Raw genomic sequence first — 115,343 nt, forward strand, 5'->3', positions numbered from 1 at the left:
TTGATTACCACTGGCTACCAGTTATCTTGTTCCTTCTAGCTGGCATTATGGCTTTCTCAACAGGTACATCTTGGGGTACGTTCGGTATCATGCTACCTATCGCGGGCGACATGGCTGCGGCATCTGACATCGCGCTAATTCTGCCGATGCTAAGTGCGGTTCTAGCAGGTGCTGTATTTGGTGACCACTGTTCTCCAATCTCAGACACAACGATTCTGTCTTCTACTGGTGCTCGTTGTAACCACATTGACCACGTATCGACTCAGCTTCCATACGCGCTGTCTGTAGCGTTCGTATCGTGCATTGGTTTCATTACTCTAGGTATGACATCTTCAATTGGCATCGCATTTGGCGCAGCGTCTCTAACGTTTGTTGCTGTATGTTTTGCATTGGCTTACTTCTCTCGCTGCAAAATGGCGACGTGCAAAAGCTAAAACTGAAAGCTAATCAGTAAACTATCAGGGAGGCATTGGCCTCCCTTTTTTGTGCTTGTTAATTTAATTTTAAGTTTCGTGAAAAAAGTTCGAATAAATGGTTGAAAAAGGATCTCAGCTTAGTTAGTGTGGAGATAAGAAAGCAAACAACTGAAGAGCTTATAAGTATGCGTAAATTAGTAATGAACATTCATCACCATCATCACCCTATCTAGTCTTTCGGGGAGATTTACGTATACCCGGGAGCAAGAATTCTCCCGGAGGTTAAGTCAAAGAATTTAGATTTAAACCCTCGGGATGACAAAGTCTTCCGAGGGTTTTTTAGTTTTAGCGCTTTTAAATAATCAATAAATTCAAATATTTGCACAGGGATACAGCAATGCAGACACAACGCCTAAGAATCGCAATTCAAAAGAAAGGTCGCTTAAGTAAAGAGTGCCAAGACCTACTTAAAAAATGTGGTGTTAAATTTAACATCATGGGTGAGCGCCTAGTTGTTCATTCACTAAATATGCCAATCGACTTGTTATTAGTTCGTGATGATGACATCCCAGGTCTTATCATGGATGGTGTGGTTGACCTTGGTTTTATCGGTGAAAATGAACTAGAAGAAGTTCGCCTAGACCGTGTTGCTCTAAAAGAGCCATCAGAGTTTCGCACACTACGTCGTTTAGACTTCGGTGGTTGCCGCCTTTCTATCGCAATCAACAAAGACGAAGAATACAACGGCCCACAAGATCTTGCGGGCAAACGTATTGCGACAACCTACCCACAACTACTGAAAGCCTACATGGACGAGCAGGGTGTTGAATTCAGCACTTGTATGCTAACAGGCTCGGTTGAAGTTGCTCCTCGCGCAGGACTAGCAGACGCTATCGCAGATTTAGTTTCTACAGGCGCAACGCTAGAAGCAAACGGCCTAAAAGAAGCAGAAGCTATCTTCCAATCTAAAGCAACACTGATTCAACGTGTTGGTGAGTTCGATGCAGACAAAACGGCATTGATTGAAAAACTACTGACTCGTATGCAGGGTGTTCAACAAGCGAAAGAGTCGAAGTACATCATGCTTCACGCGCCAACATCTCAACTAGAGCAAATCAAAGCACTACTGCCTGGTGCTGAAGATCCAACGGTTCTTCCACTATCAACGGACAAAGACAAAGTTGCCGTTCACTTAGTAAGTACAGAGAACTTGTTCTGGGAAACAATGGAACAGCTGAAAGAATTGGGTGCAAGCTCGATTCTAGTATTACCAATCGAAAAAATGATGGGGTAGTGACGATGAGAACCGTTGTTTGGCAATCTTTAAGTGAATCACAGCAAGACTCGGTATTAGAGCGTCCAGCTATTACTGAAGGTGCAAACATCACAGCGACTGTTTCTGATGTTATTGCAAAAGTACGAAATGAAGGCGATGCCGCGCTTAGAGAGCTGACCGCAAAGTTTGATGGTGTGACTCCAGAATCTATCCGAGTCAGTTCGGGTGAGATCGAAGAGGCGTGTGCTCGTCTAACACCAGAGATGAAGCAAGCGTTAGAGCAAGCTTATAGCAACATTGCAAAGTTTCACGAAGCTCAAAAGCCACAGCCAATTAAGGTTGAGACACAGCCTGGTGTTGTGTGTGAGCAAGTGACGCGCGCGATTAATACTGTTGGCCTTTATATTCCAGGTGGCAGTGCGCCACTTCCGTCAACGGTTCTTATGTTAGGTGTTCCCGCTCAAATTGCAGGTTGTCGCAAGGTTGTGCTTTGTTCACCTCCGCCAATCGCTGATGAAATCTTGTATGTCGCTAAGCTTTGTAAGATCGACGAGGTTTACAACGTTGGTGGTGGTCAAGCGGTGGCTGCAATGGCTTACGGTACCGAGAGTGTGGCTAAGGTCGATAAGATCTTTGGTCCGGGTAACGCATACGTTACGGAAGCGAAACGCCAAGTAAGCAATGACTTCCGCGGCGCGGCGATTGATATGCCAGCTGGCCCATCTGAAGTATTAGTGATTGCCGATGAAACTGCCGATGCAGACTTTATTGCAGCGGATTTGTTGAGCCAAGCGGAGCACGGTCCAGATTCTCAGGTTGTATTGGTAACACCATCTCCAGTGGTTGCAGACCAAGTAACAGAAGCGGTTCAGAAGCAACTGAAAGAGTTGTCTCGTGCGAACATCGCTCAGCAAGCATTGGCTTCAAGTTTAATCATCATTGCTGAATCGCTCACTCAAGCGATTGCGATTTCGAACTTCTACGGTCCTGAGCACTTGATCGTTCAAACCAAGAATCCACGTGAATTGCTGCCATTGTTAGACAATGCAGGTTCAATTTTCCTTGGTGACTGGTCTCCAGAATCTGCAGGTGACTACGCATCAGGTACAAACCACGTTCTTCCGACTTACGGTTATACCAAGACGTATTCAAGCCTAGGTTTGGCTGATTTCTCTAAGCGAATGACGGTGCAAGAGCTAACAGCTGACGGCTTGAAAGGTCTAGCGCCAACAGTAGTAACAATGGCGGAAGCCGAAGGCTTGGATGCACACAAACGCGCTGTGACCATCCGAGTTGAAAAGTTAAATAAAGCGAAATAAGGGTAGGGCATGGAAAAGTTAGCAAGAAAACAAGTTCAGGCTCTAACACCTTACTTGTCTGCAAGACGCATAGGCGGTACTGGTGATGTGTGGCTAAACGCCAACGAATCTCCGTTTGATAACGAGTACAACCTGAACTTGTCTCGTCTTAACCGTTACAGCGAATGTCAGCCAAAAGAGCTGATTGACGCATACGCTCAATACGCAGGCGTGAAATCAGAGCAAACACTGACAACGCGTGGTGCTGACGAAGGTATTGAATTACTGATTCGTGCTTTCTGTGAGCCGAACGAAGACGCTATTCTTTACTGCCCACCCACTTACGGTATGTACGCAATCAGTGCAGAGACGATTGGTGTTGAGCGTAAGGTTGTGCCTCTGACTTCTGAGTGGCAATTGGATCTTCCAGCTATCGAAGCTCAACTCGACAACGTAAAAGTGGTGTTTGTTTGTAGCCCAAATAACCCAACCGGTAATTTGGTTGATCGCAAAGACATCATCAAGCTGCTTGAAATGACACAAGACAAAGCGATTGTGGTGATGGACGAAGCGTATATCGATTTCTGTCCAGAAGCGTCAACCGTTGATTTGCTTGAGCAATATCCAAACCTAGCGATTCTGCGTACCTTGTCGAAGGCCTTTGCTTTAGCGGGTTTACGTTGTGGCTTCACGCTAGCCAACAAAGAGCTTATCGATGTACTGTTAAAAGTGATTGCTCCTTATCCAGTGCCAATCCCTGTTGCTGACATTGCCGTTCAAGCACTCTCAGAGCAAGGACTAGCGCGAGCTAAGTTCCAAGTTCTGGATTTAAGTGCTAACCGAGCGTATTTGCAGGCGGGTCTATTAGGCATGCCTCAAGTGACGGTATTTGATGGTTGGGGTAACTACCTTCTGGTTAAATTCCCGAACGGTGATGAGTTATTTAAAGCGGCTTGGGATACGGGCATTATTTTGCGTAATTCACCTATTGAAGACTGTGTTCGTATTAGTATTGGTAACCGCGAAGAGTGCGAAAAGACACTTGGATTCATTCGTAACTTTTATCAGTAACGAAAGGCTTACCAGTAATAACATTTGCCAGTTTGATTTGATTAATTGGGCTGGTACGTGAAACCAATATTTTGGGTTAGCGTTTGATTTTAGCTAGGCCACCAGATTTAAAATTAAAAGGAAGTTCAAGTGAGTAAACAACAGAAAATACTTTTTATAGACCGTGACGGCACCTTAATTGTTGAGCCGCCAGTTGATTTTCAAGTAGACCGTTTAGACAAGCTAAAATTCGAACCGCTAGTGATTCCTAGCCTGCTTGCTTTGCAAGATGCTGGTTATCGCTTAGTGATGGTCACTAACCAAGATGGCCTAGGTACCGATAGCTACCCACAAGAAGATTTCGATGCACCACACAATATGATGATGGAGTTCTTCGAATCTCAAGGCGTTAAGTTTGACGACGTGCTTATTTGCCCTCACTTTGACGAAGACAACTGCTCTTGCCGTAAGCCTAAACTGGGTATGGTTAAAGAGTATTTACAAGGCGGTAAAGTCGATTTCCAACACTCTGTTGTGATTGGCGATCGAATGACGGATCTTCAACTGGCAGAGAACATGGCTATCCGCGGTATTCAATATGGCCCGGATGCGGAAACTGAAGGCACGCTTAACTGGCCACAAATCGTTAAAGATCTGACGGTTAATGCGCGTATTGCTGAAGTAGTTCGTACCACTAAAGAAACCGATATCAAGGTGGCAGTAAACCTTGATGAAACCGGTGGCAACAAGATCGATACCGGCATGGGTTTCTTCGACCACATGCTTGATCAAATCGCGACACACGGTGGTTTCCAAATGAACCTGACTGTGAAGGGCGATCTGCACATTGATGATCACCACACAGTCGAAGATACTGCACTGGCTTTAGGTCAAGCATTGAAAGATGCACTAGGCGACAAGCGTGGTATTGGCCGCTTTGGTTTCAGTCTACCAATGGACGAGTGTTTGGCTCAGTGTGCGCTAGACCTTTCTGGTCGTCCATACCTGAAGTTCGATGCTAAATTCAGCCGCGAGCAAGTGGGTGATCTTTCAACAGAGATGGTGGTTCACTTCTTCCGCTCTCTAACCGATACATTGGCTTGTACGCTACACCTTTCTTCTGATGGTAATAATGATCACCACATCATTGAGAGCCTCTTCAAAGCGTTTGGCCGAACTCTTCGCCAAGCAATCAAAGTTGAAGGTAACGAGTTGCCAAGCAGCAAAGGCGTTCTGTAAGGGATCGGTATGAAAGAGCAAAAAGTCGTTATTATTGATACTGGTTGTGCCAACGTTTCATCGGTGAAGTTTGCGATTGAACGTCTGGGCTACGCAGTTGAAATTTCAAAAGAACCAGAAGTTGTTCTTACTGCCGACAAGCTATTCCTACCCGGAGTAGGTACAGCAAGTGAGGCAATGAAGAACCTGCAAGAGCGTGACCTTGTTACCCTTGTGAAGCAAGTAGAGAAGCCTCTGCTAGGTATCTGCTTGGGTATGCAGCTGTTAGGTAAACTGTCTCAAGAGAAAGGCCAAAAGGCTGACGAGTTAGTTGAATGTCTAGGTTTGTGTGATGGTGAAGTTCGTTTACTTCAAACGGGCGACTTGCCATTACCACACATGGGTTGGAACACCGTCACCGCAACACCTAATCACCCTCTATTTAAAGACATTGAAGAAGGCGAATACTTCTACTTTGTTCATAGCTTCGCAATGCCAGTGGGCGACTACACAATCGCACAATGTGATTACGGTAATCCGTTCACTGCGGCGGTTCAAAGTGGTAATTATTATGGTGTTCAGTTCCACCCAGAGCGATCTTCGAAAGCTGGCTCTAAGCTGATTCAGAACTTCTTGGAATTGTAATAAGGATTAGGCAACGGCTAAGGTTGCCATATAAGGAATGTAAATGATTATTCCCGCGTTAGATTTAATTGAAGGCCAAGTAGTTCGCTTATTCCAAGGAGACTACGGGCAAGTAACAGAATACAAAGTAGACCCAGCAGAGCAGTTTAATCTGTACCACCAAGCTGGCGCTGGCTGGCTGCACCTTGTTGACTTAACGGGCGCAAAAGACACAACGGCTCGTCAGTTAGACTTGATTGCTAAGCTCCTTGCTAGCACGCCTGCGAACATCCAGATTGGTGGTGGCGTGCGTAACGAACAAGATGTCGTTGATCTGCTAGAAGCTGGCGCACAGCGCGTTGTGGTTGGTTCTACAGCCGTTAAGCAACCTGAGTTGGTGAAAGGTTGGATGGATAAGTATGGCGCGGAAAAAATCGTGCTGGCTCTAGACATCAACATTGACGAAAGCGGCACACGTAAAGTCGCGATTTCAGGTTGGCAGGAAGATTCAGGCGTAACCATTGAAGCGCTAATTGAAGACTACCTCACGGTTGGCCTTAAACACGTTCTGTGTACTGATATTTCACGTGATGGCACGCTAGAAGGGTCAAACGTAGAGCTCTATGTTGATCTTTGTAAGCAGTACCCACAAGTGCAATTCCAATCATCGGGCGGCATTGGCAGCCTAGCTGATATCGAAGCGCTTAAAGGCAGCGGTGTTGCGGGTGTGATTGTGGGGCGTGCGCTACTTGATGGCAAGTTTACCGCAGAGGAGGCATTTGCATGTTGGCAAAGCGAATAATCCCTTGTTTGGATGTCCGTGACGGACAAGTGGTTAAGGGAGTTCAGTTCCGTAACCACGAAATTATTGGCGACATCGTTCCGCTAGCACAACGCTATGCAGAAGAGGGCGCTGATGAATTGGTATTTTATGACATCACCGCATCAAGTGATGGCCGTGTCGTCGATAAAAGCTGGGTGAAACGCGTAGCTGAAGTGATCGATATTCCTTTCTGTGTGGCTGGTGGTATTAAATCAGCAGAAGATGCAGCGCGCATTCTTGAGTTTGGTGCAGATAAAGTATCAATCAACTCACCGGCATTGGCTAACCCACAGCTGATTACTGACCTTGCTGATAAGTTTGGCGTGCAGTGTATCGTTGTCGGTATCGATTCATACTTCGACAAAGAAACCGGTAAATATCAGGTTTACCAATTTACAGGCGATGAAGCGCGTACGAAAGCAACCAAATGGGAAACCAAAGATTGGGTGCAGGAAGTACAGAAGCGTGGCGCAGGTGAGATTGTGTTAAACATGATGAACCAAGATGGCGTTCGCAACGGCTATGACATCGATCAGTTAAACATGGTGCGTGAAGTGTGTAATGTGCCATTGATTGCCTCTGGTGGCGCTGGTGCAATGGAGCACTTTGCTGAAGCCTATAAGAAAACAAACGTGGACGGTGCGTTAGCAGCTTCGGTATTCCACAAACAAGTCATCAATATTGGTGAACTTAAACAGTATTTAAAACAACAAGATGTAGAGGTGCGACTATGAGTTTTGAAACCGCAAGCTTATCAAAAACAGAAGTAGGCGCATTGTCAGAGCGTATTAACTGGGAAAAAGTCGATGGCTTAGTGCCAGCTATTGTTCAAGATTACCAATCGAGCCAAGTGCTAATGATGGGATACATGAACCCTGCAGCACTTGAGAAAACGGGTGAAACTGGCAATGTGACGTTTTTCTCTCGCACCAAAGAGCGTCTTTGGACGAAAGGTGAAACGTCGGGCAACGTATTACAACTGCAAAACATCGCCTTGGACTGTGACAGCGACACCTTACTGGTTAAAGTTAATCCCATTGGCCCAACGTGCCACACAGGTACAACAACGTGTTGGGATGGAGACAAACAAGAAGAGTCTCAGATGGTGTGGCTTCATCAGCTTGAGCAGCTACTGGCTGCCCGCAAGGACGCAGACCCTGAGTCTTCTTATACTGCCAGTCTATATGCCCGTGGCACCAAGCGTATTTCGCAAAAAGTGGGCGAAGAAGGCGTTGAAGTCGCGCTTGCGGCGACGTCGGGCGATAAGGCGGAATTAGTGTGTGAATCAGCAGATTTGATTTACCACTTGATGGTTCTTCTTCAAGACCAAGGCTTGTCGATGAACGATGTGGTCAACAAGCTAAAAGAACGTCACAAGTAAGCTCTGTTTAGATTAATCGAACCACGTAGCAGATAGATAAAAGCCCCGTAAACAATTATATTTACGGGGCTTTTTAGCTTTTTAATTTTCAAGATTTCAAGATTTCAAGATTTCAAGATTTCAAGATTTCAAGATTTCAAGCTTTCTAAGCCCTGCGTCACTTTGCTAAACTCTGACTTTACGTCATTCCGAGGAGCCTAAGCGACATCAGGAATCTCTTTACTTAATCAAACATTTTAATTTTCTTACTTACCCGCAGCACTTTTTATATTTCTTCCCACTACCACAAATGCATGGGTCGTTGCGGCCGATCTTGAAGCTTTCAACCGTTTGGTTTAAACGAGGATCGATTTCTGGTTCTGGTTGGTTTTGCTCTGGGAACTCACCGTCGATATAGAACCATAAGCCGTTTTCACGAACGAAACGAGAGCGCTCTTGCATGCAGTATTGTGCGCCGTCTTCATTGAAGTAAGCTTTAAATTCAACAAAGCCTTCGTCTTGGTGTGAACCTGCCGCAGTATCGATGACCTCTAACCCTGACCAATCACTGTCGATAGATTCGGCGATGCCTTCTCTTTGTGCTTCTGCATTGCAGCTAGGGTGGTAAGTCGCAACAACATAGTCAACCAAACCCAACACGTGCGCGGAATAACGAGAGCGCATCAATTGCTCAGGTGTTTCAACGGCACTGTGGTTAAGGTGCGCTGATTCACAGCAATGTTGGTAAGTATTATTGCTACCGCATGGGCATAAAGACATAGTCAGATCCTGTAAAAATGGCCTCTATTAAGAGGCCATAAATGAATGCGTGGGAGTTTACCAAGAAACGATCGCTCACCAAAGTTTAGTTTCTATCGAAACTATCAAAGTGTTAGCGCGAAGTTTACTATTTTAAGGCTGGAGACAATAACTCTTGAGCCCAAGTTGTCGCTTCGTCATAAGCTTGACCAAGTTGAGCTTCACTCAGTTTGAGAAGCTGGCGGATACGAGTCGCTTCATCCCAACGAGCTTGCTCATACGCAACCACCATCGCCAATACTGCGCCTAACACGCCTTTACGTTGAATCAAGGCTTGTTTGATCTCGATGTCTATTGGCACTGAATCGAGTACTTGTTTCAATGGTTGGTCAAAGAGTGAGTCCAACAGAGAGAACATACCGGTCAAAAAGGCTTGTCCTGGCTCAACCTTAACATTCATCTTCTCAACCAAGAGTTCACACTGACGTGCACGTATTACCGCTAAGCCATAAAGTGAGTCCGGCTTATCTTCTTTCGCGGAGGCGATAGCCACAAGTGAAACGAACTTACGCAGCTTCTGTTCACCTAGGTAAATAAGCGCTTGGCGAAATGAACGAATCGTTGTTGGTGAACCGCCAGCGGAGTTGACGTAGGTAAGTAGCTTATACGACATGGTCACATCGAGCGTAATCAAACGCTCGACTTCACCAAAGTCGATAGGGTCGTGCGCAATCTCTTTTAATAGCTGAACGGTTGTCAGGAATGCTGGGTTTAGCGCACGCGTTTGGATCATTTCAGGCTTGCTAAAGAAGTAACCTTGAAAGTAGGTGAAGCCTGCTTTTTTCGCTTCTTGGTATTCTTCGTACGTTTCTACTTTTTCAGCAAGGAACTTGATATCTAGCCCTTTGAGAGAGTTCATAAACATCGCGGCTTTGGCAATTGGCGTCAAACGGATATCGAACTTGATAATTGAAACGTAGGGTAAGAAGCGCTTCCAAGCTTTACTTGGCACAAAGTCGTCTAGCGCAATGGTATAACCCGCGTCAAAGATGGTTTTGATTGCTTCAAGTAACTCGTCTGTCGGTTCGCAGTCTTCAAGAACCTCAACAACGAGGCTTTCTTTGGGGAACAGAGTAGGGACTAAGTTGATTAGGCTTGCGTATGGGAAGTTCACGAAACCAAGCTTATCACCCAACGTATTATAGTGGGTCGATAAGAAGTGATCGGAAAGCAAACGGCTAGTAGCGAGCTCCGGCTCTACTTCAGGGAAAGTGTTCTTAGGACCATCCCTGAATAGCAACTCGTAACCTATGGTTTTCTTGCCTGTGTCGAGTATTGGTTGACGCGCTACGTATGAATATTTCAACTTGGTACTGTGTTCGGTTTATTTCTGATAGAGAGATAATAGCTAATTCACTAGAAATTACCATACACTTTCTAAGAAAGTCTGACCGATAATAATAATCAAAGTGAAAGTTTAATAGTGATGTTAAAAGCTATTGCTAAACGCTCGATTCTGTAGTTCAAAACTTTGCGGCGTGAACACCAGCACTGAGCCTTGCGTATACCAATCGCCAAGTACAATACGGGTTTTAGTGCAATTATTAGCATTGAATGTATGGATGTCTGGGCGATGAGTATGGCCGTGGATCATCAAATCGACATTGTTTCGTTCCATCACATCTTCGACTTCTTGCTGTGTCACATCCATGATGTCGAGAGACTTGGTCTGCTTGTCATCTTTGATATCTGATTGAACCTTCGAAACAATTTTCTTCTTGATGAAAAATGGGATTCGGTTGAAGACCCATTGTAACCATGGCTGATGCACTTTTTCACGAAAGGCGAGGTACTTTACGTCTTCAGTACATAATGTATCACCATGCAACACTACCGCTTTTTGCCCGTAGATATCGATCGTAGAAACTTCATCGAGAAGTTGAACGCCCGTTTGCTTAGCAAATTTTTTGCCGACTAAGAAGTCGCGGTTCCCTTGAGTGAAGTAACAAGGCACGCCTGTTTTTACTAAGTCGATAAACGCTTGGCGGATAGAAGTCGCGAACTCACTCTTATCGTCGTCACCAATCCAGAATTCGAAAAGGTCGCCTAGCACGTAAAGTGCATCCGCTTCTATGGCTTCCTTCTTCATAAAGGTTAAGAAGCAGTCTGTGATGTCTTGTCGTGACGGAGAAAGGTGCAGATCTGATATAAAATATGTTTTCATAGGTCTAAAAAAAGGGAGCGATTCGCTCCCTATATCCTGATTTTATCGGCTCATCAATTATTAATACTAATCGAAAGCAAGTAATTAAGCTTCGATTGTAGTACCAGTGATGATCACTTCTTCTAGAGGTACGTCTTGGTGCATACCCATAGAACCAGTGCTTACACCTTTAATCTTGTTTACGATGTCCATGCCTTCAACAACTTCTGCGAATACACAGTAGCCCCAACCGTCTAGGCTTTCGCTACGGAAGTTTAGGAAAGAGTTGTCGTTAACGTTGATGAAGAACTGAGAGCTCGCTGAATGCGGTTCCATAGTACGAGCCATTGCTAGCGTACCAACTTTGTTCGCTAGACCGTTGTTTGCTTCGTTCTTGATCGTTGCACGAGTTGCCTTTTCTTTAAGGCCAGAAGTCATGCCGCCGCCTTGAATCATGAAACCATCGATAACACGGTGGAATAGTGTGTTGTCGTAGAAACCGTCACGGCAATACTGTAGAAAGTTTGCGCTTGTTTCTGGTGCTTTTTCTTCGTTAAGTTGAACTTTGATGTCACCAAAATTTGTGTGAAGGATGATCATGATTGTTACCTTACTGTCTTTTTAATATGAAGTTCGAATTCTAGCGCATGTTGGCAGACTTTCAAATCACCAAATCATTAACTTAACTCGGATGTTTGAGGTAATTCCTGCTTTGGGGGATTACCTATTAAGGTATGACTTGTTATACTGCGAGCTTATTTTGATTAATCCATAAAATAGATAGAGATCATGCTGAAGATATATAACACGCTCACAAGACAGAAAGAGGAATTCAAACCAATTACAGCTGGCAAAGTCGGCATGTATGTCTGTGGGGTAACCATATACGATCTCTGTCATATTGGTCATGGTCGTACGTTCGTTTCTTTCGACGTAGTAACTCGTTACCTTCGTTACCTTGGTTACGATTTGAACTTCGTTCGTAACATCACAGATATCGATGACAAAATCATCAAGCGCGCTAACGAAAACGGTGAGTCTTGTGACTCTCTGACTGAGCGTTTAATCGGTGAGATGCACGCTGACTTTGATGCATTAAACATGAAACGTCCAGATGTTGAACCACGTGCGACAGAATACATCACTGAAATCATCGAGCTTGTTGAAAAGCTGATTGAACGTGGTTTCGCATACGTTGCAAGCAACGGCGACGTGATGTTTGAAGTAAAGAAATTCGACGAATACGGCAAGCTTTCTAAGCAAGACCTTGATCAGCTTCAAGCGGGTGCTCGCGTTGATGTTGAATCTGCAAAACGTAGCCCATTAGACTTCGTTCTTTGGAAGATGTCTAAACCAGGTGAACCTACATGGGAATCGCCATGGGGCCCGGGTCGTCCAGGTTGGCACATCGAATGTTCAGCAATGAACTCGTCTATTCTTGGTAACCACTTCGATATCCACGGTGGTGGTTCAGATCTGCAGTTCCCTCACCACGAAAACGAAATCGCACAGTCTTGCTGCGCGCACGGCACTCAGTATGTAAATACTTGGATGCACAGTGGTATGGTGATGGTAGACAAAGAAAAGATGTCTAAGTCACTAGGTAACTTCTTCACTATCCGTGACGTTCTAGCACATTACGATGCTGAAACGGTACGTTACTTCCTAATGTCTGGTCACTACCGTAGCCAGCTAAACTACAGCGAAGATAACCTAAACCAAGCTCGCGCATCACTAGAGCGTCTATACACGTCACTTCGTGGCCTAGACCTTACAGCAGCTCCTGCTGGTGGCGAAGAGTACGTGACTCGATTCTCTACAGCGATGAACGATGATTTCAACACACCTGAAGCTTATTCAGTACTGTTTGAAATGGCTCGTGAAATCAACCGTATCAAGCCTGAAAGCATTGAAAGAGCAAGCGGACTTGGTGCACTGATGCGTGAACTAGCAGACATCATCGGTATTCTTCACCAAGAGCCAGAAGCCTTCCTACAAGGCGATGCGGCAGGTAACGACGACGAAGTGGCTGAAATCGAAGCGTTGATCAAACTGCGTAACGATTCTCGTGCTTCAAAGGATTGGGCAAACGCCGATCTTGCACGTGATAAGCTAAACGAGTTGGGTATTGTTCTGGAAGATGGCCCAGAAGGTACGACTTGGCGTCGTAAGTAAATCTTATAAAAAGGGCTGATTTTCAGCCCTTTTTTCTAGCACTAATTCTCTATTTTCACCTTTTCTATCTTCAACTTTTAATTAACAGGAATATTTCTGTGGCTCAGATGTATTTTTATTACTCGGCAATGAATGCGGGTAAATCAACAACGCTTCTTCAATCTTCATTCAACTACCAAGAACGTGGCATGACGCCAGTGATCTTTACGGCAGCGTTGGACGATCGCTATGGTATAGGTAAAGTGAGCTCACGAATTGGTCTGCAATCTGAAGCTCAGCTGTTTAAAAATGACACCAACATGTTTGATGCGATCAAAAAGCTTAATGAGGAAGAAAAGCGTCATTGTGTTTTGATCGATGAGTGTCAGTTTTTATCGAAGGAGCAGGTGTACCAATTAACAGAAGTGGTTGATAAGCTGCACATCCCAGTACTTTGTTACGGCCTACGTACCGATTTCCTAGGTGAACTGTTTGAAGGTAGCCGTTACTTATTGTCTTGGGCAGATAAACTTGTTGAGCTTAAAACAATTTGTCACTGTGGCCGTAAAGCGAACATGGTAATTCGTACCGACGAGCACGGTGTGGCTATTGCTGAAGGCGACCAAGTGGCCATTGGCGGTAACGACAAATACGTTTCTGTTTGCCGTCTGCACTACAAAGAAGCGTTAGGTAAATAAGCCGATCTATTGGCTGACGCGAAAGAACGAAAAACGGTGACCAAGTGTCACCGTTTTTGTTTATTGAGCCTGTGTTTTGCTTTCTTCCAAGCCGAGCTTTTGTTTATTTCTTGCCGAGCTTTTACTTTGTTCAAAGTCTAACTTTTGCTTATTCGAAACCGAGCTTCTTCAATGCTTGATAGGCGTGGTCAACGTCGTCGGGGATCGGCATTTCAATCTGAAAGCCTTTCTCTGGGTAGGATTTGATTCGCTCGTAATCAGCAATTAATGCGCCTAACACCATATCTAATGGCAACTCTTCGTTAAAGTAATCATCCCAAGTTTGCCATGGCGACGTCACGATTATCTCCGAAGTTTCGTCAGGCCACTGTTTACTGAAGGTGGCGTAGGTACGTTTCTCCATAAAGGGCTTCTGAACTAAGGTTAGCCTCTTCGGCGATAACCCTTTTTCTGTCAGCAACTCATGAGTGAATCGTACATTTTCCCCAGTATTTGTCGCGTGTTTCTCTATGATAATGTCAGAGTCAGGCACGCCACAATCTCGTGCGATAGAAGCGAATGTTTCTGCTTCTGAGCGCTCAAAGCTTCCTTCGGTAAAGCGTCCCACACCACCAGAAAAAACGATGTAAGGCGCGATCTTTTGGTGATAAAGCTCGGCTGCATATTCCGCGACGCGAGTATCGTTGCTACACAATACAAAGATACAGTCTGAAGGCGTAACCTTGTGACCCATCGACATAAAGTTCCAAAGGGTGTCGACTGAGCGATGCAGTTTTATGTTGGGATCTTTGTTAGCTATAGATTGTTCAGTCATGAAGTGCGTCCAGTGTGGATTCGAATTTAAATGAATAACCTAAGTCGAGAATCTTCTTCGAAGAGATTAACTTGTCTGGGGTATCAACAACAGCGGGCAGAGGCTCACTACTGTTGGCGCTTTTCAGTGCCGCGGCATAAAACTCCGCCTTACTGACCGTATTTGGCGTGGTCACGTTAACTACTTCGTTGTGCAGTTGACTGATAGCGAAATCGACAGCACCAATCGCGTCATCAAGGTGCAGCATGTTGGCTGGAGCTTGTGTGCTGACTTGTTTTAATTTGCTTGCGAAGCGTGATGGGTGACGGCTTGGGCCTATTAGGCCACTAAAGCGAAGAATGGTGTAGTCGATACCGGAATCAATCACTGACTGTTCAGCTTGCAGCATGATTCGTGCGTTATCGGAAAATAAAGACGCGTGCTCGTTATCTGATGTCGAAAGAGGGAGTGATGCATCCAGCTCGTTCAACACACCCGGCTTGGTTGGGTATACCGTAGTTGAACTAACCATAATGAGCTTTTTAATGTTGGACTTTTGACAGGCATTGGTGAGTTGCTGCCAGTAGTCGGCATACTCTTGTCCTGCTCCTTTTCTAAAGCCAGGAGGGAAGCTGCCAATCACAATTTCAGTGTTGTTTTCGAGTAACAATGAATAGAGTCGCCCGATAGTCTGTTGTGGTTCGGATGAATCAAAGCTAAACACTTCACATGGAATTCGTTCGCTACCAATGGCGTCTGCTCCCGCTTGGGTCGTTTTCGTGACCACCACTCGGTTACCATGTTTTTCTAAATGTTCAGATAAAGGTGCACCTACCCATCCTGCACCGACAATAAATATAGAAGCCATGTGTTCCTCACAACTGCAAATGACGAATTTACAATAAGCCTAACAAAGCTTTGCCCAAAAATGAAAAAACTCCACGGCCGAAGCAAGTGGAGTTTTTACTAGAACAATGGAGCTTTAGTTTAGTACGCGAAGAAGCTTGTCTGCGCGCTCTGCCATCTCGATACCTTCATCTGTTAGGTAACCGCCGTCTGGCTGAGTACAAAGGTTTTTTTCGAATAGGCGCTTAACAGCGTCTTGAGTTTCTTGAGCAGCCTCTTGATGAACTTTAATTCCAGTAGCAGCACTACTTACATCAAATTGAAGAAGGAGGTTTAAATCAGCAATATGTTCAGCGTTGTACTTCATAATTAACCTATATATTCATAACGTTCTCTACCTTCACCTTAGTGCGCATTCTCGGCTCAGGCAATAGCAAATAAAGAGAATTGATAAGTGATACCAAATTGATTGATTAATCATCGAGTGATGAGTTTATTTTGGTTATATTGGGTGATTTGCACCCACTTAAATCATCAATGATGTTTATTGCTAAGTGGTTGTAATATATTGTGACTAGAAATAATTTGCATTGAGCGAATATTGTATAAAAAGGATATGCATAAGTGAGAGCGAACAAAGTAGCATTAACGATCAGTATGCTATTTGCTATCTCAGGTTGTCAAAGCACACCCTCAGAGCAGACAGACGCGAACCAAACCACAAACAACAATAATGAATCTACAATAGAGGTCCGTTCATTTCAGTCTGTCCAAAGCGTTTACTCCGAATGGGAAGTTAAGCTTGAAGACCATGCTCAATTGTCTCTCTATGCACCAGAGAATTACAATGAACTATTAGACGCATGGGATGATGCTGAAAGCATTTATGCGGACTTACTGAAAGACGAAACTCGGATAACCAAGAGTTACTCCATTTTCTCGAGCCTAACTTACGCTGAAGCCTTCGATGAAAAAATCGCGTTGATCAAATCAAACTATGACTCGATCTTAGTGTTAAAGAAGAAGGCAGACCGAGTACTCGCTGATTCGATTGTCCAAATGGATTACCTGAAGTTCTTGGGCGCAGATACCATGTTTACCTCGAGCTACAAACGCTTGTATTCAGAATACAGCGAGTTGTTCGAGTATGTGCTGGTCGATGAGCTTGAAGACGCTCAAGAAGCTCAGGTGGAATTTCTTAACAATGCTCGCTTACTAGAAGTTAAAGTGGCGCATAAGAAATACATCGAACCTTTGAAGAACGAATTAGAGTTCTTGGAAGATGAAGATTTTGATGACGTTGCTCCGCTTACCTTTGCTAAGGCAGCATCTCAAATTGCGTTGGCCGAAAGCCAAGTGAAAGCTAGCCCTCGTGAAAAGTCGATCATTGAAGACGCGGTTCACGCTGCAGAGTTTGAATTGAACCACGTGCGCAGTGTTGCTCATGAAGTCAAAGTGCTGGCGAGCGTAAAAGGCGACCAGTTCGAACAGTCGGTTTTGAATGCAGAGAACCAGCTACTGAGCATTTCACAAATCGTTAATGATGAAGATTACCGTGATGTTGGCTTACGTCAGCAATCACAGAAGATAGTAGCGAGTGTTAAGGCGTTAAAAAGCTCTGATATGACAGGGCTTTTAAAGTCAGAGATTGAAACTTTGACTGAGCAATTGGCTAAGCTGGAGTCTGAAAACCAGAAGCAAGCGCAGCAACTGTCTGAAGCAACCAAGCACAGTGAGTTGCTCGGTGAGCAGATTACCAAGAGTGATGCTCACATAAAAAGCTTAGAAGAGTTAGTGGATAGTTTGAAAAGCTTAGGTGGCAAAGTTGCCAACGAAAGTGATTCTGGTGAGATGTCCCCGGCTGTTGAATCTAATCTAGAGGATTCAACCCTAGAACATTCATCAGAAGAAGTGATTGAACCTTCGGTTTAGCATCACTAATTTCTTTATTTGTGATTGAGTTAAAAGCGCCTTAGGGCGCTTTTTTACGTTCTGTTGATCTATGTCAAAATCTAGAAATAAAAGCGCTCTGTGAGCCATTTTAGTGTACGTTATTCTTTGGGTTTTAACCTAACTTGTTGATATTTATAGGTGTGTCAATTTCTATGCTGATAACTAATCATTCAGCAGAGTTTTCTTTTTACTACTAAAGTCGTATGAATTTGGAATAACTCGGACTATTTGCTTTCAACAAGGCTGTGAGAGGCATTTTGAGCTTAAAATAGCTCTTGAATTCAGAAATGAAAGAGAGGATTATCGCGCTCCCGACGACATGTTTCAAAATGTAAATCATCATGAATCTAAACCAATTTGACTCATTATTACCGCCACAAATGGCTGAGCGCGCTGCAGATATTGGCGTAGGTAAAGCAACCAAAGATCCAATCAAATCTTTTCTCCTAGCGATTTCCGCTGGCATCCATATCGGTATTGCGTTTGTGTTTTACACCATCGTAACGACTGGTGCTGGTGATTTGCCGTGGGGTATTACTCGCCTATTAGGTGGCCTTGCATTTAGCTTGGGCTTAATTCTCGTTGTTGTTACCGGTGGTGAGCTATTTACCAGTTCGGTGCTGACTCTGGTTGCTCGTGCAAGTGGCAAGATTACTTGGCGCACGCTCGTCAAGAACTGGGCTACGGTTTATGTAGGTAACTTGATTGGCGCATTGCTGCTGGTGGCTTGTATGTTACTGACCAAACAGTACATGTTCGACCACGGTCAAGTGGGTTTGAATGCAATGGCGATCTCCCAACATAAGATGCACCACGATTTTATCCAAGCTATCGCGCTCGGCATCATGTGTAATGTATTGGTTTGTATCGCGGTATGGATGACGTTTAGTGGACGCACACTGACTGACAAAATTGCGGTAATGATTTTACCTGTAGCGATGTTCGTATCGGCTGGTTTTGAGCACTGTATTGCGAACATGTTCCAAGTGCCTTTAGCTATTGGCATCAAAACATTTGCTCCAGCTGAATTTTGGACAATGACAGGCGCTAACCCAGCGGACTATGTTGATCTGAACATGATGGACTTTTTAATGAACAACTTGCTGCCCGTTACCATCGGTAACATCATTGGCGGCGGTATCTTTGTTGGCATGTGGTACTGGTTGATCTACCTACGTGACTAATAAAGGTGGCGCTATCGACAAAGATGGCGTGACTAGCTCAGTTGACGAGATGAGTTAAAGCGCAGTGAAAACACTGAACTGACTTATGACATTTACAAGACGGTCTGCATTGCAGGCCGTTTTTTATTTGTGGAAAACCTACTTCTTCATCTCTCTAATGATCACCTGAGTACGCAACAGCGCTGATCACCATGTGTGTATATGTCTTTGAAATCACCCAAAGATCAAAGGCGATGATCTTTCCTTGGGTCGAAATGGACAAAAAAGGATCTATATTGATTTGGTTATCCACAGTTTCTGTGGATAACCTGTCTCAAATTCAGTGAGTAACCAGATCTAAGTGGAGTAGGGAGGCTATTTCGAAGGCTGTATTTGAGCGAGAACTCGCCCTTCTTTGGTCAGAGATGTCTTCAATGAGAGGTGAAGCGAAAGTGCTAAAGAACAGCTCATCATCACGAAAATCGCCAGCATGATCATCAGTTGATACTTAATCGCGATCATCGGTGAAGCACCACCTAAGATCTGCCCCGTCATCATTCCCGGCAGCGTTACTAGGCCTGTGGTTGCCATAGAGGCCATGATAGGGGACATCGCTTTCTGTATCGCATTACGTACAAAAGGCGCAGCAGCATAAGTAGGAGACGCGCCTAACGCGATTGCTGCTTCATATTCTGATTTCTGTGTTTCAAAGGCACTAAACAGGTTCTGCAATGCCACGATATTACTGCTTAAGCTATTACCCAATAACATCCCTGCGATTGGGATAAGGTACTGCGCGTTAAAAACCGGTGTCGGCTTAATGATGAAAAAGCAGATGAACAAGACAATAGGTACACAAGTTACCGCAAGGCTAACGGCGACAGGAGCCAAAAGTAGGTTTCTTGGCAGTCTAGATTTTTCAACAATCGAGCTTGCACCGACGATAATCATCGTAAATAACCACAGCAAATTGACCCACAAACTATTCAAAGTGAACAAGTATTCTAGGTAAAGTCCCACCAGAAATAGCTGAATAACCATACGAATGATGCTGATAGAAGCCTCTTTGCCAAGGCCGAGTTTTAACTTGTGGTTGATGGTAATGGGTAGCAAGAGAAGTGAGCTGAAGAACAATAACTGCCACCAAGATATATCAATAACGTCTTGCATAATGTTTCCTTTTAAGTAGGTCCCCATCATATCTGAAAGTGCCAAATGATGCATTTCAGCTTCTCAGCCGTTGCTTTAAAAAATACTCAATAATTTAACAATCAAACCACAAAATATTGGTTGTTTGAGGCATTTTTGGCTACTACTTAGTAGGTAAAACGTTAAAATTGGTTACAATATGGTTGCGCAGGTGTTGGAATTTAACATTTGTGAAATATACTTAATTCTTCACATTTGTTAATACTTTTTAATAACTTTGTTTAACTAAAAACAACTTTGGATGAGCTCAAAAAAGTATTGATTAGCAAGGGTTATAACGGGAGATTTGATTGAACCCTACTTTGAGTATGGTCTAAAATTTGTCGTTAGATACTTAAGAACTTTAGCCCCATAGAATGGGTTACTCGAAATTACTAAATACAAAATAGGCAAAATGTATGAGTGATGTTAATAAAATTGAAACTGGCGAAAAACGCTCGTTGGAGTGGAAGTCTTTCCTCTTCATCGCGGTGGTTCTCTTTCCAATATTAAGTGTGGCTTTTGTAGGTGGTTACGGCTTCCTAGTTTGGGCACTGCAAGTGTTTGTATTCGGACCTCCTGGTGCTCACGGCGGCATGTAATGCCCTCTAGTAACAACATTTTTTAAAATCAATATTTAAGAGAGCTAAACATGAAATCATTTTTAGTTAAATTATGGCGCACAATGACTCGCCCCGCGGTACACATCAGTCTTGGTGTACTAACTATGGGTGGCTTTATCGCCGGTGTTATTTTCTGGGGCGGTTTTAACACAGCTCTAGAGCACACAAATACAGAAGAATTCTGTGTAAGCTGTCACACCATGCGTGACAACGTATACGTAGAACTACAAGAAACGGTTCACTGGAAAAACACTTCTGGTGTACGTGCTACTTGTCCTGACTGTCACGTTCCACATGAATGGACAGCAAAAATTGCTCGTAAGATGCAAGCATCTAAAGAAGTATTCGCTCAAGTGTTTGGTGACTTAGATACACCTGAGAAATTCGAAGCTCGTCGTATCGAACTGGCTAAACACGAATGGGATCGTTTCTCTTCGAACAAATCTCTAGAGTGTAAAAACTGCCACAACTACGATTCAATGGATTTCGAAAACATGCGCCCAACAGCGCGTATCCAGATGAAGAACGCGGCAGAGCGTGATCAAAGCTGTGTTGACTGTCACAAAGGTATTGCTCACAACCTTCCATTAGATATGGCATCAGCGAGCGGTATTGTTGGCGAGCTAGAAAACGTAGCAAGCAGCACATCTTACGCAAATGGTTCAGACGTGATCTCTATTCGTCACCTACCAATGTACACAGATGAAACAGCTGAAGTTGAAGCGGGTCTATTAAGCCCTGCAAGTAAAGTTGCTGTGATCGACGAAAAAGGCGACATGATCAAGATTCAAATCGACGGTTGGCGTAAAGCGAAAGGCTTCGGACGTGTAATCCAAGAAGACTTCGGTATGAACATCTCGACTGCAATCTTGACGAAAGAAGTATCTCAAAGTGACGTAATCACTGTTGGTGAGAAGAAAGAAGATGAGCTAACTGGCCTTCCTTGGGAAGAAGTTAACCTAGCACTTTGGATGAAGAAAGAGTCTATGGTTGATAACTTCGATCCAATCTGGAACGCAGCTGGTCAAGCGTACCAATCTAACTGTTCAACGTGTCACTCACAGCCAGATGAAGCTCACTTCAGCGCTAACGGTTGGGTAGGCATGCTAGATGGTATGATTGCATTCGTTAACTTCGATACAGATACAGAAGCACTTGTTCTTAAGTATCTACAGAAGCACTCATCAGATTTTTCTGAAGGCCATCACTAATAAGACGTCAATTGGAGTAACACAATGGCAATTACAAGAAGAAGTTTTCTGAAAGGTGTCGCGACGACAAGTGCGGCATCGGTTATCGGTCCAAGCTTATTGGCGTCGGCTTCAGCATCAGCTGCAGAAACAGACGGCGTGTGGAAAGTCTCTGGTTCTCACTGGGGTGCATTCCGAGCTCGCGTTTACGCGGGTAAAGTACAAGAAATTAAACCTCTAGAAATCGATCAGCACCCAACAGAGATGCTGAAAGGTATTAAAGGTATTATCTACAGCCCATCACGTGTGCGTTACCCAATGGTTCGCCTAGATTGGTTGAAGAAGCATAAGTACAGCGCAGACACGCGTGGTAACAACCGCTTTATTCGTGTGACTTGGGATGAGGCACTAGACCTTGTTTACCGCGAGCTAGAGCGCGTACAGAAAGATTACGGCCCATGGGCGCTTCACACAGGTCAAACTGGTTGGAGACAAACAGGTCAGTTCCACAGCTGTACGAACCACATGCAACGTGCAATGGCACTTCACGGTTACTCTGTGAAGAAAATCGGTGACTACTCAACAGGTGCTGGTCAAACGATCATGCCTTACGTGCTAGGTTCTACTGAAGTTTACGCACAAGGTACATCTTGGGAACTTATTCTAGAAAACAGTGACAACATTGTTCTTTGGGGTAACGATCCAGTTAAAAACCTTCAAGTAGGTTGGACATGTGAGACTCACGAGTCGTTCGCATACCTAGAACAGCTGAAAGAAAAAGTTGCTAAGAAAGAGATCAACGTTGTTTCTGTTGACCCTGTTAAAAACAAAACAGGTCGTTACCTAGAAAACGAGCAAATGTACATCAACCCACAAACTGATGTGGCGTTCATGCTTGGTGTTGCTCACGTTCTTTACAACGAAGGCCTATACGACAAGAAGTTCATCGAAACTTACTGTCTAGGTTTTGAAGATTTCATCAAGTACGTTCAAGGTGAAACGAAAGACAAAGTTGAGAAGACTCCTGAGTGGGCTTCAGCTATCTGTGGCGCAAGCGCGGACTCTATCCGTGACTTCGCTAAGATGCTGGTTAACGGTCGTACACAGATTCTTGTTGGTTGGAGTATCCAACGTCAAGAGCACGGTGAACAGCCTTACTGGATGTGTGCAGTTATCGCAGCAATGGTTGGCCAAATTGGTCTACCTGGCGGTGGTATCTCTTACGGTCACCACTACTCTGGTATCGGTGTATCTTCAACTGGCTTCGGTGCTCCGGGTTCATTCCCGTTGAACATCGACCAAGGTCAAACGCCTAAGCACACCAACACAGATTACAACGGTTACAGCCGCGTAATCCCTGTTGCTCGCTGGGTAGATAGCCTGCTAGAGCCAGGTAAGAAGATCAAAGCAAACGGCGCGACAGTGACACTGCCTGACATCAAGATGATGGTATTCAGTGGTAACAACCCGTGGCACCACCACCAAGATCGCAATAAGATGCGTAAAGCATTCAAGAGCCTACAAACTGTAGTGGCTGTTGATTTCGCTTGGACTGCAACTTGTCGTCACTCTGACATCGTGCTTCCAGCATGTACTCAGTGGGAACGCAACGATATTGATGGTTACGGTGCATACTCTGGCCGTGGTTTGATCGCAATGCACAAGCTAGTGGATCCTCTGTTCCAGTCTAAGACTGACTTCGAGATCATGTCTAACTTGACTAAGCGTTGGGGTCGCTACGACGATTACACCCGTGGTATGGACGAAATGCAGTGGGTTAAATCTCTGTACGACGAATGTCGCGCGGAAAACCAAGGCAAGTTCGAAATGCCTGAGTTTGCTGAGTTCTGGGAGAAAGGTTTCCTAGACTTCGGTAAAGGTAAGCCATGGACTCGTCACGCTTCATTCCGTGAAGACCCAGAGATCAACGCACTAGGTACTCCTTCTGGTTTCATCGAAATCACAAGCCGTACTGTAGGCAACATGGGTTACGAGCACTGTCAAGAACACCCAATGTGGTTCGAGAAATCTGAACGTTCACACGGTGGTCCAGGCTCTGACAAACACCCGTACTGGCTACAATCTTGTCACCCAGACAAGCGTCTTCACTCTCAGATGTGTGAATCTGAAGAGTGGCGTGCGACTTACGCGGTACAAGGCCGTGAGCCAATCTACATCAACCCAGTAGATGCTAAGAAGAAAGGCATCAAAGATGGTGACGTAGTACGTGTGTTTAACGATCGTGGTCAACTACTAGCGGGTGCTGTTCTAATGGATAGCTACGCTCCTGGTGTTGTTCGTATCGAAGAAGGTGCTTGGTACGGTCCGATCAACGAGAAAGTGGGCGCGCTAGATACATACGGCGATCCAAACACACTGACTCAAGATATCGGTACGTCTGAACTTGCTCAAGCAACGTCAGCAAACACATGTTTGGTAGACTTCGAGAAGTTCCAAGGCAAACTGCCTCCAGTAACTTCATTCGGTGGTCCAATCGAAGTTTCTTAAGTCTTGTACTTAAGAACCAAGATTAAAGCTTGAATTAAAGCCCCTGTAAGCACTCTTACAGGGGCTTTTTGTATTTTAGATGTATGTGTTGGTGTTTCTAAATAAGCATTGTAACAGGGCTAATAGAGGGCGTTTTGAGACAGGCTGTAACGCGCTGTTTGAGATAGGTGATAGAAGCAGTGAAGCAGGAAGGGAATGTAAAAAGAACCTGTGGAAAGACTTAAGCAGACGGAAACAAAAAGGCCGATACAAAGTACCGACCTTACAGAAGCCTATGGAGTTAACTCTGATCAAGTTAGATCTCAAACATAAACCAATAGCCATAAGCACAGATTAAAGCAGGCACACTTGAATACAAGGTTGCGACCAGCGCTGCTTTCGGTGCCATCGCAATCGCAGGAAATAGTGCATCACCATCATTTGAAATTGCGTTACCTACCTGAGCTGAAAGTGGTAGTGCACCTGAAAGGTATAAGCTAGTGACCAATAATTGTGGTCCACAGCCCGGTAGTAAACCCATCAACACGCCAGCCAGGGGGAGCATGATACCCCAGCTTGAGAATAGCGTCGCAAAATCGACATTTGCTATCACAGAGCCAAATTCAAAGAAAAGAAAGGCAACCACCACCCAAGCGGTAACAAAGTTTGTATCTTGAGCGGTCTTTTGCAGTGGATGAGAGCCTACACATTTTTCGTCCTCACTCACGGCTGATTTGTAATCCTCAATTTCACGGGTCAGCCCCCACAGAAACATCGAGCTGATTAGCAAAATTGTCCCCGCCCATTCCATCGACATTTCAGGCAAAGTGAGCAGCTCGTTCACATCGACTTGAAAAGAGCCAAGTAGGGCAACGGCAGCACCCGGAATAATCAGTACAGACCACAGGTAACCTTGCAGGTTTATCGCTTTTTTAGAGACCGATTCTTTGTTTTGAGATTGAGAAACGCAGCTGTTGGTGGCTTCATTTTTCTCTGCTTGTTTCGGGCGCAAGAAGTCGTCTGCATGAAATAAGTTAATAATTCGGCCTGACGCAGTACCCACAATGACGCCCATCGCCATCATGGCTAAACCTGTCTTAGGCTCGCTCGCTATGAGTAGGAACGCCGCGTCACCCATGGTTGAGACGAGCACCGCAACTACTGCACCAAATCCGAGTTTTCCCGAGATAAATTGTGTGGTCACCACTATCGCACCGCCACAGCCGGGTAGCGCCCCCATGAGAGCCGCGAATACCACTTGGTTTGAACGAGATTGATGGACGAGCTTGTTAAAGACGTTATCTTTGTTGATGTACAGGCTTAACCAGTGGTAAATCGCTAAGGTTAAAGCGACATAACAAGACACTGCCCAGAAGGCGTCTGACAAGGTGGTGACCGTTAATTCTCGCGTGGCAGGAGCCGCGATTAAAGCTGAAAGTGAGATAGGCAAAAGCAGGCGCTTAAATGACAGTGAAAACTGAGTTGTTTTCGCAGCACTACTGCTTGGCAAAAAAGAGATTAGTCGATCCATAGGTGTTACTCAAAATTAGTGGCTTAAGATAAATATATACGAATGGTAATAATTATCAATTGCATTTGTTGTTTTTTTATCTATTGTTACTATTGGCTAAACCCACGAAACATGACCAATCTAAAAAAATGAGGTAAAGTATGGCTAATAAAGAGAGGCTCTAAAGGTAGAGTCATAATTGTTAGTGTAATAGGAAGAAACATGATTTTAGTTGTTGGTCACAAAAACCCTGATAGTGACAGTATTTGTAGTGCGTTAGTTGCAACAGAGCTTCTTAAAGCTCGTGGCGAGGAAGCGACACCAATTCGCCAAGGCGAGATCAACCGCGAAACTCAACACATTCTAGAAGTCGCTGGTGCTGAAAAGCCAGAGCTTCGTACTTCTGTTGCTGGTGAGAAAATCTGGCTAGTAGACTACTCAGACCTAGCACAAGCACCAGATGATGTTGCTGATGCAGAGATCGTAGGTATTGTCGATCACCACCGTCTAGGCGACGTGATGACAGTAAACCCAATGGAAGCTTGGATCTGGCCTGTTGGTTGTACAAACACTGTACTTTTCAACATGTTCAAGATTGAAGGTCACGCAATCTCTCAACAAATCGCTAAACTAATGATGTCTGCAATTCTTTCAGACACAGTTGGTTTCGCTTCTCCAACATGTACTCAAAAAGACAAAGACGCGGTTGCTGAGCTTGCTGAAATTGCTGGCGTAACTGACGTTGATGCATTCATCAAAGCGCTTCTAATCGCTAAAACAAACATCGAAGGCCTATCTGCTGCTCAACTAGTAGAAAAAGACCTTAAAGGCTACCCATTCAACGGTCGCGATGTTGTTGTTGGTCAAGTTGAACTTGCGACTCTTGAGCAAGTAGACGGCATGATTGAAGCGCTAGAAGCTGATCTTGAAGAGCGTTGTGAGAAAGACGGTCTAGCATTTGCTGCGGTAATGCTAACAGACATCACTACTGCGCAAACTCGTCTTCTATACAAAGGTGAGTGGGCTGAGAAACTGGTTAAGCATGAGAAAGACGGCGTATTGATGATGGAAAATACACTAAGCCGTAAGAAGCAAGGTTGGCCTTGGCTACAAGGTGAGCTTGTTTAATCAAGTCGCTTAATATTAAACGCCTGCTTATTTAGCAGGCGTTTTTCTTTGAAGTAGACTTTCTTCTTCATCGATAATGTTTGAAGTTAAAAACACTCGGCATAAAATAGCTTTAAGAGCAAAGTTACTGACTAAAGTAGGAAATTAAGATGACTACACAGCTAGACGATAAAAAAATCGCTGAAATCAATAAGTATACGGGCGAGCAACGCTTGAAATACTGTGTGAAAGAAATCGTAGCAAACCGTGAAGTATGGATCTTAACCGATGAACACGGTTGTGTAATGCTGAACACAGAAGATGAAGACTGCGTTCCAGTATGGCCAAACCAAGAGTTCGCAGAATCATGGGCAACGGGTGATTGGTCTGAGTGTAAAGCTGAGTCTATTTCGTTGAACAAATGGCACAGTCGCTGGACGAACGGTCTAGAAGACGACGAACTTGCTGTTGTAGTATTCCCGAACGAACAAGAAGAAGGCGTTATCTTGTTCCCGGATGAGTTCGATTTCGAATTGAAAAAGCAGGCAGCTAAGCGCTAGTTCTTTCGTAATGCAGTAACATCGTAAGTCAGCGTTGCCTTTCTTAGGCAGCGCTATTATTCAATTATCCCATCTAAGTTACTTCCAACGTATATTCGTCAATACCCAATTAACTGATACAAAGGCGCTTGCTGTGCGGCTTTAGAAGCTTGTTGAAGCACACCTGTTTTGCTGTATCTCTTGAGTATCTTTCGCACGATAGGTTTTACTTCAGATTTTGTCATTCCAGCTTTCAATTCTGGTTCATACAGCAGTTGCAGCAGCAATACGTCTAAGGGTGATAATAAGTCTTCTGGCGTGTGGTCGTTGAAAATAGAAGGGTAGGCTTTATCTGAATCATTCGGCAGGCCAAGAACCTGTGTGATCTCTTCCACGATACAGGCAACTAGCTTACCTCGCGATCTGGCTTGATCGACGGGGATTACAATCCCAGCGTATACAATCTCACCTTTAGAGTTTGTTCGATAACCCGCCGTGCAGATGGCGCTATTTAAATGCTGAGTTGATTTGAGCTTGAGCACCGATTTCGCCTCAGATACCCACTGGCTCTGCCTTGTGTATATCCATTTAACGTTCGCTTGGGACTCTTTACTGACGATTGTTATCGGATGTTGGGTGACTTGAGATAGGTGTTGGATATGAAGCTCTGTGAGCTCTTGATGCAGTTCCTCACCGCTCACTCGATGATCGATCCAAATCTTGATAGGTTGTTTCCACTTGGCGAGCGGCTTGTTGCCTTGGGAGTATTCGTGTTGAAGTGCGACGTTATAAAAGGCAGTTTCGACGAAGCTTCTATCTAGCCATGTGAGCGGTGTGCTTGTCGCGTTAAAGGACAACATCACCAACAAGAGGGGAAGCATTGAAGCTGTTCGATACATACTTTTCCCCTCTGCTGAATTTAGCGTGATTAAAGATTAGTGGTTCGGAGCTTTGGAGAAATGGCTCTCAACCAATCTTTGGGTGATTTGGTGAGTTGGATTGGTCAACACTTGATCCGTTTCCCCACTCTCAACCACATTGCCTTCGTGCATGACGATGATCTTGTCGGTAATGTGCTTCACAATACCGAGATGTTGAGATACATAAACGAACGATACGCCCATCTCTTCTTGAAGTTCTAAGAACAGGTTGATGATTTGCGAGCGCATTGCCATGTCCAAACCATTTAACGCTTCATCAGCAACAATGATGGATGGCTGAAGTATCAAGGCACGAGCCAAACAAACCCTTTGTTTTTGGCCCGCAGCAAGCATCTGAGGGTAGAAGTAAGCATGTTCCGGTAGAAGGCCTACGCGCAGTAGTGTGTCTTTCACACGACGCATACGGGCTTCTGGTGGCATGTTGGTATTTCGCTTTAATGGACCTTCAAGAATTCGACCGATCTGAATGCGCGGGTTAAGTGACGTATTTGGATCTTGGAAGATCATTCGAATCAGCTTACAACGAGTCGAGTAGTCTTTGTGTTCTAGCTTTTCGCCATTCACGCGGATCTCGCCTGCGGTTGGTTCAACCATGCCTGCGAGCATTCTGGCTAATGTTGATTTACCAGAACCATTCTGACCGATAAAACCAATCGTCTGGCCTGCTTCAAGGGAAAAGCTGACCGGTTTCACCGCCTGATGAATCTTTTTACGGAAAAGACCAGAGCGAGTCGTAAAGTCTTTAGACAAATCACTGACTTCTAATAATGCACTCATGATTTCTTTTTCTTCTCCATATTCAGAGGGAAGTGACAGTTAAACTTATGGTTCTTGATGCGTTTCGTGTGTGGGATCTCGACACACTGCCTTTGCGCGTATGGGCAGCGAGGCCCTAATCGACAACCAATAGGAAGATGTTGCAGCGGTGGAATTGACCCCGGCAAAGACTGGAGCTTCTCTTTGTGGGGAATCCAGTCATTAAAGTCTGGCATCGCTTTTAGCAGAGCCACAGTATATGGGTGCTTGGGTGCGTCCAACAGCTTCGGCGTATCAGCGGACTCTACAGATTGACCACAGTACATCACGGTAATACGAGTCGCCCATTGGGTAATGGTGGTTAAGTCATGGCCGATCAGCACGATGGTGGTGTTATTGATCTGATTCATACGACTCAACAGGCGCAATATTTGAGACTGTGTAATTGGATCTAAATCGTTGGTCGGTTCATCTGCAATCAAGACTTTTGGCTTGGCAGCGATCGCCATTGCGATCATCACTTTTTGACACTCACCATCGGTCAGCTCATAAGAGTAACTGTCCATTAGGCGAGAGTGGTCTTTGATGCCGACTTTGTGCAGTAACGCGATCGCTTGCTTCTTACGCCACTTAAATCGTTGCCACCAACGACCTTCAAACGAATGGGAAGGGATCGCTTCAACGAGTTGGTTGCCTACTTTTTCAGAAGGGTCAAGACAGGTCGATGGCTCTTGGAAGATCATTGCGATATCGCGGGCAATGACTCGGCGCCTTTCTTTTGGCGTCAGTTGCAGCAGGTCGATATTACCTAAGCGCATTCGGTCTGCGGAAACCTTCCAGTTCTCTTTACAAACCCCGACAATCGCTTTTGCAACCAAGCTCTTACCTGAGCCTGATTCACCTACTAAGCCACGAATTTCCCCTTCATTGAGGGTAATACTCATTCGATCTACGGCTTTAACCATCCCTTGAGGGGTCTCAATCTCGATGGTTAGATGTCGAATATCAAGTAACGGCATTATTCGATTCCTGCATTTAGCGCTTGGCGAACACCTTCACCGACGAGGTTAATCACGATCACTGTAAACATAATAGCTAAGCCGGGTAGGGTTACTGTCCATGGCGCAAGGTAAATCAACTCGACCGAATCACCCAAGATTGAGCCCCATTCGGTACTCGGTGCTTGAGCGCCAAGCCCTAGGAAACCTAAAGCCGTGATATCAAGAATTGCAACTGACAGTGCCAGCGTAACTTCAAGTGCGATAACGGTAAGAATGTTCGGAAGGATTGAATTCCAAAGCAGGTAAAAATCGTTCGCACCATCAAGACGAGAAGCCAGAATATAGTCTTTTTCTACTTCAGCATGCACGGCAATGTACACCGAGCGTATAAAGCGCGGGATCAGTGCCAAGCACAAGGCGAGCAAGATATTAAACTCACCAAAGCCAAGGAATGCCACGAAGATAATCGCCAGCAGAAGAGATGGAATCGACATAACGGTATCAAGCAGGTGATTTAGTGTGCTTGATAGCAATCCGCGAGTCATACCTGCGAGTACGCCAATCAGACAACCAATGACTGCTGCGATAAAGGTAATCACCACTGCGGCGCCAAACGTCAACTGAGAGCCAATTATTAGGCGAGAAAGAATGTCTCTGCCCAAGTCATCCGTACCTAGAAAGTATTCAACCGTTCCCGCAGGATCCCAAGAGGGCGGCGTTAATAGGTGACCGGTTTGTTCTTGAGCATCATGTGGGGCTAGCCACGGTGAAGTGACGGTGACCAGAATGATAAGCACCAAACACCACAAGCCAAACATAGCCAGATTATTACTACGGAAGCTGCGCCAGAAACGTTCGAACTGGGTTGGAATCTGTTCTTCTTGGTAGACGTTATTTGTTAGCATACCATTCCTTCCTTACCAGTGGGTTGATCATCGCGCCCAGTAGATCGGACAGAATGTTGGCGGTTAAAACCAAGGTTGCCACCACAATTACACCTGCTTGAATTGAAACGTAATCTTGATTCGATAAGGCATCCAATAACCAGCGGCCAATGCCCGGCCAGTTAAAGATAGACTCGGTAATAATAGCAAGCGTCAACATACTCGATAGTTGAACACCGACCTTTGGAATAATCGGAGGTATCGCGTTTCTTAGCACGTGCTGTGTGATGATCTCTTTGGTTGAAAGACCTTTAATTCGCGCGGCACGGATGTAGTTTTGCGTCATAACTTCAGCCACTGACGCTCTCATCAATCGGATGACCTGAGTCGTTGGCGCCAGTGCTAAAACAAGACAAGGCAACGCCATATGCTCGATAACACTTTGTAGTGCGTGCGCACGGTAGCGACCTTCGGCAAAAAAGGCGTCAATCATCGCGAAGCCAGTCACGTGTTCAATTTCGTAAAGTAGGTCGTATCGGCCACCAACAGGGAACATTTCAAAGTGCAGTGAAAACACCATGATCATCAGCAATGCGACCCAAAAGATAGGTGCAGAGTAACCGGCCATTGAGGTGAACGATATGGTGGTATCAACAAACTTACCCTGTCTCATACCAGCAATGGTGCCGAAAGGGATACCGATGATGAGTGCCAACACAAAGGCAAAGAAGCACAGTTCTAGCGTTGCAGGGAACACCACGACCAACTCATCGATGATAGGTACACCGTGTTTACTTAGGCCAAAGTTTAGCGTCGATAATTCAGTGATATAGCTAATCCATCCGGGCCAAAAATCTTGAATTGCCCAAGGTGAGGTTTGGTCCAATCGAAGCAGGGAAAAACCCACTAGAGTTAGAATCCCTAGCGTGATAACGAATAAGTTTACACGTCTTAATGTATACCAAAACATTACTGCACCTCTCTTCTGACTTGATCAAAAGGTTGGGCATTAAAAGGACTTGCTTTAAAGCCTGTTAGCGAGCGATCGTGCACGCGAAATTGCACGCCATGAGCCAGAGGAATCACAGGAACTTCTTCATTGAGAATGTTTTGGGCTTGTCGGTACAAGTTCACACGGTGCCTTTGTTGATTGATCTCTAGTGCTAAGTCGAGAAGGAAATCAAAGTCTGAATTACACCACATTGAGACGTTTAACCCTGCACGCTCAGAGCTGCATGAGAGCAGCGGGCGCAAGAAGTTGTCTGGGTCACCGGTATTGCCTATCCAGCCTGTAAGCAACAAGTCTGTCGAGGAAATAGAGGACAACTGTGTGCGGTCAAATCGGTCGTCGGTATAGAGTTTCAATTCAATACCAATATCGGCTAAGTTTGCTTGGATAAGTTCTGCCGTTTTTCTTGGACTTGGATTGTATGCGCGTGGCTCTAGTGGTACCCACATTGAAAGCTCTAACCCAGGTTCAACGCCGGCTTCTTTAAGAAGCGCAACCGCATAGTTTCGGTCGTAGCGAACTTGAACACTGTCTTTTTGGTGAGCCCAAGAAGTCGGAGGAAGCAAGGTGTAGGCTTTGGTTCCTGTACCGTAATACACAGAATCAAGAATGTTCTGGCGGTTGATGGCTAAATTGAGCGCTTTACGAACTCGAGAGTCACGCAGTGCAGGGTGCTCAGTATTCAGCGCGATGAAAGAGACATTAACCGCCGGAGTAGCCGAAATCTTCAACTCTTCATGAGCCTGAATAATAGGAATTTGGCTAGAAATTGGTGAGTTGAGCACGTCACATTCACTGCGTAGAAGCTTAGCAAGTGTGCCTGTTCCACGTTGCGAAGTATCGAACACAACTTGGTCCATTTGTACTTCACCCTTCCAGTAGTGCTTGTTCTTTTTCAAGCGCACTAGGTCGTTGATTTGGTATTCATCCAAGTAGAAAGGGCCAGTGCCGACTGGATTGGAATCGATTCTATTTTTCTCATCCGCTGCAATGAGCTTGTTGGCATACTCTTTAGAGTGAATGACTGCATAGCTGGTGGCGATATTATTGAGAAATGAATTGTCTGGGCGACTTAATTGGAATTTCACTGTTAGGTCGTCGACTGCGGTGATATCGACAATCAGGTTCTTGAAGTCGATTCCGGCAAACCACGGATATAGGCCGCCACCCACATAATGAAATGGGTTTGAACTATCAATAACACGTTCAAAGCTAAACACCACATCTTGTGCGTTCATGCTACGAGTTGGGGTGAACCAGTCTGTCGTTTGGAACGCAACATTTGGGCGCAGTTTGAACGTGTACTCTGTACCTGATTTATCGACAGACCAACTTGTCGCCAAGTTCTGTTTTGGTCGGTACGTCATTGGATCAAGAGTGAGCAGTGTATCGAAGATTTGAGGACTCAGCGATTCTGCGGTAATACCACTATCAACCAGCTGTGGATTGAAGGTACTAGGATTACCTTGGCCGCAATAAATGAAGCCTTTTTCACGGATTTGCTCGTGATTCACACTCTCACCACATCCAGCGAGAAAGCTCAGCGTACAGATGCTCAGTGATAGTCTTATTAGTGCTTTCATAAAAAGAAATACTTTTCGAAACGAGGCGTTAGAGGAGCCTCAAGATCCGGACAATTTAACATTTTATTTATTCGGCTCCAAATAATAATCAAGTGTGGACAGCTATTTATCGTTAGCTTGTCCGACAATCGCGTACTTCCTCACCATTCCACGTAGTTGGTTGTAGGTTAACCCAAGTAATTCTGCGGCTTGTTTCTGGTTATATTTGCTCTGTTTTAGGGCTTGGTTGAGTAGCTTGATGTCTTGTTGTTCTTGCCATGCTTTGTAATCAAGCGGCAAAGAAAACGAGCTCTCTGATGAAGTATGGCTGTTAGACGGCTCATTGCCAGTTTCCGGCGAGGAATCTTGCTCTGTTTTCCATGCGGGTTTAAATGGGTTAAACACTAAATATTCAATAGGATATGGATCTTTCCCGTGCTGATAGATAGCTCGCTCAATGACGTTTTTGAGCTCTCGTACATTCCCTGGCCAAGAATAATCTAAAAGCGATTCAACGGCAGAAGGGGCAAAGCCAACAAACAACTCCAATTCCAATTCACGGCACATCTTAATGGCGTAGTATTCTGCCAGTAGCATGATGTCTTCTTTTCGCTCACGCAAAGGAGGGATAGTAATGACGTCAAACGCCAGCCTATCTAATAGGTCAGCTCGGAATTCGCCCTTTAATGCCATGTCTGGCAAGTCGGCATTGGTTGCACACACCAGTCTTACATTGGCACTTAGCGCCTTTTGACCACCGACACGTTCATATTGCCCGTATTCAATAACGCGCAATAGCTTTTCTTGAACCGCAAGGGGAGTGGTCGCTAGCTCATCCAGAAACAGCGTTCCTCCTTCTGCTCTTTCAAAGCGACCTTGATGACGACCTTTTGAACCAGTAAAGGAACCAGACTCATGACCAAACAGTTCTGAATCAATCAAACCTTCACTTAAGGTTGAGCAGTTCAATGAGATCAAAGGTTGATCCCAACGTCTTGAAAGGTAATGCAGTCTTTGTGCGATCAACTCTTTACCTGTGCCACGTTCGCCAATGATCAGAATGGGTCTTTCTATTGGTGCGAGTTGGGATACTTTATCTAAAACAGAGAGAAAGCTAGGTGATTCACCAATGAGGTTCTGCTGCATAGCGGGTCCTTGTATGAATTAATCGCTGGAGATAGTAATGTAAGAGCCGTAGTGGTGAAAAATACCAATACTTGGCTAAATTCATCATAGCATGGTTCGGGTTAATCACCATTTTATTGTAAGTGACTGATAATAAATGGCTTAAAAGTTGGCACGCTACTTGGATTACTTATGGTAGGTTTAACAACAAACGTAAATTTTTGAGCAAGTGGATTGATAGAGTCGCACAACGATTTGAAACGCATTTGCCATCATTGTAATTAAGGAGTTCCTCATGGGTATTTTTTCTCGCTTTGCAGACATTGTAAATTCAAACATCAGTGCACTATTAGATAAGGCTGAAGATCCTGAAAAGATGATTCGCCTGATTATCCAAGAAATGGAAGATACGCTGGTTGAGGTTCGTACTAACTCAGCAAAAGCAATCGCAGACAAGAAAGAGCTAGCACGTAAAGTTGAAGCTATCGAAACTCAGATTCTAGATTGGCAAAACAAAGCGACACTCGCACTGACTAAGCAACGTGAAGATCTGGCAAGAGCGGCGCTAATCGAAAAGCAAAAACTGGAAGACATCATCAAGAGCCTTCACACCGAGCAAACTTTGGTTCATGAAACCATCGAAAAGCTAACCAGTGAGATCGGCAAGCTTGAAACCAAAATTGCAGAAACTCGCGCAAAGCAACAAGCATTAATGATTCGTAATAATGCAGCGAGCAATCGTCGTGATGTTCAAAAACATCTGCATTCAAGCAAAACCAACGAAGCAATGGCGAAGTTTGAGCAATTCTCGCGTAAAGTGGATGAATTAGAAGCTGAAGCGGACGTTTACGCTAAAACGGGTAACGCAAAATCTTTAGACCAAGAATTTGCCGAGTTACAAGCTCAAGATGAAATCGAAAAAGAGCTAGCGAAACTGAAGCAACAAGTTGAAAACCGCGATAAATAATTTAGGAGTCGTCTATGTCAACATTTCTAATTGCAGGTCCACTGATTGTCTTTTTAATCTTCGTGGCACCGCTATGGTTATTCTTACATTACCGCAGCAAGAAGAAATCCAGCAATGGTCTTTCTGAAACGGATCTTCAACGTCTGCATAAGCTTTCTGCGCAAGCCGAATCCATGCAAGACCGAGTGAAAACGCTAGAAAAAATACTGGATGCGGAGTCGCCTAACTGGAGACGAAACTATGAGTAGAGAACTGTATCGCGACACGATTAACGGCAAATTGTCTGGTGTGTGTGCAGGGTTAGCGAACTACTTTGGCCTTGAAGTGTGGTTGGTTCGCATCTTAGTTATCTCTGCGGCACTGCTTGGTGGTAGCTTTCTGGTGTTATTAGCGTATTTAGCTTTGACATTTATGCTTGAAAAACAACCACCTCACTATGTTGATGAGATGAAAGCCAAGCAAGAGCACACACTCAAACAAAAGCCTTGGGAAAAAGGGCAAACGGCAGAGTCGTTACTGGGCACTTTAGAGGGTGATTTCCAGAAGTTAGAGACCAGTGTCCGCAATATGGAAGCTTATGTGACCTCCGACACGTTCAAAGTCGACCGCGCATTTAAGAACATGTAACGATAAGTCTAAAAAAGATTAGATAACGGTTTAGGAAAATTTATTCCAAGCCGTTATTTTTTTTAATAATTTTGTCTAAATAAATCTTACGATAACTGGTAAGTTACATATGATTAATCTATGTTATAAAAATATTTATAGATATGGATGATCACCAATGTATAGAGCCTCCGTTGTCCTATTGACAGCCTTAGCTGGGTTGTCTGGGTGTGGTAAGGAGCTTCCTCCCGTACCTGAACCTGATTCTAGACCCGCCAAACTCTTCACTGTTTCCGTCGGTAGTAATGCCTTTGAACGTAGCTTTCCTGCCACCACAGAAGCGGGTGACAAAGCAGTACTCGCATTTCGTGTTCCAGGGCTACTTCAGACTATCGATGTCACGTCTGGTCAAAAGGTCAGTAAAGGTGAAGGGCTTGCAACGCTCAATCCCGACGAATATCAGCTGTTAGAGAAGCAAGCAAGAGCCAACTTTAAGCTTGCTGACGTTCAATACCAACGTTCGATTAAGTTACGTAAAGACCGAGTCGTATCAGAACAAGATTTCGACCAAGCGAAAGCCAATCACAATTCTGCTAAAGCGATGCTTAATCAAGCCAAAGCAAATCTTCGCTATACCACTCTTGTTGCGCCTTACGATGGAACGATTTCCATTATTCCGGCGGAAAACCATGAATACATTGCGGCTAAACAAGGCGTGATGAATATTCAAACCAATCAAATTCTTAAAGTCGTCTTCTTATTACCCGACCAACTTATTACGCGCTTTTCTTCAGGGTTCGAGACGGATGCAACCATGGTTTTTGATGCATTTCCTGAAAACTCTTATGTTCTAACCTTCCAAGAAGTGGATACCGAAGCCGACCCGAAAACAGGTTCATACAAGGTCACCATGGTAATGGAAAGGCCAACCGATGTGGGTATTTTGCCCGGAATGTCTGGCACGGTAAATCTCGTTTCATCGTTAGCGGCTGCCACCAAAATTCCAACGTCGGCAATGATGACCGACGGAGATGATGTCTCTGTGTGGCGTGTGAATAGCGACGGCATTGTTGAAAATGTTGCCATTGTCATCGATGAAAAACGTCATATCGTCTCTGGATTGAACGATGGCGATCGCATTGTGACTTCTGGCGTCAATGGTCTTGAATCGGGCATTAAAGTTCGAGAGTGGATCAAGGAAAGGGGGCTATAACATGAAAACACTTAAAGTGGCCGCTGGCCTGTCGTGTTTAGCCTTATTGACGGCTTGTGAAGATAAGCAAGCTGTAGAAGTGAATAACACGCCCTTGGTTAAAGCTATCGAGATTTCAGTCATCGATTTTAGCGACAAACTCTATTTCCCTGCGGTAGCAAACGCTGCTGAGAAAGCTCACCTTAGTTTCCGAGTGGCCGGTGAAATCTTCAAGCTAGATGTGAAAGAAGGTGAGCGTGTTTCCAAAGGGGACATCATTGCTGAGCTTGACCCAACCGATTATCAATTGGATGTGGACAATGCTCAAGCGCGTTACACGGTAATCAATAGCCAATACCGACGTTCGAGTCCGCTAGTGAAGAAAGGCTTATTGGCTAAGTCGCAATTCGATGAAATTGCCGCTCAACGCCAGATTGCTTATGCCGAGTTGGAATTGGCGAAACTGCGCTTATCGTTCACCATGCTTCGTGCACCTGTTGATGGGATCATTTCTCGTGTCAGTGTCGACCAATATGAAAACATTCAAGTTGGCCAACAAGTGGTGAACATCCACAGTGTCGAAGATGTTGAAGTCGTTATTCAACTGCCTGACCAAATCTACGTCAACCAACCGAGTGAACAACTGCTATCAAACGTTGAGGCTGTGGTTAGAGTGCCAAGTGGCAATGAATACACGGCAGGTATTAAGGAGTTCACAACAGAACCGGATCCAAGTACGGGCACATTTACGGTGACGCTTGCTTTGCCTATGCCTGAAGATGATTTAATTCTGGACGGTATGGCGGTTGAGGTGACTTCAAATGGGCGAGAAATCGGCTTAGAGCTAAAAGCCGGTGTGTTGATTCCAATTGAAGCGGTATTTAATGCCGATGGTGATGATTTAACGCGTCAAAACTCTTATGTATGGGTGCTTAATGACGACAATACCGTTTCGAAACAGCAAGTCGTATTAGGAAAAGCAAATCAGAAAACATTGCAGGTCATGAAAGGATTGGAAATGGGGCAGCATGTCGTTGTTGCAGGCGTATCGCGATTGCGAGATGGGATGACAGTGGAAGTTTTGTCTCAGGAGATGAACAATGAGTGAAGTAAATAACAAGCCCCAAAATGACGATCAACAGGGTGATGATCAGATCACAGGTGTTGCTTCTTACTTTATACGTAACAAAGTCATTAGCTGGATGCTATCTCTGATCTTTCTTATTGGTGGTGTTTCTGCATTCTTCGGTTTGGGGCGTTTAGAAGACCCTGCCTTTACCATCAAAGATGCAATGGTCGTGACTTCATACCCGGGGGCAACGCCTCAGCAGGTGGAAGAAGAAGTTACTTACCCACTAGAGAAAGCGATTCAACAGCTTACTTATGTCGACGAAGTGAACTCTATTTCAAGCCGTGGCCTGTCTCAGGTAACGGTGACGATGAAGAATAACTATGGCCCGGACGATCTTCCGCAAATCTGGGATGAACTTCGCCGAAAAGTAAATGATCTTAAGGTTGAACTGCCACCCGGCGTCAATGATCCTCAAGTCATCGATGACTTCGGTGACGTTTACGGGATTTTGCTTGCGGTGACGGGTGATGGTTACAGCTATAAAGAGTTGCTGGATTACATTGATTACCTAAGGCGAGAGCTTGAGTTGGTCGATGGAGTCAGTAAGGTCTCGGTATCCGGCCAACAACAAGAGCAAGTGTTCATTGAGATATCGATGAAACGGATAAGTTCTCTGGGTCTGTCTCCAAGCACAGTATTCAACCTTTTATCGACTCAAAATATTGTATCAAGTGCTGGCGCGGTCAGAATTGGCGACGAATACATTCGAATCCATCCAACGGGTGAGTTCCAGAATGTTGAACAGCTTGGTGATTTGATTCTGACAGAAGGCGGCGCTCAAGGCCTCATCTATCTAAAAGATGTGGCGAATGTAACTCGAGGTTATGTTGAAGTGCCAAGTAACATCATTGGCTATAACGGCAAACTCGCACTCAACCTTGGTGTCTCTTTTGCGCAAGGCGTGAACGTGGTAGCGGTTGGTGAAGCGTTTGACCGAAGACTGGCCGAGCTAAAATATCAACAACCCGTCGGTATCGACATCTCCGAGGTTTATAACCAACCCAAAGAGGTAGACAAGTCGGTAAGCGGATTTGTGGTGAGTTTAGGGCAGGCGGTTGCGATCGTAATCGTGGTGCTATTGTTCTTCATGGGACTAAGATCGGGCCTATTGATTGGTTTGATACTGCTATTGACCGTATTCGGTACCTTCATTTTCATGCAGTACTTCAAGATCGACCTACAACGTATTTCACTGGGCGCGTTGGTTATCGCCTTGGGGATGCTGGTGGATAATGCCATTGTGGTGGTGGAAGGGATATTGATCGGCACGCAGAAGGGGCGAACCCGGATGCAGGCCGCCACAGATATCGTAACCCAAACCAAATGGCCACTGCTTGGTGCGACGGTTATTGCGGTGACCGCGTTTGCTCCAATTGGTTTATCTGAAGACTCAACAGGCGAATACTGTGGCACCTTGTTCACGGTGCTACTGATCTCCTTGATGCTGAGTTGGTTTACTGCCATCTCGCTCACGCCGTTCTTTGCCGACATGTTCTTTAAAGGTCAGAAGGTCGACCCAGATAACGAAGGTAAAGACCCATATAACGGGATGGTTTTTGTTATCTACAAAAACTTCCTCGAGTTCTGTATGAAGCGTGCTTGGTTAACCATGTTTGTTCTGATTATTGGTTTAGGCGCGAGTGTGTACGGTTTTGGTTTCGTTAAGCAAGCCTTCTTCCCGTCTTCAACCACACCTATGTTCCAAGTGGATGTGTGGATGCCAGAAGGTACCGATATTCGAGCGACCAATACCAAGCTTAAAGTGCTTGAAAGCTGGCTAGCAGAGCAGGACGAAGTTGAACATATCACAACAACGGCGGGTAAAGGCCTGCAACGTTTCATGCTGACTTACTCACCTGAGAAAAGTTATAGCGCTTACGGCGAGATAACGGTTCGTGTGAAAAGTTATGAAGTACTTGAAGGGCTAATGAAACGTTTCCGTGAGCATGTGGGTAGCCAGTTCCCAGAGATTGATTACAAGCTGAAACAGATTGAATTAGGCCCTGGTGGCGGTGCGAAAATTGAAGCGCGAATTGTGGGTTCTGATCCAACGGTTTTACGTTCAATCGCTGCTCAAGTGATGGATATCATGCATGCTGATGAAGGCGCGTTTAACGTTCGTCACGATTGGCGTGAAAGAACTAAGGTATTAGAGCCTCAGTTCAATGAAAGCCAAGCGCGTCGTTATGGTATTACCAAATCTGACGTTGATGATTTCCTAGCAATGTCTTTCTCTGGTAAGTCGATTGGTGTGTATCGTGATGGTACAACGTTGATGCCGATTGTGGCTCGTCTGCCTGAAGATGAGCGTGTCGATATTCGTAACATCGAAGGCATGAAGATCTGGAGCCCGGCATTAAGCGAGTACATCCCACTTCAACAAGTAACGTTAGGTTACGAGCTAGAATGGGAAGATCCACTGATCATCCGTAAGAACCGTAAGCGTATGCTGACGGTTATGGCGGATCCTGATCTATTGGGTGAAGAGACGGCCTCAACTCTACAGAAACGCTTACAACCACAGATTGAAGCGATTGAGATGCCTCCGGGTTACTCATTGGAATGGGGTGGTGAATATGAGTCGTCGGCAGATGCACAGGCGTCACTGTTCACAACCATGCCTTTGGGTTACTTGTTCATGTTCTTAATTACCGTGTTCTTGTTTAACTCGGTGAAAGAGCCTCTGATTGTTTGGTTAACGGTTCCATTGGCGTTGATAGGGGTGACGACAGGCTTGTTAGCCTTGAATACACCATTCGGCTTTATGGCGCTGTTGGGCTTCTTGAGTCTCTCTGGGATGCTTCTGAAGAACGGTATCGTACTGCTTGATCAAATTGAGATTGAGATGAAGTCCGGTAAAGACCCGTATGTCGCGGTTGTTGATGCGGCACTGAGTCGTGTTCGCCCGGTATGTATGGCGGCGATCACTACCATTCTTGGTATGATCCCTCTACTACCAGATATCTTCTTCAAACCAATGGCGGTAACCATCATGTTTGGTTTGGGCTTTGCGACTGTACTCACGCTAATAGTAGTACCTGTGTTGTATCGTCTATTCCATAAAATTGAAGTGGCTTAACGTCAACTGACCTTTGAAATAATGCCCCTAATTGGGGCATTATTTTTATATACCGATTGATAAAAAGAGAATACAAAAATGGACGTAAATACATCAGATAGAACGTGTGCATGGGCGCTTAAACATGAGCTTGAAAGGGAGTACCACGACGCAGAGTGGGGCGTGCCTGTTTATGATGACCAAGTTCTGTTTGAGTTCATTACTTTAGAAGGCGCTCAGGCGGGCCTGAGTTGGATTACGATCCTGAAAAAGCGTGAAGGGTATCGTGCCGCGTTCGATAATTACGATCTAAACAAGCTAGCTGAGTTGAATGAAGACAACGTGCCGCAGATCATTGAAAACTTCGATGTGGTTAAACACAAGGGTAAGATTGCTTCGGTATACAACAATGCACGAGCAACGCTTGAATTACAGAAAGAGTTCGGCTCTCTTTCTAATGCCTTATGGCAATTTGTCGATAATGAAGTGATCGTGAATCAATGGACTGAGATGTCTCAAGTTCCCGCTTCTACCGAGCAATCTAAAGCGATGAGTAAGTTTTTGAAGAAGAGAGGCTTTAAGTTTGTAGGGGAAACAATCTGTTACGCGTTCATGCAAGCGACAGGCATGGTTAATGACCATATCGTAGGTTGTCCGCACAAATAAAAGTGTTATTTATCGTCGAAAAATAATTGCGTTAATATAGGAAAATTTACTGGTCATTTATAAACTATTCAATATCATATGCGACCAAGTTAAAACCTAGAAGACGATAGTGAAACAACAAAGCTACCAAATCTGTAATGCTCTTTATGATCCCTTGCTTAGGCAGTTTGTGCGTGAAGATGGCCACGTAGAAACTATCGCGCCGATAGAAGGTAAGGTGTTTCTGTTCTTACTTGAAAATGTTGGTGAGTGTGTTGAACGAGGCCTGATATTTGATAGGTGCTGGGGCAATGTGATTGTCTCAGAGCAAGCGCTCACTAACGTGATATCTAAGATTAGAAAAACGCTATCACGAGTGACTTGTGGCTGTGCGACGATTCGCACGGTCAGTAAAACGGGCTATTCACTTGAAATCGATGAGTCGATAAAGCCTAGCAAAACTGAAACTGTGCCTTCTCAAGTGACTGAGAAGGTATCTAAAACAAACTCTTCGCCTGTCGAGCCAGAAGTGTTGGCTACGACTGAAATCTCTACAGATGTTAACGCGGCAACAGTCACTGATTCCGATCTCAAGACGTCTTCCAACCAAGAACTGAACTCAGCTGAATTAGAACCTTTAAATTCAAAAAGCAATACGCACCTTGTTAAAGCGGGCTATTTAGTCGCATTGATTTGTGTTGTCGTAACGGCGTTCAACCTTTTTCAAACCTATTATACACCACTGCCTTATTTTATTGATAAAGCCGAATATCGCGACAGCTACACAGATAATACCAATCACTACTTTTTCCATATTGCGCATAATGAATCCTATTCGTTGCCTGCGATCACTCAAAAGCTAACGGATGCGATACCTAGCCACTGCAACGTTGATGTTTTTGTCCGTATCTATCCGTCTGTAGACCAACCTGAAAATGATACGTTATACATGTTGGTTCAAAAGAAGGATGGCGAAGCGTTGAATTACAGCGCTTCTATTTTCAATGTAGCGTCGTCTTTTGATTCGTTTGCTCAGTACATGGAAAAGAGGAGTTACTTTTGCGACTAATTGGCTTACTCATTCTTTGTGCAATCGCCGCTTCGAGCTTCTTGTTAGAGCAAAATGAATTAGCAGGCACTCGATGGCACTGTAAAACGATCAAAACGGATTTCTTATCTCAGGCATTCCAACCATACCAAGCACTGTACGAGCGCATAAGCCTTACTTTTCAGTCTGACCATACTTTTAGCATTAGAGAGTTTGTGACGATTACTGAACAAGACGGTAACGAGAGTACGATGGAAAACCTTTATTCCGGCTACTACGGGCTGGATGGAAACAATCTGTCGATGAGCATTCTAGATGTGAGAACGGCAACGCCTTTTCATGATCCTGTTATTAATCAGGATTACAGTGAGTATAAAGGGGTGACGATCGACTACGCTATTGCAGTGAAGGATCAGTCTTTGTATATGTTCAATGAACATCGAACGGAAATATTTAATTGGGCGTGTTTTAACGTTCAGTAGCTTTTTAAAGCTATGTGTCTAATACGCTAATCTGAAAAAGGCAGGAACATCCTGCCTTTTTGGTCTGAGTCTGTTAACGCTTTAAATTAAACGAGCGCGTTATAACGCTCTAACCCGGTTTCTAGGTCTGCAATCAGGTCATCAACGTCTTCTAAGCCGATATGAACTCGAATCAAGGTACCTTCGAAGTTAGGGTTCGCTACTGTTCTTAGGCTATCAAAGCTGTTCGGTTCGTTCGCGAGAATCAAACTCTCAAAGCCGCCCCATGAGTAACCCATACTAAAGTGCGTCATCCCATCAAGTAGCGCTGTGGTCGCTTTTGTGTTGGAATTTTTCAGCACGAAAGAGAACAAGCCATTACCGCCAGTGAAATCTCGTTTAAAGAACTCATGGCCAGGACAAGACTCTAGTGCAGGGTGACGAACATGGTCAACCTCAGGGCGAGTCTCTAACCATTTTGCGACTTTCAAGCTGCTCTCTGCGTGTTGGCGTAGGCGAACATCAAGAGTACGAATACCACGTAGTCCTAGGTAAGCGTCATCCGGCGAAACACATTGTCCCATCAGGTAGCTCTGTTCTCTTAACTGGTCCCAACATTTTTCATTGGCTACCGCTGTCCCTAGCATCACATCAGAGTGACCAACGATGTACTTAGTCGCTGCTTGGATAGATATATCAACACCGAAGTCAAACGGAGAGAAGTTAACACCGGCTGCCCATGTGTTGTCTAACATAACGATGATGTCATGTTCATGAGCAATACGCGCAAGCGTTGGAATGTCTTGAACTTCCATGGTGACTGAACCCGGAGACTCGGTAAACAAAACCTTAGTGTTTGGCTTAATAAGGTCTTGGATGCCTTCACCAATGGTTGGCTCGTAGTAAGTCGTCTCGACTCCCATCTTTTTCATGATGGTGTCACAGAAATCACGCGTTGGTTCGTAGCAAGTATCGACCATCAGAATATGGTCACCTGTTTCTACGAAAGATAGGATGGCATTAGAAATGGCGGCTGTACCACAAGGGTAGAGCGCACAGCCGGCGCCGCCTTCCACTTCAACCATAGCATCTTGGAAAGCGAAATGAGTGTTGGTTCCACGACGTCCGTAAAAAAGCGTTTTGTTAGCGCGATTAATCGTAGCCTTGCGCTTTTCTTCTACTGAGTTGAACACGACAGTTGAAGCGCGCTGCACTGGTGGGTTAACGACACCATTGGTCCACTTCTTATCACGACCTGCAGTGATCAGCTTAGTGGTTTTGTTCTCGGACATGCTGTGAATTCCTTATCAATCGGTTATGTCCTATTTAAAACATGCCAATAGCCTTCAAAGCAAGAGTGAAGCGGGAGTTTTTATGCTTTTCTTTCTCTTTTTAACCTTTCACGTCGTTTATCGTAAAAGGTTAAAAAACAGATAGGCAGTGAGAGATGAGTCGGCATGGACCCATTGATTGGATTACAGCAGTGGATTGAACAGATAGAACAACCTTTCGAAGAAGCGGTTACGCAGATTCCTCTGCTCCCACTGCTCGAGTTCTACTGGGTGCGATGACTTGATGTAAGATTGCTGAAGTTCAGATAGCTGCTGAGTGAAGTGCACATCGTCAACGGCTAGTGTCACTTCGAAATTAAGCCATAAGCTGCGCATGTCGATATTGACCGTTCCGATTAAACAAAACTCTTCATCAATCACTACCGATTTGGTGTGAAGAAGCCCGCCGTAAAACTCGTAAATCTTCACGCCAGCTTCAAGTAGTTCGGTATAAAACGCGCGCGAAGCCCACTTAACCATCAACGAATCGTTGTTGTGTGGGATGATAAGCTCTACGTTGACACCACGTTGCGCTGTCATTTTGAGTGTTTCTAATAAATCGGCACTTGGTACAAAGTAGGGTGTTGTGATACGAACTGAATGGTTTGCCTGATTAATCGCAATGGTCAGAACTTGTAGGATCAAATATTCCGGCATGCCCGGACCTGATGGTACTACCTGAACTGGATGATGCGTCATTACCTCTTCAACCGGACACTCTGGCAAATCAGGAAGGATGCGTTCACCTGTTTCCACTTCCCAATCCCAACCATGAATGGCCGACAGTACATTTACGGTAGGGCCAGTTACGCGAACCATTACGTCAATCCACTGACCAACACCTGAGCTCTGTTTGAAGTGAGCAGGGTCGACCATGTTCATTGAACCGGTATAGGCAATGGTTTCATCAATCACAATGATTTTACGGTGCTGCCTGAGATCTAGGCGGCGTATTAAAATACGCCAAGGGCTAACTTCTAGTGCTTGTACAACTTGCACACCGGCGTCTTTCATCATTGAACGCCAGTGGCTTTTGAAAAAGCGCGGGCTACCTGCAGAATCAAGCAAGACTTTAACATCCACGCCACGTTTCGCCGCTCGAATGAGTGCGGAAGCAACCGAATCCGTTAAACCTCCAGGGTGCCAAATATAGAAAACCATCTTGATACTGGTTTGGGCATTTTCTATATCTTCGATAATTGCGTGCAGGATCTCATTGGGAGACGCTTGCAGTGAAAGTGTGTTTCCGCTGAGGGCAGGAATGCCCATCCGATTATTACAAAGTTCATCGATCTTGTGGATAGGGGAGCCGACCTTTCCTGGAAGGTGGAGCTGGCAATCATCGAGTTTTCGGAACCAGTCACCAAACGGAGTAAACATGCGGTGAGCGCGCTCAGCCCTTTTTCTGCCTAGGTTTAGCTCTCCGAAAAGGAAGTAACAAGCGACACCTACAATTGGGATAATGTAGATAACCATCAACCACGCGAGGGAAACGCTGACAGAGCGTCGTTTTAGTACGACACGGAAAGTCACACCGGCTACAAGTACCCAGTACAAAGCGACAGAAGCTAAAGTTAAAAAATGGTAGAGCTTTTCCACATTGAATACTCGAAAAAAGAGACACTTAGATAGTAATGCTATTTTGCAGATATGGGAATTTAAGGAATCAACTATTTACAAATTAGAGCTAAAGCTGTAAACAGGTTATAGTTGTTAAGTTTTGGTTAACTTAAGACGAAAACGATTGTTTTGTATGAAAAGGCGGCATTTAACCATAAAAATTTACATTGGTAACGAAATATGTACGGTTCGGGCTTCCAATTTTATTCTTAAACTGGTTTACTTGCCAGATAACGAGCGTCAATCAAATCTTTTAGGTGTGTAAATTTTTTTATACGCCTTATCTTTTAAAGACGCCACCCAAAGCAAAACACAACATCACATAACACAAAAGTTTGGAGTACACGTGGCTACTAGTAATACAACCACAACACCCCGCGATACCTGGGGTTCGAAGTTAGGATTCGTAATGGCTGCAGCAGGTTCTGCTGTTGGTCTAGGTAACATTTGGAAATTCCCTTACACAGCAGGCGAAAGTGGCGGCGGTGCATTCGTTGCAATTTACCTGTTTTTTGTAATCTTCATCGGTTTCAGTGTAATGCTGACTGAATTTGCGATTGGCCGTCATACGCAAAAATCAGCAGTAGGTGCATTCAAATCAACTGACCGTCGTTGGACGTTCGCTGGTGTTATCGGCGTAGTCAGTGGTCTACTTATCATGGGTTTCTACCCTGTAGTAGGTGGCTGGTCTATCGCATACATCGGTAAGATTGCTGGTGGTCTACTAGATGCACCTGAAGCAATCGGTGACAGCTTCGGTGGCTTTATCTCAAACCCAGTTCAACCACTTATGTGGATGGGCCTATACCTACTACTTAACATTGTTATTGTTATGAAGGGTATCTCTGGTGGTATTGAGAAAGCGGGTAAGATCCTGATGCCACTTCTTTTCATTATCCTTATCGTGGTATCAATCAAAGGCATCATGCTTCCTGGCGCGATGGCTGGTCTTGAATTCCTATTCAGCCCTGACTTCTCTAAAGTAGATAGCGGTGTAATCCTAGCTGCACTAGGTCAAGCATTCTTCTCACTATCTCTTGGTATGGGTTGTATGTTGACTTACGGTTCTTACCTTAAGAAGAAAGAGAACCTAGTTCAAACTACGGCTATGGTTACGGCAATGGATACAGGTGTTGCTATCCTAGCTGGTGTTGCAATGTTCCCTGCAATGTTCGCATTCGGTATGGAACCTGCGGCTGGTCCTGGTCTAGTATTCGTTGTTGTCCCTCAGCTATTCGCTGAAATGGGCGGCGTAGTTGGTCTTCTATTCGCTCTAATGTTCTTCGTTGGTCTAAGTGTTGCGGCACTGACTTCTTCAGTATCTCTACTAGAAGTTGTGGTTTCTTACCTAATCGATGAGAAAGGCATGAAACGTGTAACAGCTGTACTGTCTGCAAGTGTAGTAATGGCGATTCTATGTATCTTCGCTTCTCTATCACTTGGTGGCTTCGGTCCTACACTGTTCGGTACTGGCGCATTCGATATATTCGACCTACTAACTGATAAGATCTTCCTAGCTGTTGGCGGTATGTTGGTATGTATCTTCGCTGGTTGGAGACTAAACCGTGCTGACCTAGAGAAAGAAATCACTAACGACGGTGAAGTATCTTTCCCTCTATTCGGTCTATGGTACACACTAGTTAAATACATCATCCCAGTAGCTATCGCTATCGTAGCGTTCATGGGTATCTCTTCTGGCTTCGACAGCGGTAAAGGTGCAATCATGCTACTAGGTATTGGTATCATTGCTGGCTCTGCGCTTATCTCTAAGAAGCTATAATTCTTAGAAGCTAGAATCGCGAGTTAAAGTAAGTTAAGAAACGGGAGCCATTGGCTCCCGTTTTTTTATGCCTGAAACTTAATTATTGATGGAAAATAAATGTCGTGTATTCACTCAAGTTATCCGTGCGCTAGCCGATATATTGAATGTTAAAGGTTTGCTAAGCCGTATTTTATTTAGGTAGGTGTTGTATGAAATTATCGGTGAGAAAGAAACTGTATGCCGGTTTTGGCTCTATATTGGCGGTGCTTGTCACGTTAGTCAGTATTGTGTGGATAGAAGTTATTGGCGCCCATAAAAGTGCTGATGAGATCAGAATGGACGATGTACCGGGCACTGTTACCTATCTTGTTCTGATAGATGAAGCTGGGGATGTCTACCGAGATGCGTTGGGTGCGATCATTCAGGTTGATAACGCGCTGAACGATTATCGAACCAATAAGAACGAATTTGCCCAAGCAATCGAGCAGGCGAAGCGTTTGGAGAGTAGAGGTTCGGAAGACCACCGCCGTATTCAGCGAATTGAAGACTTGATGGGGCGTTTCACTCAAGAGTTTGAATCAAAGCTTGTACCGAATATCAATGATGAAGCTGCGCTACTAGCCAACATTCAACAGTTACGATCTTTGTATGAGAGTAATCTTATCCCTATTGAGAACTTGCTAGATCAAGCATCAGCAAGTGAGCGTGCAGATACAGAACAGTCACTACTGACACTAACCGATACGTTTACCACCATCGAACGTACCATCATGGTGTTGTCTGCTATTGCGATTGTCTTTGGTTGTGTGATTGCGTATCTATTGTCTAGCTCTATTACCAACCGCCTGACTCGTGTTGAACAAGTAGCACGACGTGTAGCAAATGGTGACCTAACGGCAGGCGACATTATTGATGATTCTGGTGATGAATTGGCTGGACTGGCTAAGTCGATTAACCAGATGCAGAAATCACTAGTAGACCTATTAGGTTCAATTTCGTCTGTGACTCACCAGGTCCAATCTGTGACAGGAGAGCTCTCTTCTATTAGCCAAGACATCGTAACTGGTGCATCAGCTCAAGCAGACAAAGCTAACTTGATTGCAACGGCTGCTGAAGAGCTAAGTCTGACCATTTCTGAAGTGGCTCAACAAGGAACTTCTACTTATGAAGAAGCACGTCGCTCTGAAACGTCTGCAGAAGATGGCCGCAACGTGATTGTTGAGATGGTGGCGAGTATTCAACAAGTGTCGACTCAAATGAGTGACATGTCGCTACAAATGAACACGCTGGGTTCTCATGGTGAGCAGATTGGTAGCGTTATTAAAGTCATCGAAGACATTGCTGAGCAAACTAACCTGTTAGCTTTGAATGCTGCAATTGAAGCGGCACGTGCGGGCGAATTTGGTCGTGGTTTTGCTGTGGTAGCCGATGAGGTGCGAGCGCTAGCAGAAAGAACAACCAAAGCGACACAAGAAGTCTCGGGCATCATTCAATCGATTCAATCGGGCACTCAAGAAGCGGTGACTTATACCCAAGATAACTGTCGTTTAGTTGAGATTGGTGTCGAGCAAAGTTCAGGCGCTGTTTCTGCGCTAGAAGCGATTGTAAGTGGTGCAGGAAATGTACAAAGTATGGTTAACTCTATTGCGACTGCGGCAGAAGAACAGACGGCTGTGACCAAAGAAATTGCAGCGGACATTACCGCGATTAGCGATATCTCTGAGCAATCTCTGCAGCTAGCAACTCGTAGCTCTGAAAATACATCAGGCTTGAACGCTAAGGTTGCTGAGCTAGAAGCATTAGTCGGTAAGTTTAAACTGGCGTAAAGCGGTAGCTTGGTTCTATTTACCGAGTGGTAATCGAGTAAAGACCAAGCACTGATTGCTACTTGCTGAAAAGAAGCCCAATGATTCAATGTTTATTGAGTGAGTTGGGCTTTTTCGTAGCTGGAATCTGGGTTCAGACGCGGTATACTCCACGTTCTACAATGGAGCTAGCCTTTACATGTTCGATATTCTTCTGAACCACTCTGATTTTTTACTTATCAATAAGCATCCTGGAGTCAGCGTCCACAAAGACGATGGCGATACCATGTTGCTTCAAGAAGTGGCTAAGGCAATCAATGAGCCTAAGCTGTATCTCGTTCATCGACTTGATAAAATGACCTCGGGCATTCTGCTGCTGGCAAAAAATGCGTCGGCAGCGAGCGAGCTTTCACAGCTATTTGCAAAGCGTGAAGTAGAGAAATACTACCTTGCGATCGGTTCTAAGAAGCCAAAGAAAAAGCAAGGTTTGATCTCAGGAGACATGGAGCGTTCACGACGCTCAAGTTGGAAACTTCTGACATCCAAAGAGAACCCTGCGATTACTCAGTTTTTATCAGCAACGGCTGAACCCGGTGAGCGTCTGCTGTTATGCAAACCCTATACGGGGCGAACTCACCAGATCCGTGTCGCGATGAAGTCGATCGGCTCAGCCATTGTTGGTGACCCTATTTATAATCCATCGAGTGAGGCTGACAGAGGTTATCTGCATGCCTTCGCGATTCGATTTACCTATCAATCACAAGCCTACGAATATGTCTGCGATCCAAGAGGGCTAAACTCCTTGGGTGAGAAGTGGCATCAGGAAACCGTGTCGAACGGTTTGGACAGTTGGCTTGAACCTTGGTCATTAACTTGGCCAAAGCTAAACACTAAGTGAGTGAAATAATGGAAGCATCAGCTTTACCTCTGTTTTTTAGTCATATTGAACAGCAACTTAATGAAGTACCAAACGAACTACGCCGTATTTTCCACGGCCGCGGTAAGTTTTGGCCTGGCCTAGAGCAACTGACATGTGACTGGGTTGATGGACAGCTACTGGTTAACGTGTTTAAAGAAGTAGACGACGAATTCTTGTCATCTCTTAAAGCTGGATTAGTTGAACTCACTAACAAAGATGTCTGGCAATCAAAACAGGGCACAAGCATTGTTCTGCAACACCGTTATGCCGATGGCGCGCCTTCAGAGGTTCTATGGGGAGAGCTGAATGACTCCCCGGTTGTAGTTGAGCACGGTCTTAAGTACCAATTAGATATTGGTCGTAATCAGAACTTTGGTCTGTTCCTAGACATGCGTAATGGTCGCCAGTGGGTACAAGATAATGCCAAGGATAAGAACGTCCTTAACCTGTTCGCATACACTTGTGGTTTCTCTGTCGCGGCTATCGCTGGTGGCGCTCGTCAATGCATGAACGTGGATATGTCTCGCGGCTCACTAAACAAAGGTCGCGATAACCACCGTCTGAATGAACACGATATGCGCTCGGTTAACTTCCTTGGCTACGATATCTTTAAGTCGTGGGGAAAAATCAAGAAAGGCGGTCCTTACGAGCTCGTTATCATCGATCCACCTTCGTTCCAAAAAGGCAGCTTTGCTCTAACCAAAGATTACAAAAAGATCTTACGTCGTTTGCCTGAACTTCTAACTGAAGGCGGTGAAGTGATTGCTTGTGTTAACTCACCAGCAGTATCACCAAACTTCCTGATTGAGACGATGGCAGAAGAAGCACCAAGCGTTGAGTTCATTGAGCGTCTGGACAACCCGCCTGAGTTTGTTGATGTCGACCTTGATTCAAGCTTGAAGGTTCTTAGGTTTAAAATTAGCGCTTCTGCAGATGCCTAATTAGGTTTAAGTATTTGCTAGAATATAAAAACGCCGCTCATTTGAGCGGCGTTTTTGTTTGAAAGGAACCTGAAACTAATACTAGGTGGTTTGATTCTTGAGTGTCTGGAACCCAAAATAAATACGCATGAACGTAGTTAGCCAACAAGCTGCACCAAAGGTGTAAGCGATAACTGCAAAGTGTTGAGGCCAAATACAGAACGCTATGAAACAGGCGATGGTTTCAGTGCCTTCGGTTAACCCCGACATGTAGTACAGAGACTTATGTTTATAGACTGGGTTTTCTATGCCTCGCTTGCCTGCCATAACGGCAAACGCCAAAAAGCTGCTGCCTGTGCCGATAAAAGAGAAGATCAAAAATGCACCGGCAATGGCGTTATGTTCTGGGTTGGCAATGACAAAACCAAAAGGGATCAGCGAGTAGAATAGGAAATCTAGGCTGATATCGAGGAAACCGCCCGCATCACTAATGCCTTGGATTCGAGCCAAGGCTCCATCAAGCCCGTCGCAAACCCTGTTAAATACAATAAACCCCAACGCCCATTCGTATTGTTGAAATGCTAACGCTGGAAATGCTAAACACCCAACCAGAAATCCGAATAACGTGGTTTGATTGGCCGTGATACCTAATTGGTTCAGTAACTTAGCCGATTGATTCAATGGCCACTTAATGACTTTGATGGAGTACTTATCCAGCATTGTTACTTCTCCATGGCCAAGACAGTACTTCTGCCCCTTGAGGTACATCGGCTTCGTCGTGCGTGACCATTAATGTTGGGATATTCGCTTTGGTCAATTGTTCAAACACCCAATCGCGAAATTGTGCTCTTAACTCTTGGTCTAGCTTGCTGAACGGTTCGTCAAGCAGAGCGAGTTTAGGCTTGGCTAACAACATACGAGTTAAGCTTATTCTCGCACGTTGGCCGCCAGAGATTTGATCCGGGAAAGATTCAGCTAAGTGAGTTAGCTCTATGTCTTTTAGTGCAGCCATGGCTTGCTGTTGACGAGCGGAACCCTTAACCGAATTAGGTAATGAAAAGGCTAAGTTCTCCCATACTTTTAGGTGCGGAAACAACAAGTCATCTTGAAACAAAATACCGACTTCACGCTGATGTGAAGGCAAGTCGTCTAACTGAATATCGTTCAATACAACGGTGCCAGAATACGAAAACTCTTCACTTAAGTGACCAGCAATCGCATCCAGCAAGGTCGACTTTCCGCAGCCACTCGGCCCCATCAAAGCCAGTATTTGGCCCGATTCTAATGTTACGTTTAGCGCTGAGAACAGCGAATCTCCATCGGTTTTACGGATGGCGAGGTCGTTGAGGTACAGACTCATTACTTAGGAAACCTTTAAAAGTAAGACGGCGATATCTAAGTTGAAGTCGGCTGACTAATATCGCTAAAGAGAAAAAGAACAGAGGCAATAGGGCCTGCCAAATGGCATAGATTGCTGTCACCCTGCGGTCGAAACCACTGGTAAGGGCAACGGCTTCTGTGGTGATCGTGCTAATACGGCCCGCGCCGAGCATCAAGGTGGGTAAGTACTGAGCCAAACTCACACTGATCCCGACCGCCCAAGCAAAGGCAATCGCAGGAAGCAAGATTGGTAGTTTGATCGAATACCAACTCTGAAATGGCGATTTACCTAGGCTCAGCGAGGCTTTAATCAACCCATCATTGAAGCTTTTCCATGGGCCGTCCAAAGACAGATACACAAACGGGAAAGCAAAGAAAACATGCGCCCAAATCACCCAGAACTCATAGGCACTACTGCCGATGTAGAGGGTCGTGACTTGCATACCAAACAATACCGAGAGTTGAGGTATTAGCATTGGAATAGCGATAATGAAGCCCGGAACTTGCCACTTGTATTTGATTCTGTATTCGTGAGCCACCAGCGCAAGCAACAAAGCGATTGAAGCGGCAATAAGACCAATCCATAAGCTTTGACCCACAGTACTCATTATGCCATCCCATTCGAACTCCCAGAAGCGCATGCTATAGCGGCTCGGCAGTAAATCAGGGAAGCGCCAACGCTGAGCAACGCTCCAAATTACCATTAAAGGAATAATCAGTAGTGAAAGGCTAGCAAGCACTGTGAATACCGTTCTCCCCGGAAGGTTTGCCCCTGTTCTTCCGGAATACTGCCAAGTTCGAAAGTACTTAAGAATTGCCCATTCAACTAAACGCGCCAAGGCGATGATCAACGAAGCTAAACCAAATAAAACGATGGCGCCAGCAGCAGCTCGAGGAAGTAGGTTTAGGTCAGGATCGTTGAACCATTGCCATACCAAAACGGCAAAGGTCGGCGGGTTGGTTGGACCTATGATCAAAGCAATATCGACAACCGATACGCTGTAGGCGAGCACTGCTAACATTGGGAAGCGAAGCTTAGTAAACCATTGAGGTAAAATACATTTCCACCAGATCTGAGCGCGGCTGTAACCGAGTGATGCACTGACCTTAGTGATACGTTCTACATCGATTTGTTGAAGTATCGATATGCTCATCAGCAACAAGAAGGGCGCTTCTTTGAGTGCGAGCATAATGATTAAGCCGAACGCGTATGGGTCTTTCACCAATAACGCCAATTCAGAGCTGGTAGCCGATTCGCCGAGCAAGTGATGTACTGCTCTTGCGCCAAGCCCCGTTGGGCTAAACAGAAATGCAAAGCCGATAGCGAAAGCCACATGTGGAATGGCAAGCATTGGCGATAGCGTTAACTCAATCTTTCTCCAAAACTTGTTTCCCCAAGAAGCTTGAAGAATACAAAAGGTCAGGAAGCAGGCGATATAGCTGCTTGCAATCGCTGAACCTAGGCTTAAGCCAATAGAGTGCCAAGCCCCTTCCCATTGAAAGACTTGGCTAAAACCGTTGAGTGTCGGCTCCTCTAAACCAAGGGGCGGGATGAAACTCAGTGACGAAGCCACGACTCCCGCTACCCCAGGAATGGTTGGGATAATGCATACAGCTATAACAAAAAAATATAGAGCGCGTAGCATGAAGACTAGTTACCGTATCGCTTAAGCCACTCTTTCTCGAGCGCGTTTTGCCAACTAGGGTGTGGTTCATCAACCGATTTAAATTGCTGGGTGTTTTTAGCGCTGCCAGTTAGGTACTTGCTGCTCAGAACCGAAGGATCGCCCCAAACATTGAGGTCACCTTTGCGAGACTGTGCTTCTGGGCTCAGTAAGAAGTTAATGGTCACTTGAGCACCTGCAGTTGCATTGGCATTCCAAGGAATCGCAAGGAAGTGAATGTTAGATAGAGCACCGCTTTCTAGAGCATAAGCCTTAGTGGTTTCGGCTAAGCGACCACTGGCTTGTGCTGAATAAACAGAGTTTGGATTGAACGTAATCGCGAGATCGATCTGTCCGTCATCCAGAAGTTGGATGCTTTCCGATGTGCCTGCTGGGAATTGTTTACCACCGCGCCATGCCACTTTATGGAATTTATCTAAGTAAGCCCAAAGTGGTGCCGTCACTTCTTGGAAATTGTCTTCTGAAACCGGCTGAGCCAGCGCAGGGTTATTGTTTGTTAGTTCAATCAGTAGTGACTTAATGAAGCTCGTGCCATGAAACTCTGGTGGGCGAGGGTAGCTTAAGCGGTTCGGGAAAGCTTGAGCGTAGCTCAACATCTCTGAGAATGATTGTGGTGGATTGTGCAGTGTCTCTTGATCGTGAATGAACACAAGTTGTCCCACGCCCCAAGGTGCTTCTAAGCCTTCTGTCGGCTCTGAGAAATCGACATCAATTGGCAGAGACTTATCGACATACTGCCAATTTGGAAGTGATTCTGTAAATGGCCCAAATAACAGCGCGTTGTCTTTCATCGAACGGAAGTTCTCGCCATTAATCCAGACGATATCGACGCTGCCTTCACTATTCTTGCCTGCCGCTTTTTCAGCGAGCAGTCGAGTGGTGGTTTCCGCAATATCGGTTACTTTGACATGCTTCAACGTGACACCGTAGTCACTTTGTAATTTCTTGCCTGCCCACTGTAGGTAACGATTGATCTCTTGGCTTCCGCCCCAAGCGTGAAAGTAGACAGTTTCTCCTTCTGCCTGCTGTTCTATTTGGTTCCAGCTGTCGGTGGATGTTGCTTCATCAGCATAAATGGTTGCGCTGTATGCAACGGTTGCCATGATTCCTAACGTACTTACTATCTTGTTCATAAACTTTTCCATTTGGTAGTGAACGGGCAAGAGCATTGTATTTTCAAACTCCCTACAGTTATTCTATCTGTTTCTGAAATAAATTCTAATTCAACAGTAAATTCAATCAATTACTTGAGAACAAGCAGGGAGTTCGCGGTTGAGTTTTGTTCGATATGTAATCATCTCGAAAACTCGATAGACTCTAGGCTTTTGCCATCCTAGCAACAGACCGCTGAACCGTTGAATTTATTGCATCTAAATGAGAGATTTTTGAGGTTTATTGGAGGTTGGTACGAAAAGTCGGCGATGAGCGTCAATTTTGAAGAAGTAGTGAGGGCAAGCTGACAATAAAAAAGGAGCCATCAGGCTCCTTTAATCAGTATTTGGTTTCGATGACGAATTAGTTTACCCAGTCACGAATTGTGTACGTTAGTGTGTGTACATCGTTTTTCAGTACTAGCGTATCGTTTGTTAGGGTTACGTCGCTCCACTCGCTTAGAGTAGCAGAAACCGATTGTTCGATTTCCATCGCAGAGCCGTGACACATTTTCATTGTCATGCCCATTTGCTTGATACGGAATTGACCGTCTTTCAGCTCGCCTTGGCCGAAGAAGTTGTTACAACCAGCCATGCCGTTTGCAGTCATCTTTTCGCCGATCTCTAGACGAGGAGCTGCTTGGTCTTCGCTTTTCACAATGTCCTTGCCATCAATTTGCGCAAGTTCCCAATTATGGTGCTGTAGATCGGTTGGTGTTACTTGCATCGCGTTGTCACCTGTTGTTGTGCATGCTGCTAGCATCATAGGTAAAGCGGCTACTGCTAGTAATTTTTTTGAACTAAACTTCATATTATAAGGCTCCAAAGGAAAGAACGAAGTTACCGAATAAGTGTAACTTGATGGGTTCAAAGTATAGTTTACAAAACACTATATGTGTCAGTATAAGGTCATAGTTTAGTATGGATTTCATGAGCCAGGCGATAAATTAATCGCTTATTTTTGAGAGAGTAAGCGTAATTTTGAATGTGTAAGGAGGCATGGTGGAGCAGTTAGAGTTTTTCCAAGTTCCAAGCCCTTGCGTTGGGGTTTGTTCAAGCGATGACAAAGGCTATTGCAACGGTTGTATGCGCAAGAGAGAAGAACGCTTTAATTGGATGTCGATGACACCGTCAGAACAATTGCACGTGATAAAGCTGTGTCGTCAGCGCTATAGAAGAAAAATAATGAATCAAAAAAACTTGATTGGTAAGCAGGTCGATGAAGAGGGAAATACCAGTCCCCAAAGAGATCTTTTTGGCTAAAGAGGAAGTATTTAGATTTTATTTAACTCCGAAGTAACTATTACTTTACATAATGGTTGGGGTGTAATATTAAGGTAGGTACCTTTGTACCTGAAGGAGTCGTGTCGGTATGAATAAAAAGAACGTAAAACTCAAAAAAGAGCCAGTCAAAGCATTGGACCGAAAACCGATAGGGGCAAAAGATGACCCTGAAGAGATTCCGCGTGATTGGCATTCGATGTCAGAAGAAGAACGAATGGAAATCCTTTCTCACCTCTCAGACATGCCTTTCCAATAACACACTGGTTTTCTTCAGAGTCTTTCTTTAGGCTCAGTTTTCAGAAATAAAAATGTGATTAAACAAACATGTGATTCGCTTTCGTTACACCACGATGGTACGTGCAAAATGTATCATTGGCCTCGGTGGTTTTACTGTGAATCTTAATGTTGGTGATCACTTCTACAGCTCCTGTATCGTAGCAAGCTTGCTCTGCTTTTTTAACGATATCGAGTAATTGGTTGAGTTCACCTTTCATCGTGGTTTCCATCGCACCGACTTGGAAAGGCACATCGGCAGCTTTCACAACTTCAATGGCTTTATCAACCACTTCGAAGTTGTTGCCTTCTTTAACGCGAGGTATCACTTGGAAGGCAACCATCACTTCTTTTTCTCTTTTTAACTCAGACACTTTCTGCTTACTCTAGGATAGGGAATTTTTGCAGATGATAGGTTAATGCGGAGATGAATTCTACAGCGGTTATGCTGGTTGGATTACTCTCGTTGTCCTACTTGTTACCCCAGTGGTCACTTACCCAACCACCTATGTGCTCATCAAAATGACTGCCACTGAACCTTTGGTTGCGTTCAACCGAAGTATCACAATCATCTTTGTTATCTATTAGGGTTTGTATGTAGTTTGCCATCGGGTCATTGGAATGTTGACGATCTCGGCGGGTTGCCACTTCCTTAATCAGTTGTAATCGATATGTAGAGCTAGCACGTTTCATTTCAATGACCTCCTGTTGTAGACACTAATAGAAAAATCTAGTTGCCAGACATAGGGGCGTCAACGTGATTTAAGAGTATTTTTTTTGAGCAACCAAGAATCAATACGTTGGCATCATAATTCACAAAAGTGTCATTTAAGTTGGCAACTTTAGGGAAGTTTTTGGGTGTGAATTTGTATTTTGTTGCATATGAAAAAGCCCAGTACAAACTGAGCTAGTTATTCTATTTCTGGCTGCTTAGCGCTATTTCTAGTTACTTAGAGCTATTTGGTTTGCTTTTAAATTGCTTAATGCTTTTCTTTTTAGCTGTTCTTCGATTGGCCATTTTATCTTTAGGTGGACGCTTGCGAGCGGTCGCTTCAGATGCAGGTTTGTCTGTCACAGGGAAACCTTCTAATGGTTGCAGCACTAACGGCTTATTGGTCAGGGTGCGAATTGCATTTAGGTAATCAGTTTCGCTGTGGCTAACCAGAGAGATCGCGCAGCCAGTATTTCCTGCTCTTGCGGTGCGACCAACGCGGTGTACGTAAGTTGCTGAGTGAGAGGGCAATTCGAAGTTAATTACGACAGGTAACTGATCAATATGGATGCCTCTAGCCATCACGTCTGTCGCGATAAGCACACGAGTCTCGCCATTTTTGAAACTTTCTAAGGCTTGCTCTCGTTCTTCTTGGCTCTTATTTCCATGTAACGCACTCACACTGATTTTGACTTTATTCAATCGTTTGGTTAATGCATCGGCATTGTCTTTTGCGCCAATAAATACCAATACTTGCGGCCATGTGTGTTGATTGAGTAGTGCGATGAGCGCTTGAGCTTTACTGCCTTTGTTCACTAAATACAGGGTTTCTTCAATAGCCGCGACCACGCTGTTTTCTTGGTGTGTCGTAACTTTAACTGGATTTGAAAGAAGCTCTTCAGCTTGCCCTACTAATTCGGGCGGAAGTGTCGCAGAGAACAACAGTGACTGACGTTTGCTCGGTAGTGTTGCAGTAATCGCTTGAACATCTGGCCAAAAGCCCATGTCGATCAGGCGGTCGGCTTCATCAAGAACCAATGATGAGCACAGAGCTATATCCAGTTCATCACTTTTGATTAAAGCAAGTAAGCGACCCGGTGTGGCGATGGCTAATTGTGGTTTAGTCGATAATTGTTGCTGTTGATCATCAGTATTCACGCCGCCCGTTAGCGTTACCAATTTGATATTGAGCGTTGTCGCGATCGGCTCTAAAGATTTGGTCACTTGAGATGCAAGTTCACGGGTTGGAACAATGATCAGTGCTTGCAGTTCATTTACATCTTGGTTGATGTTATTCAGTAAAGGTAAGCCGAATGCCAATGTTTTACCGCTGCCCGTTTGAGCCAATGCAAGTACGTCTTTCCCCGCAATAATGGTAGGAATTACCGCTTGCTGTATCTCTGTCGGCTTATTGAATTGAGATGGGAGCGCGGAGACGGTTTTTGCGTTAAGGGTTAGGCTAGCAAATGACATAAATGAACCAAGTATCAAAAGGGAGGTGGAGTCTAACAGGGCTGCAAATGTTAGAAAATCAGTTTTGTACGTTACACGATAAACACATTCATTATACGCGCGAATTATGTCTGTTAGCCATACGCGATAATTAAGCGTTTATCATATTGTAATGGCACTGAATGGACGTACAATGTCCGCCCTAAAAATGTTCATGAAATGAGATCGAAATGAGTTGGGACAGTATCTGGCTGTTTATTGTTATCGTGTTTTTTATTGCCATTATCCCGGGCCCAAATGCGCTGTTGGTATTAAGCACAGCCTTAACTCAAAGGAAGCTGTTCGCATTTGTGAACGTGTTGGGCGTGTCATGTGGTTTCTTTTTTCATGCCTTTATCTCGGCCAACGGCATAAGCCTATTACTGTCGAACACTCCCATGGCCTTTGAAGGGCTAAAGTGGGCTGGGGTTTTGTATCTTGTCTGGCTTGGGTATAACCATTTTCGTGCGGCGCTGCGCGCTCAAGAGGGCGTGCTCTCTGTGGTCAGTGCATCGGGAAGTAAGCTTTATAACCAATTTTTCAAAGGGCTTCTCACTAATCTACTGAATCCTAAAATTGTCCTGTTTTATCTTTCTATATTCCCTCAATTTGTTTCAACAGATGCGATTGTGACAGACAGTTTGATACTTGGTGCAATTCAAGCGTCAGTGGTGTCGATGTGGTTCTTAGTTGTGATCTTAATGGCGGATACCTTTAAGCGCTTGTTAGTTCAAAAGCGCACCTCGCAAATGATGAACATTGTGTGTGGGATTCTATTCGTGGGCTTCAGCATTCAGTTGGCATTGTTTCAGCTTTAGGGTGCGATGCGAAGAATTGGGTTTTTAGCTATTGGCTCAGTTCATATCCGGCTTAGTTCTCGTTTCCATTTCCGATTCAGTTCTCATTTTTTACTGAATGCTAAGCAATCATTGTTTCTCTGTATAAATCTCTAAAGCATTAGCTCGGAAAGTCGATATAATAATTAGCTATCAATTTGGTGAATATGTTTGTTTAAAACCAATTGAAGATAAAGTCTATTGCTTGACCGAATAACAGAAACAAGGAGTCACTAATGCGTGAAGATTCATTCACCCAGAAACGCAAATATTACCGCTTAAAGTACCCTCAAAAGGCACGTCCGGTGATGCGAATTAAGGATGAGCTTTTTCATGTCAGCGAAGTTTCTGAAAAGGGTGTACGCCTGATGATACGTAACATCATTCCGGTTTATCGTGGCTTTTCAATGGCTGGTACCTTGAGGTTGCATGACAATAACAGTATCGATGTTAGTGGTGCTGTATTGAGACAAGAGGGCGAAGAAGTGATCGTTCAGTTATCACAAGGCCCAAGCTTCAAAGATATGGTGTCTGAACAAAGGCATATTAGGCAAAGATACCCGGTATTTTTTGCAAGCTTAAGAGTGGCTTAAAAGCGACTGACGTTAGATTCCTTAAGGCGAAAATCGCTCATTCTAAGCAGAGATTAAAAAGCCCAGCACTTTCACAAGTGCTGGGCTTTGTTTTATCTATAGCCCAGATTCTTATAAACCAAAGGCGATACAGGTAAAGCGAATGAGCTCAGTTCGCCTTATAGCTCGTCTACTGTTGCCCAAACCGCGGCTAGCATGTCGTGACCAAACGCGACACTTCGCTCTGGAGACCAGCCGTAAAGTTCGTCAGCGTGACTGATGTGATCTTTAAATGGCATCTCGACGGTGTAAGCCAAACACTTGAACTGCTCACCAATCCAGTTTGTGCCAACTGTCATGTTTGCTTTGCCTGGTTCATCTTTATCGTAACCAAATTCATCTTGGAACTCTGGCGTGATAGTGAGCAGTGCTTGCTTGAAGTGGTTCTCTAGCTTAGCGATGCGCTCGTTGTAAGAAGGTGTGCCTTCGCTACCCGCGACAAAGTTATATGGAATCGCTTCGTCGCCGTGAATATCTAGACACAGGTCAACGCCCGTTTCTAACATACGCTCGCGAACAAGGAATACCTCTGGGCTGCGTTCCATAGAAGGTGATTGCCATTCGCGGTTCAGGTTTACGCCAATCGCGTTAGTACGCAGGTGACCGCGGATGCTGCCATCTGGGTTCATGTTTGGTACAACGCGGAACACAACGCTGTCTAGCAGAGAGCGACCAACCGTATCTGTTTCATCAAGTAGGCGTTGTAGCAGGCCTTCGATTAGCCATTCAGCCATCGTCTCACCTGGATGTTGGCGACCAATAACCCAGATGTTTTTCTTCTCTTCACTTGGCTCACCAATGGTTAACAAGGTGATGTCGTTGTTGTCTAGCGTGTGACCTAGAGTTTCAAGCTTACAAGCTGGGTGTGTTTGAGCACTGTGCAGAAGATCTTGGTGACGATCGTATGAGTACGGTGCGAAGTACGCGAAGTACATTGAATCGTGTTCAGGGATGATATCAAAGCTTAATGTATCGCCATCGAACTGAGATGGGATACGGAACCACTCTTCACGGTCATAGGATGCAACCACATCGTAATCTTTCCAGCCTTCAGGGTAGGCAGATGTCGCCAATTGACGGATTTCAAAATGGTGAGCTTGTTGAGCTTCACTTTCTAAGCGGAAGTGAAACCACTGAGGGATTTCAGTTTGGTAGTCTGCTGGGATAGTCAGTTGAATGTTTTGTGGTGAATCTGCTGAAACGACGTGAATGTTGCCGCTTTCGAAATTGCTGAAAATTTTCATTGTAGTTTTTATCTCGTAGTTGAGTTGCCGTAAGACTAGCACACTTTTTTTCGAGCAAACCACTAACTAAATCGTAATGAGATGTTATTTCAACTATCTACTTTTTAGTTCTCTATTTTGAACAGTACTTCCTATCTATCGACGCTGACAAGTTGTACACCCACGACAGGCAGAACGCGTGTGGCGATCTAACTTGTTGCGTTGAACCTTACAATAAGCGTTTTTCAGCGCTCTTCTTCCTGAGAACCAATCATCGGGTTTTGACAGGATCAGATAACCATTAAAGCGCTTCACAAGCTCGACTCTATTTTGGTTGATGAACTTGCTATCAAACCCAATTTCGAAGTAATCAAGCGCTTGTTCAATCGAGGTAAAACTCGCCATTTTTTGTTGGAATTCTGTTTGGTTCATTGAGTGAGGAGTTTATGAAAAAGAGATAGCCAACATTGTAATGCAGTTACAATTTAGTTCTTTGACCTAGGGAGTGATTTAGTGCCGTTACTACGTATTGATTGTTGTGGGGAATGAGTTTGCCATCTATCGATTTGCATGGTGATTGAGTTTCGAATGGGGCGTTTTCATAAACTTGCATCGTGCTCAAATAAAGGTTCATTTTTTGCTCCTCGGAATACGAACCATGATCCACGTCAAACATACCTACCCCTAAAGTACTACTCTACTCGTAATTGTAAGCAATTGTTGAAGATGATTAAAAATTATGACAATAAAAAAACGTTATATCGCACTAATAGCAGCGGTTGGTATAGGCATTGGCTGGTTGACCTTAGGTGGAACAGCAGCGGTTATGCACTACACATCGAGCACTGAGTTTTGTGTGTCTTGCCACACCATGGAAACGCCACATAAAGAGTACCAAGGCTCGGTCCATTTTAGTAACGCAAAAGGCATTCGAGCAGAGTGTGCTGATTGCCATATTCCAACGGATCCCGTGGATTACGTGATCACCAAAGTGAGAGCGTCTAAAGACATCTACCACGAATTTATTTCGGGTAAGATCGACACGCCTGAGAAATACGAAGCGCATCGTAAAGAGATGGCTGAGACAGTTTGGGCTCAATTTCGTGAAAACGATTCAGCGACATGTCGCTCTTGCCACGATTTCGATGCAATGGAAACATTCGAACAATCTCGTGATGCAGCGAAAATGCATGCATACGGTCGCGAAAATGACCAAACATGTATTGATTGTCACAAAGGCGTCGCGCATTTCGCTCCTGAAGCTCAGCTCGACAGTAAAGCGTTCGATACCCTTATTGCCTTTACGAAAAACACGCCAGCAGATGCGAAAGTGGTTTACCCAGTAACCGATATCGCAATGGGCGAATTTGGTAACCTAAACCCGACAGCAAAACTAGAAGTGATTAAAGTGGAAGGCGACAACCGTAACGTGACTTTGAATGCGTTCCAAATGAAAGGCGCAGAGCAAGTACTTTACTTCGGTGAAGGCCAGCGCTCAATTGTTGCGACTTTGACTGAGCAAGGGCAAGCCGCACTTAAAACGGGTGAATACAAGGCCGATGCTTACGGTAACGAGTGGCGTTCAGTTGCGCTAACGGGTGATATTACGTCTCCAGTTGTCGATAGCCTAGACCCAATTTGGTCTTATGCAGAAGAGTTAGACAACGTTTACTGTTCAACTTGTCACGCAAAAATTCCTGGTGAGCACTTCACCGTTAACGCTTGGGGACCGGTAGCTAAAGGTATGGGAGCTCGTACAGATATCTCAGAACAAAACCTTGAGCTTCTGACTAAGTACTTCCAAAACCACGCGAAAGACGTTGTTGGCCACTAATTGTAAGGAATAAAAAATGACAGATATTACTCGTCGCGGATTTTTAAAAGGCACAGGTATGACTGCTGGTGCGATGGCGTTTACGTCGTTCTCTCCAATGTCAGTCGCTTCGTCAAACACGCGTGGTAAAGGTGTTCTAACGGCTGGTCGTATGGGACCAATGCTGTGTGAAGTGAAAGATGGCAAGCTAGTGTCTACAACGAATGCGGTACCTCAAACCGTTTTCAACAGCCTTCAAACAACGGGCCCAGACCAAGTACATACCAAAGCGCGTATTAAATACCCTATGGTGCGCAAGAGCTACTTAGATAATCCGTTAGCGCCTAAAGCTGCGCGCGGTAGCGATGAGTTTGTTCGCGTATCTTGGGAAGAAGCGTACAAACTAATACACGAACAGCACATGCGTATTCGTGCAAATAACACCCCAGATGCGATTTTCGCAGGTTCATACGGCTGGCGTTCTAGTGGTGTGCTTCATAAGGCACAAACCTTACTTCAACGTTACATGGGGATGGCTGGTGGTTACTCGGGTCACATGGGCGATTACTCAACAGGTGCAGCGCAAGTTATCATGCCGCACGTTGTGGGCTCGATTGAAGTATACGAACAACAAACAACGCACCCAATGGTGTTAGAACACAGTGATGTGGTCGTGCTTTGGGGTCTAAACCCAATGAACACTTTGAAGATTGCTTGGAGTTCAACCGACTGTTCTGGTCTTGAGTTCTTCCATCAATTGAAGAAGTCTGGCAAAACCGTGATTGCTATCGATCCAATGCGCTCTGAAACTATCGAGTTCTTTGGTGACAACGCAGAGTGGATTGCTCCGCACCCAATGACGGATGTTGCGATGTTGATGGGTATTGCCCACACGTTAGTGATCAAAGGTAAACACGATCGAACGTTCATCGACAAATACACGACAGGCTATGACGTTTTCGAAGATTACCTGATGGGTAAAGAAGACGGCGTAGTGAAGGATGCACAGTGGGCGTCAAGCGTGTGTGGTGTGCCAGTTAAACAGCTTGAATTGCTGGCTGATATTTTCAGCAGCAACCGCACCATGTTGATGGCCGGTTGGGGCATTCAGCGTCAACAATTTGGTGAGCAACGCCACTGGATGTTAGTAACTCTTGCTGCAATGCTTGGTCAGATTGGTTTGCCAGGAGGTGGTTTCGGATTCTCTTACCACTACTCAAATGGCGGTAACCCATCTCGTGACGCTGGCGTATTGCCTGCAATGTCTGCATCTTTGGGTGCTGTTGCAGGTAGTGATGAGCGTGGCTGGTCTGCGACAGGCAAGGTGATCAACTCGTTCCCTGTTGCTCGTATTGTGGAAGCATTGGAAAACCCGGGCAAAGCGTACAAGCATAATGGTCATGATCGTGTATTCCCAGATATCAAAATGATCTGGTGGGCGGGCGGTGGTAACTTCACTCATCACCAAGACACCAACCGTTTGATCAAAGCGTGGCAGAAACCGGAACTGGTTGTTATTTCAGAGATTTACTGGACCGCAGCCGCTAAGCATGCGGATATTGTTTTGCCTATTACAACATCGTTTGAACGTAATGACCTGACGATGACAGGCGACTACAGTAACCAGCACTTAGTACCAATGAAGAAAGCGGTTGAGCCTCAAGGTGAAGCTCGTAACGATTTCGATGTATTTGCAGATATGGCAGAACTGTTAGCGCCTGGTGGCCATGAGGTGTACACCGAAGGCAAAACAGAAATGGAATGGTTGTACCAATTCTATAAAGCTGCTCAACAAGGTGGCCGCGCTGCACGTGTTGCAATGCCAAACTTCAGCAAGTTCTGGGAAGATAACCAACTGATTGAGATGAAGTGGAACGACAAGAATGCGAAGTTTGTTCGCTACGCTGACTTCCGTGAAAATCCAATTATGAACCCACTCGGAACACCAAGTGGCAAGATTGAAATCTTTTCTAGAACGATTGAAGGTTACAAGCTTGATGATTGTCCTCCACATCCAACTTGGATGGAGCCGACAGAGTACACCGGCAATGCTAAAGATGGCGAACTGCAATTAATGACAGCGCACGCGGCGCACCGTCTACATAGTCAGTTCAACTACGCGAAGATTCGTGAAGAGTATGCGATCGCAGACCGCGAGCCGATTTCAATCCACCCTGAAGATGCGAAAGCTCGAGGTATTAAAACGGGTGACTTGGTTCGTGCACATAATGGTCGTGGACAAGTATTGGTGGGTGCATTAGTGACGGATGGCATCAAACAAGGCTCTGTATGTATTCATGAAGGCGGTTGGCCAGATTTAGATAAAGACACTGGTCTATGTAAAAACGGTGGCTGTAACGTGCTTACGTTGGATATCCCGACTTCTCGTTTGGCGAATGGCTGTGCTGCAAACTCTGCGCTTGTGAAGATTGAAAAATACACAGGTCCAGTATTAGAACTCACTGCATTTGATCCACCTAAAAATGGCTAATCTTTAACAAGAAATAGCTCACTGAATGAAGCCAGCCTAATCGCTGGCTTTTTTTGATCCTTTTCTTGCGATGAAGACTATTACTCAATGTCGGCTAGACAACCCATAATAATCAATGACATCTAAGCGAGAAATAAGCTCATGAATCGAATCAATCCAAAGAAACTACTTCGCAGTAAATGGACGGCCGTTAGCCCTGTAAAGAAAGAAAAACACTTTATGGTCACAGAGGTCGAGTTTGAAGAAGGGGAGGTCATTCGTTGTTTGATAGAAGCGGTGATGACCAAACGAGAGGAAGACATCAACTGGCGGGATCTCACCGACAAGGATCATTGGCTTCCCGGTTGGAAATAAGGATAGGAAGTACGGAGCGGTCGGCCACTTCTACTTATTCTAATTACCCGCTGCCGCACGCTCTTGCCAGTATTTAAGGCCTTCTAAGACACCCTCAGCATGTGTTGCTCTACTCGTGTATACGTTGTCTCTATCCGATAGGTGAGCAACCTCTGGGTAATGGTTAGCAACCAGTATCGAGTTTACTCCTTCAATGGTGAGCATTGAGGTGTCGTTAGCTGAGTCACCTGCGACACACACTTCCGCAACGCTCAAATCGTGTTGTTCGAGTAGATGGTGAATCGCAGTCGCCTTATTAACGCCTTTTGGTGTGATATCTAAGTACCAATCATGAGAGTAAGTAAGGTGAACATCTAATCCGTGCATCTCCAAGCTAGATTCAATCAGTTCGTGTTGAGGCTCTGAAAGCTTTCCTTCAAAGGTGATCTTGTAATCGCCTTGATGGTTCTCTATCCGCTCACCCATAAAATTAAAGGGGGCGAGAGCCGTCTCTACTTTTGATTTGTTCCAAGAAGCTTCCAGTTGGTTATGCCAAACATGGTCTGGTTTTTGGGAATGAACATGATGAATTTTAGTGCCCACATCGCAAATAATACTTTGTGGTTTCGGGTAGTTATCCGATTCTAAACCCATTCGAATCGAAGGTAATGTTCTTCCTGTCGCGATGATAAAGCGAATATCAGGTTGTTCTGTGAGGTAATCAAATAGCTGGTTAACACCGTGAGATGAGCCCCCATCAAGCGTACCGTCAAAGTCACACACCAACATTTTTATCATTCGAATTCCTTGTCTTTTTCTCTATTTCGGCACGGGAAAATGTTTATTTCTTTTATAAAGAATGGCTCAGCAATGAGTACTCTACAAGTTGAAGTCCAGCTTAGATAATCATCAATTGACAGTTTGCAGCAAGTATCACAGTTGGTGTGATGTATTAAAATTCTTGGTCTAAAAGGTTGAATTCAACTCGCTGACTTTAGCCGGTGGACCTTTGGTTTTTAGGTAGAGATTGAGAGTTGATCTTATCTTTTCTACCGAGCGAACTTTCGCCTCGGAAACATCATGAAAGCTTAATAATTAATTCGTATTCGAATTATTTGTGCACGAACTAATTGTGGTTTTTGTTGGTTCATTCAGCCTATTAATCACTCCAATGTAAAATTAATATTCAATAATCTACGACTACGTAACACATAATATTGGTCGTGCGTTCTTCTAATTTATCCCTTTAACTATCAGTGGTTTGTCGTGTTTTTGCTTGTTTTTTGGTCTTGTAGGCGCTGGTCTGGTTTCGGTCTCTTGCCTTGTTTTACCGAACGAAGCCCCTTGATTTACACTCGCTAATTACTTAGAGTGCTAATCGTTTTTCGAGCTTAAATAACCATTTTTAAGTTAAAATAGCTAAGAAAGGATTAGATTATATGGATCCCATACTGGAAGTTAAGGGACTGTACAAGGTGTTTGGTGAAGACACCGATCGTGCTTTTACAATGATTAATGAAGGCGCGAACAAAGATAAAGTTTTCGAAGAAACAGGGCTAACGATCGGCGTTAACGATGTTTCTCTTAGTATTCAAGAAGGCGAGATTTTCGTCATAATGGGACTGTCAGGGTCTGGCAAATCAACCCTAGTACGCCTTCTTAACCGCTTGATCGAACCTACCAAAGGCAATGTGCTTCTTCGAGGCAAAGACATTGCCCACATCTCAGAAGATGAACTCCGCGAAGTTCGCCGCAACAACATCTCCATGGTTTTCCAAAATTTCGCTCTGATGCCGCATATGACGGTTATCGAGAATGCCGCGTTTGGTCTAGAGCTTGCGGGCGTTGAAGTTGAACAACGAAAGCAGTCAGCACTTGAAGCGCTAGAGCGTGTAGGTCTTGGCGCATATTCAGAGTCTTACCCAGATGAACTATCTGGTGGTATGAAGCAGCGTGTGGGTTTGGCTCGTGCACTAGCATGTGACCCAGATATCTTGTTAATGGATGAAGCATTCTCGGCGCTCGATCCTTTGATTCGTACTGAAATGCAAGATGAGCTTATTCGCCTGCAAAATGACGATAAACGAACCATTGTTTTCATCTCGCATGATTTGGATGAAGCGATGCGTATCGGTGACCGAATTGCGATTATGCAAAATGGCGAAGTGGTTCAAGTAGGTACTCCAGACGATATTCTTAATAACCCAGCCAACGATTATGTCGAAGCTTTCTTCCGCGGTGTGAACGTGGCAAGCGTGCTTACTGTGAAAGACATTGCGCGTAAGAAGCCAGCTGCGGTATTTAAAAAATCAGAACACGATGGCCCGGCGTCCGCTCTACAAATTTTGATGGATAACGACCGCGAATACGGCATCGTAGTTGAGAAGAGCAGCCGTTACTCCGGTATTGTCTCCATCGACTCGCTTCGTAAAGCTCACAAAGAGAACAAATCACTCGTCAGCGCGCAGCTCGATGATGGATTAACGCTCAACCCTGATTTACCAATCAGTGATGTGCTTGGCCTAGTTGGTGGTGTGCCTTACTCAGTGCCAGTTGTGGATGAGCAAGGTAATTACTTTGGCGTGGTAACTAAGTCACGACTGTTACAAACATTGGATAAGGGGTAGATCATGTCGTCTGAACAAACAAATAATGACCCATGGTCTCAATCGGCCCCTGCAGCTCAACCTGAAAGTGATCCTTGGGGTCAAGCCGCTGATACCTCACCATCAGCAGATTGGTTAAGTAGCGAAACAGTTGAAACGACACCTTTTGATCCACTAAACCCTTTTGCAGAGGCTGTGCTGCCTGTTGACACTTGGGTTGAGTCTGGACTGAATTGGTTAGTTGAGCACGGACGCCCATTATTCCAAGCGATTCGTGTGCCTATCGATTTTATTCTAAGTTCATTTGAAACGGCGTTGGTGTCTACACCAGCACCATTCATGTTGATCATCTTGTTTCTTGTGGCGTGGCAGTTTTCAAACTTGAAGCTTGGCGTTGCAACGGCCGTGTCTTTGACTTTCATCGGCTTGATTGGCGCTTGGTCTGAAGCAATGACCACATTGTCACTGGTCATGACATCCGTATTCTTCTGTCTGTTGATTGGCTTACCGATGGGGATATGGCTCGCCCGAAGTAACACGGCGGCTAAATTCGTGCGCCCAATTTTGGATGCTATGCAAACCACACCAGCCTTCGTTTACTTAGTACCGATCGTAATGTTGTTTGGTATCGGTAACGTTCCGGGTGTCGTGGTGACCATTATATTCGCACTTCCTCCTGTCGTTCGTTTGACCATCTTGGGTATTCAGCAAGTACCGGAAGAATTGATTGAAGCGGGTCACTCATTCGGTGCGAGCAAAAAGCAGATGCTTTACCGAATTCAACTGCCACTTGCATTGCCAACCATCATGGCCGGCGTGAACCAAACACTGATGTTGTCGTTGTCGATGGTGGTTATCGCATCAATGATTGCGGTAGGCGGTTTAGGTCAAATGGTACTGAGAGGTATCGGCCGTCTAGATATGGGACTGGCCGCTGTTGGTGGTCTCGGCATCGTTATTCTAGCAATCCTGCTTGACCGCATTACCCAAGTTCTCGGGGTAAATGCAGGTAATACAAAATTACGCTGGTATCGCATGGGACCTGTTTCCCTTGTACTGAATGTACTTAATCGCGGTAACAAATCAGAACTTCAATTAAGGAAAAACACCAATGAATAATTCATGGAAGAGTAAACTTGCAGTAAGCATCGTTTCTACATTAGCGATATCGACTAACGTGTGGGCAGCAAGCCTACCGGGTGAGGGCGTATCAGTTCAGCCTGTTCAATCGTCTGTAGCGGAAGAGACGTTCCAAACATTGATCGTTAACCGTGCTCTAGAAGAACTGGGTTATGACGTGAAATCAACTCAAGAAGTGGACTACAACGTAGGTTACACCTCGATTGCAAAGGGTGACGCAACGTTCCTAACGGTAGGTTGGTTCCCGCTTCATGCTGACAAATACACAATGGCTGGTGGTGATGAGAAATTCTACCGTGAAGGCCAATATGTAAGCGGCGCCGCTCAAGGTTACCTAATTGATAAGAAAACGGCTGAAAAGTACAACATCACAAACATTGGTCAATTAACCGATCCAAAAATCGCGAAGCTGTTTGATGCGGACGGTGATGGTAAAGCAGACCTAACAGGCTGTAACCCAGGTTGGGGTTGTGAGATGGTAATTGAACATCAACTTTCAGCGTTCAAGCTGGACGATACGGTGACTCACAATCAAGGTAACTACGCTGCAATCATCGCAGACACGATTTCTCGTTACCAAAAAGGTGAATCAATCCTTTACTACACGTGGACACCTTACTGGGTAAGTGGCGTATTGGTGCCTAACGAAGATGTAGTTTGGTTAGAGGTTCCTTTCTCAGCACTTCCTGGCGAGCGTTCGAATGTGGACACGACGTTATCTAACGGCAAAAACTACGGCTTCGAAATGAACTCAATGCGCATTATTGCGAACAAAGAGTTTGCTAAGAACAACCCATCAGCAGCGAAGCTTTTCGAAATCATCAAACTTAACATCAATGATGTAAGTGCTCAGAACATGATGATGAGTAAAGGTAAGAACAGCTCTGCGGATATCGAAGCGCACGTAAATGGTTGGATTAAAGCGAACCAAAGCACGTTCGATGGTTGGATTACAGAAGCGAAGAAAGCAGCACTGTAACTTTGACTTGTATTTGCTCTGTCTTACCAGACATTTTGATTTGAAATGATGAGCGTGTTGAGTGATTGTGTAGAGTCACTCAATCACCTTCAAATCAAATGAAAGGGCGACAAGAGTGAACATTAAAAAGCCAGCAGTCCATTTGGATTGCTGGCTTTTTGTTTTCTGTTTCTATGCTTTATGCTGCAGTTCTAGCTTCTAGCTTCTAGCTTCTAGCTTCTAGCGTTCGCCTTGAACTTCGAAGTCGTCGCTGACTAAGCGAGCGCAGCCATCGGCTTCAAGTGCCCAGTGTTCACGATGTACAACACCAAACGCTTTGTTCATTGTCCAGCTAGCGGTAAGAATGTAACCGCCTTCAGGGTGCTCTTCCCATTTAACGTCGGTGTAATCAACGTCTTTGAAGCCTTGGTCGATGATGTTTTGCCAAAATGCTTGAATCGCTTCACGACCTTCAAAAGTACCAAATGGACGCGCTTCCATTACACAGCTTTCAGTATATTGATCGGCACAACCTTTCGCATCTTGGCTGTTGAAAGCTTTTTGCCACGCGTTAATCCCTTGCTTACATGCTTCTAAAATTTGGTTGTTTAACATTGTCTTTCTCCATAACAGTCTTGTTTCAAGTACTGTCTTTTTGATTTGGTATCTCGATAAGTTGAATTGAGTTTAGCCTTGGAAATTAATTTGAAAAACAGAGATAATAGAAAGTACTGTTTGTAAAAAGAGAACAATAAGATGAGTAAGCTAAAGCAGATGTCGATTTTCGCTCATATCGTAGAGCAGGGTTCAGTCTCGGCTGCGGCTGAAAAATTAGAGTTGTCTAAATCTGTCGTCAGTCAACATCTCAAAATTCTAGAACAAGAGTTAGGCGCCTCTCTCCTTAAACGCACAACACGAAGACAAACTTTGACAAGCATGGGTGAGCGCTTTTATTTGAGTTGCAAAGACATCAATGTGATCGCTGAATCGGCTTGGGATATGGCAAAAGCCGAGCTAGAAGAGCCACAAGGCCGGATTCGCATCACAGCTCCGAATGCGTTGATGGACTTGTTGGTTGCGCCTGTTATTGCCGATCTGATGAAGCAATATCCGAAGCTAAAGCCAGAACTGATAAGCGACGATCAACATCTAGACTTCATGGAACACGATATTGATCTTGCGGTACGAGTGGGCAGTTCTCGTGACAGTAACCTCAAGCAGAAACGCTTGGGTGAATTTAAAGATGTGTTGTGTGGCGTTGAAAGCATGCGTGAACGCAAGCTTGATTCTATCCCTTATATCGCTAACTCGTGGCAGGGGAAGCAGATCTCTCATTACTTTACCTCTCACACTGAAACAAACTTCGTTTACCAACAACAAGTAAGCTGCACCACCAACTCTTTCCACAGCTGCCTTGCCTTGATCAAATCTGGTGTCGGTATCGGTGTGATTCCAGATTTCTACATCTCTCAGTTATCTAATGAAGTGGTCGACATAATGCCAAGCTTCCAACTACCGACTAACACGGTTTATGCACTAAACCCATTCGCTTCAAATACGCCTATCGCCATCAAGCTGTGTATCCAAGCGTTGAAAGAAAAGCTCAAGTGTAATTTGGTTTAATCTTTCTAGGCACAACTTTATGATTGCGAGGGGATGGCCGATGGGTCATCCCCTTTTACTTTCTACCTCTCATTTCTAGTATATCGTGTGCGTTTAATTCGGTGCATATTGGCAAAAAATCCAACCCTTACTTATATTTACCTAGAGTGTCTAGTTGCTTATAAAGACTAAAAGGGGACGTCATTGCCAGAGCGCTTTACCAAGTCATGCCACGAATGCGGGCTGGTTAGTCAGTTTGAAGAACTGTCTGCGGGCAGTGAAGCTTCTTGCCCGAGATGTTCTCACACCTTATCGAGCCTCGGGCATCATAAAGAGCAGGGGGTGATGGCTTATGCGTCGGCTAGCCTTATTGCTTTAATCATGAGCCTGACATTCCCGTATATGTCGTTCAGCGTTCAAGGAATTAGCCAGCAAATCACCCTGTATCAAGCTGTTGATATGATGAATCGAATGGATAACAGCCTGATTGCTATATTACTTTTTCTGGCCGTGATTCTTTTACCTGCCTATTTTTTGGTGCTTTCTCTCTGGTTTTATCTACTGGTAGACAGAAAGAAGCACATTCATTATTCGGCTAACCGTTTCACTTTTTTGGCGTTGAAGTCATTAAGTTGGGCAAAGCCTTGGTTGATGGTCGATGTGTTTTTGATCGGCGTATTGGTCAGCTTAATCAAGATCGCAGCATTAGCCGATGTATCGATGGGGATATCATTCTGGGCGTTCTGTATCTACGCCATGTTGGTGGTGAAGACGATTTCTTTGGTTGATTTTGATTGGTTATGGGATCGCTTAGTTCCGACTAAAAACGCACAAGAACAAACGGTTGGTAGTACCTTTCAGAACAAGCAGCACCTTGCTTGCCATATTTGCGGTCAAGTGCATCGCTACAGTGAGGCTACTCATCATTGCTCACGCTGCCACACACATTTACATCGATTTGAACCAATAAAAAATCTGCAAATAGCGTGGGCGCTGTTGTTCACCTCTGTCGTTTTCTATATTCCAGCAAACCTATACCCAATGATGTATACGTCTGCGTTCGGGACGAGTGAAGGATCCACCATCATGGAAGGGGTGATCTTGCTTTGGAATATGGGTTCATACCCCGTGGCACTTATTATTCTTATCGCGAGTGTTTTCATCCCAATGGCAAAGATGTTTGCCTTGGCTTATCTGTACTGGAATGCAAAAAGGGTACATGGGCTCACCAATCAAAGGGCGAGTCGTTATCTTAAGCTCTACCGTATCACCGAGTTTATTGGCCGTTGGTCGATGATAGATATTTTCGTCGTCGCTATCTTGGTTGCCTTAGTTCAGCTCGATGGTGTGATGGCTATTTACCCTGGGCCAGCGGCACTGTCATTTGCGTCGGTTGTTATCTTTACGATGTTGTCGGCGATGATTTTCGATTCTCGGATTATATGGAAGTAATCTCCCCAAAGAGGTGTGGGACATATGGAAAAGCAAACTACTTCAGATGCGAAAGTATCAAAAAAAAGCGAATTATCTCCGGTCTGGATTGTGCCGATTATTGCGGTACTGGTCGGGTGTTGGATGCTGTTCCAGTACTTCAACAATCGTGGACCTGAAATCACCCTGATCTTGCCAGATGCTTCTGGGATAGAAGCAGGAAAAACGGCGATCAAATCTAAGAACGTGCATGTTGGGACCATCACAGACGTGGCGTTAAGTGAAGATTATGAATACATCATCGCCAAAGCTCAAATAGACAAGAAAGCCTCTCGCATGATCAATACTGAGACTCAATTTTGGGTGGTTGAGCCACACATTGGTACTGATGGAATCAGTGGATTAGAAACCATTTTGTCTGGCTCATACATTGAATTGAAGCCTGGAAAATCCAGTGAATCTCAATTGAAGTTCGATGTGTTAGACACGCCACCCGTCGCAGGGCCAGACACCAAAGGCATTCGTGTGGTGTTATCGCACCATAAAGCGAATCAACTGAACGTTGGCGAACCTGTATTGCATCATGGCTTTGTTGTTGGACGTGTCGAGAAAACAAGTTTCGATTACGAGAATAAAGTGGGTAAATACCAACTGTTTATCTTTGCTCCTTATGACGGGCTGATCTTCGAGAAAACTCAGTTTTGGTTGTCCTCTGGGATTGATGTGAAGTTCGGTGCGAATGGCCTCGACGTTAACTTCGCATCGATAGAAAGTATAATAACGGGCGGCGTGAGTTTTGATGTGGCAGAGAGCATTCAGCCGGGACAGCAGATCAAAGAGAACTTACAAGAATATACACTTTACGATAATTACGACGCAGTTTTACAAGGTAAATACACCACTTCTATTGATTACGTATTGTTGTTTGAAGAGTCAGTCAGAGGTCTAAAGAAGGGCGCTCCCGTGGAGTATCGTGGCGTTCGAATAGGTACAGTGGATACAGTGCCGTTACAGATTCGCATGGACAAAGACGGTAAAGTCTCGAACCGCATTCCCATCTTAATCAAGCTGGAGATAGAACGAGTTTCAGAAGTCTTTAAGGCTGTGAATGCTGAAAGCTTTGCCAAACGAGTCGACCTCCAAATGGGAGAGGGTTTAAGGGCGACTTTGAAGACGGGTAACTTGCTTACCGGCGCATTGTTTGTCGACATAAACTTCTATGAAGACGAAGAACCGTACGAGCCAAGAGAGTTTGATGGTTATCCTGTCTTCCCTGTTGTAGCTGGTGGCTTGACCGAGATTCAAAAGCAGATCACAGACTTCTTAACCAAGATTAACGAGTTACCGCTAGATGCGACTGTGGCTAACTTAAATGGCTCGCTTGCTTCATTAGATAGCACCTTAAAGAGTATGGATGAACTGCTGGATAGTGAGGGCGCAAAAGCGTTACCAAAGGATCTGAGTGAAACCATGAAGCAACTTGAGACGACATTAGAGAGCTACGATGATGATTCGGACGCCTATAAGCAATTGATCAGTGCATCTGAAGAGCTAGAACATGTGTTAAAAGAGCTTCGTCCACTGATTAAAGTGTTGAACGATAAACCGAATGCGTTGGTGTTTGGTAGCGAAGTAGAAGAAGACCCGATTCCAGTTAAGGGAGTGGAATAATGAGAAAGCTATTTATATCACTTATCGTGCTCTTCGGGCTTTTAGGGTGTTCAACGCCTACTGATGGCACTAACGCGTATCTCTTGCCAGAAAGTACGCTAGATAAACCGATCTTTAAGGTTAAAACGAGAGTGGAGTTACCAGACTATCTCGACACAATAGGGATTGCGTATCGCAAGTCTGAAAATGAATTGGTGTCTGCACGTAAACACGTTTGGGCTGAGAACCTTGAAGGGTTGCTTGAAGAGCGGGTCAATACTTCTGATACATCAGGAGAGCCCGAAAGAGAGTTGACGATAACCTTTGAGCAGTTCAATGGTTCTTATACCGGAAACGCAGAAGTGAAAGGAACTTGGGTATTGAGCGATCAAGGCTCAGAGCTTGCACGTGCCGACTTCGAATCAAAAGTACCTTTGAAAGAAGCCGGTTATGAAGCACTTGTTGAAGCACTAGGTGAAGGGTTAGATACGGTGTTATCTGAGATTCAGACGCAATTGCCTTAGGTGTTTGTCTGTATGAATACCGCTGGTCGTATATCTGGCTAATTGACTTATTCACCCGATTACTATTTGGTAGCCTCTCGGAGAATTTAAAAGTCACCTCTTGCTTGGTGGCTGTTTATATCCAGTAAACCTGAGTCGTTAACCATATTTATTAATGAATGCGATAACATTCTTGTTACTCAGTAATTCGATTTTATCGATAGTCAGTACGCAATAGCGGTAGTTTTTGTTTTTGAAGGTGATGTTCGACTTTTCTTCTGTTGGTTCTGAAAACTTCCATATTTCAAATCCGATGTTCTTCATAAGTTCCAATGCACTTGGGTTCTTAATGATCATGGAATACTTTTTAATCTTAGTATTTCTTGCAAGAAGCTTCATATCGGAAATTAGGTTCGCAATAGATTGTTCGCGCTTCTCAGAGTGACCGCTAACCACAATGTAATTTAAGTTCTGGTTAGAATCTAAAGAGCAAGCTTGCTTAATATGTAGATGCTTATTTTGGTATTGCTCGAACACCTCTTCGTTGAAGAAAAAACCTAGGCTATGACTAACAATATCGCCATTAACATCGACCATTTTTCTGCCATGCGCCTTTTTTTCACTGCAATAGAGAAACAGATCGATAGTATCAAGGGCTGAAGGATCCATCTTTGTATATTGTGAAATCAGCTTTATTCTATCTATTACTGCTTTGTCATTCTGATCTGTCATTAGTGGCATGATCTGACAGTCGCAGCCTTCTTCTATTTCCCCTTTAGTGATAGACGATATTCGGCTTTGAAACGAAAAGAACCTCTCACGAAGGAAGTCTTCAAGTAATGCACTGTCTTCGTTATCTTCTGAATCAAAGGATTTCAACGTTGTATACAAGTCCAGACCAAGGCAGTCCAATAGCTTTAGGGCTTTGTAATTACTTGGCTTTACTTTGCTATTTTCCCATCGATTTATCGTTACGACATCTACAGAGCTGAATTCATCATCTAAGTGATTAATGTATGCCGCAAAATCCTTTTGCGTTAACTTCAATTTCTTGCGCGCTTCGCGCAGTAATTGCGGAAATTTCATCATGGTAGAATATTCATCTTTGATTAGTGACATTACGTTCCGATTAGTCAGATAGTCTATTTTATCAATCGTTAATATACAGTAGCTATAATATTTATTTTTGAATGTGATATTACATTTTTTAGCAGAAGGTTCTGAAAATTTAAATACTTCAAACCCCACACTCTTCAAGAGTCTCATCATATTGGGGTCTTTTACTAAAACAGAATATTTTTTAATGTTTTTGTTCTGAGAAAGTAACTGTATATCTGAAACTATATGCTCAATAACATGATCTTTTGTCTCTGAGTGTGAGCTTATATTAAAATAATTTATGCTTTTGCTTGAATTTAAAGAGCAGGCCATTCTTAGATCTAGCTCTTGAGTTTTTAATGTCTCAAATTGATGGTCTTCAAAGAAAAAGCCTACGTTGTGACTCACAATGTCGCCATCTACATTGATCAGCTTGTGACCATGTGCTTTTTTCTCACAGTAGTAGAGATATAAATCAATTTGGTCCAGTGGCGAAATATCGACTTTTGTGAATTTAGAAAGTAGTTTGATTCTGTCGATAACGCCAGTGTCACACGGCTCTGACATTAAAGGCAGTGACTTAAAGTTGCGTTTGCCTTGTTGTTGATTCAGGCCTGATAGAGCTGAAATTCTACTTTGAAATGAGCCATAGGATTCGTTTAAAAACAGTTCGATTAACGTGTCTTTTTGTTCGGACTTAAAGCTCTTTATTGTCTCAAACAAATCTCCGCCAAGGTACTGTAAGATCTTGAGTGCTTTGTATGTACAAGGCTTTACCTTACTGTTTTCCCAACGATTTATCGTTACGACGTCAACCGCATTAAACTCATCGTCCAGCTGATTTAAGTAGGTTGCAAACTCTGTTTGTGTAAATTGAAGTTCCTTTCTGAAGTTACGTAACAACTGTGAAAACTCACTCATTAAAACATTAACCTTCTGATAATTAACTCAATGTCTTGATTCTAATTTAGACATCAGACTCTCTATTTAACATCTTCAGTAATTTGTTTTTTACGGATGTTAATTGTTCGGATTATTTGAACTGTATGTTGCGCATGTCCCTAACAGGCTAAGTGCCAAATTAGTGACGTCAAATCTATGGCTTTTTGCCTAGACACTTGTCAATCTACTGTGAAGTGCGCGTTAATGTTCAGATACAATCTTGCCTTTTTCTTATCCATTCTATTGTTTCCATTTGCCTCCTATGCGGATACAACGGGTCTTGTTATGGATCTGTCTGTTGACAGCGTGTCTTACGACAACGACCAAGAGGTGGCTTATACGCTTGTTTTAACGAATGAGTCGGATAAAGCTATCGCTGAGTTGGACGTTAAAGATGAGCTGTTAAATATCTTAACGACAGATGACCAAGGAAATAATGCTAACGCGTTCTCGCAAGTTTCGACTCAAGCGCAATCCTCCTTCCTGTCATCTCCAGGTGATTACAGTCGCTTCGGGAATTTAGATGCATCAGGTGTACGTATTGCGGCTGGTGGATCGGTAACCTACACCATGGTCGCCACCGTTTCTGCTGACGCAGCTGGTACGATTGATAACGTCGCAAGTGCGAGCACTGGACTGTTGGATGCTATTGAATCAAATACAGAATCCATTCAGCGCGGTGTGTACCAACATGATGTTGTTGTTTCGGTCGATAAGACGAACTATCAACTCAATAACAAACTCACCTATAAGATTAAGGTTTCGAATACTGGCGATACCTTTATTCAGACGCTCGACGTTCAAGATGTCCTTTCAGACATAAAGGCACTCAATATTGAAGGGGCTTTACAACAAGCCTTTACTGACAACGTTAACTCAGTCAGCAAGGTTGAAGGTAGCAAGAGCGAACCAGGCACCTTCGCCGAATCAGGGGACTTATCAGTAAGTGGTGCGTCGATTGATATAGGCGGGTCTGTGACTTACGAAATTCAAGCAACTGTTGCCGACAATTTAGTCGGCGACATTGTTAATGACGACATAACTGCTGAAACACGCGATGACTTGGTCACAGTTGATGAGGTTATCACTCCACCCACTGAGCCTAGTATCACCCTGACACATACCTTGAACCAATCGGATAACTACCTAGTCGACGATGAGTTTTCCTATACGGTCACGGTTGCCAACCAAGCAAACACCGGTATTGCTTACCATTATTCGGTTCAGCAGTTTCTTGCGGATCTTGAAACCGCTCTAGGTAACGATGTCAGCAACGAAAAGAACGCAACTGACACGGTTGGTAATCCTTACGATTTTTGGACCAACGAAGTGACCTCGATTGGTTCTAATAGCCTTTCTGAACTCAATGCGTCTGGAAAGGAGTCCAACAAGTCACTAGAAGACAAAGTGTCTATCTATCCCGGTGAGCAGATTGTTTATTCCGTTGTGGTGGACGTTAGCCCTGTGTCTATTGGTCAAATTCCCCAAGTTGCTGCTCGAGTGGTTGATGCTGATGGCCTCGCGGATTCTGGTGATGCTTTGGCTAATATTCTTGATTCGAAAGACGTTCTGACGACGTCATCAAGTCAAATTACACGTAATAAGAACACCACAGATACTACTTATGTCCCGGGGATAGCCGGTGATAACGAAGTGGTTTATGACATTGTTATTTCTAACAAAGACACAGAGTTTTTCGCCAACGATATTGAAGTTATCGATAAATTTGCTTGTATCGTGACAGAGCAAGCGGATGGCTCTAACGCTTCAGCATTTTCCGAGTGGAAGCTTGAAGTCGCCGATAGAAGTGGTGATGGATCGAATTATGGTTCATTTAATTACAATACTTGGACAACAAACGACATCAATTTGAAAGTCGACCTCGCACCTGAAGGCTACGTTCATTATAAGCTGACCGCAAAAGTGGCAGACACTAGTGTGGGTCAGATTGTTGATGATGGTACCGATGCGGGTTTGTGTTTAGGGGATAACTTAGGCGAGTCGGGCTCTGGTGTACAAATGCCAAACTCGAAATTAAAAGTCCAAAAGGAAGTGGATTCTCGTTACTACTCAGCTGGCGGTACCCTGAACTACGACATCACGGTAGAGAATAACGGTGACGGCTACGCGATTGATGTACCGGTTTATGATGATTTAGTCTCTGTCATGACTCAGTCTATTAACGATACACCGACTAAAGCATATTTGAGCTGGGTTATTACTGCGAAATCCTATGCCTCTGACGGCTCAATTTCGACAAACAGTGATCCCGGCTTTACTGATGACATAGAAGGTAATCAGAAGAATCAAAAGATCTTAGATGTGAAGGCAAAGCTAGCTCCACACGATAAGATCGTTTATAGCATTGCGGCGATCGTAAACCCCATTGCCGATGATGAAATCCGTAATGAAGTGACGGTCGACAGCGTGCTTTATTCCGACAGAGGTTCATACCCACGAGATTACTACTTAGTATTGGATAAGCGTGTTGATGGTCATAACGAACAAAACGCGTATACCGACACCACCAATACTGTCACTTATACGATCAGCATTACCAACCCAGCAGGGAACGGTTTCGCCTCTAACATCAATGTCAAAGATGAAATCAGCACCATAGAAGCTGAGCTCCTTCACGAGCCGGGTGAAACCAAGCCCGTGTTCTCATCGTGGACGATCAGTACAGAAAGAGAGGCAGACTCTCCGTGGGTGAAAGCTGTGACTGACCCTGGATCGTTCTCGGATAACAATGATCTGGATGCCACCGCTCAGATCCCGCCAGGTGCGACGATTACTTATACCATTGTTGGGACACTCGATCGCGGTGTCGACAGTGAGATTCCTTGGGGAGCATTCACCAATACCGCAACAGTGACGGGACCAGATACTAATCTATCGGATACGGTACGTACCTATCCTAGCGAGCCGAATCTTGTAGTCGCTAAAACCGCTCAAAATACCGACTTTGTTGTAGGTGAGCGCGCTACGTTCGATATTTATATCTATAACCGCGGTGTTGGCTATGCAAATGACGCAACGGTACAAGATAGTATTTCAGCGCTTAACTTCTTTAATAGTTGGACAATTGTAGGTTCGACCAACACCGATAAACCGGGTTCTCGTTACGGTGACATTGCTAACGACACTGACATCGATACCGACGTTGATATCACTCCCGGAGGGTGGGTTCACTATGAGGTGAGCGGCATTGTTAAGTCTGACTATGAAGAAGAACAAGTATCGAACCGTGTTGATGTTTACGATCCTATTACAGACCGTGACCACAGCTCTTCCGCTCAAATAGATAACTCACACAGTACCTATGACATCAATGTTTCACTAGCTAAAACGACCGATGTTGTCCGTTACACACCGGGTGAAGATCTCACCTATACCATCGTTATTGGCAATAACAGCGACACTGATGAGACCGATCTTATCTTCATGGATCGCCTGAGTGAGATCACTACTACGCTAGCGAATGATAAAGATGGTGAAGTAGAAGATGTTCTTAATCAAAACCCGTTTGACTATTGGTCTGTTGATACTGGCTCAGGTTTCGGCCCTCAAACGACTGAAGATGTGGAGTTCCCAGTTTCAATTCCGGCCAAAGACTTTGTCACGGTGCGTATTAAGGCGCATGTCAAAGACAATGCGGTATCTAATGGTGTCGCTGACAGAGACGGCGGCATAATCCGCAACGAAGCCGTGCTGATTCATGACGATAATGCCGGTTGTACTGACGATTGTGAGTATGCGAAACGTGCCGTGGCTGAAAACCATCAGGTACATAACAGTGGCGGCGTTGTTCGCACAACTAACATTAACCGCTACTCTCCGGGCGATCAGTTGACTTATACCATCAAGTACAACTCTCAAGACGGGCACGGTTATCGAAATAACGTTGACGTTAACGAACTGATTAATGACATATCAGTGGAGCTACAAGACGGCAATTCAGGTAATCCATTTTTCGATGATTCGGTAGGTTCAAACAAGTTTACGGTGGCGGTTGCTAAGAGCGACCCTGCGAACGCGGGTACAACCGATGGTACCAAAGACGGTGATGTTGCGAACGACACTGACATTGTAACTTCAATTGATATCGATGCTGGCGAAGACGTGACTTACACAGTAACAGGTACAGTAAGACCGGATGCGGTCGGTGATATTCATTACCGAGATACCGTCGTGATTCCCGATGATTACCATTTAGATTTTGATAAAACGACTGATGAAGTGGTGTACGAGCCAGCTCAGACGGTGACCTATCACTTAGTGATTGAAAATGACGGTAAAGGTAACGCTCACGATATTCCAATCGTCGATAACCTCGAAGATATTACGGTCAGCTTAGTGGATGGTAATACAGGACCAGCGTATTCAGATTGGACCATCACATCGATCGCAACTGGAACCGATTCTGAGTATGTGGATGCGGGCGCAGGTGCTGGCAATGTTTACACATCAACCAACAGTAACTTAAATGTTGAAGCCGATATCCCGATGGGCGCTAAGCTTGAGTACCAAGTTGTCGCGACCATCAATGACAAAGCCAATGGCGATGTTGTTAACGTTCTAACCGTCGATGGCGACACGATATCTCATGATATTCAGCAAGAAGCTCGAAAAGTTGATTTTGAAAAGAACATTCTGGCGTACTACGACACGGATGGTAATGAGTTAGTTGGCGCAACCAATTACATGCCAGGTGGCTACGTCGAATATGAAGTCTTAATTGAGAACATTGCGAGCGCCCACGTTGATGATATGAGCTTGCGTGATGACATCGACCAAATTAACACTCAGTACTTTGATGGAACGCGTGGCCCTGCATTTGATAGCTGGACGATTGAAACATTCACTGATAGCTCAGGTATTTCCAACCCAGATGTTGATAACTCAATCCAAGACAATAAGCCGATTGATACTCACTTCGATATCTCCGCAGACAACTTTGGCCGAGCTGCATCGTCAGCGTTTGTTCGCTATGTCATAAAAGCCAAGATCAGTCCGAAAGCGGTAGGATCTTTTACTAATAAAGCTTTTATCGACGAAGACCATGGCAATGAGTTGATCGCGGTATCACCACCGTCAACAATGGCGGATCCTGAAGTCACGTTCTCTAAAAAAGCGTTTTATGATGCAGGCTTCTCTTCGCAAAAAACTGAATACTCTCAAGCTTCTGGCGAGAGTGAGGTTTACTACCGCGTTGAGATTAAGAATGCGGGGGATGGTATTGAATATGGTTCTCGCCTAGAAGATGCGATTTCGGATATTCAAACTCGTATTGCAGAAGACAGCACCACTGCAGGTGGTGATCCTGTTGGACAACCGTTCTTGGCTGGCTGGGAAGTTAGCCTAGATAAAACGGCGGCGACAGGCTCTATTACCGACGCGATTGACTTTGTTCCGGGCAATAACATCGATATTGATAATGAAATTGTTATCGCGCCTCAAGAAAGCCTAACGTTCACTATTCATGCTCACATTCGTGAAGATGCATTGGGTGACATTCAAAATAAAGCGACGTACGACGGTAGTGCTAGAACAGCGAATTTAATGCCGCTTGAAAATAATACCAGTGTTGAAAAACGTGTGGTGTCGATCAATGGCAATCCGTTCAGTGATGGTGATACCTATCTTCCGGGTGACGAAGTTGAGTATGAATTTGTAGTCACAAACCCTGAAAACGGTTGGGCGAATGATATTCAGATCAAAGACACAATCACAGACATTCAAGTCGAAGTGATTGGCGGTAAAACGGAATCCGCTTTTGTTTCTGGCGATATCACCCATGAAGTCAGCAATGGTATTGATGCCAACGCTGATACTTATGTACCAAGCTACAACACCAGCGGCAACCTTGATATTGAAACCGATATTGCCGCGGGAGAAGTGCTGACCTTTAACTTAACCGGTGTCGTTCGTGATGATGCTTTGGGCACGATTGATGCGAACCAAGTGACCGCAGGAAGTGGCTCTGCAACGTCGCAAGTGATACCACCTAAAGATGCCGAGCTCGATTACTTCAAAACCTTGGTTTATACCGATGGTGAATCGGCAGGGTGTTCTGTTCCTTCAAACGATGGCAGCGGTTGTACTTACGCACCACGTGGTGATGTTGAGTATCAAGTTACGTTAGATAACACAGGCGATAGCATCGCAAATGATGTGAGCGTTATCGATGCGATTCACACCATTAAAACCGAAGATGGCGATGATGCGTTCTCTAGCTGGACAACGGCTATTGCGGTTGAACCTGTTGGCACTTATGACGTGCAAGGTAACTACAACGGTAGCGTTCCATTGAATGCAACTGTCGATCTTCGTCCTGGTGAGCGTATTGTGTTTGACGTGAAAGGCACCGTGTCGACTTCAGCGACAGGCACTATTACCAACACGGCGCAAGTGAACGGTGATAACACTAACGACATCGTACTTGATCCGGGCCGCTCGAATATCCTGATTGATAAATGGACGGATACGCCTGAGTACGTGCCGGGTGGAATAGTGAATTACTACATCGACATCACCAATGACGATGTGGATTCTGGCCTGTTTTCGATTCGTGACATCATCAGCGGCTTTGAAGTCGAAACCGTCGATGGCTCGATGCAAACGGCACTCACTGAGTGGACGGTTGATTATGATGTGCTTTATAACTCGGCGCCGTCAGATCTCAACGCTAATGACTTCTCAGAGCTTGATAAGTTAGTTGGTCAAAACAGTCCAGACATCGATTTACCTGCCGAATCTATCAAGATGGCAGGACGTGACGATGCAGGTACGGGTGGCGGCAATAAGTACACAGTTATCCGTATTCATGTTCAAGGTAAGGTTCGTGATGACGCGATTGGACGTTTTACCAATACGGCTTATCTACGACATGGTTTGGACGATTCGAAGATCGCTCGCTTACGAGAAGGCTTTATCACTCCGAAGTCGGGTCAATTGGTTCTAACCAAAGAGACGACGCCAATTGCAGAACCTGATGCCAAATACCAACCGGGTCAACCAATCTCATACAAGATCACTGTGGCTAACACGGGTGAAGGTTACCTTGTCGATCAAGTCTTAACTGATCGTATCGACACCATCATAACAGAGGTGGCTAACAGCCCAGATCAAGAGCAAGCGTTGACAGGTAATTGGATCATTAGCGACGAACAGCTTGATGGCAGTGGCGATCCAGCCCTGAATGCTCGCAAAGATGCGGTTAATAACGCACAGGGTTATAGTGCGACTTACAGCATTCACCCGGGTGACAGTTATTCATTTGTCGTGACCAACACTGTTAATGATAAGGCCAAAGGCGAGATCACTAATGTCGTTAAAGTTGATAGCGACGACGGTGAGCACTCTGCCGACGCGACCCACATTCCAGAAGACGCGCAAGTTGAGATCACTAAAGACGTCGATAAAGCAGAGTACCTTCCGGGAGAGGCGCTTCAGTACACGGTAACCGTTAAAAATAACGGCTTAGGTTGGGCTGAAGATGTTGCTATTGAAGATGCGCTGAAGTCGGTTGAAACCACGATCGCAGGCGGTGCGACTGAACAAGCTTTTGACCCTGCTTCAATCCAAATATCTGCGGTATCGACAACCGGTGAAACCCCAGTACCGGATGCAACCCGTGGTGAAGACCTTAATGAGACGCTCGATATTGCGCCTCAAGACAGCCTTGTTTTCACTATTCAAGTGACGACTAATCCGTTGGCGACAGGCGATATTACTAACATCGCATCAGCGACCTTTGACGGCACAACATTTGATGACAGTGCTACCAGTACACCAGTGTTGGCGACGGTTTCGGTCAAGAAGACGGTTGATACGCCATCGTATGAAGTAACCAAGCTGATTAACTACGACATCACCGTAACCAACAGTTCTGATGCGTTTGCATCTGGTGTTCAACTTCAAGACATCATCAGTGACATTCAAGTCGACACGACGGCTGATAAGCAAGAGTCGGCATTCCTGCTATGGGAAGTGAGCTTTGAAGCCTCGGATGATCGATCGGTTGTCACTCCAAAGACATTCGACTTGAGTGAAGACATCGATGTAAGTATGGATGTTGCGCCACAGAGCACAGTAACTTTCCACGTTAAAGCGTTAATTCGCACGACAGCGATTGGTGATATCAGCAATACGGCCACCATCACTTACAACGGTACCCCACAAGACTCTGTAGTGATTATCACACCGAAAGAGGCGGAGTTTGTTGCGACGAAAACCAACGTGCAAACCGAGTATGAGCCGGGTAGTGAGCTTGAGTTCCTGATCACCATTGAAAACACCTCGAACAACTACATCAGTGACTTAAGTGTTGTTGATGATATGGAGTCGATTGAGGTCGCATACTACAACGGCTCTACGGGGCCTGCTTTTGTGGCTGGTTCCACCTCTTTAGTGGTCGATTCAACCACAATAGGCACCACTACCGAGCAAGTTAGTCCGACGGAGTACAATGTAGATATCGCGCCGCACGGCACAGTTGTGTTCCGCTCAAAAGGCACCGTAGTCGATACCGCGACCGGACACATCATTAATACTGCGCAAGTAGATGGCGGCGATGTTATCAGTCCTCCAGTTCAAACAGTCGCGGCTGTGGTTCAAGCTGAGCTGTTTACCGATGCCCCGTATTACGTACCGGGTGAGCAGGTTGAGTATCACTTAGTGGTGCAAAACATAGGCCGTGGTATAGCCAAAGATGTGGCGCTTTACACCCAGTTCTCTGAATCAATGGGTGATCATATTGATGGTGATTTTAGTAATGCGTTTGATAAATGGACACTAACGGCAACATCAGAAGGGGCTGAAACTCAACCGGGCACCTTTGATAACGACAAAGACCTGTTCACCTTGGTCGACATCGCGCCGGGCGGCAAGATTGATTACACGTTCACATTGACGGTCAATGAAGACATGCTGACTAACATTGATGTGCTTGGTTACTACCTCGATTTAACTGGTAGCCCAGCGATGCGCGCTCGTTCTAAGGGCATGTTAGCGTCTGAAACCTCGATGCAGGCAGTAGCAGACCAAGTATCTGCTTTGGATTTGCCGGCAGTGGGTGCTGATCTGGTTGTTGAAAAACGTTCTGATAAGCCTGAATACACCGAAGATGATGACAGCGTCACTTATTACTTAGCCGTGACCAACAATGGTCAAGGTAACGCGGCCAATGTTCGTCTAACCGATGAGATCAGTGAGCTACAAAACAGCACAGCTAATAAAGTCTTTACCGATTGGACCATTGAAGGTGTGGAAGTCGACGATTCGGGCGTGGTGATTGAGCGTCTTACTTTCCCGTCGAGCAAAGACTTAGACACTACCGTTAACCTGAAATCCAACAAACGAAATGCTTACGCGTTTGAGGTCGTGGGTACGCTAGGTAAGGGCTTGGATGACGACATTACCAATACCTTCACGGCGACTGAATCTGACGGTACTGAAACCAGCGACAGTGTAACTACTCACATCAAGAAGATTCCTGATAACTCTGGGGAGTTGGAGCTTACCAAGTCTGCGCTGCAAGATACCGCGCAAGTGGGTGATGCGGTTGAGTACGAGATCATCGTTGAGAACAACAATGAATCTTACTTTAAGAACGTGACTGTGGAAGACCGTTACCCAGGTGGTCTGAAATACATCGTAGATACATCAGAAGTTGTGCTAAGCGGCATTGATGGTGAGTTTGGTACGGAAGACGATCAGGTTATCTCTCAAGAGCCATCAGATACGGGCAAGTTAATGTTCACATCGTTGAACTTTGATCCGGGCGAGAAGCTGCGTATTCGTTACTTATTGCGTGTGTCGGTAGGTGCTACCTTTGGTGATTACATCAACACCGCAGTAGCGAAGGTTGATGGCTCGGCAGTTTCGAATGAAGACACCGCGAAAGTGACCATAGAGCCGGACAAGGTGTTCGATACCTCATCGATCATCGGCAAAGTCTTCGAAGATCACAACAAAGATGGATTCCAAGCCGATGCAACGGCTTTTGATGTTGAGTTAACCGTGAACCTAGCAACGCAAGGCTACATCGCTGATTCGACGCACATCATCCGTGATGGTCAAGACGTTGCTGTTCAAGATGGTGCGATAACCACTGCACTTGAGCAAGGCTTGGATCTTGGTGACCTTTGGGGTCATTCCGTGAACCGAACACTGCCAGAAACCAGCAAAGTGGTTATTCAATTTAAAACTCGCACACAGCAGAGCTTTGATTTCTACGTCACGACTGATGCGGGTTCTCGTATCGAGTTCGACGCACAAGGTCAGATTCAGTTTAAACATGAATCGGACAAGAAAAAGGGACTGAGCGCGGAAAACCTCAATGTAACCAGAAACCTATATCGCGATGGCGAGGATTACCTTTGGGAAATCGTTATCGAGAACAAAGGTATCTACGAAGATGGTATTCCGGGCGTTAAGTTGATGACGGTTGAGGGAATCGTTATTTACACAGACCAGTACGGTCGTTACCACGTGCCCGACCAATGGGTACTCAATAAGAAAGGTAAGAACTTCCTAGTGAAGTTGGACACTGATTCGCTCTCCACCTCCATGGAAGTGGTAAGCGAAAACCCGAAAGTGTTGCGAATTACCCCGAACAAGCTCACCAAGTTCAACTTTAGCGTTCATCGCAAAGACCAACAAAGTGAACAGAAGTAAGCCATTGGAACCGTATCTGGAAATTGTATGAAAGTATTTAGTAAGTCTCGTTTAGCGACGTGTGTGTTAACGGCCATTCCTGTGATGGCGGTAGCGAAAGACACAGGTAAGCTTGAAAAACTCGGTTCTGAGACGACTGGCATTGAAATCACTAAGCCGAACCAAGACCAAGACAGTTCGCGTATTTACCTAGAACAAGGTGCTATTTGGGCAAGCCGTGACATCACTCGCTTTGACCCAGTGCTCGACGTCAGTGTTAGCGATGAATTAGAAGTCGAGCAGGGGACATTACGAGACAGCGTAGGTTTCACCATTACCACCAACTATGGTTACTACATCAAAAAGTATCAGTTGGAAGTGTACCGCGTGGGTGACTTTGGCTTGTCTGAGCCAATCGCTGTGCTTGAAGGCGATAAACTGGCGAACGACTCTGACATCAATTGGGATGGTCAAACCGATGTTGACTATCAGTTTAATGTCGGTGAGCAGCTGATGTTCCGCCTAAAAGCGTGGGACAAAGATGGCAACATGGATGTGACCACCGTTGGTGTGACTGACTTAGTCAAGCCGGACTCTGAAGTCGAGATCGATCGAAACGATAACGACGATGAAGAGAGCAAAGGTAAAAGTTACGGCCAAGCTAAGTTGATGCGTCACAACATTCCGACCAATGCGGGCTTAGCCAAGTTCATTGGTACCGGCTTAAAGGGCGTTGATAAAGTCATCATCGGTGAAGATGAATTTGATGTCGAAGATGGCAACTTATACGCAGAGCAGTACTTACCTACAGACTCCTACATTTTCCCTACCAAGGTTGTGTTTGATAACGGTGATGAACGTCGTTACAAGCTGTACGTTCGTATTCCAGATACGTACTACGCACAAACCGGTTTGGCTGATCTTTATGTTGGTAAGAATAATGTGTCTGGTAATAGCGATGCATTAAGTGTCGATGACCAGTATCAAGATGACATCTATAACCAAGGTCGTTTGGCGTACTTTGGTCAGGGTAAATTTGGCGACAAACTTCGTGTAACGACTCACTTTGATACGCGAGAAAATGAAATCAAAGACATGTTCAAACATCCCTTCGCCTCGGACGATTCGGATGTGTTCGATATCCTCGAAGACGACGATGAGCTTTATTACGGCAACTATGGCGATAGCTCAAACATCGAAAAAGTGGTCAACACCAAGGGCAAGGTTTACCTCAATGTTGAATACGATAAGTCTCAATACTTGTGGGGTAACTACAACACGGGTTTAACAGGCACCGAGAACAACGATTACAACCGTAGCCTCTATGGTTTCAAAGCTGATTATCGTACTCGCGATACTACACAATACGGTGAAGATCGTTTGAACGTGGTCGGTTTTACTGCCGAAGCAGACTCTTTGTATGCACACGATGAGTTCTTGGGCACTGGCGGTTCTCTATACTTCCTTCGTCATGGTGAAGCGGTACCGGGAAGTGACAAGGTTTATGTAAAAGTAAAAGATGAATCTGGCCTAGTGCAGAATGAAATCCCACTTGAGCCGGGCGTCGACTATGACTTTGACCCGTACCAAGGTCGAATCATTCTGACTAAGCCGCTCGACAACATCCTATCCGATAGCTTTGGTAGCGTGATTGAAAACGGAGACGACTACGAAAACTTTCTGGTTGTCGATTATGAGTACGTCCCTCAAGGTTCAGATTCGTTAGACGCGATGTCATACGGTGGCCGCGCCAAGGGTTGGATCAATGATTACGTTGGTGTGGGTGTGACGTATGCGACTCAAGAAAAGGACAACCAAGACTACGAGTCTTACGGCACGGATTTAACGCTACGTGCTACTGAGGGGACCTATATTAAGGCTGAGTTTGCGCACAGTGAAGGTAGACAAACCGAGTCGAATTTCGTCTCTACCGATGGTGGTTTAACCTTTACGCCCATTGGCGACACATTGGAAGACCGCGAGGGTGACAGTGTCCAAATCACAGCTGTCACCAGCCTTTATGACCTTGCGCCAACCATTTTTGGTGCTGTTGGTAATGACCTGAAACTTTGGTACCGAGACAAAGACGCGGGATACAGCTACGCGAGCAGCAGCGATGACCTTGAACAAGAAGCTTACGGTGCAGAACTTCGTTTACAAGCTACCGATCGCTTGGCGGTTCTCTCTCGCTTCTCGACCAATGAAGAGCGCGATGTCGATGGTAATCTAGAAACTGATACTGAAACGATTGAGATTGAGACTCAAGTTAAAATCACCGAGCACATTAAGGTTTCGGCGGCAGGGCAACAAACTCAAGAGCTTAACCAAAACGACGAGCACAGTGATGCGACCTTAGCGGGCGTGCGTTTGGAATACATGTGGGACAGTGAGAACAGCGTTTACGTCAAAGGGCAAAAGACCGTCGACCAGTCGGATGACTATGATGAAAACGACAGCGCGTCGATTGGTGCTGAATTCCAAGTGTTGGAAGACTTGTCTCTTGGTGGCGAATACACCGATGGCGACCGAGGCCAAGTAGCAGAAGCGACTGTGACTTACGATGTATCCGATGACCACTCAACCTACGTAACTTATGTAGATGATAACTACGAAGGCCAAAACAACGTGATTGTTGGTCAGCGTGCAGACCTCACCAGCAGCGTCGATTTCTACCAAGAGAACCAGTTCGTTGATGAAAATGATGGTCACGGCCGTATCGATTCGTATGGCTTTGGTTACGACGTGACGGAAGATGTTGAGATGGGCATCGGTTATCAGCTTGGTGAAATTGAAGATGACGAAAACATCACCACAGAGCGTGAGTCCATCAGCTTCAATGCGTCAATTGACCTAGATGACATCACTCTAAGCCACAAATTCGAATACCGATTGGATAAGAGTGAAGACGACCCAGAAATCGCTCGAAGGGAGCTGCAACAAATCGTGACCACCAACCGTTACACACACCATTTAACGGAGGAGTACACGCTGTTTGGCAAGTACAACTACTCAATCACAGAGAGTGAAACCACTGGCGAAACCATGGCTCAATTTACCGAAGCAACAGGTGGCCTCGCGTATCGTCCGATCTACAACGATCGACTCAATTTACTGAGCCGCTACACCTATATTACAGATTTCGATCAACTGGATCGCGATGTGGATTATCAAGACGAAACCAGTCAGATCATTGAAGTTGAAGCGATCTATTCGATCGACCAACACTGGGACGTCGGTACTAAGTACGCCCATAAAGACAAACAGCAAGCTTTTGAACGAGCATCTGGTTCGAATGAGCTGGTTAAAAGCGATATCGACCTATACGGATTAAGCGCTTCTTACCGAGTGATGAAAGAGTGGGATGTGACGGGTGAATACCACTGGAAAACCGACACACTCAACGATGAGCTAGAACACGGTGCATTAGTTTCGGTGAACAAGCACATAGGCGAGAACTTCAAAATGGGGATTGGTTATAACTTCTCTGCGTTTGATAGTGACTTAACCAATGATGATGACTACGACGCATCCGGCGTGTTTATTAACTTAGTCGGTAAGATCTAAGCATGCCCCAAAGTGGGTTGAAAGTTAAGAGTTGAGAATTCAAAGTGACAGTTAAAAGTAAGATGAAAACAATTATTTTCCTAATAAGCGCAGTGATGAGTACTTTGCTGCTGTCCGGCTGTACAACCGATACGTACGTGAGTCAGGAGAACCGAGACAAGTTTGCTGGCATCGATGTGTCTAAGTTTTTAATCAGCGAGTGTTTGGCGCCAGAGCGTGAGGTACACATTGCCATCGCAGAACATTTTGCCTTTGATAAATACCAATTACGTGACCTCGACAAGATCAACTTAGATACCTTTGTTAAAGAGATCAGAGGCTTAAAAGGGCGCATCACGATTGTCGGCCATACTGACTTCAAGGGTTCTCTCGAATATAATGAGCGCCTTTCACAGCGCCGTGCTAAATCGGTCGCAGACTATTTGAAAGGGCAACTAGACCCAACGCAATATGACTGGGAAGTGAAACATCTTGGTGAGACTCAACCTCTTCTGTTTGGTAAGACAGATAAAGACCGAGCGGAGAACCGCCGTGCATTTATCGTGTTTGAAGAAGCTCAGAAGTACGAAGAGATGCCTTTCTGTGAGCCACCAAAACCAGAACGTAAAGTTTATATGGCAATGACGCCACACTTCGATTTCGACAAATCGGTACTCAAACAAGAAGATCTAACGCAGTTAGATGACTTCACAACGAAGTTGAGCGGCCTGCAAGGCAGTATTATGGTGGCAGGGCACACCGACCAAGCGGGTTCACTTTCTTACAATGAAAAACTGGCAGAGCGCCGCGCAGAAACGGTGGTTGAATACCTCAAAACCAAACTCGACCCTAAGCAGTTCATCTGGGAAGTGAAGTCATTTGGTAAGTTACAGCCTGCGATTAATGAACGCTCTGAAAAAGCCGATGCATTAAACCGCCGCGCGTTCATTGTGTTCAAAGAGTCTTATATTACCGCCGAACAGCAAGCTCTTGCTGGCAGTGAACAAGAAGCGGTGAGCAGCGAGAGCGAGTAGAGTTCACCGAAGAATATCGAATAGATACCTCTATAAAAAACGGGAAAAAGCCCCATACGTTGGGGTTTTTTGTTGCTAACTCTAGGGATTAAGTTGGGTCGAAGATCTATTCTGATGGCAAATTCTGTTTCAATTCCAGAAGCATTCGATAAGCACTTTCTCCTGACATCTCATACGGGTTGAACTGATCGGATGTTGAAAACTGTAAATTAACCAGTTCAGTGAGACTAGATTGTGGAATATCACCCATAGACCAATCACCAAACTGCCTACAATCGATCTCTTTGAAATATAAAATCATGACGTTTTTGTGTCGCTTGTCATTCAAAATATGATTGTAAGTATGGTTCACTGCGGTTCTCGAACCTTCAATGCATTGCAGGAAATACTTATCATTGTGGCTTAGAAGGCCAGTTAAATGGCTTTGCTTATTGCGGTCGTGTGAAATCTGAAGAATGTCGTTCAAAGCCTGAGAATCGCAACTTTCACAGAGCGTACTGACATAAATTAACCGAGTTAGGAGCATAGGCATCACTTCGATTTTTGTTCAAAGGGTACTAACAAATATAAGCCAAGCTCATGGAATTGCTAATTATTGGTAGAATTGTCATTAATGCGTTTTTTGAGGATAGTGAGAATGGTGAACAAGTGGAGAAGAATTGATCATAAGAAGAAAGGGAGCTCAGAAATAAGATGGAATTATTCGAGCGTTGGCAGTTAGCGCACTTTAAGAATGGCGTGAAAAGCAGGCAATAAGCTCTATTTTACACTTGTATTTGGTCAATGAAGAGAGTTGATGCTTCCACACCTTCAGTTGATTGCCCTTACCTGCTTTACGCTAACGTTTGAGGTGATAAATCCTACTCACTTAAAACCGAAATCGATTCGACGTTAGAAGAGGAATCAAATCGAACGTTGACCAACACACTTTCACGTTCGAAAGTCACATCATCAAAGTCAGTCGTTGCGATCTTAAATCCATTTCTTGCGAACAAACTCGTCACCGTTGTTCGTTGTTTCTGTTCCATAGCGCATGTCAGTAGTTCGTTCATCGTGATCTCCATTAGGTAACCGTGTGCATAGTGTAAGCGTACAGGCTCTACATTATGAGATCAATTGCTTAATCGATAAGCTATGTTGATATGTTCAATTGAGTGATTCGGGCATTTAAAGGCTGAATGGATGGGTGGTGAAGAAGTTATACTGTCTATGATAAGTAGAGCGTTATGTGACCACTGTTCAGCATTCCTTGAACACGAAATTTGTCGCAAAAATCGCGTTGAAATAAGTGGTTACAAAGCAGGAGGAATCATGCCCGCCGTTTGGTATGTTTGGTCGGTTATTGGAACCATTATCGGCCTATATTTCACTTAACTAAAGTACATCGATTTACGATGAGTAGACTCCTCAATAAATCTTCTTTTATCTGAATTTTGTATGCCAAGTGGTGTTGTTATAATTGTTATTGATTGCATAGGCTTGATTTTAATATTGGTTTGATTTATAAAATAAGCATTCGTTCCTCAGTTCGGTTTGCCGATGCTTGCACTGACCTTTATTTTGGCGTTTGTTACATGGCGAAGATATGAGTTGCGTGCAGAGTTTAAAGGATCAGACGAAACTGGTGATCACTGGGTATCTGTAGCTCGAGGTTGTACTCGAGAGGAGTTCAAAGTGTTGAAAAACGTTGAATTGGCTTTACGCGATCAAGTTTCTTAATGGCTAGATCGGTTAAGGCTTGGGTCTTATAACCGTTAAGCTCCCATAATCAATAAGGCTCGTCATTGTATGACGAGCTTTTTGTTTTCGGGAAAACACAGATAGTGCAGTGCAGGTTACTTTGAGAGGCCAACGCTTATATGTGTAATGGGGGCCTGTATGAATCTTAAGTTATGGCATTTATGGTGTTCTTTGTGGTTTTGAATATTGGGAGAGGATGGAAATGAATACACGAGTCAGTGAGAGTTCTTTTAAAAGGCTCATCCAGTTAGTTGGTTGTGTTTTGATTATAGTGTTGAGCAATAGCCGACTCTCCAATGCTCAAAGTGTCGAGTTTCCTACTTGTGCACAGAGTGAGATATTGAATACAGAGATCCATCTATATGTTGATGAATCGCTGTTAGCTGAATATTCCAAAGCATTTGTTGCCGCTAAAATAGCGACATGGGAAAGTTATTCGAATCTGGTATTGAAGAACTCCTGCATCCCTATGACGAGAAAAGTTACCAAGGTGACTTACACGCCGGAAATCGACAGCCTTTGGTTTCAAGATTTGAGCACTGCAGAAAGGTTATTAAAACTCTCGATGGAAGAACCGATCCCAGAAACAACAGAAGACGGCGTTCCCATTTTTACAGGAATAGTATTTTCTAACTATAATTCTAGCTTTGAGTCTGATTATTGCGGCGTCTCATCTCCAGTATCCTATTTTTTCTCTTTAGCGATAAACTGCCCTGATCACCTAATGGAGCATGAAATTGGCCATTTAAGTGGTGCGCATCATGACTACAAAACGTTATTGAAAGACTTTGATAGTATTGAAAGTTACATTTCTGGAACGTATCCAACAGCTCCTCAATATTCCTTCGGCGCAATTTGTGCCGACAGAGGAACTGTGATGTCTTATGAGCGAGATGTTATACCTGCTTATTCTAGCCCGGACATCAGAGTCGATGGCACAAAGTGTGGGGATAGCAAATACCACAACAATGCGAGAGTGCTTAGTGAGTTCGCACAAGCTTATTTAACCCCATGATTGCCTCGCTGTTAGCTTGTTGTTTTATTTAACGTTATAACGCGCCAATTCAAAGTGCTTGTCCTGTGATCTTTAAATTTATAACGAGCGTATTTCTCCCAGTTTATTAAGGAAGAGTATGCTTAATGTTATCTAAAGAGAATGAATCAAGAATTATCGAAATGGCGTGGGAAGACAGAACGCCGTTTGAAGCAATAGAACAGCAATTTGGTTTGAATGAATCGCAAGTGATTCGTTTTATGCGTAGTCATCTTAAGCTCGGCAGTTTTAAGCTGTGGCGCTCTCGTGTTTCTGGGCGCTCGACTAAACATGTAAAGTTGCGTAGTGCCGATGTATCGAGAGGTTATTGTCCAACTCAGTACAAGCATCGTTAGAAGAGGGGGTACCCAGTCAGTATCCCAAATCAACACTCAGATATGGGAAACGAAAGAAATGAAGGGAATGAAACAATTTTGCGCTCTACTTTTGGTGCTGCTTAGCTTTGGCATCAGTCATGTTCAAGCGAATGATACGCGGCTTAAGCAAGCGTACGAAAACCATCAAAGTGATGTTCAAGTGCGTGGGTCGGGTACGGTGTATCGAGTACTTCCTGATGATAATAAAGGTTCTCGACATCAGAAGTTCATTTTACGACTCGATAGCGGACAAACCTTGCTAGTCGCACATAATATTGACTTAGCTCCTCGTGTTCAGGGGCTGAAAAAGGGCGACCGAGTTGAGTTTTATGGTGAATATGAATGGAACAAGAAAGGGGGCGTAATGCACTGGACGCACAAAGATCCTCGCAATCATCATGCTCATGGTTGGTTAAAGCATAATGGGAAAGTATACGAGTAAGCGACACCTCGTTTTGTTTTAACGTGAAAAAGGAATTTTGATGTTCAAACTCGAAACCAGTAGATTGATTCTTCGAGATATGACGCTTCAAGATGAGTCTGCGTTTGTTGCTATGTCTCAAGACGTAAAGTATCAGCGCTTCTATGACGAAAGTGATTGTGAACCTAACAAATATCGAGAGCTAACCCAGTTGTTTGTTGTGCAGACTTTGGAAGTTCCGCGACATTCCTACCAGCTTGCGGTTGAAAGCAAAGATTCAGGGAAGTTTACTGGAACCGTTTGTTTACGTCTTGAGGGCAACCTACAAGCTTCAATGGGCTGCGCTTTCTCAAGGGAAACTCAGGGAAAAGGGCTTTCTATAGAAGCGGCTAAAGCGCTCGCTAATTTCGGATTTTCAGAGCTGGGAGTGCAACGCATCTACGCCGAAACCATCAGTAAGAACTTAGCGGCCATCAAATTGTGTCAGTCACTGGGAATGAAAGAAGAAGCGCGCTTTGAGAATCATCGATTCTTCAAAGGTAAGTGGTGGGATACAGTTGTGTTGGCGGTTCTACGTTCTGATTGGAAAAAGGCTTAGTGATGGAAAGTGGCATGCAGAAGCTAGATAAAGGGCTCGACAAAGACGGATTTATTCAAAACCTTTATTCGCCAGAGAATATTACGCCTGAATTTCAAGAAGTGGTGTCAGCAGTCGTTGATTCGCTGCTAAGAGAACTTCCAGGTCAAGTTGATGGTATCTACTTGTATGGAAGCGTGCCTAGAGGAACGGCCATTATTGGTCGCTCTGATTTGGATGTTTCTATCGTACTTACTACGCCTATTGGCCAAAAAGAGAAGGGAGTATTTAAGCTCCTTTCTGACACCATTCCCAAAGCATATCCGCAAGTGAGCAAGCTTGATATCGATCCTGGCTTCCTGCGGAATGTTCTGCAACCCAAAGAAAAGTATCACTGGCACTTTTGGATCAAGCATTGCTGCTGTTGTGTTTGGGGGAATGATTTATCTAATGAGTTCCCACTATACAAACCAAGCATTGAAATCGCCCAAGCGCTTAATGGCGACTTGTCTACTTTTCTTGAGCAAATGAGCCCGTCTTTTCAAACAGTGGCTGGTGGGGATGTCGCTAAGGTGATTGGCAAGAAGTTAGTGCGTGCAGCGTATTACTTTGTGGCTGAGAAAGACGGAAGTTGGTACACCAACCTGAGCCAGTGCGCTGCAGTAGCCAAGCGCTATTACCCTAATCAAAGCGACGATATTGAACTAGCGTATCAATATGCTCTTGGAAACTTGATATCTAAAACAGAAGCTTTTGAATTGTATGAAAGGCTGAGCAAAGAGCTTGTTGTAAAGAAAGTCTGAATGTCTAAATTACGACTTAAGGAAAAATCGATGGATGTCCACGAGTGTGTTTCTTTTATCTTGCTCAACGAATCACAAGTATTGCTGGAGAAGCGCTGCGAGTCTAAGGAGACGGATCCTGGCCTAATCACCATACCTGGTGGCCATATTGAACACGGTGAAAACCAGGTTCAGACACTCTTTCGTGAGATCGATGAAGAGCTTAATGTTGTTCCGATTGATTACCAATACTTGTGTTCGCTTTATCATCCTACGAAAGAGCTTCAGCTGATTCATTACTTTATCGTGAGTGAATGGAAAGGAGATATCACAGCTCAAGAGGCTGATGATGTTAAGTGGTATTCACTAGGTTCAGCTCCTATTGATAAAGCAGCCGATGGTATTGCTTTAAAAGAAGTAGAGCGAATAGGGATGTTTGTTTAGGCATGTGGTGTTAGGAGACTTTACGACGTTTTTGAGGGCTCAAAAACGGTGAAACCCCGATGTTGGTAGCATCGGGGTTTCGAATTTCTAGATTTCTCGACTGGTAAGATCGATTATCTTTTCTATGCAGAAGGCTGGATTAATCCAATCTTATTCCTTGGTAGGGAATTAGATACGGATGAAGTCCATGTGCTCAACTTTTGGCTTGAACGCGTGACGTTGAACGTCTTGTGGCTTAACCTTAACTTCTGCGCCGTCAATCAGTAGAGTGATTGCTTCGTAGAATTCAGGCTTATCCATTTGGTTGATCACGTCAGCGTGAACAAGTTCGATAGCTACAGCTTCAGCTTCGCCACCGTAGATTACAGCTGGGAATTTACCAGCGTGACGTAGGCGGCGGCTCGCACCTTTACCTAGTTCAGTACGTACTACTGCTTCAAATTTCATAGTTTTACTCTCAAATTAGTAAAAATTAACTTCACACCTCAATGCGACCTTGAGTGTGTGGTAATGCTTAAACATAAAAGTTCATGCTTAAGCGAGCGCGGATACTAACATCACATTCCAATATGAGCAAGTCAGAAGCCCATCTCAAAGTGAATTTCCTTCGATAATGGGTTCGTTTGGAGATAAAACGTTCGCTAACGCTTGTTTATCGCATTTTAGCCTCTATTACATCGCCTTTCTTATCTATTTATATCACCGCTAAATCATCAAGTTAATGAACGGAAAATGAATGTTTGCCTAAGACTTGGTTAAGGCTTAGTTCGTTAATCTTAGTGTTAATTAAACAGCAGAATGAATAGGTGAAAATATGGAACCGGTAAGCATTGTCGTAATTACGCTAAACGAAGAGAAACGCATTAGCCGCTTAATGGAAGAGTTGAGCGTGCAAACCCACCAAGAGTTTGAAGTGATTGTTGTCGACTCGAACAGTGAAGACAACACCAGAGAAGTGGCACAAGCTTATGAAAACGCTTTGCCAAAATTAACTGTTCATCATATGGAAAACCGTGGTGTGAGCCTTGGCCGAAATACAGGTGCGTCATTAGCGCAATACAACCGAATCCTTTTCCTAGATGCCGATGTGAGCTTGCCTCGAAACTTCCTTGCGAAAGCGCTTTATGAACTAGAAGAGAAGAAGCTTGAAGTGGCGGGTGTGTACATGAGCTCGAAAGGTTTGCCGCTTGTACACAAGTTTGGTTACGGGCTATTTAACGCAGGCTTGTTTACTACTCAGTTCTTTTTCCCGACGGCGATTGGCGCATGTATTTTCTCGACGAAACGAGCGCATGATGAGATCGGCGGTTTCGATGAAGAGATCGTACTGTGTGAAGACTGTGACTACGTAAAACGTGCGAGCAAAACATGGCGATTTAGATTCTTAAATATGACTTTTGGTTTTGACCCGCGTCGTTTAGACCAAGATGGCGTTGTGAAAACAGGCTCTACTTATCTTAAAGCCAATGTAAGACGCTTCTTTAAAGGCGAAATGCGTAACAACGAGATGAACTACAAGTTTGGTCACTACAAAGAACAGTAAGCATCGAGGTTGTTATGTTTGATGGACTAGGGCTGTTTCTGGGAGCATTGGGTGATGCTCTCATTGGTCCAAACCTATTTGTACCGGGAGAGCCCTTTTTTATCGCAGCGGGCTTTCAACTGTATTCAGGTGCATGGATGGCGTTGGTTTTGGTGATGCTAGGTGGTTTGCTTGGTGACCAACTCAGTTATTTCATTGGTTATAGATACGGTGTTAAGGCGCAACGAAGACTCATTAAGTTTCGTCCTAAAACCAAGAGACTAATTGCGCGCTGCCGCTATTTGGTTGCTCGTAAAGGTACATACATCATTCTTTTTGCTCGCTTATTAGGGCCTATCGCTTGGGTAGTGCCATTTATAGCGGGTTCGCATCGTGTACCGTGGCGCAATTTCAGTGTGTTGGCGTTGTTCGGCTTGGCCCTTGGTGGAGGGCAGTTCATTGCTTGGGGTATGTTGCTGGCGCACGGCGTTGAAAACTTTCCGTGGCTTAATAGCCTTAAGATATTTATCTCTGAGCATAATAGTTTGATCGTCGGGGTATTCGCGGTATTGGTCTTCACCATTATCGGTTACCGAATGAAGTGGCAACGCTTGGTACTTAAGTCGAGTGCGCTGTTGTTAGCGTGGGCATTGTTTGCGAACTACGCACACTTTTTTTGGAAAGCGGATGACTTTCAGGATCAACAAGAGACGGCTCAAATTGACAAAGTCGACTGGAATTCGGTTACCTATAAAGCGTTCCCTGGCAAATCTTCGTTCTACTCGGCACAAGCGATCAACGTAATTTATGTTGGAGCAACTCCAAGAGATTTAATGAAGCAATTAGGCTGGATAGAGAATCAAACCTTCTCTCGAAATGAGATTGAATGGGCTGGCTATCTCGCATTGCTTAGAGACAAGACGCCGCCAGTGTCTGATTTATATTGGCGAGACAAGCCGCAAGATATGGCGTTTCAATTGCCGGGTAATTTGATGAAGCGCAGCCATATTCGCTGGTGGCGCGCAGGTGTCGATATTAAAACTAACCAGCCTCAGTGGTTAGGCGCAATTAGCTATGATGATGGCCTTAAAGTCACTCCTTACTCAGGCATTGTGACCGTACTTCATAACATTGACCCTAATGTTGATGAAGAGCGAGATCGGCTCGCTAATCAGATACGAACGTCACTACCAGACATCGAGTTAGTTAAGCACCCATTAGCAACGGTGGAAGTGATCAATGACGATCATGACTATTATACGGATGGCAGGATTTTGGTTATCGGCTCTTAAGACTCGCTAAGTTAATTTGTCTGCTTTTGATATCTCTGCTTTTAGCATGCATGGCCCTCAGGTAATGCTCTTTTTAGAGAGCGCTGCTTTTAAAAAGTCGACAAAACAACGAACTTTCAAAGGTGTGTATCGGTTTCGTGGATAAATGGCATTAAAGGGCAGGCTTTGGCTAGAGTAGCTATCTAGAACAATCTTTAGTTGGTTAGACGAGAGCTCGTTATTTACCATCCAAAGAGGCAGTTGAACTAGGCCTGTTCCCACCAAAGCAGCTTCAAGCAGCGTATCTCCATTATCACATTGAAAATTGCCAGATACAGTTGTCGACATCGTTTTCTCTTCGCTGGTGAAATGCCAGAGGTTAGGTGATTTCAACCTAGAATAAACCAGACAGTTGTGATTTTTTAAGTCCTCGGGTTGCTTTGGTTCTCCGTGCTTGGCTAAGTAGCTTGGGGACGCTAACGTTAACATTGGATCGTCGAAAAGGTGTCTTGCAACAAGAGACGAGTCCTCCAACTCTTTTGCTCGGATAGCAACATCAACGCCCTCACTGATCAAATCGATATGCTTGTCATTGAGGAGCAAATGGATTTTTATGTTTGGGTACAGTTCAAAGAATTGGGTAATTAACGGCGCAATGATAAGTCGACCAAATGCAATAGGCGCAGCAACACTCACCACTCCTTGAGGGGAGGATACCTCCAAGCGAGCTTTTGCTTCCGCCTCATCAAGCTCACTCAAAATGGCAACGCACGTCTCATAGTATTGTGCCCCTGCAGAAGTCAGTGAGTGATCTCTGCTACTTCGAGTTAATAGTTTCACACCAACCTTCTTTTCCAGTGCCGCCACCTTTTTACTAATGGTGGTTTGAGTCGTGTTCATCTCTTTCCCTGTAGCAGAGAAACTGCCTGTTTCAACGACTCTGACAAAGGCTCGCATTGCACCTAATTGATCCATCTGAAATATTCCAAAAACGCATACTTGGTAGTTAATTTAGCATACTTCTAGTCACTTTTGTTTGTGGTTAAGATTCTCTCCAGCAAACGAAAGTAGTAACAAGGCTGAGTTTGAATTAATTGAAAATGACGAAACTAGGGTATGAAGAGAGGCAACATGAAAGAAGATATTTTGTTTGAAAACATTGAATTAGGTAATGGGCTGAATCTTGAAAACCGTATTGTTATGCCTCCAATGAGTCGCTCAAAAGCGAGTGATGATTTGATACCGACGGACGCTATGGCTGATTATTACGCTCGTAGAGCCGATACCGGGTTAATTATCGTTGAAGGCACGATCGTCTCGCCAATGGCGCAAGGTTACCCAAATAGTCCCGGTTTATATAATGAGGAACAGATTGAAGGCTGGAAAAAGGTAACGGACAAAGTTCATCAGAATGGAGGCAAGATCTTTGCTCAACTTTGGCATTGTGGTCGTGTCTCGCATCCTTTTTACCTTGAAGGGAAGTTGCCGCTAGCACCTTCGGCTGTTCCTTTACAGGGTAAAGTGCCACGAGGGAAAGATTTGGAATATGGCATGCCAAGTGAAATGAGCGAAGAGGTCATTTTTTCTGTGATAGGAGAGTTTAAACAAGCCGCGGCTAATGCTCGTAAGGCTGGGTTTGATGGTGTTGAGATTCATGGTGCAAACGGTTATTTGATCGATCAATTTCTTCACTGGGAGACAAACCAACGAACTGACGCATGGGGCGGAACTCCTGAGAAAATGAGTCAATTTCTATTCAAGATTATTGAGGCTGTAAAACAAGAAGTTGAACACGTAGGCGTTCGTTTATCTCCGGTCGGGTATCTGCATTTAGAGGAAAACGAAGAAGATAAGGTGATTTCAGATTATTACTTGAAGCAGCTCAATCAGTACGAGCTCACCTATGTTCATAACGGCTCGATTGATGACAAGCCTTATCAGCATATTGATGGTTCGGCTACTCAATATATCCGAAGCTTGTATCAAGGGACCGTTATCGCGAGTGGCGGATATAGCGCAGAGAGTGCGCGTGAAATGCTATCCAGAGGAGATGCTGATTTAGTGGCTATCGGTCGTCCGTTGATTGCAAACCCAGACTATATAGAAAGAGTGAAGACTCAACAGGAAATAAAACCGTACAGTAATGAGATGTTAGCTGAGTTGGTGTAAATGTGATGAGTGGGGTTATCAGTATGAGTCATAGTGGATATTTCGAATTCGGTTAAGCCAGAATAAAGTTAAGCCCAAGCGTTGTGCTAGGGCTTATCGTGTTTACTTGGTTTATTTAGCTTACTTAACCTTTACTTACTTTAAGCACCAGAGAGGCTTTTAAGCCGCCCATTGAGCTCTTGCTGAGCGTTAGGCTGCCTCGGTAGCTGTGCGCCATTTCATTCACGATGTTAAGCCCCAATCCAGTTCCCGGTGTGGTTTCATCAAGTCGAACACCACGTTTGGTGACTTGCTCAAGCTTCTCTTCAGGAATGCCTTGGCCATCATCTTCAATCACCAATTCAATGTTGCCATCGTCGAGTTCATTCGAATGGACTCGGATAATGCTGCTCGCCCATTTGTAACTGTTCTCGAGTAGGTTGCCGACCATTTCATCAAGGTCGGTTTTCTCTACCGCCACTTCAATCTCAGAGTCTAGCTCGTTAATCATGGTGACTTCGTTGGCGGCATACACTTTATCAAACGCCATTGAGATAGCTTCAACACGCTCACAAGGTGAAGATTTCACCGATAGAATGTTCATTGCACCAGCCATGCGCGCACGGCCAAGGTGATAATCTATCTGGTTCTGAATCTGATGAATGGGTTGTTGTAACAATGTTTTGTCATCGTCTGGAAGTCGCTCTATCTCATTTTTCAAAACCGACAGCGGTGTTTTCAAAGCGTGAGATAAGTTTCCAGCGTGGTTACGCGCTCGCTCCAATAACTCTTGATAGTGGAAGAGTAGGGCATTGAGGTCAGAAACTAATGGAGAAACTTCTTTCGGGTAGTTGTCGCTTAACCCTTGTTGCTCGCCGTTTCTTAGCATCACCAGTTCGCGTTGCATCTTGCTGAGCGGTAATAGCGACCAACTGACTTGAATACCGATCAACATCAGCACGCCAACAAACAGCAGCATTAGGATCAACCAGACTTGACCAGTCAGTTCGGTCAGTGTGGATTCTAATGGATCTTCATCGATACCAATGGTGATCGTGACAGGGTCGTTCAGTTCAGGCAGGTAGATATCTTGCTCGATGTAAATCAGCTTTTCTTTCTCTGGCCCTTTGACTGATGTGTGAATCGGCGAACGCTTGATGGTGAGGTCTTTATCCCATAGCGAGCGAGAACGAATGATCTGCTCTTGGGTAGCGGCGCGCCAATAAATACCACTGTAGGGTTGGTTGAACCTAGGATCAGACAGACGCTCTGCCATGATCAGGTTACCACTGTCATTGGTTTCGATATTGGCGGTTAACTCATCCATGGTTAAGCCAAGCTGCTGCTTCATGTCATCGACGAGGTAGTCGTTAACCAGCTTCGGAATCCCGACACCAGCCGCTAATATCATCGCACCTAGCCAAAAAGCCGCAGCAAGGAGCAAGCGGCTTTTTAGACTGATGTTTTTAAGTGTTCGTTTCTTCAGATTCATGCATTTCCAGCCTGCCTTTGCTCATCGTGACTTATCGTATTGTGATGATCAGAACAGGCTGTCCACTTAATTGATGGTTACTCTTGGCGTGATTGACGACTGAGTTATTCGGCATTCAGTTGGTAGCCAAGGCCACGAACGGTTTTGATGATCTTTGGTGCGATTTTTTTGCGAATACGTCCAATGAACACCTCAACCGTGTTTGAGTCGCGGTCGAAGTCTTGTTTATAGATGTGTTCAACCAACTCTGTGCGCGAGATAACCTTGTTTTGGTTATGCATGAAGTACGCGACAACTTTATATTCGAGTGCAGTTAGGCTAACCGCTTGGCCTTGCCACAATACTTTAGAACTGCGTGTGTCTAGGCTTAGATCACCGATTTGAAGTATCGGAGCAGCACTGCCTGATGCTCGGCGCAGTTGAGCACGGATACGGGCAATCAGCTCGACCATCTCAAATGGCTTAGTGAGATAGTCATCAGCACCGGCGTTCAAGCCTTCGACACGTTGGGTTAGTGTGTCACGAGCACTTAAGATAATCACAGGTGTGTTGATGTTTTCGTCTCGAATGCCTTTTAATACCGTTAGACCGTCAAGCTTAGGTAAACCTAAATCGAGGACAATCGCGTCCCATTCTTCTGACGTTGCACGGTAGAGTGCGTCGATACCATCTTGAGAAAGCTCTGGAACCCAGTCAGCTCCCTCAAGTGTTTCAATAATTTGTTGGCCCAAACGAGGCTCATCTTCAACGACTAAAATTTTCATAATTGTTCTTCTTAATTCTTGTAATGACTGTTCGTCGTACTTAACTATTTGTCGTGCTTAATTAGTCGCTGTGTTTAATTGCGTCTTTAAAGTTGCGGCCTTTAATCATAAGCATTTCTAACGTCTCAGCGTTGTATTCGACTTTGATGATGTTGTTTTGGTAATTGATTTTTAGTTCATACACCCAAATGTCGTCATCTTCTTCTAGTTCTACTTTTATGATTCTGCCATGAAGATCGTTTTCAACCGCGGCATACATTTCTGAGAAAGGGCGAATGTAGCCTTCTCGTACGGCTTCGTAGACTTCGTCTTGATCTTCTTCAAATTCGATGCTGGTTCCTGCTTTATGAACGTCCTGCACTAATTCATGACCATTATGATGTGAGTCAGCCCATGCGCCAGCAGAAACAAATAAGCCTAAGCTTATAGAAAACAAAGAAATCATAGCTTTACTAAACATAGCGAATCCTAGAGAAGGTTGATAGCGTTCAGTATAAAAAAGTAATTCTGAACAGAAAGTGAACCTGATTAATAATGAGAATTTGATACCGAAAAACTTAACGCTTAAATGGCAAAGGCTTTAATACATAATATTAATTGCCGAGTGTTAAGAACGTAAGACTTACCTTTATTCTTAACCTTAACGCTGCTGTAGTTCGTCTTCGAATATCTTGTCTCTCATTTTCCAAAAGCGTCCGACTTTACGTGCAATCACGAACTGAGGTGGGCGGAACCTATGTTGGTGAGCAACCACTTTCGATGGTGATGCTTCTTCAAAAGGGCGATGTCTGTCTGCTAGGTGAGGGCGAACAAACTGGTCTTTGAAGTTCTGCTTCTGTTTCTTGGTAGTTAATGACCAAAACTCATGCACTTGCGCTTGATTTTCACCGCGATAGGTGACTTTAAGTTGTGATTTACCTTTGTCGTCCTTAAGTATGTTCAAGTCCATTTCTAAACACTCAAACACCAACGCATCTTTTAGGTTTAACGCTTCCTTAAGCTTTTTGTCTGGGTCGACTAAAGTTGCATCACACTCATGACAAATGCGTGCGGCAATGTCGTTGTCAGCGCCGCATTCACCGCAGTATTTCGCTCGGAAACGATAGTTACAGTGTTCGCGTTCGCCCGTGTCTTCATCGGTAAAGTAGCCTTGGCATTTACGACCAAAGTGCTCAAGCAAGAAGCCATTGCTGTCTAGTTTGCCCCAAAAGTTATTATTGAAGCCGCACGCCGGGCAAGGAATGGTGATGATTTCACTGTCTGAATCGGGTTTTGGATCGCCGACCTCAGGTTGGTAAAGGTCGTAACTATTACCCGCATAGTCGAGCACCAGACACTCTTTCTTACCTGGGGATAGGCGTAAGCCACGGCCGACGATTTGTTGATACAAACTGATGGATTCGGTAGGGCGTAAAATTGCGATTAAATCGACATGTGGCGCATCAAAGCCTGTGGTTAATACCGATACGTTGACCAAGAATTTGATTTTACGTTCTTTGAAATCATTGATGATTTGGTCACGTTCGAGTGTTGGCGTATCGCCAATCACAATCGATGCTTCACCTTCTGGTAATAAGCCGAGAATCTCTTGCGCGTGTCGAACTGTGGCGGCAAATACCATTATGCCTAGTTTGTCTTGGGCCAGTTCAATTATCTGGTCGACAATCTGCGGGGTCGCGCGTTTCGACTGCTCGATCACCATATCAAGCTCTGCTTCTTTGTAGCGACCAGTGCTCGCTGGCTTTAACTGTGAAAAGTCGTAGCTCAATACGGGCGCATCTATCATGCGCGCAGGAGTTAAGAAACCTTCGTCGAGTAGGTAACGAATCGGCAGTTCGAAAATACAATCTCTGAAAAACCTGGGTTCTTCAGATCGTACTTGGCCGCGGGTGTGATACTGGTAAAGCCAACCCATACCAAGACGATAAGGGGTCGCGGTTAGGCCAAGCACCTTGATACCCGAATTATTCTCGCGCAAGTGAGTGATGACTTTTTGATAGCTACTGGTCTTTTCATCGGGAACACGGTGACATTCATCGATCACCAACAGTGAAAATTGGTTAGAGAATGAATCGAGATTTCGAACCACAGATTGAACGGATGCGAAGACCACTTGTTGGTCTGTCTCTTTACGGCCTAAACCCGCAGAGAAAATCGAGCCTTTTAACCCATAGCCTTCATACTTTTCATGGTTCTGTTCAACCAACTCTTTTACGTGAGCAAGTACCAACACTCGACCTTTCGCAAGCCTTGCCAACTCTGCAATTACAAGGCTTTTTCCTGCACCAGTCGGAAGCACGAGCACAGCCGGAGTTTGGTGTTTTCTGAAGTAATGAATCACTGATTTTACAGAATCAGCTTGGTACGGGCGGAGTGTATACATATCGCGTCTTGTAAGAAGGAAAACAAATAGTGTGAAATAGCTCAACTAATTGAGCAAAGGTGACTATAATACCCGACTTAGATTAGTTGAGGTATTCATGCGTTTAGATAAATTTCTGTGCGATGCATTAGGCGTCACTCGAAGAGAAGCAACACACTTATTAAAATCCAAGGCAGTGACAGTAAATGATGTCATTCAAAAAAGCGGTTCACTCAAGGTAACTGGAGAGTGCGTTGTGGAATGGCAAGGCAATGAACTGAATGTTCACGGCCCACGTTACATCATGCTATATAAGCCAGAAGGCTTTGTTTGTTCGCATGAAGATGGCGCAAATCGTATCGCGTTTGAATTACTTGATGAAATCAAAATGGATAAGCTGCACTTTGCTGGCCGTCTAGATATTGATACAACAGGTCTTGTATTGATTACCGACGATGGTAAGTGGTCTCACCGTATCACTTCGCCAAAGCACAAGTGCGAGAAGACGTACCGTGTGTGGTTGGTTGAACCTGTTGAAGACGATTACGTTGAAAAATTCAAAGAGGGCATCCAGCTTAAGAGCGAAGATGGCCTAACACTTCCTGCACACCTAGAAGTTCGTGCAGAGCGTGAAGTGCTGCTAACGATTCACGAAGGCAAATACCACCAAGTTAAACGCATGTTTGCTGCACTTGGTAACAAGGTAGAAGCACTGCACCGTGAACGTATTGGCGAAATTGAGATGGACGAATCTTTAGAGTTAGGTGAATACCGTTACCTAACGCAAGAAGAAGTCGATTCAATCTGGAAGTAGTCCTTAGCTAGAAGTTGCTCTTAACAAGAAATTGTTCTTAACAAGAGACCACTTTTGCTGGAAATAGCCCTTTCGTTGTAAAGCCGACCATGGATAGCGTCGGCTGATGATGTTGACTGGTACTAGGAAAGTCTCAGCCAATCTTTGACTCGCGTACTCACGCTAGTCCCTAGCTCTATCAGTTGAACATTCGGAGAACCATGCAAACATCGACCTCACAGAGCCCAAGCTCCCAACCAGAAACCCCTCAATTAGGCTTAATGCTGTTTTTGATTCTTGGTGCGATTGGTGCACTTACTCCGCTAGCCATTGATATGTATCTGCCAGCGATGCCGACCATTGCTAAAGATCTTAGTGTGACGGCGGGTGAAGTACAGATCACGCTAACAGCCTATACCGCAGGTTTCGCGCTGGGGCAGTTGCTGCATGGCCCGCTGGCGGATAGCTATGGTCGCAAGCCTGTACTGCTTATTGGTGTGTTCTTGTTTGCTATCGCTTCTATGGTGAGTGCGACAACACACGGTATTGAAGCGCTGACTTACATCCGTACCGCTCAAGGTTTTGCTGGTGCTGCGGCGGCCGTTATCATCCAAGCGGTGGTAAGAGACATGTTCGATCGTGAAGATTTCGCAAGAACTATGTCTTTCGTTACTTTGGTGATGACAGTTGCGCCATTGGTTGCTCCGATGATTGGCGGTTACTTAGCGTTGTGGTTCGGCTGGCGCTCAATTTTCTGGGTACTGGCTATTTTTGCAGTGATCGTGATTCTAGCGGTATCGATGAAGATCCCAGAAACGCTACCTGCAGAAAACCGACAACCACTGCGCTTTAAAACAACGATTCGTAACTACGCTCGACTGTGTAAGAACCCAACGGCGATGGGCCTTATTTTCTCTGGCGCATTCTCATTCTCAGGGATGTTTGCGTTCTTAACGGCAGGTTCTTTCGTTTACATTGATATCTATGGCGTTCGCCCTGATCTGTTTGGCTACCTGTTCGGCTTGAATATTGTTGCTATGATCTTGATGACGAGCATCAACGGTCGAATCGTTAAGAAAGTGGGCTCTCACGCTATGCTCAGAGTCGGTTTAACCATTCAACTGTTTGCGGGCTTAGGTCTGTTAGTCGGATGGATGTTAGATATTGGTTTGTGGGGTATTGTGCCATTCGTGATGCTGTTTATCGGCACACTGTCTACCATTGGTAGTAACTCAATGGCGCTGCTTTTAAGCGGATACCCGAATATGGCCGGCACAGCTTCTTCGCTTGCGGGCACATTAAGGTTTGGTACTGGTTCTGTGGTGGGGGCAATTGTTGCCATGCTACCAAGTGACACTGCAGGGCCAATGGCTATGGTGATGGCAGCATGTGCAATACTGTCAGCATTACTATATTGGACATTAGGAAAGAAGGCATAATGTCAAAATACTATATTGAAATTCAGAAGTTAGTGAACGATGCGCTGGGCGAGCTGTATGCTCTGCATAAGTCTGGCAAAGCGATCGACGCGCCTATCGCGAATAACCTTTATCTTGTTCGTTGGGTAACAAAAGCGATTAAATCTCAAGCTTATGATCGCGTGATTGTGCCTGACTTAGTTCGCTGGCAGAAACAGGGTCGCTCAAAAGGCAACAACTCTGATTTAACTTTTACCTTTAAACGCATTTCTGCGTTTTACGGACGTTTTTTCCCTGAAGGTGAAGAGCCTAAAGCGCTAAAAGACAGTGATGTTGAAGCGTTCATGGACAAAATGTACGAGATGGGTTGGAGCGTATCGAGTGAAGACGAGCTAACGACTGGCGGCAAGATTCAATTCTTCACCGATGGCGAGCACTCTTTTGCTTTGTGTGGCAAACAGTGTGACGACTCTTTCGACGGTGAGTTGATGGTGAAGCCGATGAACTGGTTTGTTCGTGGTAACCACGCTGAGTTCATCCAAGCGGCGATGGAAGCGGGTTTCATGCTTCACAAAGTAACGGACTATAAGTCTGCGGTGAAGTATCACGGTGAATACATCGTTTACCCTGCTAACCAAGGCAACCAACTGGCTGAGATCCCAATTAGCGTTATCGGCTAGTAGCGGATTCGAGATGAGAGATACGAAGAGCGGAATTATCCGCTCTTTTTTGCTTCTAATAGCGCGTGTCGCTAATTTGCTGTTAAGTCTTTTCTCATCTCGTTACCCAAATCCTGCCTCTGCTTTTAATCTCTTCGCATCTCATTACTCGAATCCCGCATCTGCTTTTGATCTTTTCGCATCTCGACACTCGAATCCCGTATCTGCTTCTAATCCTGCTCTTTAGCCTGCTTCTCAATCGCCTTCACCATGCCTTTAAAAATAAACAGGTGAGCTGGCATCATCGCAAACCAATACAGTAATCCTAGAAAGCCTTTTGGATGCCACCAAGCCGAGATGTTCAGCTCGCGAGAATCACCGTGGTCAGAGACGGTAATTTCAAGTCGCCCTAAACCGGGCCCTTTCATTCCAAATAGTAGAGATAAAAACTGGTTTTCTTCACAACGAATAACCTTCCAAGAGTCGATCTTGTCACCGACTTTTAGGGTCGGTCCTTCAGGCATTTGTCGAACCGGTACACCGCCACCGAAAAGAACGTCCAACCATTCGCGTGTGCGCCATAAAGCGTTAGCGAAGAAGTAACCTTGCTTCGGGCTTCCGATTTGCTGAGCTACGTGCCAGAGCGATTCCAGTGAAGCGCTTGAAGTGATACTGGCGCCTGTTTTCTTCGGGTAATAACCGTATCCCGCTTGCCAGCGTTTGAATGCGGTTTTGTCAAAGCCCCACACGTTGCTTTTGACAAAATTTCCTTCAGCGTGAATGGCTTGTTCAACCATGCTCTCGAACGAGACAAGCTTCTGAGGGTACTTTTCTCTAATGGTGGTCGAACTGGCGATGAAGTCGTGCTTTAAGCCTGCAAGCAGCGCTCTGCCTATGTTGGACGGTACAGAAGTCACCACGCCTAACCAATATGAAGCAATCTTTGGTGTCAGTAGCGATGTCGCCCATAGCCTGAGTGGACGATCGGCAGTTTTGGCAATATGAGCGAACTGGTTTCGGTAAGAGACAATATCCGGCCCGCCAACCTCAAAGGTTTGGCTTTCGTTTGGCGTGTCTTGTGCGAGTTTTAGTAAATAATGGTTCAGGTTCTGCAAGGCAATCGGGTTCGCTTTAGAGTCGACCCACTTTGGCGCAATCATGATCGGCAAGTTGTATACGAAATCTCGCATGATCTCGAATGCTGCAGAGCCGGGTCCTATGATGACGCCTGCTTGAAGCTCGGTAACTGGAACGGGTCCTTTACGAAGCAGTTCGCCGGTTTTCTTTCTCGCTTGAAGATGCTCTGAATCACCTGTCTGAGGCTGTAAAGAGCTCAGGTAGATGACGTGTTGATTCTTTGGGCCAAGAGCCGAAACAAAGTTACGGGCTAAGTTCAGCTCATAATCGATAAAGTCGTGGCCTTCTGCCATGCCATGGACGAGAAAGAAGATAAGATCAAAGTCGGGGACTAAGGCTTGTGTCGCAGCTTGATCAGCCAGATCAAGATACTCAAGCGATAAGTTTTCGTGAGGCTCGGTCCGTGCCTTTAAATAGTCGATATGCCTTGCTGCTGCCGTGACTTGATAGCCTTGCTCAAGCAGGAGAGGGAGGAGTTGCGAACCAACATATCCAGAAGCGCCTAAAACCAGTACTTTCTTCATTGTTACTCCATTTATATCTGTGGTTAAAAACCGAACATTGATATAATAGCGCGATATTTATCTTTATTCATCAATACGTTCCGTTTAGGTATCTCTCTATGTTGCTCTCTTCAATTATTCATCACACACGAGGTGATTTTGTTCGCAGGCTTATTGCGATTGCACTGCCCATCACCTTGCAGAGCATTATGTTTTCAAGCCGAGGCTTGGTGGATGTATTGATGTTGGGCCAACTTGGCGAAGCAGACATCGCAGCTGTGGGTGTGGCGAGCCGAGCGATGTTCGTGACGACTATTATGCTGGTGGGTGTCACTACAGGCGGCGCTCTTCTTACTGCTCAATATTGGGGCGCGGGTAACAGACAAGGTGTGAGAGAAAGCACTGCGCTGACGTGGCTAGTTTCGACACTGTTTGCTTTACTGACCATTGCGTTTTTCGTTTCATTTCCTGCACAAATCATGGGCGTGACGACTGACTCTCAAGAGGTCATTAACCTAGGCGTTGAATACATTGTCATTACCTCATTTAGCATGCTAGCAGTATCGTGCGTCAGCAGTATGGCTGTGGGTTTGAGAGCGATGCACAAACCCGGGCTAAGCACCTTCTTCAGCGGTATCGGCATCCTGTCTAACGTGTTCTTAAACTGGGTGCTGATCTTTGGTAACTTAGGCTTTCCTGCGCTTGGAATCAAAGGTGCGGCGATTGCTACGGTACTGAGTGGCGCGATTGAAGTCGCGACTTTGTTTGGTTATCTCTATTTCTCTAAGCATTTATTAGCTTTTAAGTTCTGCGATATTAAAGCAGCAGCTTCGATCGATAAGGTGGTTCGCTTCTTGAAGCTGTCTCTGCCGACCACGTTTAATTTCTTAGCATGGGCGGGTGGCTTGTTTGCTTATCACGCGATCATGGGGCAATCGGGCGTTCAGGGGTTGGCTGCGCTTTCAGTAATGACGCCGGTTGAGTCGATCTCATTGAGTTTATTGATTGGTCTATCGAATGCGGCAGCGGTTCTAGTGGGTAACCAGCTTGGCGCTAAAAATAATGAAGCGGTTTACTATCAAGCACTTGGCTTTACAATTCTGTGTTTCTTAACCAGTATCGTTGTGGCCGTTTTTCTCTACTTCGTTCAAACGCCAATACTCAATGCCTTCAGCGCATTGACGGAAGAAACCAGAGCCCTCTCAGAGAAGTTCATTCTGATCCTCAGTGTGGGTATAGTCATTCGCTCGGTACCATTGACTGTGATCGTTGGTGTGTTGAGAGCGGGTGGTGATGTGAAGTTCTGCCTCTACCAAGATTTGATTGCTCAGTGGGTGATCGGTATCCCATTGGCAGCCATCGCGGCTATCTATTTTAAGTTTCCACCGGAGTGGGTATATCTGCTTTT

101 protein-coding genes, 1 pseudogene and 1 other annotated feature (2 of these 103 running past the window's edge) are annotated in these 115,343 nt (G+C 44.8%); of the genes and pseudogenes, 62 read left to right on the top strand and 40 right to left on the bottom strand.

Annotated features, from left to right (window positions below; all coding sequences use genetic code 11):
* The 9 genes from HRQ85_RS16735 to hisIE all read left to right on the top strand — a co-directional run.
* A protein-coding gene (locus HRQ85_RS16735) for a Na+/H+ antiporter NhaC family protein (protein ID WP_048609390.1) crosses the window boundary here: on the top strand, positions 1 to 434 show its 3' end. The gene continues 1,159 nt to the left of window position 1, outside the view; the window shows 434 of its 1,593 coding nt (coding positions 1,160-1,593); its start codon lies beyond the left edge, outside the window; it ends in the stop codon at positions 432 to 434.
* A 190-nt stretch (positions 435 to 624) separates the two neighbouring features.
* Positions 625 to 760: a sequence feature (His leader region), on the top strand.
* A 53-nt stretch (positions 761 to 813) separates the two neighbouring features.
* Positions 814 to 1,710 (top strand): ATP phosphoribosyltransferase, encoded by an 897-nt coding sequence (gene hisG, locus HRQ85_RS16740; RefSeq protein ID WP_029223418.1) that lies wholly within the window; start codon positions 814 to 816, stop codon positions 1,708 to 1,710.
* Complete coding sequence (hisD, locus tag HRQ85_RS16745) at positions 1,710 to 3,011, top strand: histidinol dehydrogenase (protein WP_048617710.1); 1,302 nt, start codon at positions 1,710 to 1,712, stop codon at positions 3,009 to 3,011. Before hisG ends, hisD begins: the two co-directional genes overlap by 1 nt.
* Before the next feature lie 9 nt (positions 3,012 to 3,020).
* Positions 3,021 to 4,061: a histidinol-phosphate transaminase gene (hisC, locus tag HRQ85_RS16750; protein ID WP_017060266.1), complete on the top strand. Its 1,041-nt coding sequence runs from the start codon at positions 3,021 to 3,023 to the stop codon at positions 4,059 to 4,061.
* 129 nt (positions 4,062 to 4,190) lie between these two features.
* The gene (hisB, locus tag HRQ85_RS16755) at positions 4,191 to 5,279 is read left to right on the top strand and encodes a bifunctional histidinol-phosphatase/imidazoleglycerol-phosphate dehydratase HisB (protein WP_048609394.1); all 1,089 of its coding nucleotides are present in this window, start codon (positions 4,191 to 4,193) and stop codon (positions 5,277 to 5,279) included.
* Between the two features lie 9 nt (positions 5,280 to 5,288).
* Positions 5,289 to 5,903, top strand: a complete 615-nt coding sequence (hisH, locus tag HRQ85_RS16760; RefSeq protein ID WP_172380168.1) for an imidazole glycerol phosphate synthase subunit HisH — start codon at positions 5,289 to 5,291, stop codon at positions 5,901 to 5,903.
* Between the two features lie 43 nt (positions 5,904 to 5,946).
* Positions 5,947 to 6,684 (top strand): 1-(5-phosphoribosyl)-5-[(5-phosphoribosylamino)methylideneamino]imidazole-4-carboxamide isomerase, encoded by a 738-nt coding sequence (hisA, locus tag HRQ85_RS16765; RefSeq protein ID WP_172380169.1) that lies wholly within the window; start codon positions 5,947 to 5,949, stop codon positions 6,682 to 6,684.
* The gene (gene hisF, locus HRQ85_RS16770) at positions 6,666 to 7,439 is read left to right on the top strand and encodes an imidazole glycerol phosphate synthase subunit HisF (RefSeq protein WP_017060270.1); all 774 of its coding nucleotides are present in this window, start codon (positions 6,666 to 6,668) and stop codon (positions 7,437 to 7,439) included. Before hisA ends, hisF begins: the two co-directional genes overlap by 19 nt.
* Positions 7,436 to 8,086, top strand: a complete 651-nt coding sequence (gene hisIE, locus HRQ85_RS16775; RefSeq protein WP_009848800.1) for a bifunctional phosphoribosyl-AMP cyclohydrolase/phosphoribosyl-ATP diphosphatase HisIE — start codon at positions 7,436 to 7,438, stop codon at positions 8,084 to 8,086. The genes hisF and hisIE overlap by 4 nt, the downstream gene beginning before the upstream one ends.
* A 249-nt stretch (positions 8,087 to 8,335) precedes the next feature.
* On the opposite strand, the gene HRQ85_RS16780 is transcribed toward hisIE, so the two are convergent.
* The 4 genes from HRQ85_RS16780 to HRQ85_RS16795 all read right to left on the bottom strand — a co-directional run bounded on the left by HRQ85_RS16780 (position 8,336) and on the right by HRQ85_RS16795 (position 11,627).
* Positions 8,336 to 8,845, bottom strand: a complete 510-nt coding sequence (locus HRQ85_RS16780) for a YchJ family protein (RefSeq protein ID WP_172380170.1) — start codon at positions 8,843 to 8,845, stop codon at positions 8,336 to 8,338.
* A gap of 127 nt (positions 8,846 to 8,972) precedes the next feature.
* Complete coding sequence (locus HRQ85_RS16785; protein WP_050634682.1) at positions 8,973 to 10,190, bottom strand: EAL and HDOD domain-containing protein; 1,218 nt, start codon at positions 10,188 to 10,190, stop codon at positions 8,973 to 8,975.
* Positions 10,191 to 10,313: 123 nt separating this feature from the next.
* Positions 10,314 to 11,048, bottom strand: coding sequence for a UDP-2,3-diacylglucosamine diphosphatase (gene lpxH, locus HRQ85_RS16790; protein ID WP_086970347.1), 735 nt, complete (start codon positions 11,046 to 11,048; stop codon positions 10,314 to 10,316).
* 84 nt (positions 11,049 to 11,132) lie between these two features.
* Entirely contained in the window at positions 11,133 to 11,627 is a 495-nt protein-coding gene (locus tag HRQ85_RS16795; protein WP_017060275.1) for a peptidylprolyl isomerase, read from the bottom strand.
* Positions 11,628 to 11,816: 189 nt separating this feature from the next.
* On the opposite strand from HRQ85_RS16795, the gene cysS reads away from it, so the two are divergent.
* The gene (cysS, locus tag HRQ85_RS16800; protein WP_172380171.1) at positions 11,817 to 13,202 is read left to right on the top strand and encodes a cysteine--tRNA ligase; all 1,386 of its coding nucleotides are present in this window, start codon (positions 11,817 to 11,819) and stop codon (positions 13,200 to 13,202) included.
* Between the two features lie 98 nt (positions 13,203 to 13,300).
* Positions 13,301 to 13,879: a thymidine kinase gene (locus HRQ85_RS16805; RefSeq protein ID WP_017060277.1), complete on the top strand. Its 579-nt coding sequence runs from the start codon at positions 13,301 to 13,303 to the stop codon at positions 13,877 to 13,879.
* A gap of 148 nt (positions 13,880 to 14,027) precedes the next feature.
* Here HRQ85_RS16805 and HRQ85_RS16810 read toward each other — a convergent pair whose 3' ends face one another.
* The 3 genes from HRQ85_RS16810 to HRQ85_RS16820 form a co-directional block, all read right to left on the bottom strand.
* Positions 14,028 to 14,693: a YdcF family protein gene (locus HRQ85_RS16810; RefSeq protein WP_172380172.1), complete on the bottom strand. Its 666-nt coding sequence runs from the start codon at positions 14,691 to 14,693 to the stop codon at positions 14,028 to 14,030.
* Positions 14,686 to 15,540, bottom strand: coding sequence for an NAD(P)H-binding protein (locus HRQ85_RS16815; RefSeq protein WP_172380173.1), 855 nt, complete (start codon positions 15,538 to 15,540; stop codon positions 14,686 to 14,688). The genes HRQ85_RS16810 and HRQ85_RS16815 overlap by 8 nt, the downstream gene beginning before the upstream one ends.
* A gap of 114 nt (positions 15,541 to 15,654) precedes the next feature.
* Complete coding sequence (locus HRQ85_RS16820; RefSeq protein WP_017060280.1) at positions 15,655 to 15,885, bottom strand: TIGR02647 family protein; 231 nt, start codon at positions 15,883 to 15,885, stop codon at positions 15,655 to 15,657.
* 257 nt (positions 15,886 to 16,142) lie between these two features.
* Between HRQ85_RS16820 and HRQ85_RS16825 the strand changes: the two genes are divergently transcribed.
* Both HRQ85_RS16825 and focA read left to right on the top strand, forming a co-directional pair.
* Entirely contained in the window at positions 16,143 to 17,450 is a 1,308-nt protein-coding gene (locus tag HRQ85_RS16825) for an ATPase (protein ID WP_172380174.1), read from the top strand.
* Positions 17,451 to 17,812: 362 nt separating this feature from the next.
* Complete coding sequence (gene focA, locus HRQ85_RS16830; protein WP_048614492.1) at positions 17,813 to 18,655, top strand: formate transporter FocA; 843 nt, start codon at positions 17,813 to 17,815, stop codon at positions 18,653 to 18,655.
* 354 nt (positions 18,656 to 19,009) lie between these two features.
* Here focA and HRQ85_RS16835 read toward each other — a convergent pair whose 3' ends face one another.
* Positions 19,010 to 19,804 carry an ABC transporter permease gene (locus tag HRQ85_RS16835; RefSeq protein ID WP_172380175.1) on the bottom strand — a complete coding sequence of 265 codons (795 nt, stop codon included), beginning with the start codon at positions 19,802 to 19,804 and terminating at the stop codon, positions 19,010 to 19,012.
* A 437-nt stretch (positions 19,805 to 20,241) separates the two neighbouring features.
* Between HRQ85_RS16835 and torE the strand changes: the two genes are divergently transcribed.
* From torE to torA, 3 genes are read left to right on the top strand one after another with little or no spacing between them, the layout of a single operon-like run.
* Positions 20,242 to 20,424, top strand: coding sequence for a trimethylamine N-oxide reductase system protein TorE (torE, locus tag HRQ85_RS16840; protein ID WP_008222628.1), 183 nt, complete (start codon positions 20,242 to 20,244; stop codon positions 20,422 to 20,424).
* Between the two features lie 50 nt (positions 20,425 to 20,474).
* A complete protein-coding gene (gene torC / locus HRQ85_RS16845) occupies positions 20,475 to 21,656 on the top strand; it encodes a pentaheme c-type cytochrome TorC (RefSeq protein WP_017060299.1) in 1,182 nt (393 codons plus the stop codon).
* Positions 21,657 to 21,680: 24 nt separating this feature from the next.
* Positions 21,681 to 24,143 carry a trimethylamine-N-oxide reductase TorA gene (gene torA, locus HRQ85_RS16850; protein WP_048617692.1) on the top strand — a complete coding sequence of 821 codons (2,463 nt, stop codon included), beginning with the start codon at positions 21,681 to 21,683 and terminating at the stop codon, positions 24,141 to 24,143.
* Between the two features lie 295 nt (positions 24,144 to 24,438).
* Here torA and HRQ85_RS16855 read toward each other — a convergent pair whose 3' ends face one another.
* Positions 24,439 to 25,653, bottom strand: coding sequence for a putative manganese transporter (locus HRQ85_RS16855; protein WP_172380176.1), 1,215 nt, complete (start codon positions 25,651 to 25,653; stop codon positions 24,439 to 24,441).
* A 201-nt stretch (positions 25,654 to 25,854) separates the two neighbouring features.
* On the opposite strand from HRQ85_RS16855, the gene HRQ85_RS16860 reads away from it, so the two are divergent.
* Both HRQ85_RS16860 and HRQ85_RS16865 read left to right on the top strand, forming a co-directional pair.
* The gene (locus HRQ85_RS16860; RefSeq protein WP_017060302.1) at positions 25,855 to 26,760 is read left to right on the top strand and encodes a manganese-dependent inorganic pyrophosphatase; all 906 of its coding nucleotides are present in this window, start codon (positions 25,855 to 25,857) and stop codon (positions 26,758 to 26,760) included.
* A 149-nt stretch (positions 26,761 to 26,909) separates the two neighbouring features.
* Positions 26,910 to 27,299, top strand: a complete 390-nt coding sequence (locus HRQ85_RS16865; RefSeq protein ID WP_004734596.1) for a DUF2750 domain-containing protein — start codon at positions 26,910 to 26,912, stop codon at positions 27,297 to 27,299.
* 98 nt (positions 27,300 to 27,397) lie between these two features.
* Here the strand turns inward: HRQ85_RS16865 and HRQ85_RS16870 are convergent, their stop codons facing one another.
* The 7 genes from HRQ85_RS16870 to pspF form a co-directional block, all read right to left on the bottom strand.
* Positions 27,398 to 28,177, bottom strand: a complete 780-nt coding sequence (locus HRQ85_RS16870; RefSeq protein WP_172380177.1) for a DUF2927 domain-containing protein — start codon at positions 28,175 to 28,177, stop codon at positions 27,398 to 27,400.
* Between the two features lie 36 nt (positions 28,178 to 28,213).
* Entirely contained in the window at positions 28,214 to 28,996 is a 783-nt protein-coding gene (locus HRQ85_RS16875; protein ID WP_017060304.1) for a peptide ABC transporter ATP-binding protein, read from the bottom strand.
* Entirely contained in the window at positions 28,993 to 29,994 is a 1,002-nt protein-coding gene (locus HRQ85_RS16880; RefSeq protein ID WP_017060305.1) for a peptide ABC transporter ATP-binding protein, read from the bottom strand. Before HRQ85_RS16880 ends, HRQ85_RS16875 begins: the two co-directional genes overlap by 4 nt.
* Positions 29,994 to 30,881 carry a putrescine export ABC transporter permease SapC gene (sapC, locus tag HRQ85_RS16885; protein WP_017065331.1) on the bottom strand — a complete coding sequence of 296 codons (888 nt, stop codon included), beginning with the start codon at positions 30,879 to 30,881 and terminating at the stop codon, positions 29,994 to 29,996. The genes HRQ85_RS16880 and sapC overlap by 1 nt, the downstream gene beginning before the upstream one ends.
* Positions 30,868 to 31,830, bottom strand: coding sequence for an ABC transporter permease (locus HRQ85_RS16890; RefSeq protein ID WP_172380178.1), 963 nt, complete (start codon positions 31,828 to 31,830; stop codon positions 30,868 to 30,870). The genes sapC and HRQ85_RS16890 overlap by 14 nt, the downstream gene beginning before the upstream one ends.
* Complete coding sequence (sapA, locus tag HRQ85_RS16895; protein ID WP_048614481.1) at positions 31,830 to 33,452, bottom strand: ABC transporter substrate-binding protein SapA; 1,623 nt, start codon at positions 33,450 to 33,452, stop codon at positions 31,830 to 31,832. Before sapA ends, HRQ85_RS16890 begins: the two co-directional genes overlap by 1 nt.
* Positions 33,453 to 33,554: 102 nt before the next feature.
* On the bottom strand, positions 33,555 to 34,577 hold the full coding sequence (gene pspF / locus HRQ85_RS16900) for a phage shock protein operon transcriptional activator (RefSeq protein WP_050621873.1): 1,023 nt from the start codon (positions 34,575 to 34,577) through the stop codon (positions 33,555 to 33,557).
* Positions 34,578 to 34,851: 274 nt separating this feature from the next.
* On the opposite strand from pspF, the gene pspA reads away from it, so the two are divergent.
* The 9 genes from pspA (at position 34,852) to HRQ85_RS16945 (ending at position 43,686) form a co-directional block, all read left to right on the top strand.
* The gene (gene pspA / locus HRQ85_RS16905) at positions 34,852 to 35,523 is read left to right on the top strand and encodes a phage shock protein PspA (RefSeq protein WP_010440091.1); all 672 of its coding nucleotides are present in this window, start codon (positions 34,852 to 34,854) and stop codon (positions 35,521 to 35,523) included.
* Positions 35,524 to 35,537: 14 nt separating this feature from the next.
* The gene (gene pspB / locus HRQ85_RS16910) at positions 35,538 to 35,771 is read left to right on the top strand and encodes an envelope stress response membrane protein PspB (RefSeq protein ID WP_004734605.1); all 234 of its coding nucleotides are present in this window, start codon (positions 35,538 to 35,540) and stop codon (positions 35,769 to 35,771) included.
* A complete protein-coding gene (gene pspC, locus HRQ85_RS16915; protein WP_029405576.1) occupies positions 35,764 to 36,150 on the top strand; it encodes an envelope stress response membrane protein PspC in 387 nt (128 codons plus the stop codon). The genes pspB and pspC overlap by 8 nt, the downstream gene beginning before the upstream one ends.
* 157 nt (positions 36,151 to 36,307) lie before the next feature.
* On the top strand, positions 36,308 to 37,342 hold the full coding sequence (locus HRQ85_RS16920) for an efflux RND transporter periplasmic adaptor subunit (RefSeq protein WP_048614479.1): 1,035 nt from the start codon (positions 36,308 to 36,310) through the stop codon (positions 37,340 to 37,342).
* A 1-nt stretch (position 37,343) separates the two neighbouring features.
* Complete coding sequence (locus HRQ85_RS16925) at positions 37,344 to 38,429, top strand: efflux RND transporter periplasmic adaptor subunit (RefSeq protein ID WP_048609411.1); 1,086 nt, start codon at positions 37,344 to 37,346, stop codon at positions 38,427 to 38,429.
* The gene (locus HRQ85_RS16930) at positions 38,422 to 41,532 is read left to right on the top strand and encodes an efflux RND transporter permease subunit (RefSeq protein ID WP_172380179.1); all 3,111 of its coding nucleotides are present in this window, start codon (positions 38,422 to 38,424) and stop codon (positions 41,530 to 41,532) included. Before HRQ85_RS16925 ends, HRQ85_RS16930 begins: the two co-directional genes overlap by 8 nt.
* 78 nt (positions 41,533 to 41,610) lie before the next feature.
* A complete protein-coding gene (locus tag HRQ85_RS16935; RefSeq protein WP_172380180.1) occupies positions 41,611 to 42,177 on the top strand; it encodes a DNA-3-methyladenine glycosylase I in 567 nt (188 codons plus the stop codon).
* A gap of 109 nt (positions 42,178 to 42,286) precedes the next feature.
* Complete coding sequence (locus HRQ85_RS16940; RefSeq protein WP_172380181.1) at positions 42,287 to 43,225, top strand: winged helix-turn-helix domain-containing protein; 939 nt, start codon at positions 42,287 to 42,289, stop codon at positions 43,223 to 43,225.
* Complete coding sequence (locus HRQ85_RS16945; protein ID WP_048614470.1) at positions 43,216 to 43,686, top strand: hypothetical protein; 471 nt, start codon at positions 43,216 to 43,218, stop codon at positions 43,684 to 43,686. The genes HRQ85_RS16940 and HRQ85_RS16945 overlap by 10 nt, the downstream gene beginning before the upstream one ends.
* Before the next feature lie 86 nt (positions 43,687 to 43,772).
* On the opposite strand, the gene HRQ85_RS16950 is transcribed toward HRQ85_RS16945, so the two are convergent.
* Together HRQ85_RS16950 and cls are read right to left on the bottom strand one after the other, a co-directional pair.
* Positions 43,773 to 44,957, bottom strand: a complete 1,185-nt coding sequence (locus tag HRQ85_RS16950; RefSeq protein ID WP_172380182.1) for a cystathionine beta-lyase — start codon at positions 44,955 to 44,957, stop codon at positions 43,773 to 43,775.
* A gap of 183 nt (positions 44,958 to 45,140) precedes the next feature.
* Positions 45,141 to 46,595 carry a cardiolipin synthase gene (cls, locus tag HRQ85_RS16955; RefSeq protein WP_048609417.1) on the bottom strand — a complete coding sequence of 485 codons (1,455 nt, stop codon included), beginning with the start codon at positions 46,593 to 46,595 and terminating at the stop codon, positions 45,141 to 45,143.
* Between the two features lie 367 nt (positions 46,596 to 46,962).
* Here cls and HRQ85_RS16960 point away from each other — a divergent pair, with 367 nt between their 5' ends.
* From HRQ85_RS16960 to HRQ85_RS16975, 4 genes are all read left to right on the top strand, one after another.
* Complete coding sequence (locus HRQ85_RS16960; RefSeq protein WP_082151314.1) at positions 46,963 to 48,396, top strand: sodium-dependent transporter; 1,434 nt, start codon at positions 46,963 to 46,965, stop codon at positions 48,394 to 48,396.
* A gap of 191 nt (positions 48,397 to 48,587) precedes the next feature.
* Positions 48,588 to 50,204, top strand: coding sequence for a methyl-accepting chemotaxis protein (locus HRQ85_RS16965; RefSeq protein WP_172380183.1), 1,617 nt, complete (start codon positions 48,588 to 48,590; stop codon positions 50,202 to 50,204).
* A gap of 178 nt (positions 50,205 to 50,382) precedes the next feature.
* Positions 50,383 to 51,081: a TIGR01621 family pseudouridine synthase gene (locus HRQ85_RS16970; protein WP_050648811.1), complete on the top strand. Its 699-nt coding sequence runs from the start codon at positions 50,383 to 50,385 to the stop codon at positions 51,079 to 51,081.
* Positions 51,082 to 51,089: 8 nt separating this feature from the next.
* Entirely contained in the window at positions 51,090 to 52,043 is a 954-nt protein-coding gene (locus HRQ85_RS16975; protein WP_172380184.1) for a class I SAM-dependent methyltransferase, read from the top strand.
* 81 nt (positions 52,044 to 52,124) lie between these two features.
* Here HRQ85_RS16975 and HRQ85_RS16980 read toward each other — a convergent pair whose 3' ends face one another.
* From HRQ85_RS16980 to HRQ85_RS17000, 5 genes are all read right to left on the bottom strand, one after another.
* Positions 52,125 to 52,742, bottom strand: a complete 618-nt coding sequence (locus tag HRQ85_RS16980; protein ID WP_048617663.1) for a CDP-alcohol phosphatidyltransferase family protein — start codon at positions 52,740 to 52,742, stop codon at positions 52,125 to 52,127.
* On the bottom strand, positions 52,732 to 53,382 hold the full coding sequence (locus HRQ85_RS16985; RefSeq protein ID WP_172380185.1) for an ATP-binding cassette domain-containing protein: 651 nt from the start codon (positions 53,380 to 53,382) through the stop codon (positions 52,732 to 52,734). Before HRQ85_RS16985 ends, HRQ85_RS16980 begins: the two co-directional genes overlap by 11 nt.
* A complete protein-coding gene (locus HRQ85_RS16990; RefSeq protein ID WP_172380186.1) occupies positions 53,348 to 55,048 on the bottom strand; it encodes an ABC transporter permease in 1,701 nt (566 codons plus the stop codon). The genes HRQ85_RS16985 and HRQ85_RS16990 overlap by 35 nt, the downstream gene beginning before the upstream one ends.
* A 5-nt stretch (positions 55,049 to 55,053) precedes the next feature.
* Positions 55,054 to 56,220, bottom strand: a complete 1,167-nt coding sequence (locus tag HRQ85_RS16995) for an ABC transporter substrate-binding protein (protein ID WP_017060323.1) — start codon at positions 56,218 to 56,220, stop codon at positions 55,054 to 55,056.
* 382 nt (positions 56,221 to 56,602) lie between these two features.
* The gene (locus HRQ85_RS17000; protein WP_004734625.1) at positions 56,603 to 57,049 is read right to left on the bottom strand and encodes an META domain-containing protein; all 447 of its coding nucleotides are present in this window, start codon (positions 57,047 to 57,049) and stop codon (positions 56,603 to 56,605) included.
* Positions 57,050 to 57,237: 188 nt separating this feature from the next.
* Here HRQ85_RS17000 and HRQ85_RS17005 point away from each other — a divergent pair, with 188 nt between their 5' ends.
* Positions 57,238 to 57,501: a DUF1289 domain-containing protein gene (locus HRQ85_RS17005; protein ID WP_017060324.1), complete on the top strand. Its 264-nt coding sequence runs from the start codon at positions 57,238 to 57,240 to the stop codon at positions 57,499 to 57,501.
* Positions 57,502 to 57,610: 109 nt separating this feature from the next.
* Entirely contained in the window at positions 57,611 to 57,778 is a 168-nt protein-coding gene (locus HRQ85_RS17010; protein WP_172380187.1) for a hypothetical protein, read from the top strand.
* 58 nt (positions 57,779 to 57,836) lie between these two features.
* Here the strand turns inward: HRQ85_RS17010 and HRQ85_RS17015 are convergent, their stop codons facing one another.
* From HRQ85_RS17015 to HRQ85_RS17025, 3 genes are all read right to left on the bottom strand, one after another.
* Positions 57,837 to 58,139 (bottom strand): thiamine-binding protein, encoded by a 303-nt coding sequence (locus tag HRQ85_RS17015; RefSeq protein ID WP_172380285.1) that lies wholly within the window; start codon positions 58,137 to 58,139, stop codon positions 57,837 to 57,839.
* 127 nt (positions 58,140 to 58,266) lie between these two features.
* Positions 58,267 to 58,488 (bottom strand): hypothetical protein, encoded by a 222-nt coding sequence (locus HRQ85_RS17020; RefSeq protein ID WP_048609426.1) that lies wholly within the window; start codon positions 58,486 to 58,488, stop codon positions 58,267 to 58,269.
* A gap of 253 nt (positions 58,489 to 58,741) precedes the next feature.
* Positions 58,742 to 59,980 carry a DEAD/DEAH box helicase gene (locus HRQ85_RS17025; RefSeq protein ID WP_172380188.1) on the bottom strand — a complete coding sequence of 413 codons (1,239 nt, stop codon included), beginning with the start codon at positions 59,978 to 59,980 and terminating at the stop codon, positions 58,742 to 58,744.
* A gap of 209 nt (positions 59,981 to 60,189) precedes the next feature.
* Between HRQ85_RS17025 and HRQ85_RS17030 the strand changes: the two genes are divergently transcribed.
* Together HRQ85_RS17030 and HRQ85_RS17035 are read left to right on the top strand one after the other, a co-directional pair.
* On the top strand, positions 60,190 to 60,816 hold the full coding sequence (locus HRQ85_RS17030; RefSeq protein WP_048609428.1) for a LysE family translocator: 627 nt from the start codon (positions 60,190 to 60,192) through the stop codon (positions 60,814 to 60,816).
* A gap of 254 nt (positions 60,817 to 61,070) precedes the next feature.
* Positions 61,071 to 61,427 carry a PilZ domain-containing protein gene (locus HRQ85_RS17035; protein WP_172380189.1) on the top strand — a complete coding sequence of 119 codons (357 nt, stop codon included), beginning with the start codon at positions 61,071 to 61,073 and terminating at the stop codon, positions 61,425 to 61,427.
* A gap of 158 nt (positions 61,428 to 61,585) precedes the next feature.
* Here the strand turns inward: HRQ85_RS17035 and HRQ85_RS17040 are convergent, their stop codons facing one another.
* Together HRQ85_RS17040 and HRQ85_RS17045 are read right to left on the bottom strand one after the other, a co-directional pair.
* Positions 61,586 to 62,710 carry a M14 family metallopeptidase gene (locus tag HRQ85_RS17040; RefSeq protein ID WP_172380190.1) on the bottom strand — a complete coding sequence of 375 codons (1,125 nt, stop codon included), beginning with the start codon at positions 62,708 to 62,710 and terminating at the stop codon, positions 61,586 to 61,588.
* A gap of 135 nt (positions 62,711 to 62,845) precedes the next feature.
* Positions 62,846 to 63,121, bottom strand: coding sequence for a nitrogenase-stabilizing/protective protein NifW (locus tag HRQ85_RS17045; RefSeq protein WP_172380191.1), 276 nt, complete (start codon positions 63,119 to 63,121; stop codon positions 62,846 to 62,848).
* Between the two features lie 307 nt (positions 63,122 to 63,428).
* Here HRQ85_RS17045 and HRQ85_RS17050 point away from each other — a divergent pair, with 307 nt between their 5' ends.
* From HRQ85_RS17050 to HRQ85_RS17060, 3 genes are all read left to right on the top strand, one after another.
* Positions 63,429 to 64,523, top strand: coding sequence for a NapC/NirT family cytochrome c (locus HRQ85_RS17050; protein WP_172380192.1), 1,095 nt, complete (start codon positions 63,429 to 63,431; stop codon positions 64,521 to 64,523).
* Positions 64,524 to 64,539: 16 nt separating this feature from the next.
* A complete protein-coding gene (locus tag HRQ85_RS17055) occupies positions 64,540 to 66,993 on the top strand; it encodes a molybdopterin guanine dinucleotide-containing S/N-oxide reductase (protein ID WP_172380193.1) in 2,454 nt (817 codons plus the stop codon).
* Positions 66,994 to 67,134: 141 nt separating this feature from the next.
* The gene (locus HRQ85_RS17060) at positions 67,135 to 67,347 is read left to right on the top strand and encodes a TIGR02450 family Trp-rich protein (RefSeq protein WP_017068050.1); all 213 of its coding nucleotides are present in this window, start codon (positions 67,135 to 67,137) and stop codon (positions 67,345 to 67,347) included.
* A 39-nt stretch (positions 67,348 to 67,386) separates the two neighbouring features.
* Here HRQ85_RS17060 and HRQ85_RS17065 read toward each other — a convergent pair whose 3' ends face one another.
* Positions 67,387 to 68,124, bottom strand: coding sequence for an HAD-IIB family hydrolase (locus HRQ85_RS17065; protein ID WP_172380194.1), 738 nt, complete (start codon positions 68,122 to 68,124; stop codon positions 67,387 to 67,389).
* A 641-nt stretch (positions 68,125 to 68,765) separates the two neighbouring features.
* Here HRQ85_RS17065 and proV point away from each other — a divergent pair.
* From proV to proX, 3 genes are read left to right on the top strand one after another with little or no spacing between them, the layout of a single operon-like run.
* Positions 68,766 to 69,953 carry a glycine betaine/L-proline ABC transporter ATP-binding protein ProV gene (proV, locus tag HRQ85_RS17070; RefSeq protein ID WP_172380195.1) on the top strand — a complete coding sequence of 396 codons (1,188 nt, stop codon included), beginning with the start codon at positions 68,766 to 68,768 and terminating at the stop codon, positions 69,951 to 69,953.
* Positions 69,954 to 69,956: 3 nt separating this feature from the next.
* Positions 69,957 to 71,051, top strand: coding sequence for a glycine betaine/L-proline ABC transporter permease ProW (gene proW / locus HRQ85_RS17075; protein WP_172380196.1), 1,095 nt, complete (start codon positions 69,957 to 69,959; stop codon positions 71,049 to 71,051).
* Positions 71,044 to 72,051 carry a glycine betaine/L-proline ABC transporter substrate-binding protein ProX gene (gene proX / locus HRQ85_RS17080; protein ID WP_172380197.1) on the top strand — a complete coding sequence of 336 codons (1,008 nt, stop codon included), beginning with the start codon at positions 71,044 to 71,046 and terminating at the stop codon, positions 72,049 to 72,051. The genes proW and proX overlap by 8 nt, the downstream gene beginning before the upstream one ends.
* A 219-nt stretch (positions 72,052 to 72,270) precedes the next feature.
* Here the strand turns inward: proX and HRQ85_RS17085 are convergent, their stop codons facing one another.
* Positions 72,271 to 72,645 (bottom strand): YybH family protein, encoded by a 375-nt coding sequence (locus HRQ85_RS17085; RefSeq protein ID WP_172380198.1) that lies wholly within the window; start codon positions 72,643 to 72,645, stop codon positions 72,271 to 72,273.
* Positions 72,646 to 72,786: 141 nt separating this feature from the next.
* Between HRQ85_RS17085 and HRQ85_RS17090 the strand changes: the two genes are divergently transcribed.
* The 4 genes from HRQ85_RS17090 to HRQ85_RS17105 all read left to right on the top strand — a co-directional run bounded on the left by HRQ85_RS17090 (position 72,787) and on the right by HRQ85_RS17105 (position 77,237).
* Entirely contained in the window at positions 72,787 to 73,653 is an 867-nt protein-coding gene (locus HRQ85_RS17090) for a LysR family transcriptional regulator (RefSeq protein ID WP_172380199.1), read from the top strand.
* Between the two features lie 183 nt (positions 73,654 to 73,836).
* Positions 73,837 to 75,084, top strand: coding sequence for a paraquat-inducible protein A (locus tag HRQ85_RS17095; RefSeq protein ID WP_172380200.1), 1,248 nt, complete (start codon positions 73,837 to 73,839; stop codon positions 75,082 to 75,084).
* A 24-nt stretch (positions 75,085 to 75,108) separates the two neighbouring features.
* Positions 75,109 to 76,734 (top strand): intermembrane transport protein PqiB, encoded by a 1,626-nt coding sequence (pqiB, locus tag HRQ85_RS17100; RefSeq protein ID WP_172380201.1) that lies wholly within the window; start codon positions 75,109 to 75,111, stop codon positions 76,732 to 76,734.
* Positions 76,734 to 77,237 carry a PqiC family protein gene (locus HRQ85_RS17105; protein WP_048614430.1) on the top strand — a complete coding sequence of 168 codons (504 nt, stop codon included), beginning with the start codon at positions 76,734 to 76,736 and terminating at the stop codon, positions 77,235 to 77,237. The genes pqiB and HRQ85_RS17105 overlap by 1 nt, the downstream gene beginning before the upstream one ends.
* 138 nt (positions 77,238 to 77,375) lie before the next feature.
* Here the strand turns inward: HRQ85_RS17105 and HRQ85_RS17110 are convergent, their stop codons facing one another.
* Positions 77,376 to 79,235: a helix-turn-helix domain-containing protein gene (locus HRQ85_RS17110; protein WP_172380202.1), complete on the bottom strand. Its 1,860-nt coding sequence runs from the start codon at positions 79,233 to 79,235 to the stop codon at positions 77,376 to 77,378.
* Between the two features lie 306 nt (positions 79,236 to 79,541).
* Here HRQ85_RS17110 and HRQ85_RS17115 point away from each other — a divergent pair, with 306 nt between their 5' ends.
* The 3 genes from HRQ85_RS17115 (at position 79,542) to HRQ85_RS17125 (ending at position 94,492) form a co-directional block, all read left to right on the top strand.
* Entirely contained in the window at positions 79,542 to 89,936 is a 10,395-nt protein-coding gene (locus tag HRQ85_RS17115) for a DUF11 domain-containing protein (protein WP_172380286.1), read from the top strand.
* Between the two features lie 27 nt (positions 89,937 to 89,963).
* Positions 89,964 to 93,479: a hypothetical protein gene (locus HRQ85_RS17120; RefSeq protein ID WP_172380203.1), complete on the top strand. Its 3,516-nt coding sequence runs from the start codon at positions 89,964 to 89,966 to the stop codon at positions 93,477 to 93,479.
* A gap of 62 nt (positions 93,480 to 93,541) precedes the next feature.
* Positions 93,542 to 94,492, top strand: a complete 951-nt coding sequence (locus HRQ85_RS17125; RefSeq protein ID WP_172380204.1) for an OmpA family protein — start codon at positions 93,542 to 93,544, stop codon at positions 94,490 to 94,492.
* Positions 94,493 to 94,598: 106 nt separating this feature from the next.
* On the opposite strand, the gene HRQ85_RS17130 is transcribed toward HRQ85_RS17125, so the two are convergent.
* Both HRQ85_RS17130 and HRQ85_RS17135 read right to left on the bottom strand, forming a co-directional pair.
* Entirely contained in the window at positions 94,599 to 95,018 is a 420-nt protein-coding gene (locus tag HRQ85_RS17130; RefSeq protein ID WP_048614428.1) for a BLUF domain-containing protein, read from the bottom strand.
* 334 nt (positions 95,019 to 95,352) lie between these two features.
* Positions 95,353 to 95,544, bottom strand: a complete 192-nt coding sequence (locus tag HRQ85_RS17135; RefSeq protein WP_231624734.1) for a hypothetical protein — start codon at positions 95,542 to 95,544, stop codon at positions 95,353 to 95,355.
* Positions 95,545 to 96,004: 460 nt separating this feature from the next.
* Here HRQ85_RS17135 and HRQ85_RS17140 point away from each other — a divergent pair.
* From HRQ85_RS17140 to HRQ85_RS17170, 7 genes and pseudogenes are all read left to right on the top strand, one after another.
* Positions 96,005 to 96,211, top strand: a pseudogene (locus HRQ85_RS17140) (hypothetical protein); the annotation flags it as partial.
* A gap of 223 nt (positions 96,212 to 96,434) precedes the next feature.
* Positions 96,435 to 97,247, top strand: a complete 813-nt coding sequence (locus HRQ85_RS17145) for a hypothetical protein (RefSeq protein ID WP_172380287.1) — start codon at positions 96,435 to 96,437, stop codon at positions 97,245 to 97,247.
* A 125-nt stretch (positions 97,248 to 97,372) separates the two neighbouring features.
* Complete coding sequence (locus tag HRQ85_RS17150; protein WP_172380205.1) at positions 97,373 to 97,621, top strand: TIGR03643 family protein; 249 nt, start codon at positions 97,373 to 97,375, stop codon at positions 97,619 to 97,621.
* Positions 97,622 to 97,688: 67 nt separating this feature from the next.
* A complete protein-coding gene (locus HRQ85_RS17155; protein WP_172380206.1) occupies positions 97,689 to 98,084 on the top strand; it encodes a DUF3465 domain-containing protein in 396 nt (131 codons plus the stop codon).
* Between the two features lie 40 nt (positions 98,085 to 98,124).
* Entirely contained in the window at positions 98,125 to 98,661 is a 537-nt protein-coding gene (locus HRQ85_RS17160; protein ID WP_172380207.1) for a GNAT family N-acetyltransferase, read from the top strand.
* 14 nt (positions 98,662 to 98,675) lie between these two features.
* A complete protein-coding gene (locus tag HRQ85_RS17165) occupies positions 98,676 to 99,443 on the top strand; it encodes a nucleotidyltransferase domain-containing protein (RefSeq protein WP_172380208.1) in 768 nt (255 codons plus the stop codon).
* A 30-nt stretch (positions 99,444 to 99,473) separates the two neighbouring features.
* Positions 99,474 to 99,866: an NUDIX hydrolase gene (locus tag HRQ85_RS17170; RefSeq protein ID WP_172380288.1), complete on the top strand. Its 393-nt coding sequence runs from the start codon at positions 99,474 to 99,476 to the stop codon at positions 99,864 to 99,866.
* Positions 99,867 to 100,034: 168 nt separating this feature from the next.
* Here the strand turns inward: HRQ85_RS17170 and rplY are convergent, their stop codons facing one another.
* Positions 100,035 to 100,313 carry a 50S ribosomal protein L25 gene (gene rplY / locus HRQ85_RS17175; protein ID WP_017060373.1) on the bottom strand — a complete coding sequence of 93 codons (279 nt, stop codon included), beginning with the start codon at positions 100,311 to 100,313 and terminating at the stop codon, positions 100,035 to 100,037.
* Between the two features lie 367 nt (positions 100,314 to 100,680).
* On the opposite strand from rplY, the gene HRQ85_RS17180 reads away from it, so the two are divergent.
* Together HRQ85_RS17180 and HRQ85_RS17185 are read left to right on the top strand one after the other, a co-directional pair.
* Positions 100,681 to 101,409 carry a glycosyltransferase family 2 protein gene (locus tag HRQ85_RS17180; RefSeq protein WP_017079049.1) on the top strand — a complete coding sequence of 243 codons (729 nt, stop codon included), beginning with the start codon at positions 100,681 to 100,683 and terminating at the stop codon, positions 101,407 to 101,409.
* A 14-nt stretch (positions 101,410 to 101,423) separates the two neighbouring features.
* The gene (locus tag HRQ85_RS17185) at positions 101,424 to 102,680 is read left to right on the top strand and encodes an LssY C-terminal domain-containing protein (RefSeq protein WP_172380209.1); all 1,257 of its coding nucleotides are present in this window, start codon (positions 101,424 to 101,426) and stop codon (positions 102,678 to 102,680) included.
* 57 nt (positions 102,681 to 102,737) lie between these two features.
* On the opposite strand, the gene HRQ85_RS17190 is transcribed toward HRQ85_RS17185, so the two are convergent.
* On the bottom strand, positions 102,738 to 103,634 hold the full coding sequence (locus HRQ85_RS17190) for a LysR family transcriptional regulator (protein WP_172380210.1): 897 nt from the start codon (positions 103,632 to 103,634) through the stop codon (positions 102,738 to 102,740).
* Positions 103,635 to 103,790: 156 nt separating this feature from the next.
* On the opposite strand from HRQ85_RS17190, the gene HRQ85_RS17195 reads away from it, so the two are divergent.
* Positions 103,791 to 104,828: an alkene reductase gene (locus HRQ85_RS17195; protein ID WP_172380211.1), complete on the top strand. Its 1,038-nt coding sequence runs from the start codon at positions 103,791 to 103,793 to the stop codon at positions 104,826 to 104,828.
* A gap of 124 nt (positions 104,829 to 104,952) precedes the next feature.
* On the opposite strand, the gene HRQ85_RS17200 is transcribed toward HRQ85_RS17195, so the two are convergent.
* From HRQ85_RS17200 to HRQ85_RS17215, 4 genes are all read right to left on the bottom strand, one after another.
* Positions 104,953 to 106,299, bottom strand: a complete 1,347-nt coding sequence (locus HRQ85_RS17200; protein ID WP_172380212.1) for an ATP-binding protein — start codon at positions 106,297 to 106,299, stop codon at positions 104,953 to 104,955.
* A gap of 104 nt (positions 106,300 to 106,403) precedes the next feature.
* The gene (locus HRQ85_RS17205) at positions 106,404 to 107,063 is read right to left on the bottom strand and encodes a response regulator transcription factor (protein WP_017060377.1); all 660 of its coding nucleotides are present in this window, start codon (positions 107,061 to 107,063) and stop codon (positions 106,404 to 106,406) included.
* Between the two features lie 61 nt (positions 107,064 to 107,124).
* The gene (locus HRQ85_RS17210) at positions 107,125 to 107,523 is read right to left on the bottom strand and encodes a PepSY domain-containing protein (protein ID WP_086773625.1); all 399 of its coding nucleotides are present in this window, start codon (positions 107,521 to 107,523) and stop codon (positions 107,125 to 107,127) included.
* Positions 107,524 to 107,703: 180 nt separating this feature from the next.
* On the bottom strand, positions 107,704 to 109,446 hold the full coding sequence (locus tag HRQ85_RS17215) for a DEAD/DEAH box helicase (RefSeq protein WP_102530235.1): 1,743 nt from the start codon (positions 109,444 to 109,446) through the stop codon (positions 107,704 to 107,706).
* Between the two features lie 97 nt (positions 109,447 to 109,543).
* Here HRQ85_RS17215 and rsuA point away from each other — a divergent pair, with 97 nt between their 5' ends.
* From rsuA to HRQ85_RS17230, 3 genes are all read left to right on the top strand, one after another.
* Complete coding sequence (rsuA, locus tag HRQ85_RS17220) at positions 109,544 to 110,239, top strand: 16S rRNA pseudouridine(516) synthase RsuA (RefSeq protein ID WP_172380213.1); 696 nt, start codon at positions 109,544 to 109,546, stop codon at positions 110,237 to 110,239.
* 200 nt (positions 110,240 to 110,439) lie between these two features.
* On the top strand, positions 110,440 to 111,657 hold the full coding sequence (locus HRQ85_RS17225) for a Bcr/CflA family multidrug efflux MFS transporter (RefSeq protein ID WP_172380214.1): 1,218 nt from the start codon (positions 110,440 to 110,442) through the stop codon (positions 111,655 to 111,657).
* Positions 111,657 to 112,316, top strand: a complete 660-nt coding sequence (locus HRQ85_RS17230; RefSeq protein ID WP_010441495.1) for a DUF2913 family protein — start codon at positions 111,657 to 111,659, stop codon at positions 112,314 to 112,316. Before HRQ85_RS17225 ends, HRQ85_RS17230 begins: the two co-directional genes overlap by 1 nt.
* Positions 112,317 to 112,525: 209 nt before the next feature.
* Here HRQ85_RS17230 and HRQ85_RS17235 read toward each other — a convergent pair whose 3' ends face one another.
* Complete coding sequence (locus HRQ85_RS17235; RefSeq protein ID WP_172380215.1) at positions 112,526 to 113,956, bottom strand: DUF2867 domain-containing protein; 1,431 nt, start codon at positions 113,954 to 113,956, stop codon at positions 112,526 to 112,528.
* Between the two features lie 98 nt (positions 113,957 to 114,054).
* Between HRQ85_RS17235 and HRQ85_RS17240 the strand changes: the two genes are divergently transcribed.
* Positions 114,055 to 115,343: the 5' portion of an MATE family efflux transporter gene (locus tag HRQ85_RS17240; RefSeq protein WP_172380216.1), read on the top strand. Its footprint extends 85 nt past the window's final position; 1,289 of the gene's 1,374 nt are visible here — the first part of the coding sequence; its start codon is at positions 114,055 to 114,057; its stop codon lies beyond the right edge, outside the window.

Source organism: Vibrio sp. Vb339, from assembly GCF_902751245.1.
GTDB classification, from domain to species: Bacteria; Pseudomonadota; Gammaproteobacteria; order Enterobacterales; family Vibrionaceae; genus Vibrio; species Vibrio coralliirubri.

Bases quoted from the DNA above. Each gene is read 5' to 3' on its own strand.
- hisG (WP_029223418.1), top strand. From the start codon at position 814: ATGCAGACACAACGCCTAAGAATCGCAATTCAAAAGAAAGGTCGCTTA.
- hisC (WP_017060266.1), top strand. From the start codon at position 3,021: ATGGAAAAGTTAGCAAGAAAACAAGTTCAGGCTCTAACACCTTACTTG.
- hisH (WP_172380168.1), top strand. From the start codon at position 5,289: ATGAAAGAGCAAAAAGTCGTTATTATTGATACTGGTTGTGCCAACGTT.
- hisA (WP_172380169.1), top strand. From the start codon at position 5,947: ATGATTATTCCCGCGTTAGATTTAATTGAAGGCCAAGTAGTTCGCTTA.
- hisF (WP_017060270.1), top strand. From the start codon at position 6,666: ATGTTGGCAAAGCGAATAATCCCTTGTTTGGATGTCCGTGACGGACAA.
- hisIE (WP_009848800.1), top strand. From the start codon at position 7,436: ATGAGTTTTGAAACCGCAAGCTTATCAAAAACAGAAGTAGGCGCATTG.
- HRQ85_RS16780 (WP_172380170.1), bottom strand. From the start codon at position 8,845: ATGTCTTTATGCCCATGCGGTAGCAATAATACTTACCAACATTGCTGT.
- lpxH (WP_086970347.1), bottom strand. From the start codon at position 11,048: ATGAAAACATATTTTATATCAGATCTGCACCTTTCTCCGTCACGACAA.
- HRQ85_RS16795 (WP_017060275.1), bottom strand. From the start codon at position 11,627: ATGATCATCCTTCACACAAATTTTGGTGACATCAAAGTTCAACTTAAC.
- cysS (WP_172380171.1), top strand. From the start codon at position 11,817: ATGCTGAAGATATATAACACGCTCACAAGACAGAAAGAGGAATTCAAA.
- HRQ85_RS16810 (WP_172380172.1), bottom strand. From the start codon at position 14,693: ATGACTGAACAATCTATAGCTAACAAAGATCCCAACATAAAACTGCAT.
- HRQ85_RS16815 (WP_172380173.1), bottom strand. From the start codon at position 15,540: ATGGCTTCTATATTTATTGTCGGTGCAGGATGGGTAGGTGCACCTTTA.
- HRQ85_RS16820 (WP_017060280.1), bottom strand. From the start codon at position 15,885: ATGAAGTACAACGCTGAACATATTGCTGATTTAAACCTCCTTCTTCAA.
- focA (WP_048614492.1), top strand. From the start codon at position 17,813: ATGAATCTAAACCAATTTGACTCATTATTACCGCCACAAATGGCTGAG.
- HRQ85_RS16835 (WP_172380175.1), bottom strand. From the start codon at position 19,804: ATGCAAGACGTTATTGATATATCTTGGTGGCAGTTATTGTTCTTCAGC.
- torE (WP_008222628.1), top strand. From the start codon at position 20,242: ATGAGTGATGTTAATAAAATTGAAACTGGCGAAAAACGCTCGTTGGAG.
- torC (WP_017060299.1), top strand. From the start codon at position 20,475: ATGAAATCATTTTTAGTTAAATTATGGCGCACAATGACTCGCCCCGCG.
- torA (WP_048617692.1), top strand. From the start codon at position 21,681: ATGGCAATTACAAGAAGAAGTTTTCTGAAAGGTGTCGCGACGACAAGT.
- HRQ85_RS16855 (WP_172380176.1), bottom strand. From the start codon at position 25,653: ATGGATCGACTAATCTCTTTTTTGCCAAGCAGTAGTGCTGCGAAAACA.
- HRQ85_RS16860 (WP_017060302.1), top strand. From the start codon at position 25,855: ATGATTTTAGTTGTTGGTCACAAAAACCCTGATAGTGACAGTATTTGT.
- HRQ85_RS16865 (WP_004734596.1), top strand. From the start codon at position 26,910: ATGACTACACAGCTAGACGATAAAAAAATCGCTGAAATCAATAAGTAT.
- HRQ85_RS16870 (WP_172380177.1), bottom strand. From the start codon at position 28,177: ATGTATCGAACAGCTTCAATGCTTCCCCTCTTGTTGGTGATGTTGTCC.
- HRQ85_RS16875 (WP_017060304.1), bottom strand. From the start codon at position 28,996: ATGAGTGCATTATTAGAAGTCAGTGATTTGTCTAAAGACTTTACGACT.
- HRQ85_RS16880 (WP_017060305.1), bottom strand. From the start codon at position 29,994: ATGCCGTTACTTGATATTCGACATCTAACCATCGAGATTGAGACCCCT.
- sapC (WP_017065331.1), bottom strand. From the start codon at position 30,881: ATGCTAACAAATAACGTCTACCAAGAAGAACAGATTCCAACCCAGTTC.
- HRQ85_RS16890 (WP_172380178.1), bottom strand. From the start codon at position 31,830: ATGTTTTGGTATACATTAAGACGTGTAAACTTATTCGTTATCACGCTA.
- sapA (WP_048614481.1), bottom strand. From the start codon at position 33,452: ATGAAAGCACTAATAAGACTATCACTGAGCATCTGTACGCTGAGCTTT.
- pspF (WP_050621873.1), bottom strand. From the start codon at position 34,577: ATGCAGCAGAACCTCATTGGTGAATCACCTAGCTTTCTCTCTGTTTTA.
- pspA (WP_010440091.1), top strand. From the start codon at position 34,852: ATGGGTATTTTTTCTCGCTTTGCAGACATTGTAAATTCAAACATCAGT.
- pspB (WP_004734605.1), top strand. From the start codon at position 35,538: ATGTCAACATTTCTAATTGCAGGTCCACTGATTGTCTTTTTAATCTTC.
- pspC (WP_029405576.1), top strand. From the start codon at position 35,764: ATGAGTAGAGAACTGTATCGCGACACGATTAACGGCAAATTGTCTGGT.
- HRQ85_RS16920 (WP_048614479.1), top strand. From the start codon at position 36,308: ATGTATAGAGCCTCCGTTGTCCTATTGACAGCCTTAGCTGGGTTGTCT.
- HRQ85_RS16925 (WP_048609411.1), top strand. From the start codon at position 37,344: ATGAAAACACTTAAAGTGGCCGCTGGCCTGTCGTGTTTAGCCTTATTG.
- HRQ85_RS16930 (WP_172380179.1), top strand. From the start codon at position 38,422: ATGAGTGAAGTAAATAACAAGCCCCAAAATGACGATCAACAGGGTGAT.
- HRQ85_RS16935 (WP_172380180.1), top strand. From the start codon at position 41,611: ATGGACGTAAATACATCAGATAGAACGTGTGCATGGGCGCTTAAACAT.
- HRQ85_RS16950 (WP_172380182.1), bottom strand. From the start codon at position 44,957: ATGTCCGAGAACAAAACCACTAAGCTGATCACTGCAGGTCGTGATAAG.
- HRQ85_RS16965 (WP_172380183.1), top strand. From the start codon at position 48,588: ATGAAATTATCGGTGAGAAAGAAACTGTATGCCGGTTTTGGCTCTATA.
- HRQ85_RS16970 (WP_050648811.1), top strand. From the start codon at position 50,383: ATGTTCGATATTCTTCTGAACCACTCTGATTTTTTACTTATCAATAAG.
- HRQ85_RS16975 (WP_172380184.1), top strand. From the start codon at position 51,090: ATGGAAGCATCAGCTTTACCTCTGTTTTTTAGTCATATTGAACAGCAA.
- HRQ85_RS16980 (WP_048617663.1), bottom strand. From the start codon at position 52,742: ATGCTGGATAAGTACTCCATCAAAGTCATTAAGTGGCCATTGAATCAA.
- HRQ85_RS16985 (WP_172380185.1), bottom strand. From the start codon at position 53,382: ATGAGTCTGTACCTCAACGACCTCGCCATCCGTAAAACCGATGGAGAT.
- HRQ85_RS16990 (WP_172380186.1), bottom strand. From the start codon at position 55,048: ATGCTACGCGCTCTATATTTTTTTGTTATAGCTGTATGCATTATCCCA.
- HRQ85_RS16995 (WP_017060323.1), bottom strand. From the start codon at position 56,220: ATGAACAAGATAGTAAGTACGTTAGGAATCATGGCAACCGTTGCATAC.
- HRQ85_RS17000 (WP_004734625.1), bottom strand. From the start codon at position 57,049: ATGAAGTTTAGTTCAAAAAAATTACTAGCAGTAGCCGCTTTACCTATG.
- HRQ85_RS17005 (WP_017060324.1), top strand. From the start codon at position 57,238: ATGGTGGAGCAGTTAGAGTTTTTCCAAGTTCCAAGCCCTTGCGTTGGG.
- HRQ85_RS17010 (WP_172380187.1), top strand. From the start codon at position 57,611: ATGAATAAAAAGAACGTAAAACTCAAAAAAGAGCCAGTCAAAGCATTG.
- HRQ85_RS17015 (WP_172380285.1), bottom strand. From the start codon at position 58,139: ATGGTTGCCTTCCAAGTGATACCTCGCGTTAAAGAAGGCAACAACTTC.
- HRQ85_RS17020 (WP_048609426.1), bottom strand. From the start codon at position 58,488: ATGAAACGTGCTAGCTCTACATATCGATTACAACTGATTAAGGAAGTG.
- HRQ85_RS17025 (WP_172380188.1), bottom strand. From the start codon at position 59,980: ATGTCATTTGCTAGCCTAACCCTTAACGCAAAAACCGTCTCCGCGCTC.
- HRQ85_RS17030 (WP_048609428.1), top strand. From the start codon at position 60,190: ATGAGTTGGGACAGTATCTGGCTGTTTATTGTTATCGTGTTTTTTATT.
- HRQ85_RS17035 (WP_172380189.1), top strand. From the start codon at position 61,071: ATGCGTGAAGATTCATTCACCCAGAAACGCAAATATTACCGCTTAAAG.
- HRQ85_RS17040 (WP_172380190.1), bottom strand. From the start codon at position 62,710: ATGAAAATTTTCAGCAATTTCGAAAGCGGCAACATTCACGTCGTTTCA.
- HRQ85_RS17045 (WP_172380191.1), bottom strand. From the start codon at position 63,121: ATGAACCAAACAGAATTCCAACAAAAAATGGCGAGTTTTACCTCGATT.
- HRQ85_RS17050 (WP_172380192.1), top strand. From the start codon at position 63,429: ATGACAATAAAAAAACGTTATATCGCACTAATAGCAGCGGTTGGTATA.
- HRQ85_RS17055 (WP_172380193.1), top strand. From the start codon at position 64,540: ATGACAGATATTACTCGTCGCGGATTTTTAAAAGGCACAGGTATGACT.
- HRQ85_RS17060 (WP_017068050.1), top strand. From the start codon at position 67,135: ATGAATCGAATCAATCCAAAGAAACTACTTCGCAGTAAATGGACGGCC.
- HRQ85_RS17065 (WP_172380194.1), bottom strand. From the start codon at position 68,124: ATGATAAAAATGTTGGTGTGTGACTTTGACGGTACGCTTGATGGGGGC.
- proV (WP_172380195.1), top strand. From the start codon at position 68,766: ATGGATCCCATACTGGAAGTTAAGGGACTGTACAAGGTGTTTGGTGAA.
- proW (WP_172380196.1), top strand. From the start codon at position 69,957: ATGTCGTCTGAACAAACAAATAATGACCCATGGTCTCAATCGGCCCCT.
- proX (WP_172380197.1), top strand. From the start codon at position 71,044: ATGAATAATTCATGGAAGAGTAAACTTGCAGTAAGCATCGTTTCTACA.
- HRQ85_RS17085 (WP_172380198.1), bottom strand. From the start codon at position 72,645: ATGTTAAACAACCAAATTTTAGAAGCATGTAAGCAAGGGATTAACGCG.
- HRQ85_RS17090 (WP_172380199.1), top strand. From the start codon at position 72,787: ATGAGTAAGCTAAAGCAGATGTCGATTTTCGCTCATATCGTAGAGCAG.
- pqiB (WP_172380201.1), top strand. From the start codon at position 75,109: ATGGAAAAGCAAACTACTTCAGATGCGAAAGTATCAAAAAAAAGCGAA.
- HRQ85_RS17105 (WP_048614430.1), top strand. From the start codon at position 76,734: ATGAGAAAGCTATTTATATCACTTATCGTGCTCTTCGGGCTTTTAGGG.
- HRQ85_RS17110 (WP_172380202.1), bottom strand. From the start codon at position 79,235: ATGAGTGAGTTTTCACAGTTGTTACGTAACTTCAGAAAGGAACTTCAA.
- HRQ85_RS17115 (WP_172380286.1), top strand. From the start codon at position 79,542: ATGGATCTGTCTGTTGACAGCGTGTCTTACGACAACGACCAAGAGGTG.
- HRQ85_RS17120 (WP_172380203.1), top strand. From the start codon at position 89,964: ATGAAAGTATTTAGTAAGTCTCGTTTAGCGACGTGTGTGTTAACGGCC.
- HRQ85_RS17125 (WP_172380204.1), top strand. From the start codon at position 93,542: ATGAAAACAATTATTTTCCTAATAAGCGCAGTGATGAGTACTTTGCTG.
- HRQ85_RS17130 (WP_048614428.1), bottom strand. From the start codon at position 95,018: ATGCTCCTAACTCGGTTAATTTATGTCAGTACGCTCTGTGAAAGTTGC.
- HRQ85_RS17135 (WP_231624734.1), bottom strand. From the start codon at position 95,544: ATGAACGAACTACTGACATGCGCTATGGAACAGAAACAACGAACAACG.
- HRQ85_RS17145 (WP_172380287.1), top strand. From the start codon at position 96,435: ATGAATACACGAGTCAGTGAGAGTTCTTTTAAAAGGCTCATCCAGTTA.
- HRQ85_RS17150 (WP_172380205.1), top strand. From the start codon at position 97,373: ATGTTATCTAAAGAGAATGAATCAAGAATTATCGAAATGGCGTGGGAA.
- HRQ85_RS17155 (WP_172380206.1), top strand. From the start codon at position 97,689: ATGAAACAATTTTGCGCTCTACTTTTGGTGCTGCTTAGCTTTGGCATC.
- HRQ85_RS17160 (WP_172380207.1), top strand. From the start codon at position 98,125: ATGTTCAAACTCGAAACCAGTAGATTGATTCTTCGAGATATGACGCTT.
- HRQ85_RS17165 (WP_172380208.1), top strand. From the start codon at position 98,676: ATGCAGAAGCTAGATAAAGGGCTCGACAAAGACGGATTTATTCAAAAC.
- HRQ85_RS17170 (WP_172380288.1), top strand. From the start codon at position 99,474: ATGGATGTCCACGAGTGTGTTTCTTTTATCTTGCTCAACGAATCACAA.
- rplY (WP_017060373.1), bottom strand. From the start codon at position 100,313: ATGAAATTTGAAGCAGTAGTACGTACTGAACTAGGTAAAGGTGCGAGC.
- HRQ85_RS17180 (WP_017079049.1), top strand. From the start codon at position 100,681: ATGGAACCGGTAAGCATTGTCGTAATTACGCTAAACGAAGAGAAACGC.
- HRQ85_RS17185 (WP_172380209.1), top strand. From the start codon at position 101,424: ATGTTTGATGGACTAGGGCTGTTTCTGGGAGCATTGGGTGATGCTCTC.
- HRQ85_RS17190 (WP_172380210.1), bottom strand. From the start codon at position 103,634: ATGGATCAATTAGGTGCAATGCGAGCCTTTGTCAGAGTCGTTGAAACA.
- HRQ85_RS17195 (WP_172380211.1), top strand. From the start codon at position 103,791: ATGAAAGAAGATATTTTGTTTGAAAACATTGAATTAGGTAATGGGCTG.
- HRQ85_RS17200 (WP_172380212.1), bottom strand. From the start codon at position 106,299: ATGAATCTGAAGAAACGAACACTTAAAAACATCAGTCTAAAAAGCCGC.
- HRQ85_RS17205 (WP_017060377.1), bottom strand. From the start codon at position 107,063: ATGAAAATTTTAGTCGTTGAAGATGAGCCTCGTTTGGGCCAACAAATT.
- HRQ85_RS17210 (WP_086773625.1), bottom strand. From the start codon at position 107,523: ATGTTTAGTAAAGCTATGATTTCTTTGTTTTCTATAAGCTTAGGCTTA.
- HRQ85_RS17215 (WP_102530235.1), bottom strand. From the start codon at position 109,446: ATGTATACACTCCGCCCGTACCAAGCTGATTCTGTAAAATCAGTGATT.
- rsuA (WP_172380213.1), top strand. From the start codon at position 109,544: ATGCGTTTAGATAAATTTCTGTGCGATGCATTAGGCGTCACTCGAAGA.
- HRQ85_RS17225 (WP_172380214.1), top strand. From the start codon at position 110,440: ATGCAAACATCGACCTCACAGAGCCCAAGCTCCCAACCAGAAACCCCT.
- HRQ85_RS17230 (WP_010441495.1), top strand. From the start codon at position 111,657: ATGTCAAAATACTATATTGAAATTCAGAAGTTAGTGAACGATGCGCTG.
- HRQ85_RS17235 (WP_172380215.1), bottom strand. From the start codon at position 113,956: ATGAAGAAAGTACTGGTTTTAGGCGCTTCTGGATATGTTGGTTCGCAA.